General features: G+C 73.4%; 89 protein-coding genes, 4 tRNA genes and 1 pseudogene (2 of these 94 cut by a window edge). 75 read left to right on the forward strand and 19 right to left on the reverse strand.

From position 1 onward, the window contains the following. Together BM242_RS03480 and BM242_RS03485 are read left to right on the forward strand one after the other, a co-directional pair. A protein-coding gene (locus tag BM242_RS03480; RefSeq protein ID WP_139238250.1) for a hypothetical protein crosses the window boundary here: on the forward strand, window positions 1-337 show its 3' portion. It extends 134 nt beyond the left edge of the window; the window shows 337 of its 471 coding nt (coding positions 135-471); its start codon lies off the left edge, out of view; its stop codon occupies window positions 335-337. Then, window positions 334-1,956, forward strand: a complete 1,623-nt coding sequence (locus BM242_RS03485; RefSeq protein ID WP_175541232.1) for a multicopper oxidase family protein — start codon at window positions 334-336, stop codon at window positions 1,954-1,956. Before BM242_RS03480 ends, BM242_RS03485 begins: the two co-directional genes overlap by 4 nt. Before the next feature lie 117 nt (window positions 1,957-2,073). Here BM242_RS03485 and BM242_RS03490 read toward each other — a convergent pair whose 3' ends face one another. Continuing rightward, on the reverse strand, window positions 2,074-3,132 hold the full coding sequence (locus BM242_RS03490; RefSeq protein ID WP_093837064.1) for an FAD-dependent monooxygenase: 1,059 nt from the start codon (window positions 3,130-3,132) through the stop codon (window positions 2,074-2,076). 293 nt (window positions 3,133-3,425) lie between these two features. Beyond that, window positions 3,426-4,085: a hemerythrin domain-containing protein gene (locus tag BM242_RS03495; protein ID WP_093837065.1), complete on the reverse strand. Its 660-nt coding sequence runs from the start codon at window positions 4,083-4,085 to the stop codon at window positions 3,426-3,428. A 398-nt stretch (window positions 4,086-4,483) separates the two neighbouring features. On the opposite strand from BM242_RS03495, the gene BM242_RS03500 reads away from it, so the two are divergent. The 7 genes from BM242_RS03500 (at window position 4,484) to BM242_RS03530 (ending at window position 13,707) form a co-directional block, all read left to right on the forward strand. After that, a complete protein-coding gene (locus BM242_RS03500) occupies window positions 4,484-5,470 on the forward strand; it encodes an NADPH:quinone reductase (protein WP_093837066.1) in 987 nt (328 codons plus the stop codon). 100 nt (window positions 5,471-5,570) lie between these two features. Beyond that, window positions 5,571-6,761: a 3-hydroxybenzoate 6-monooxygenase gene (locus BM242_RS03505; RefSeq protein ID WP_093837067.1), complete on the forward strand. Its 1,191-nt coding sequence runs from the start codon at window positions 5,571-5,573 to the stop codon at window positions 6,759-6,761. An 89-nt stretch (window positions 6,762-6,850) separates the two neighbouring features. Next, a complete protein-coding gene (locus BM242_RS03510) occupies window positions 6,851-7,405 on the forward strand; it encodes an SRPBCC family protein (RefSeq protein WP_245833775.1) in 555 nt (184 codons plus the stop codon). 6 nt (window positions 7,406-7,411) lie between these two features. Next, entirely contained in the window at window positions 7,412-8,839 is a 1,428-nt protein-coding gene (locus BM242_RS03515; RefSeq protein ID WP_093837068.1) for a nitrate/nitrite transporter, read from the forward strand. Continuing rightward, complete coding sequence (locus BM242_RS03520) at window positions 8,832-11,027, forward strand: molybdopterin oxidoreductase family protein (RefSeq protein ID WP_093837069.1); 2,196 nt, start codon at window positions 8,832-8,834, stop codon at window positions 11,025-11,027. The genes BM242_RS03515 and BM242_RS03520 overlap by 8 nt, the downstream gene beginning before the upstream one ends. After that, a complete protein-coding gene (locus BM242_RS03525) occupies window positions 11,024-12,508 on the forward strand; it encodes an FAD-dependent oxidoreductase (protein WP_093837070.1) in 1,485 nt (494 codons plus the stop codon). The genes BM242_RS03520 and BM242_RS03525 overlap by 4 nt, the downstream gene beginning before the upstream one ends. Continuing rightward, on the forward strand, window positions 12,505-13,707 hold the full coding sequence (locus tag BM242_RS03530; RefSeq protein ID WP_093837334.1) for an NAD(P)/FAD-dependent oxidoreductase: 1,203 nt from the start codon (window positions 12,505-12,507) through the stop codon (window positions 13,705-13,707). Before BM242_RS03525 ends, BM242_RS03530 begins: the two co-directional genes overlap by 4 nt. A gap of 95 nt (window positions 13,708-13,802) precedes the next feature. On the opposite strand, the gene BM242_RS03535 is transcribed toward BM242_RS03530, so the two are convergent. The 4 genes from BM242_RS03535 to BM242_RS03550 form a co-directional block, all read right to left on the reverse strand. Further along, a complete protein-coding gene (locus tag BM242_RS03535; protein ID WP_093837071.1) occupies window positions 13,803-14,399 on the reverse strand; it encodes a flavodoxin family protein in 597 nt (198 codons plus the stop codon). Beyond that, window positions 14,396-16,024: an FAD-dependent oxidoreductase gene (locus BM242_RS03540; protein ID WP_093837072.1), complete on the reverse strand. Its 1,629-nt coding sequence runs from the start codon at window positions 16,022-16,024 to the stop codon at window positions 14,396-14,398. The genes BM242_RS03535 and BM242_RS03540 overlap by 4 nt, the downstream gene beginning before the upstream one ends. Then, window positions 16,021-17,607 (reverse strand): class I adenylate-forming enzyme family protein, encoded by a 1,587-nt coding sequence (locus tag BM242_RS03545; RefSeq protein WP_093837073.1) that lies wholly within the window; start codon window positions 17,605-17,607, stop codon window positions 16,021-16,023. The genes BM242_RS03540 and BM242_RS03545 overlap by 4 nt, the downstream gene beginning before the upstream one ends. 96 nt (window positions 17,608-17,703) lie before the next feature. Continuing rightward, window positions 17,704-18,597 (reverse strand): arylamine N-acetyltransferase family protein, encoded by an 894-nt coding sequence (locus tag BM242_RS03550; protein WP_093837074.1) that lies wholly within the window; start codon window positions 18,595-18,597, stop codon window positions 17,704-17,706. 401 nt (window positions 18,598-18,998) lie between these two features. Between BM242_RS03550 and BM242_RS03555 the strand changes: the two genes are divergently transcribed. The 12 genes from BM242_RS03555 to BM242_RS03610 all read left to right on the forward strand — a co-directional run bounded on the left by BM242_RS03555 (window position 18,999) and on the right by BM242_RS03610 (window position 35,076). Continuing rightward, window positions 18,999-20,615, forward strand: a complete 1,617-nt coding sequence (locus tag BM242_RS03555; RefSeq protein ID WP_093837075.1) for a carboxylesterase/lipase family protein — start codon at window positions 18,999-19,001, stop codon at window positions 20,613-20,615. A 297-nt stretch (window positions 20,616-20,912) separates the two neighbouring features. Continuing rightward, window positions 20,913-22,124 carry a 3-deoxy-7-phosphoheptulonate synthase gene (locus tag BM242_RS03560; RefSeq protein ID WP_093837076.1) on the forward strand — a complete coding sequence of 404 codons (1,212 nt, stop codon included), beginning with the start codon at window positions 20,913-20,915 and terminating at the stop codon, window positions 22,122-22,124. Between the two features lie 39 nt (window positions 22,125-22,163). Further along, window positions 22,164-22,934, forward strand: a complete 771-nt coding sequence (locus BM242_RS03565) for a 2,3-dihydro-2,3-dihydroxybenzoate dehydrogenase (RefSeq protein ID WP_093837077.1) — start codon at window positions 22,164-22,166, stop codon at window positions 22,932-22,934. A gap of 62 nt (window positions 22,935-22,996) precedes the next feature. Beyond that, a complete protein-coding gene (locus tag BM242_RS03570) occupies window positions 22,997-23,701 on the forward strand; it encodes an isochorismatase family protein (RefSeq protein WP_093837078.1) in 705 nt (234 codons plus the stop codon). After that, window positions 23,698-25,611, forward strand: a complete 1,914-nt coding sequence (locus tag BM242_RS03575; protein ID WP_093837079.1) for an anthranilate synthase family protein — start codon at window positions 23,698-23,700, stop codon at window positions 25,609-25,611. The genes BM242_RS03570 and BM242_RS03575 overlap by 4 nt, the downstream gene beginning before the upstream one ends. A 182-nt stretch (window positions 25,612-25,793) precedes the next feature. After that, window positions 25,794-27,629, forward strand: coding sequence for a fatty acyl-AMP ligase (locus tag BM242_RS03580; protein WP_093837080.1), 1,836 nt, complete (start codon window positions 25,794-25,796; stop codon window positions 27,627-27,629). After that, window positions 27,626-28,630, forward strand: a complete 1,005-nt coding sequence (locus BM242_RS03585; protein ID WP_093837081.1) for a beta-ketoacyl-ACP synthase III — start codon at window positions 27,626-27,628, stop codon at window positions 28,628-28,630. The genes BM242_RS03580 and BM242_RS03585 overlap by 4 nt, the downstream gene beginning before the upstream one ends. Further along, entirely contained in the window at window positions 28,627-30,258 is a 1,632-nt protein-coding gene (locus BM242_RS03590) for an acyl-CoA carboxylase subunit beta (RefSeq protein ID WP_093837082.1), read from the forward strand. Before BM242_RS03585 ends, BM242_RS03590 begins: the two co-directional genes overlap by 4 nt. A gap of 37 nt (window positions 30,259-30,295) precedes the next feature. Next, window positions 30,296-31,333 (forward strand): 3-oxoacyl-ACP synthase III family protein, encoded by a 1,038-nt coding sequence (locus BM242_RS03595; RefSeq protein WP_093837083.1) that lies wholly within the window; start codon window positions 30,296-30,298, stop codon window positions 31,331-31,333. Window positions 31,334-31,350: 17 nt separating this feature from the next. After that, window positions 31,351-32,199, forward strand: coding sequence for an arylamine N-acetyltransferase family protein (locus tag BM242_RS03600; protein WP_093837084.1), 849 nt, complete (start codon window positions 31,351-31,353; stop codon window positions 32,197-32,199). Between the two features lie 95 nt (window positions 32,200-32,294). Continuing rightward, entirely contained in the window at window positions 32,295-33,320 is a 1,026-nt protein-coding gene (locus tag BM242_RS29785; protein WP_093837085.1) for a Gfo/Idh/MocA family protein, read from the forward strand. Window positions 33,321-33,876: 556 nt separating this feature from the next. Continuing rightward, window positions 33,877-35,076, forward strand: coding sequence for an IS701 family transposase (locus BM242_RS03610; RefSeq protein ID WP_245833777.1), 1,200 nt, complete (start codon window positions 33,877-33,879; stop codon window positions 35,074-35,076). A gap of 61 nt (window positions 35,077-35,137) precedes the next feature. Here BM242_RS03610 and BM242_RS03615 read toward each other — a convergent pair whose 3' ends face one another. Further along, complete coding sequence (locus tag BM242_RS03615; RefSeq protein ID WP_175541233.1) at window positions 35,138-35,710, reverse strand: MarR family winged helix-turn-helix transcriptional regulator; 573 nt, start codon at window positions 35,708-35,710, stop codon at window positions 35,138-35,140. Window positions 35,711-35,818: 108 nt separating this feature from the next. Here BM242_RS03615 and BM242_RS03620 point away from each other — a divergent pair, with 108 nt between their 5' ends. Together BM242_RS03620 and BM242_RS03625 are read left to right on the forward strand one after the other, a co-directional pair. Next, window positions 35,819-37,531 (forward strand): MFS transporter, encoded by a 1,713-nt coding sequence (locus tag BM242_RS03620; RefSeq protein ID WP_093837086.1) that lies wholly within the window; start codon window positions 35,819-35,821, stop codon window positions 37,529-37,531. A 361-nt stretch (window positions 37,532-37,892) separates the two neighbouring features. Then, complete coding sequence (locus BM242_RS03625) at window positions 37,893-39,830, forward strand: helix-turn-helix domain-containing protein (protein WP_093837087.1); 1,938 nt, start codon at window positions 37,893-37,895, stop codon at window positions 39,828-39,830. A 42-nt stretch (window positions 39,831-39,872) separates the two neighbouring features. On the opposite strand, the gene BM242_RS03630 is transcribed toward BM242_RS03625, so the two are convergent. After that, entirely contained in the window at window positions 39,873-40,997 is a 1,125-nt protein-coding gene (locus BM242_RS03630) for an acyltransferase family protein (RefSeq protein ID WP_093837088.1), read from the reverse strand. 472 nt (window positions 40,998-41,469) lie between these two features. Here BM242_RS03630 and BM242_RS03635 point away from each other — a divergent pair, with 472 nt between their 5' ends. Then, on the forward strand, window positions 41,470-41,685 hold the full coding sequence (locus BM242_RS03635; protein WP_093837089.1) for a hypothetical protein: 216 nt from the start codon (window positions 41,470-41,472) through the stop codon (window positions 41,683-41,685). Between the two features lie 118 nt (window positions 41,686-41,803). Here BM242_RS03635 and BM242_RS03640 read toward each other — a convergent pair. Then, window positions 41,804-41,874: transfer RNA gene (locus BM242_RS03640), tRNA-Gly, on the reverse strand. Window positions 41,875-42,050: 176 nt separating this feature from the next. On the opposite strand from BM242_RS03640, the gene BM242_RS03645 reads away from it, so the two are divergent. The 5 genes from BM242_RS03645 to clpX all read left to right on the forward strand — a co-directional run bounded on the left by BM242_RS03645 (window position 42,051) and on the right by clpX (window position 46,822). Then, window positions 42,051-42,127: transfer RNA gene (locus BM242_RS03645), tRNA-Pro, on the forward strand. Between the two features lie 74 nt (window positions 42,128-42,201). Continuing rightward, window positions 42,202-43,617: a trigger factor gene (gene tig / locus BM242_RS03650; RefSeq protein WP_093837090.1), complete on the forward strand. Its 1,416-nt coding sequence runs from the start codon at window positions 42,202-42,204 to the stop codon at window positions 43,615-43,617. 295 nt (window positions 43,618-43,912) lie between these two features. Continuing rightward, window positions 43,913-44,518 (forward strand): ATP-dependent Clp protease proteolytic subunit, encoded by a 606-nt coding sequence (locus BM242_RS03655; protein WP_093837091.1) that lies wholly within the window; start codon window positions 43,913-43,915, stop codon window positions 44,516-44,518. A gap of 108 nt (window positions 44,519-44,626) precedes the next feature. Next, window positions 44,627-45,310: an ATP-dependent Clp protease proteolytic subunit gene (locus tag BM242_RS03660; RefSeq protein WP_093837092.1), complete on the forward strand. Its 684-nt coding sequence runs from the start codon at window positions 44,627-44,629 to the stop codon at window positions 45,308-45,310. A gap of 222 nt (window positions 45,311-45,532) precedes the next feature. Beyond that, window positions 45,533-46,822, forward strand: coding sequence for an ATP-dependent Clp protease ATP-binding subunit ClpX (clpX, locus tag BM242_RS03665; RefSeq protein WP_093837093.1), 1,290 nt, complete (start codon window positions 45,533-45,535; stop codon window positions 46,820-46,822). 678 nt (window positions 46,823-47,500) lie between these two features. On the opposite strand, the gene BM242_RS03670 is transcribed toward clpX, so the two are convergent. After that, on the reverse strand, window positions 47,501-48,577 hold the full coding sequence (locus BM242_RS03670) for a hypothetical protein (RefSeq protein WP_093837094.1): 1,077 nt from the start codon (window positions 48,575-48,577) through the stop codon (window positions 47,501-47,503). Window positions 48,578-48,680: 103 nt separating this feature from the next. Further along, a complete protein-coding gene (locus BM242_RS03675) occupies window positions 48,681-49,565 on the reverse strand; it encodes a hypothetical protein (RefSeq protein WP_093837095.1) in 885 nt (294 codons plus the stop codon). 168 nt (window positions 49,566-49,733) lie between these two features. Here BM242_RS03675 and BM242_RS03680 point away from each other — a divergent pair, with 168 nt between their 5' ends. Then, a complete protein-coding gene (locus BM242_RS03680) occupies window positions 49,734-52,388 on the forward strand; it encodes a valine--tRNA ligase (protein WP_093837096.1) in 2,655 nt (884 codons plus the stop codon). Between the two features lie 180 nt (window positions 52,389-52,568). Here the strand turns inward: BM242_RS03680 and BM242_RS03685 are convergent, their stop codons facing one another. Next, the gene (locus BM242_RS03685) at window positions 52,569-52,814 is read right to left on the reverse strand and encodes a hypothetical protein (protein WP_093837097.1); all 246 of its coding nucleotides are present in this window, start codon (window positions 52,812-52,814) and stop codon (window positions 52,569-52,571) included. A gap of 98 nt (window positions 52,815-52,912) precedes the next feature. Here BM242_RS03685 and BM242_RS03690 point away from each other — a divergent pair, with 98 nt between their 5' ends. The 24 genes from BM242_RS03690 (at window position 52,913) to BM242_RS03805 (ending at window position 85,366) form a co-directional block, all read left to right on the forward strand. Then, entirely contained in the window at window positions 52,913-54,652 is a 1,740-nt protein-coding gene (locus tag BM242_RS03690; RefSeq protein ID WP_245833778.1) for a pentapeptide repeat-containing protein, read from the forward strand. 171 nt (window positions 54,653-54,823) lie between these two features. Beyond that, window positions 54,824-56,305, forward strand: coding sequence for a bifunctional tetrahydrofolate synthase/dihydrofolate synthase (folC, locus tag BM242_RS03695; RefSeq protein ID WP_093837098.1), 1,482 nt, complete (start codon window positions 54,824-54,826; stop codon window positions 56,303-56,305). A gap of 5 nt (window positions 56,306-56,310) precedes the next feature. Next, complete coding sequence (locus BM242_RS03700; protein WP_093837099.1) at window positions 56,311-56,694, forward strand: DUF4233 domain-containing protein; 384 nt, start codon at window positions 56,311-56,313, stop codon at window positions 56,692-56,694. Window positions 56,695-56,832: 138 nt separating this feature from the next. Further along, window positions 56,833-57,246 (forward strand): nucleoside-diphosphate kinase, encoded by a 414-nt coding sequence (gene ndk, locus BM242_RS03705; protein ID WP_093837100.1) that lies wholly within the window; start codon window positions 56,833-56,835, stop codon window positions 57,244-57,246. Between the two features lie 414 nt (window positions 57,247-57,660). Further along, window positions 57,661-58,680, forward strand: a complete 1,020-nt coding sequence (locus BM242_RS03710; RefSeq protein WP_093837101.1) for a rod shape-determining protein — start codon at window positions 57,661-57,663, stop codon at window positions 58,678-58,680. 73 nt (window positions 58,681-58,753) lie between these two features. Beyond that, the gene (mreC, locus tag BM242_RS03715; protein WP_093837102.1) at window positions 58,754-59,836 is read left to right on the forward strand and encodes a rod shape-determining protein MreC; all 1,083 of its coding nucleotides are present in this window, start codon (window positions 58,754-58,756) and stop codon (window positions 59,834-59,836) included. Between the two features lie 2 nt (window positions 59,837-59,838). Continuing rightward, complete coding sequence (mreD, locus tag BM242_RS03720) at window positions 59,839-60,537, forward strand: rod shape-determining protein MreD (RefSeq protein WP_093837103.1); 699 nt, start codon at window positions 59,839-59,841, stop codon at window positions 60,535-60,537. Continuing rightward, a complete protein-coding gene (gene mrdA, locus BM242_RS03725; protein WP_093837104.1) occupies window positions 60,534-62,846 on the forward strand; it encodes a penicillin-binding protein 2 in 2,313 nt (770 codons plus the stop codon). Before mreD ends, mrdA begins: the two co-directional genes overlap by 4 nt. Window positions 62,847-62,913: 67 nt before the next feature. Further along, on the forward strand, window positions 62,914-64,044 hold the full coding sequence (locus tag BM242_RS03730; RefSeq protein WP_093837338.1) for an FtsW/RodA/SpoVE family cell cycle protein: 1,131 nt from the start codon (window positions 62,914-62,916) through the stop codon (window positions 64,042-64,044). Between the two features lie 140 nt (window positions 64,045-64,184). Beyond that, on the forward strand, window positions 64,185-65,150 hold the full coding sequence (locus BM242_RS03735; protein WP_093837105.1) for a CHAD domain-containing protein: 966 nt from the start codon (window positions 64,185-64,187) through the stop codon (window positions 65,148-65,150). A gap of 131 nt (window positions 65,151-65,281) precedes the next feature. Continuing rightward, the gene (locus BM242_RS03740; protein ID WP_093837339.1) at window positions 65,282-67,210 is read left to right on the forward strand and encodes a TIGR03960 family B12-binding radical SAM protein; all 1,929 of its coding nucleotides are present in this window, start codon (window positions 65,282-65,284) and stop codon (window positions 67,208-67,210) included. Between the two features lie 133 nt (window positions 67,211-67,343). Next, window positions 67,344-67,883: a GNAT family N-acetyltransferase gene (locus BM242_RS03745; protein ID WP_093837106.1), complete on the forward strand. Its 540-nt coding sequence runs from the start codon at window positions 67,344-67,346 to the stop codon at window positions 67,881-67,883. A 135-nt stretch (window positions 67,884-68,018) separates the two neighbouring features. Beyond that, complete coding sequence (locus BM242_RS03750; RefSeq protein ID WP_093837107.1) at window positions 68,019-68,852, forward strand: TIGR03936 family radical SAM-associated protein; 834 nt, start codon at window positions 68,019-68,021, stop codon at window positions 68,850-68,852. A gap of 416 nt (window positions 68,853-69,268) precedes the next feature. Beyond that, the gene (locus BM242_RS03755; protein ID WP_093837108.1) at window positions 69,269-73,324 is read left to right on the forward strand and encodes an Rne/Rng family ribonuclease; all 4,056 of its coding nucleotides are present in this window, start codon (window positions 69,269-69,271) and stop codon (window positions 73,322-73,324) included. Window positions 73,325-73,561: 237 nt separating this feature from the next. Next, window positions 73,562-73,885 (forward strand): 50S ribosomal protein L21, encoded by a 324-nt coding sequence (gene rplU, locus BM242_RS03760; protein WP_093837109.1) that lies wholly within the window; start codon window positions 73,562-73,564, stop codon window positions 73,883-73,885. 14 nt (window positions 73,886-73,899) lie between these two features. Continuing rightward, entirely contained in the window at window positions 73,900-74,157 is a 258-nt protein-coding gene (rpmA, locus tag BM242_RS03765) for a 50S ribosomal protein L27 (protein ID WP_093837110.1), read from the forward strand. 191 nt (window positions 74,158-74,348) lie between these two features. After that, window positions 74,349-75,797: a GTPase ObgE gene (gene obgE / locus BM242_RS03770; protein ID WP_093837111.1), complete on the forward strand. Its 1,449-nt coding sequence runs from the start codon at window positions 74,349-74,351 to the stop codon at window positions 75,795-75,797. 483 nt (window positions 75,798-76,280) lie between these two features. Continuing rightward, complete coding sequence (locus tag BM242_RS03775; protein ID WP_175541234.1) at window positions 76,281-77,987, forward strand: stealth family protein; 1,707 nt, start codon at window positions 76,281-76,283, stop codon at window positions 77,985-77,987. Window positions 77,988-78,006: 19 nt separating this feature from the next. Continuing rightward, entirely contained in the window at window positions 78,007-79,776 is a 1,770-nt protein-coding gene (locus tag BM242_RS03780; RefSeq protein ID WP_139238251.1) for a stealth family protein, read from the forward strand. Window positions 79,777-79,876: 100 nt separating this feature from the next. Then, complete coding sequence (proB, locus tag BM242_RS03785) at window positions 79,877-80,995, forward strand: glutamate 5-kinase (RefSeq protein ID WP_483883318.1); 1,119 nt, start codon at window positions 79,877-79,879, stop codon at window positions 80,993-80,995. A 311-nt stretch (window positions 80,996-81,306) separates the two neighbouring features. After that, window positions 81,307-81,681, forward strand: a complete 375-nt coding sequence (locus BM242_RS03790) for a hypothetical protein (protein ID WP_245833820.1) — start codon at window positions 81,307-81,309, stop codon at window positions 81,679-81,681. Window positions 81,682-81,867: 186 nt separating this feature from the next. Further along, complete coding sequence (locus BM242_RS03795) at window positions 81,868-83,118, forward strand: glutamate-5-semialdehyde dehydrogenase (RefSeq protein WP_245833821.1); 1,251 nt, start codon at window positions 81,868-81,870, stop codon at window positions 83,116-83,118. 50 nt (window positions 83,119-83,168) lie between these two features. After that, the gene (locus BM242_RS03800; protein ID WP_139238252.1) at window positions 83,169-84,203 is read left to right on the forward strand and encodes an SCO2584 family spore wall biosynthesis protein; all 1,035 of its coding nucleotides are present in this window, start codon (window positions 83,169-83,171) and stop codon (window positions 84,201-84,203) included. 110 nt (window positions 84,204-84,313) lie between these two features. After that, window positions 84,314-85,366, forward strand: coding sequence for an SCO2583 family membrane protein (locus tag BM242_RS03805; RefSeq protein WP_093837117.1), 1,053 nt, complete (start codon window positions 84,314-84,316; stop codon window positions 85,364-85,366). A 119-nt stretch (window positions 85,367-85,485) separates the two neighbouring features. Here the strand turns inward: BM242_RS03805 and BM242_RS03810 are convergent, their stop codons facing one another. Beyond that, window positions 85,486-86,646: a M48 family metallopeptidase gene (locus BM242_RS03810; RefSeq protein WP_093837118.1), complete on the reverse strand. Its 1,161-nt coding sequence runs from the start codon at window positions 86,644-86,646 to the stop codon at window positions 85,486-85,488. A 179-nt stretch (window positions 86,647-86,825) separates the two neighbouring features. Here BM242_RS03810 and BM242_RS29170 point away from each other — a divergent pair, with 179 nt between their 5' ends. From BM242_RS29170 to BM242_RS03870, 13 genes and pseudogenes are all read left to right on the forward strand, one after another. Beyond that, a complete protein-coding gene (locus BM242_RS29170; RefSeq protein ID WP_175541235.1) occupies window positions 86,826-86,984 on the forward strand; it encodes a hypothetical protein in 159 nt (52 codons plus the stop codon). A 41-nt stretch (window positions 86,985-87,025) separates the two neighbouring features. Beyond that, window positions 87,026-87,649, forward strand: coding sequence for a nicotinate-nucleotide adenylyltransferase (gene nadD / locus BM242_RS03815; protein WP_093837119.1), 624 nt, complete (start codon window positions 87,026-87,028; stop codon window positions 87,647-87,649). A 21-nt stretch (window positions 87,650-87,670) separates the two neighbouring features. Beyond that, on the forward strand, window positions 87,671-89,590 hold the full coding sequence (locus BM242_RS03820) for an LCP family protein (protein ID WP_093837341.1): 1,920 nt from the start codon (window positions 87,671-87,673) through the stop codon (window positions 89,588-89,590). Window positions 89,591-89,716: 126 nt separating this feature from the next. Continuing rightward, window positions 89,717-90,151 carry a ribosome silencing factor gene (gene rsfS / locus BM242_RS03825; RefSeq protein WP_093837120.1) on the forward strand — a complete coding sequence of 145 codons (435 nt, stop codon included), beginning with the start codon at window positions 89,717-89,719 and terminating at the stop codon, window positions 90,149-90,151. After that, window positions 90,148-90,804, forward strand: a complete 657-nt coding sequence (locus BM242_RS03830) for a histidine phosphatase family protein (protein ID WP_093837121.1) — start codon at window positions 90,148-90,150, stop codon at window positions 90,802-90,804. The genes rsfS and BM242_RS03830 overlap by 4 nt, the downstream gene beginning before the upstream one ends. Window positions 90,805-91,089: 285 nt before the next feature. After that, a complete protein-coding gene (locus BM242_RS03835; RefSeq protein ID WP_093837122.1) occupies window positions 91,090-91,323 on the forward strand; it encodes a hypothetical protein in 234 nt (77 codons plus the stop codon). Between the two features lie 124 nt (window positions 91,324-91,447). Continuing rightward, window positions 91,448-91,520, forward strand: a tRNA-Ala gene (locus BM242_RS03840). Between the two features lie 31 nt (window positions 91,521-91,551). Then, window positions 91,552-91,624, forward strand: a tRNA-Ala gene (locus BM242_RS03845). Window positions 91,625-91,919: 295 nt separating this feature from the next. Continuing rightward, window positions 91,920-94,811: a leucine--tRNA ligase gene (leuS, locus tag BM242_RS03850; RefSeq protein WP_093837123.1), complete on the forward strand. Its 2,892-nt coding sequence runs from the start codon at window positions 91,920-91,922 to the stop codon at window positions 94,809-94,811. A gap of 166 nt (window positions 94,812-94,977) precedes the next feature. After that, window positions 94,978-95,604, forward strand: a complete 627-nt coding sequence (locus BM242_RS03855; RefSeq protein WP_175541236.1) for a hypothetical protein — start codon at window positions 94,978-94,980, stop codon at window positions 95,602-95,604. An 81-nt stretch (window positions 95,605-95,685) separates the two neighbouring features. Further along, the gene (locus BM242_RS03860; protein ID WP_093837124.1) at window positions 95,686-96,543 is read left to right on the forward strand and encodes a DegV family protein; all 858 of its coding nucleotides are present in this window, start codon (window positions 95,686-95,688) and stop codon (window positions 96,541-96,543) included. A 120-nt stretch (window positions 96,544-96,663) separates the two neighbouring features. Further along, a complete protein-coding gene (locus tag BM242_RS30710; RefSeq protein ID WP_093837125.1) occupies window positions 96,664-97,488 on the forward strand; it encodes a ComEA family DNA-binding protein in 825 nt (274 codons plus the stop codon). Further along, window positions 97,475-100,036 (forward strand): annotated as a pseudogene (locus tag BM242_RS03870) (ComEC/Rec2 family competence protein); the annotation flags it as partial. The gene BM242_RS30710 and the pseudogene BM242_RS03870, both read left to right, overlap by 14 nt. Here the strand turns inward: BM242_RS03870 and BM242_RS29980 are convergent. Continuing rightward, complete coding sequence (locus BM242_RS29980; RefSeq protein ID WP_093837342.1) at window positions 100,030-100,272, reverse strand: hypothetical protein; 243 nt, start codon at window positions 100,270-100,272, stop codon at window positions 100,030-100,032. The pseudogene BM242_RS03870 and the gene BM242_RS29980 sit on opposite strands and share 7 nt — an antisense overlap. A 159-nt stretch (window positions 100,273-100,431) precedes the next feature. Between BM242_RS29980 and holA the strand changes: the two genes are divergently transcribed. Next, entirely contained in the window at window positions 100,432-101,373 is a 942-nt protein-coding gene (holA, locus tag BM242_RS03880) for a DNA polymerase III subunit delta (protein ID WP_425443807.1), read from the forward strand. A gap of 34 nt (window positions 101,374-101,407) precedes the next feature. On the opposite strand, the gene BM242_RS03885 is transcribed toward holA, so the two are convergent. Next, a complete protein-coding gene (locus BM242_RS03885) occupies window positions 101,408-102,223 on the reverse strand; it encodes a hypothetical protein (protein WP_093837127.1) in 816 nt (271 codons plus the stop codon). Between the two features lie 309 nt (window positions 102,224-102,532). Then, window positions 102,533-102,799: a 30S ribosomal protein S20 gene (rpsT, locus tag BM242_RS03890; protein ID WP_093837128.1), complete on the reverse strand. Its 267-nt coding sequence runs from the start codon at window positions 102,797-102,799 to the stop codon at window positions 102,533-102,535. Window positions 102,800-103,078: 279 nt separating this feature from the next. Between rpsT and lepA the strand changes: the two genes are divergently transcribed. The 4 genes from lepA to hemW all read left to right on the forward strand — a co-directional run bounded on the left by lepA (window position 103,079) and on the right by hemW (window position 109,135). Further along, window positions 103,079-104,941, forward strand: coding sequence for a translation elongation factor 4 (lepA, locus tag BM242_RS03895; protein WP_093837129.1), 1,863 nt, complete (start codon window positions 103,079-103,081; stop codon window positions 104,939-104,941). Between the two features lie 217 nt (window positions 104,942-105,158). Beyond that, on the forward strand, window positions 105,159-105,503 hold the full coding sequence (locus BM242_RS03900) for a hypothetical protein (RefSeq protein WP_139238253.1): 345 nt from the start codon (window positions 105,159-105,161) through the stop codon (window positions 105,501-105,503). A 360-nt stretch (window positions 105,504-105,863) separates the two neighbouring features. Then, window positions 105,864-107,708 carry an AMP-dependent synthetase/ligase gene (locus BM242_RS03905; RefSeq protein ID WP_093837343.1) on the forward strand — a complete coding sequence of 615 codons (1,845 nt, stop codon included), beginning with the start codon at window positions 105,864-105,866 and terminating at the stop codon, window positions 107,706-107,708. Window positions 107,709-107,899: 191 nt separating this feature from the next. Further along, window positions 107,900-109,135 (forward strand): radical SAM family heme chaperone HemW, encoded by a 1,236-nt coding sequence (gene hemW / locus BM242_RS03910; RefSeq protein WP_093837131.1) that lies wholly within the window; start codon window positions 107,900-107,902, stop codon window positions 109,133-109,135. A gap of 15 nt (window positions 109,136-109,150) precedes the next feature. Here hemW and BM242_RS03915 read toward each other — a convergent pair whose 3' ends face one another. Further along, a complete protein-coding gene (locus BM242_RS03915) occupies window positions 109,151-110,728 on the reverse strand; it encodes an MFS transporter (RefSeq protein WP_093837132.1) in 1,578 nt (525 codons plus the stop codon). An 84-nt stretch (window positions 110,729-110,812) separates the two neighbouring features. Here BM242_RS03915 and BM242_RS03920 point away from each other — a divergent pair, with 84 nt between their 5' ends. Beyond that, window positions 110,813-111,427: a TetR/AcrR family transcriptional regulator gene (locus tag BM242_RS03920; RefSeq protein ID WP_093837133.1), complete on the forward strand. Its 615-nt coding sequence runs from the start codon at window positions 110,813-110,815 to the stop codon at window positions 111,425-111,427. A gap of 23 nt (window positions 111,428-111,450) precedes the next feature. Here the strand turns inward: BM242_RS03920 and BM242_RS03925 are convergent, their stop codons facing one another. Both BM242_RS03925 and BM242_RS03930 read right to left on the reverse strand, forming a co-directional pair. Next, window positions 111,451-112,284: a DUF3097 domain-containing protein gene (locus BM242_RS03925; protein WP_245833779.1), complete on the reverse strand. Its 834-nt coding sequence runs from the start codon at window positions 112,282-112,284 to the stop codon at window positions 111,451-111,453. Between the two features lie 37 nt (window positions 112,285-112,321). Next, a complete protein-coding gene (locus tag BM242_RS03930; RefSeq protein ID WP_093837135.1) occupies window positions 112,322-113,080 on the reverse strand; it encodes an MBL fold metallo-hydrolase in 759 nt (252 codons plus the stop codon). Between the two features lie 207 nt (window positions 113,081-113,287). On the opposite strand from BM242_RS03930, the gene hrcA reads away from it, so the two are divergent. Continuing rightward, window positions 113,288-114,304: a heat-inducible transcriptional repressor HrcA gene (gene hrcA, locus BM242_RS03935; RefSeq protein ID WP_093837136.1), complete on the forward strand. Its 1,017-nt coding sequence runs from the start codon at window positions 113,288-113,290 to the stop codon at window positions 114,302-114,304. Further along, window positions 114,305-115,343 carry the 5' portion of a molecular chaperone DnaJ gene (dnaJ, locus tag BM242_RS03940; RefSeq protein ID WP_093837137.1) on the forward strand. The gene runs 95 nt beyond the window's last position, so 1,039 of the gene's 1,134 nt are visible here — the first part of the coding sequence; the start codon lies at window positions 114,305-114,307; the stop codon falls past the right edge of the window.

A 115,343-nucleotide genomic window follows, 5' to 3' on the forward strand; every position in this document is an offset into this window, starting at 1 on the left:
CCTGCTCCAGGCCGCCCTGGCGGGCCTGTTCGTCACCGGGGATGTGGAGATGCTGGACCGGCACCGGCTGGGCGGCACCGTGCTGAGCGTGCTGGTGCTGGCCCAGTTGCTGACCGCGGTGCTGCTGTGGCGCCGCAACCGCCGGCTGCGCTGGCCCATGGCGGCCATCCTGGCCGTGGTGCTGCTGACCGCCCTGGTGCAGTCGCTGGGCGACCGGCGGCTGCTCGGCTGGCACATGCCGATCGGGATGGCGATCTGCGCCGCCGAGGCCGCCCTGGTCTGCTGGGCCTTCCTGCTCCGTCCCGCCCGCCACGACGACGCCGGGGAGGCGCGGTGACCACCGGCCCGTACCGTCCCAGCCGCCGCCGGGTGCTGGCCCTGGCCACCGGTACCGCCCTGCTGGTCTCCGGGGCCGCGGCCTGCCGTGAGCTGACCGCCGAGACCACCGGAAAGGTGCTGACCAGCCGGGCCCCGCTGCCCGAGCCGTTCCAGGTGCCGCTGCCCGTGCCGCCGGCCGCCCGCCCGGCCGGGCAGGCCGACGGCGCCGATGTGTACGAGGTGGAGCAGCGCGCCGCCGAGCTGGCGATTCTGCCCGGGCTGACGACCACGGTGTGGGGCTATGACGGGATCTTCCCCGGGCCCACCTTCACCGCCCGGGCCGGCCGCGAGGTGCGGGTGCGGGTGCGGAACCGGCTGCCGGTGCCCACCTCCACCCATCTGCACGGCGGCGTGACGCCGCCGGACTCCGACGGGCACTCCACCGATCTGGTGCTGCCGCCCGGCTGGGACGTCTCCCGCGGCAACGGCGAGGGCGGCGGGCACGGCGCCCATGGCGGGCACGGCGGTCATGGCGATATGTCGCTGTGGCGGTTCCATGAGCAGGAGCGGGTCTACACCTATCCGCTGCGGCAGCGCGCCGCCACCCTCTGGTACCACGACCACCGGATGGACTTCAGCGCCCCGCAGGTGTGGCGCGGCCTGGCCGGGTTCTTCCTGGTGGGGGACGAGGAGGAGGACGCCCTCCCGCTGCCGCGCGGCGAGCGGGACATCCCGCTGATGCTGTGCGACCGCGCCTTCGAGGAGGACGGCTCGTTCCGCTACCCGTCCCTGGACCCCTCCCTCACCGGGGAGCCCGGCGTCGAGGGCGACTACCACAACGGCGTGCTGGGCGATGTGCAGCTGGTCAACGGCGCCCCCTGGCCGGTGCTGGAGACGGCCGCGGCCCGCTACCGGTTCCGGCTGCTGAACGCCGCCAACGCCCGCCGCTACACCCTGGCCCTTCAGGACGCGGACGGCCGGCGGGTGCCCGGCGCGCTGGTCCAGATCGGCAGCGACGGCGGCCTGCTGGCCGGCCCGGTCGCCCACGACACCCTCACCCTGGCCCCGGGCGAGCGCTACGACGTGGTGATCGACTTCTCCGCGCTGGACAAGAACGCCGGCGGGACCGAACTGACCCTGGTGAACACCCTGGGCGAGGGCGGCATGCGCCAGGTGATGCGGTTCCGGGTGACCCGCCGGGAGCCGGACGACTCGCGGGTGCCGGAGACGCTCTCCGCGCCGGAACGGCTGCGCCGCGGCGAGGCCGTCGCCACACGGTCGTTCGACTTCCGCCTCACCCATGAGGACGGCCACCAGAAGTGGACCGTCAACGGCAGGCCGTACCGGGTGGGCGACATCTGGGCCCGGCCCGCCCTGGACACCGTGGAGCTGTGGACGTTCAGCAGCGACTTCCACCATCCGGTCCATACCCATCTGGCCCACTTCCAGGTGGTGTCCCGCAACGGCCGGGCGCCCGGCCCGGCCGACGGCGGCTGGAAGGACACGGTGGACGTGCGGCCGTACGAGGTGGTGGAGGCGCTGGTCAAGTTCAGCGGCTACCGCGGCCGGTACATGATGCACTGCCACAACCTGGAGCACGAGGACATGGCGATGATGGCGGACTTCGAGATCGTCTGAGGCCGCCGGGACCTCCGGGGCCTTTGGGGTCTTCGGGACTTCCGGGGCCCCGGGGGGACCGGGGGACCTGAGAGGCTCCCGGCCCGGCCGGGTCCGGCCCTGCCGGCCGGGCCGGGTTCAGCCGTGCCGGGCCGCGTACATCCGCAACGCCTGCGGGAAGTCGGCCGCGTCGCAGTCCAGCAGATCGCCCAGCAGCAGCGCGTCCTCCAGCGCCCGGGAGGTGCCGGGGCAGGGGAAGGGCAGCTCCGTGGAGCGGGCCGTGCCGCCGGTCAGCGCCACCCGGCCGGACCAGCACCGGCCGTCCGGCCCGGCCTCCGGCCCGGGGTCGCAGGGCACCCAGGCGGTCCAGCGCCGCGCCAGGCCCAGCAGGGCCCTGGCCGGTTCCGGGGCGCCGGACAGCTCCCGCAGCACCCGGTCCGGCGCCACCGGAGCGCCCAGCGCCGGTGCCGGGCCGCCGTCCTCCGGTGCGGTGCTGCGGACCGCGGTGAGCGCCAGCCGGCGCTCGCTCACCGGGCAGGAGGACAGCCCCCAGCCGGGCGCGGACCACAGCGTCACCGCGCCGGAGCGGGCCTCCTCCGGCGCCCGCTCGGGCAGCCGGTCCAGATCCACCTCGGTCTGGTACAGCGTCCAGGGCGCGGCCGGGTCACCGCCGCCGGAGAGCTGCCGGCGGACCGGGGAGCAGGTCCCCTCGGCACCGATCAGGGCGTCGGCCTCCAGCCGTCCGCCGCCGGCGAGCCGGATGAACACCCGGTGCTCGTCCTGGGCGAAGCCGGCCACGGCGGAGCCGGGCCGGAACCGCACCAGCGGGCTGGCCGCGCAGGCCTCGCGCAGCGGCCGGTAGAGGGCGGCCCAGGGCGCGGCGGCGTACGGGGTGCCGAACCAGTCCAGGTAGGCGTCGCCGAGGCGGGAGGCGGCCAGCCGCCGCCCGGTGGTGCCGTCGTGCACGCGCAGCCCGTCCAGCGGGACCAGGCGCTCGCGCAGCGCCTCGCCGACGCCGAGGTGGTGCAGGGCGCGCAGCGCGCCGGGGGTGAGCTGAAGGCCGACGCCGGTCCGGTCGGGCGGCACGTCCGGTTCCAGGACCAGCACCCGGTGCCGCTGCCGGGAGATGCTCAGCGCCGCCGCCAGGGCGCCGATGCCGCCGCCGGAGACCACGACATCGGCCATGGGAACGGTCATGGCCGGTGGTCTGGGTGCGTCGGCGTCGTCGGCGGTGGCGGCGACGGTGGCGGCGGGGCGGCGGCGGGCGTGCCGGCCAGGGGTAAACAGGTCAGCATCAACACCTCCGCGTCACGGGCGGGCCCGTGGCAGACGCGGCTCGTCGGGACAGTCTCGGGTCGGTCTCACGGCGGGCGCGGCGGGGCGCGCGCGGCCGTGCGGGTGCGGAAGGCGGGCCGGCATACCGGCGGGCTCGGGGGATGGCTCCGTCGGTACGCCGGCCCGCGGCCGGTGTCGCCCGTGCGGCGCGGGGTTCAGACCCAGCGCGGGGTGCGGGCGTAGCGAGGCTTGAAGACCCGGCGGTAGAGGAAGCGCACCGGGGGCGGCAGCAGGCCCAGCACCGTCTGCTCGGTGGCGGGCGGCATGTCGTCCAGCAGCCAGGCGAGGTAGAGGCCGCCGTTCTTCAGGCCGTTGGTCTTGCGGGAGTAGTCCGTGTAGTGGTCCCAGCCCGCCGGGCCGAGGTGCTTCTCGATCAGCGGCAGCGCCCGGTCCTCCTCGTGCCGCATATGGGTGCCCAGGGCGGTGGTCATCTCCTGCACCAGATCGCCCAGGCCGCGCCCGCCGGCCGTCAGGGCGGCGTCGATGCGGGTGAACATCGGGTCGATCATGGAGTGTTCGGATTCCATCAGGTCGAGCACGGCGATCTCGGCGGGGTCGGTGACCGCGCGCCGCAGCGGGGGCCACAGGGCCTCGTCCTCGGCCACGTGGTGGAAGTGGAGCTGCTTCTTGAAGGTCTCCCAGCCGGTGCGGACCGAGGGCGCGGTGCCGCGGCCGGAGGCGACCGCGTCGGCGAACCGGCGCAGGTCGCGCAGGAAGGCGTCGTGGGTGAAGTACATCATCGAGAAGTCGACGCGGCCGGGGGGAAGGTCGCGCCCGCGCGGCTCGCCGCCGGCCTGCGGTTTTTCGGTGGCCATCGCTCGCTCCTTGCTCCGTCCGGGCTGTTCGTCGCCATTAAGCTTAGCGGCTAAATATCTTACTAGTGGAGAAGCTTAGCGCGAGGTTGGTTCGGGGTCCAGTGCGCGGGACGGGAAGATTCATACGGCAGCCTTCTCGGCGGGCACATCCGCCCCCGGCGCGGCAGCACGGGCGCGGGAGGGCTCCGGGCGCCGGGGCGGGAACGCTCCCCGGGCCGGCGCGGAAGCCCGGGGAGCCACCCACGCGGGCCATCCTGGCAGCGGCCCGCGGCGCCCGGTCAACCTGCGCCGTCAAGGTCCGTCAGGTCCCGTCCGCCCGGCTCGCGCGGCGCCGACAAGGTGACAGATCCTCGGCCGATTCCCCGTCCCCGGGCCCCGGCGGATGCAGTCTGAGCGCCATGCGTGCCGCCTATATCGAACAGCTCGGCCCGCCGGACGAGATCCACTACGGCGAGCTCCCCGACCCCCGCCCCGGCCCCACCGATGTGCTGGTGGAGGTCACCGCCACCACCGTCAATCCGGTGGACACCTTCGTCCGTTCCGGGGTCTTCCGCACCCCGCTGAGCTTTCCGCAGTGCGTCGGCCGCGACATGACCGGCACCGTGCTCCGGGCCGGGCCCGGCGCGGCCGGTTTCCGGCCCGGCGACCGGGTCTGGTGCAACAGCCTGGGCCACGGCGGGCGGCAGGGCGCGGCCGCCGAACAGGTGGTGGTCGCCGCCGACCGCCTCTACCGCCTGCCCGACGGCGTGGACCCGGAGACCGCGGTGGCCGTCGTCCACCCCGGGGCCACCGCCCATCTCGCCCTGCACACCGCCGCCCGGGTGCGGCCCGGCGAGACCGTGTACGTGGCCGGCGCGGCGGGCAATGTCGGCAGCGCGCTCACCGTGATGGCGGTCGAGGCCGGGGCCCGGGTGGTGGCCACCTGCTCGGCCCGCGACACCGGCTATGTCCGCTCGCTGGGCGCCGGCGAGGTGCACGCCTATGACGACCCGGACCTCACCGGCCTGCTGCGGGAGAGCTGCCCGGACGGCATCGACGTGTGGATCGACAGCTTCGGCGTCAACGACCTCACCACGGCCGTGGAGCTGCTGGCCTCCCGGGGCCGGATCGTGCTGCTGGCCGGGGTGGCCGCCCGCCCGGTGCTGCCCGTCGGACCCTTCTACATGAAGGACGCCAGCATCCTCGGCTTCGTCATCTCGCACGCCACCGTGGCCGAGCTGAGCGAGGCCGCGGTGACCGTCAACCGGCTGCTGGCCGCGGGAAAGCTGCGCCCGCGCACCATCGAGCGGGCCCCGCTGAGCGCCGCCGCCGACGCCCACCGCCGGATGGAGAAGGGCGAACTGCACGGCAGGCGCCTGATCCTCCGCCCCGACCTCGACCGCTGACCGCCCGCCCGGCCCCGCGCCCGGCGGGGCGGAACACCGGTGCACACCGACGCGCACCCGACGCGCACCCGACGCGCACCCGACGCACAACGGAGTCCTCATGGCACATCTGCTGATAGCCGGCGGAGGGATCGGCGGCCTGGCCGCGGCGGTCGTCCTCGCCGACGGCGGCCACCGGGTCACCGTCCTGGAACGCAACGGCGAGTTCACCGAGCTGGGCGCCGGCATCCAGCTCGCCCCCAACGCCTTCCACGCGCTGGACCGGATAGGCGTCGGCCCGGCCGTCCGGGACCGCGCCGTCTTCATCGACGAACTGCGGCTGATGGACGGCACCACCGGGCTGCCCATCGCCGCCATGCCGCTCACCGGCGACTACCGCAAACGCTTCGGCAACCCCTACGCCGTGGTCCACCGCATCGACCTCTACCGGCCGCTGCTGGACGCCTGCCGGGACCGGGCCGACGCCATCGAGCTGCGGGTCTCCAGCCCGGTCACCGGCTACGAACAGGACCCGCGGCGGGTCACCGCGGTGCTGGGCACCGGCGAACGGCTCACCGGCGACGCCCTGATCGGCGCCGACGGCATCCGCTCCGCGGTCCGCGAACAGCTCCTCGGCGACGGCGAGCCCCGGGTCTCCGGGCACACCATCTACCGCTCGGTCATCCCCATGGACCGGGTGCCGGAGGAACTGCGCTCCAACAGCGTCACCCTGTGGGCCGGCCCCAAATGGCACTTCGTGCACTACCCGATCAGCGGCGGCCGGCACCTCAACCTCGCCGCCACCCGCGACGACGGCGCCACCCGGGCCGTGGCCGGGCTGCCCGTCGAACGCGAGCGGGTGCTCAAGGAGTTCACCGGGATGAGCACCGTCCCGGAGCGGCTGCTGGAGACCGGCGAGGACTGGCGCACCTGGGTGCTGTGCGACCGTGACCCGGTGGACACCTGGGTCAGCGGCCGGGTCGCGCTGCTCGGCGACGCCGCGCACCCCATGCTCCAGTACGCCGCCCAGGGCGCCTGCATGGCCCTGGAGGACGCGGTGCTGCTCGGCGAACTCCTCCGGGACCCGTCGTCGTCCCCGGACATCCCCGGCGGGCTGGCCGACTACAACCTGGCGCGGCGCCGCCGCACCGCCAAGGCGCAGACCGTCGCCCGCGAAATGGGCCGCCAGGTCTACCACCCGGAGGGCGCCGAGGCCCGGGCGCGCAACGCCCGGCTGTCCGTGCTGAGCCCCGAGGACCTGTACCGCACCGTCGACTGGCTGCACGGCGACCGCGACTGCACCCGCGCCTGACCGCCCCGGCCCGCCGGGGCCGGATCCGAGCCAAGAACACCCGCCCGTATCCGAATCGCTCCACCGACCAGAAACGGAAGTGATCGCCCGTGACCGGCATCCCGCAGCAGACCGACGGACCCACCACCTTCCTCGCCCGCGCCGAGATCCGGATCGACGCCACCCCGGAGCAGGTCTACGACACCGTCAGCGATCTGGGCCGCAGCGGCGAGTGGAGCCCGGAGTGCACCGGCGGCACCTGGGTGCACGGCGAACCGCGCACCGTGGGCGCCATCTTCCGCGGCGACAATCTGCGCAGCAGGGAGGTGGTCGCCTGGGCGCCGGTGATCCGCGGCGAGTGGCACACCGAGTCCGAGGTGCTGGAGGCCGTCCCCGGACGGGTCTTCCGCTGGTGTGTGCTCAACAGCGCCCGCGGCCGGCAGGAGTCCGTCTGGTCCTTCGAGATCGAGCCCGAGGCGGACGGCGGCTGCCGGCTGATCCACCACTACCGGCTGGGCCGTCTCACCGAGGGGCTGGCCAAGATCTTCGAGTCCGGGCTGGACGAGGAGGGCCGCAAGCGCTTCGTCGCCGACTGGAACGCCAAGCTGGTCGAGGACGTCCGGCAGACCGTGGAACGGATCAAGGTCGTCGTGGAGAAGAGCTGACGGACGATGACAACCGACGCAGCCCGCACCCCCGGCGGCACCCCCGGCCGGGCCGCGACACCCCGCCGCGGCGGGTGGATACGGGGCTGGGACCCGGAGAACCGCGACTTCTGGGAGCACGGCGGCGGCCGGGTCATCGCCCGCCGCAACCTGATCCTGGCGATCGTCTCCGAGCACATCGGCTTCTCGGTGTGGAGCCTGTGGTCGGTCCTGGTCCTGTTCCTGTCCCCGGAGACCGGGCACGACTTCGGGCCCGACGACAAGTTCCTGCTGGTGGTCACGCCGACGCTGGTCGGCGCCCTGCTGCGGCTGCCGTACGGTTACGCGGTCACCCGGTTCGGCGGACGCAACTGGACGGTGTTCTCCTCCGCCGTGCTGCTGGTGCCGGCGTCGCTGGCCTGCTGGCTGGTCCAGCGGCCCGGCACCCCGCTGTGGGCGTTCCTGGCGGTGGCCACCCTGGCGGGCGTCGGCGGCGGCAACTTCGCCTCCGCCATGACCAATATCGCCGCCCTGTATCCCCGCCGCCTCCAGGGCTGGGCACTGGGCCTGACCGCGGGCGGCGGCAATCTCGGCGTGCCCGCCGTGCAACTGGCCGGGCTGCTGGTGATCGCCGTCGCCGGCGACACCCACCCCTCCTATGTGGCCGCCCTCTACCTCCCGCTGATCGTCACCGTGTCGCTGCTGGCCGCGCTGAAGATGGACAACATCGACGCGGTGCGCACCGCGCCCGGCGCCCAGCGGGACGCCCTGGCCTCCCGGCACACCTACTGGATCTCGCTGCTGTACATCGGCACCTTCGGCTCCTTCGTCGGCTTCGGCTTCGCCTTCGGGCTGGTGCTCCAGAACGAGTTCGGCGCCACCCCGCTCCAGGCGGCGTCCTGGACCTTCCTGGGGCCGCTGCTGGGCTCGCTCTCCCGCCCGCTCGGCGGTCTGGCCGCCGACCGGTGGGGCGGCGCCCGCATCACCCTGGCGTCCTTCGGCGGCATGGCGGCCGGTGCCGTGATGCTGCTGATCGCCTCCGGCCAGTCCTCGTTCGGCCTGTTCGTGGCCGGCTTCACGGTGCTGTTCACGCTCAGCGGCATCGGCAACGGATCGACCTACAAGATGATCCCGGCCGTCTTCGCCGACCGGGCCGGGGAGCGGATCGCCGCGGGGCACGACGCGACCGGCGCCTTCGCCGAGGCCCGGCGGCTGTCCGGGGCGGTGATCGGCATCTCCGGCGCGGTCGGCGCGCTCGGCGGGGTGGCCATCAACCTCGCCTTCCGCGCCGCCTACGGCGGCGGCTCGGGCAGCGGTGCCCCCGCCTTCGTCGCCTTCCTGGCCGGATACGCGGTCTGCGCGCTGGTCACCTGGCGGGTCTACGGGCGGCGCCGCTCCCGCCCCGGCCCGGCCGGCCCCTCCGCCTCCGTGGAAAGGTTCCCCACCCATGTCTGACCGCGCACCGGCCCCGGCCGGGCCCCGGGCCGGCGCCGCGCCGGCCGCGGCCCGGGCCGGCACCCCGGGCGATATCCCGGCCGGCATCCCGGCCGATACCCCGGCCGATACTCACTGTCCCTACTGCGCGCTCCAGTGCGGGACACGGCTGAGCCGGGCGGCGGACGGCGCCGTCACGGTCCGTCCCACACCCGGCTTCCCGGTCAACCAGGGCGGGCTGTGCCAGAAGGGCTGGACCGCCCCCGCGCTGCTGGACACCCCCGACCGGCTGCGCACCCCGCTGCTGCGCGACGCCGGCGGCACCCTGGCCCCGGCCGGCTGGGACACCGCGCTCGACACCATCGCCGGCCGGCTGCGGGAGCTGCGCGCCCGGTACGGCCCGGACGCCGTCGCCGTGCTCGGCGGCGGCGGGCTCACCAACGAGAAGGCGTATCTGCTGGGCAAGTTCGCCCGGCTGGCGCTGGGCACCAGCCAGATCGACTACAACGGCCGGTTCTGCATGTCCTCCGCCGCGGCGGCCGGCAACGCCGCCTTCGGCATCGACCGCGGGCTGCCGTTCCCGGTCACCGATCTGGCCGGCGCCGAGGTGGTGCTGCTTGCCGGGGCCAACCCGGCCGAGACCATGCCGCCGCTGATGCGCCATCTGGACGGGCCCGAGCTGATCGTGATCGACCCGCGCCGCACCCCCACCGCGGAGCGTGCCGCGCTCCACCTCCAGCCCCGGCCCGGCACCGACCTGGCCCTGGCGCTGGGCCTGCTGCACGCCGCCGTCGCCGAGGAACTGCTCGACCACGACTACATCGAGACCCGCACCACCGGCTTCGACGCCTGCTGGCGGCAGGCCCGGGAGGCGTGGCCGGAGCGGGTGGAGGCGATCACCGGCGTGCCCGCCGCCGACCAGCGCGCCGCGGTCCGCATGCTGGCCGCCGCCGGCCGCCGCTATCTGCTCACCGGCCGCGGCTCGGAACAGCACAGCACCGGCGTGGACACCGTCGCCGCCTACATCAACCTCGCCCTGGCGCTGGGCATGCCGGGCCGGCCCGGCAGCGGCTACGGCTGCCTCACCGGCCAGGGCAACGGCCAGGGCGGGCGGGAACACGGCCAGAAGGCCGACCAGTTGCCCGGCTACCGGATGATCACCGACCCGGCCGCCCGCGGCCATGTGGCGCGGGTGTGGGGCGTCGCCCCCGAGGACCTGCCCGGCGCCGGCCGCTCGGCCTGGGAACTGCTGGACTCGCTGGCCACCCCGGGCGGCCCGCGCGCCCTGCTGGTCTTCGGCACCAACCCGGTGGTCTCCGCGCCGCACGCGGCCCGCGTCGCCCGCAAGCTGGCCGCCCTCGACCTGCTGGTGGTCGCCGACTTCGTGCCCTCCGAGACCGCCCGGCTGGCGCACGCCGTGCTGCCGGTCACCCAGTGGGCCGAGGAGGACGGCACCATGACCAGCCTGGAGGGCCGGGTGCTGCGCCGCCGCGCGGTGCGCACCCCGCCGCCCGGGGTGCGCGGCGACCTGGACGTCCTGCACGGTCTGGCGGTCCGGCTCGGCGAGCCCGCGGCACGCTATCCGACCAGCCCGCGCGCCGTCTTCGACGAACTGCGCCGCGCCTCGGCCGGCGGCCGGGCCGACTACTCCGGCATCAGCTACGAACGGCTGGACTCCGGCGAGGCCCTGTACTGGCCCTGCCCGGCGGCGCCCGGGCCCGGCGGCGCCCGGGCCGCTCCCCACCCCGGTACCCCGCGCCTGTTCCTGGACGGCTTCGCCCACCCCGACGGGCGGGCCAGGTTCGCCCCGGTGGGGCACCGGGAGGCCGCCGAGCGGACCGGTCCCGGCTTCCCGCTGCACGCCACCACCGGGCGGCTGCTGGCCCACTACCAGTCCGGCGCCCAGACCCGCCGGATCGCGGAGCTGACCGCGGCGGCCCCGGAACCCGAGGTGGAGATCCACCCGGACACCGCCGCCCGGCTCGGCGTCGGCGACGGCCAGCGGGTCCGGGTCAGCTCGGCGCGCGGCAGCACCGTCGCCCGCGCCCGGCTGGTGGCGACGCTGCGCACCGACACCGTTTTCCTGCCGTTCCACTTCCCGGGCGCCGGGCGGGCCAACCTGCTGACCGGCACCGCGCTGGACCCGGTGAGCCGGATGCCCGAGTTCAAGGTCAGCGCCGTCTGCGTCGAACCGGAACCAGCCCCATGACGACCACCACGACGACCACCACGACGACCACCGCCACGAGCAGCGCGGCGACCACCGCGCTGAACACCACGACGGGCGCCACGACGGGCGCCACGACGGGCAACGCGGCGCACAACGCGACCGCCGGGACGGCCGGGACCACCGGCGCCCGCGGGGCCGGCGATGTCCTGATCCTGGGCAACGGGCCCGACGCGGTGCGCCTCACCCGGGCGCTGCACCGCCTCGGCCACCCCGGTCCGGTGCGGATGCTGCCCGAGCCCGTGGTCACCGCCATCGACCGCCGCCGGCGCCGGGTGCGCACCGCGGACGGCGGCGAACACCCCTACGGCACCCTGGCGCTGGCGCTCGGCGCCCGCCCGCACATCCCGGACGTGCCGGGACTGCGCTGCCCCGAGGGGCAGTTGCGCGGCGGCGTGCGGGTCGGCACCCCGCTGGCCGGCCCGGCCGCCGGCCGGCGGGCCACCACCACCCCGGGACCGGTGGTGGTGCTGGGCGCCGGCCCGGACGGCACCGACGCCGCCCTCGCCCTGCGCCGCGCCGGACGGCAGGTCACCGTCGTCCACCCCGGGGCCCACCCCATGTCCCGCCGGCTCGACCGGACCGCCGGGGAACTGCTGGCCGGGGCCCTCGCCGAGCGCGGCATCCGGGTGCACGCGGGCGCCACCGCCGTCGAGTTCACCCCCGGCAAGCTGACCCTGGACGACGGCCGGATCCTGGAGGCGGCCACCCTGCTGCTGTGCACCGGCACGGTGCCGCACACCCGCCTCGCCGCCGAGGCCGGGCTGCCGGTCGGGCACGGCGTGCTGGTCGACAGCCGGCTGCGCACCGCCGACCCGCACATCAGCGCCCTGGGGAGCTGTGCCGAGCTGACCACCACGGCCGACGGCCCGGCCGCGCCGCCCGCCTGGGACCAGGCGGAGGCGCTGGCCGCCCGCCTGACCGGCGCCGACCGGACGGCACCGCCGCCGGTGGTCCGGCTGCGCGACCCGGCGCTGCATCTGGCCGTCATGGGCTCCCGCCAGGCCCTGGAGGAGGCCCCCGACCAGATCACCCTGCACGATCCGGCGCGCGGCCGGTACGCCCGGCTGGCGCTGCGCCGGGACCGGGTGGCGGCGGCCGTCGTGCTGGGGCTGCCGCGGGCGGCTGCCGCGGTCACCCAGCTCTACCGCGAGGCGCGGCCGGTGCCGGCCGCCCGGCTGGCCCTGCTGCTGGGCACCCCGCCGCTGCGGCCCGGCGCCCCGGACTCCCCGGCCACCGTGGTGTGCCGCTGCAACCATGTCACCCTGGGCGAGCTGCGCGAGGCCTGGGACCGGGGCGCCCGGGACGTGGCGGCCCTGGCCGAGGCCACCCGCGCGACCACCGGCTGCGGAAGCTGCACCGACGAGGTGGCCCGCCTGTGCTCCGCCCGCACCGCGCCCTCCGGCGGCCCGGGCGGCGCGCGGAGCGCGGGCCGGGGCGCCCGGGAAGGCAGGGCACGATGAGTCCGCGACGCCATCTGCTGGTGGTCGGCCACGGCATGACCGGGCACCGCCTGATGGAGGAGGTGCACCGCCGGGACCGGGACCGCCGCTGGCACATCACGGCGGTCACCGACGAGTCCCGCCCCGCCTACGACCGCATCGCCCTGACCTCCGCGCTGGCCGGCGACGGCCCGGCCCGGCTCGGCCTGCGCCCCGACCCCTGCACCCGGGTCCGCACCGGCGTGTCGGTCACCGCCGTCGATCCGCGCTCCCGTACCGCCACCCTGGACCGGGGCACCGAACTGGTCTGGGACGCGCTGGTGCTGGCCACCGGCTCCCGCCCGTTCGTGCCGCCCGTGCCCGGCCACGATCTGCCCGGCTGCCATGTGCTGCGCACCTATGACGACCTGCGGGCCATCCGGGCCGCCGCCGTGCCGGGCAGGCCCGGCCTGGTGGTCGGCGGCGGCCTGCTGGGCCTGGAGGCCGCGGGCGCGCTGCGCCACCTCGGCATGCGGCCCCATGTGGTGGAGACCGCGCCGCATCTGATGCCCATGCAGCTCGACCGGGCCGGCGGGGGCCTGCTCGCCGGGCTGGTCGGCGCACTGGGCATCACCCCGCACTGCGGGACCCCGCTGCACGCCGTGCACGCCGGGCCGGGCGGCCGGGTCGCCGGGGTCACCCTGGCCGGCGGCCGGTCCCTCCCGGCCGAGCTGGTGATCTTCGCCGCCGGTATCCGGCCCCGCGACGAACTGGCCGCCGCCGCGGCCCTGCCGCGCGGCGAGCGGGGCGGCTTCCTGGTGGACGACCGCTGCCGCACCCGGGCGCCCGGCATCTGGGCCATCGGCGAGTGCGCCGCCGTCCGGGGCCGCACCTACGGGCTGGTGGCGCCGGGCTACCGGATGGCCGAGACCGTGGCCCGCCAGCTCACCGACGACGCCGAAGGCCCGCCGCTGCCGCCGCTGGACACCTCCGCCCGGCTCAAGCTGCTGGGCGTGGAGGTCGCGAGCTTCGGTGACGCCCATGCCCGCACCCCGGGCGCGGTGGAGTTCGCCCACCGCACCGGCGGGACCTACCGCAAGCTGGTGCTGGCCGGTGACGGCCGCACCCTGCTGGGCGGCGTCCTGGTCGGCGACGCCTCCGCCTACCCCCGGCTCACCCCGCTGCTGGACCGTCCGCTGCCGGCCAACCCCGAGGACCTTCTCGCCCCCGTGCCCGGGTGAACGGCCGAGGCCGCGCCGCCCTCCCCGGCCGGGGAGGGCGGCGCGGCCTCGTCAGGTGCCGTGCGGTGCCGTGCGCTGCCGCACGGTGCCGGCGGTCAGGTGGCGGGGGAGACGCGCCGGGCGGTCCGGGTGACATGGCGGCCCAGGTGGCGGGCGGTCTCCAGATCGGCCTTGGTGACCGTCTCCGGGCCCTCGTCCACATTGGCCTGGCCGCCCGCGCCCAGATAGAAGCCCAGCCGGTTGAGGTCGTTCTCCGAGCCGGTGGAGGCGTTCCAGCCGGGCATCAGATCCAGATTGACCCAGAGCATGCCGTGCTGCGCGGCCAGCAGGGTGAAGTACTGCAGGGTGTTGAGCTTGTCCCCGCTCTTGGCGCCGGACATGGTGAAGCCCGCGGCCAGCTTGCCGGACCAGGCGCGCTCCGCCCACCGGCCGGAGGTGGCCTCGGCGAAGGCGTGGAAGGCGGCCGAGGCCGAGCCCATGTAGGTGGGGGAGCCGAAGACGATGGCGTCGGCGCCGTCCAGCAGCGCCCAGCGGTCGTCACCGGCCTCGCCGAGGGTGTCGACCTGGACCGCGTCGGCCCGGGCGCCGGCCTCGGTGGCGCCGGCCAGGACGGCCTCGGCGAGGGCGGTGGTGTGGCCGTAGCCGGAGTGGTAGGCGATGACGACGCGCGGGCCGTCGGTGCGGGTGCTCATGAGCGCGACTCCTGGGGGAGCAGATGACGTCGGAGTTCGGTGTCGAGACGGGCCGCGTCCCCGGCGTGGCCGTGGGCGGCGATATGGCCGTCCGGGCGGACCAGGTAGTAGCCGGGGGCCCGGCAGCCGGTGGCCCGCCCGGCCTCGCGCGAGGCGAGACGGACGGCCGTGACCTGGGGGTAGTCGGCGAGAAGCCGGTGCGGGCGGAGGCCGGGAACGGGCTCCACGGTGACCAGGGTCCAGCCGGCCGGCGAGCCGGAGCCGGGACGGGAACCGGCGAAGCCGTGCGCCACCGCGGTCGCGCGCGGGAAGACCATGCCGATCCGCAGCCGGCCCGGCAGCCGCTCCAGCAGACCGCAGCGGGTGCGGCCGGCCGGCCGCTGGCTGTCCCGGTCCGCCGGGTAGGCCACCCGGCGGCCTGCCATCACCGGGAACACCTGACGGGGCACCAGCCCGCTGCGCCCGGCCAGCCGGAAGGCCGCGTCCCGCAGCACGATCCGGGGCCGGCTGCCGGCCATCCAGGCCCGGGTCTGCCGGTCGGTGGCGGCGATGATGCGGTCGGTGGCGTAGCGGCGTTCCGGGGTGTAGTCCTCCAGCACGGTGGGCGGGGACTCCCCGTGCAGCACCGCGGCCAGCTTCCAGGCCAGATTGTGCGCGTCCTGGAGGCCGTTGTTCATGCCCTGGCCGCCCGCCGGGCTGTGCACATGGGCGGCGTCCCCGGCCAGGAAGATCCGCCCCCGCCGGTACTCGGTGGCCTGCCGGGCGTGCACCCGGTAGACGGTGGTCCACACCGCTTCGGTGAGGGTGACGCCGCCCGGGCCCCGCTCGTCCAGATAGCGCTGCATCATCTGCTGGGTGACCTGCTGCCCGGCCCGGGGCAGCACCACCAGGACCCGGAAGATCCCGTCCGGCAGCGGCGCGATCATCAGGGTGCCGGTGGGCGCCTGGTAGTAGAGGAGCTCCCCGGCCGGCAGCCGGCCGCGCACCCGAGTGTCGGTGAGGGCGAAGGTCAGCGGGTAGGTGGTGCCCTGGAAACCGGTGCCCAGCAGGCCGCGCACGGTGCTGGAGGCGCCGTCCGCGCCGATCACATAGCGGGCGGGCAGCCTGCGCAGGGCCGAGTCGCCGGTCTCCACCAGGGCGGTCAGCACATGGTCGCCGTCCAGCGGCACGGCGCCGGGGTCGGCGGCGTCGGCGTCGAAGTTGAGCAGCCGCACGCCCCGCTCCACCTTGCCGCCGAGCTGCTCCAGCCGCTCGTTGAGCAGCCGTTCGGTCTCGTACTGCGGCAGATGCAGCGGGCGCAGTTTCTCCGGGATCTCGAACCGGGCCAGCGGGGAGCCGCCGGAGAAGTAGCTCAGCGCCCGCACCGGCTCCGCGGCCTCGCGCAGCCCGCCGGCGATCCCCAGGTCCGCCAGCAGGTCCAGAGCCCGGGGCCACAGCGCCAGCGCCTTGGGCACCGTCGAGGGCCCGTCCGCCCGGTCGATGATCCGGACGTTCACGCCGCGCCGCAGCAGCTCGCAGGCGGCGAACAGGCCGGACGGGCCCGCGCCGACGACCAGGACGTCGCAGGCGGCCTCGGACAGGGCTCCGGAGCGGGCTCCGGAAAGAGCTCCGGAAGACGGGCTCATGCCTGGTTCTCCAGGCGTTCGCGCAGCCGGCGGGCCAGCTCCAGGCGCTGCACCTTCATGGTGGCGGTGCGCGGCAGCTCCGCCAGCCGCATCTGGACGGGCCCGGCGAGCTGCGGGAAGTCCGCGGCGGCCCGCCGCCAGCGCTCCATGTCCAGCGGTTCGTCGGTGCGGGTGCACACCACCGGCAGCGGTTCGTCGCCCGGGCCGCGCACCACCACCAGCTCGGACAGCTCCTCCAGCCGGCCCAGCATGGTGTCCTCGATCTCCAGCGTGGACTCCACATTGGGGATGACGTCCACCACCCGGTCCAGCAGGTGCACGCAGCCGGCCCTGGTGCGGTAGCCCACATCGCCGGTGCGCCACCAGCGTCCGTTCAGCTCCTTGGCGTACCGGGCGTCCTCGCCGTGGTAGTTGACCGCCCGGCCGTCGGTCTGCACCTCGATGAAGCCGGGGTTCTGCTTGGACGGCTTCATGCCGTTGCGCGGCACGATCCGCACATGGGTCATGCCGGGGATCGGATAGCCCAGGCAGCGGCCGTCCGCCTTGTGCACATTGCGCGCGCTGTACCAGCGGCCCACCAGCGGCCCGCACTCGCTCTGCCCGTAGAACTGGAAGAACAGCGGCCGGCGGCGCTGCGAGGCGGACATCAGGCGCTGCATGGTGGGCGGGTGGATGGCGTCGAAGGTCCCGGAGAAGTACTTCACGTTGGACAGCGGCTTCAGCGGGTGGTGCACCAGGTCCTCCCACTCCATGTAGGAGTTGGGGTGGGTCTCGATCAGGCCGGGCCGGTGCCGGGCGAACAGCGGCGCCACATTCTCCGGCGAGCCGTCGTCGATGACCAGCAGCGGCATGCCCTTGGGCAGCGCCACCGCCAGCGCCATGAACATCCGGGAGTGCACGAAGGAGAGGTGGACCGCGTAGGTCTCGCGCTCCAGGATCAGCCGGGCGAGCTGCTGCTGCGGCCGGAACCGGCCGCGCAGCGACCGCGCGGTGTGCACCACCAGCTTGGGAATCCCGGTGGTGCCGGAGGTGTGCGTCATCAGCGCGGGGACGTCCGCCCCGAGCAGCACCGGCTCACGGCGCGGCGAGCCGGCCAGCGAGGCCAGCGAGACCGCGCCGGGGCGGGTGCCGGAGGTGGCGTCGGCGTCGATGACGGTGGCCGCGGCGGCCGTCTGCTGCTGACCGGCCAGCTCCTTGTCCAGCTTGCCGGCGTCGGTGATCAGATGCGGCCGGTCCAGCCGCTCCAGCAGGGCGGCCACCGTGTCGCCGTCCAGCGCCGGGGAAAGCATGGCGGGGGTGGCGCCCAGCCGGGCCGCGGCGCAGGCCAGCACGTAGATGTCGAAGTTGTGCCGCTTGTACAGCGCCACATGGTCGGTGGGCCGCACCCCGGCCGCCCACAGCCGGGCGGCCATGTCGTCCACCAGATCGGCCAGCCCGGCCGCGGTGAGCTGGCGCCCGGCCTCCGGAGCCGCGTCCATGTCGTGGTCCAGAGTGATCGGCGTCCGGGGACGCCGGGCGGCGGCCTCCTCGGGCACCACGCCCAGGTACAGACCGGTCCGGGCGGCAGGGATGTGGAGATGCACTGTGCCTCCTCAAGGCGCTTGGAAACGACGGATTCCCCGGGTTCCTGAAATCCCTGGATGTGCTGATTCCTGAAGAGTCCTGAGGGCGGCTGCGGCTCAGGAGGCGGCCGAGGCCAGGCGCCGCTCCAGCAGCCGCGCCTCCTCGGCCCCGAGACGGATGCCGAAGGTGCCGGCCAGTTCGGTCAGCACCTCGGCGGCGGTCAGCCCCGTCCGCTCGGTGCGTCCGTCCGGATAGCGGCTGGACAGTTCGCGGTCCCGCAGGACATGGCGGGCCTCTTCGGAGCCGCGCATGGCGATCAGCTTGCCGGTGAAGGTGGAGCGGTCGCTGTGCGCGGTGTAGAAGTTGGCGACCTCGAAGTCGGCGGGGAAGTGCTGCTCCACGCGCAGGCTGTACAGGTCGAACCAGCCCTCGGGGTGGAGCGACTGGAGCACCCACTGGTCCCGTTCGCGCACCACCCGCCAGGTCCAGCCGCCCGCCTTGACGGTCGCCTCATGGGCCAGCGGCACCGGCTCCAGCAGGCCCTCGTCGCCGAAGCCCACGTCGGCCAGCCAGGGCTGGAAGCCGGCGGCGGCCACCAGCATGGCGTGCGCCCGGTACCGGATCTGGTCGCGGTTGCCGCGGCGCACCCGGGCCTGGAGCCGGGTCACCGGGAAGCCGAGCCGTTCCAGCACCGCGGCGAACAGCAGATTGTGCTCGAAGCAGTACCCGCCCCGGCCCTGGTCCACCAGTTTGCGCTGCACATCGGGCAGGTGCAGGGAGATGCCCCGGCCCAGCGCCACATCGATGTTCTCGAAGGCGATGGCCGCCACATGGGCCCGGTGCAGCCGGCGCAGGGTCTCGGCGGTCGGCTCCAGCGGGCCGGTGTCGCCGATCCGCCGCAGATAGTCGTCCAGCCGCAGCTCGTCGGTCCCCCACCCGGCGGTCCAGGACGGGACCGGGTGCCCGGCCTGCTGCTCCGCCGGCCCGCCGGTCAGGTTTTCGATGCTCATGGCCAAACCCCTCTGCTGCGCCACTGCCTGTTCTGCCGCGCCGTGCGCCGCGTCGCCGCGCCGCGCCGGCGGATGCCGGCGGAAGCGCGGCCGGCCTCGGCCCCGGCTCGGCCCCGGGTCGGCCCCGGGTCTGTCCCGGCTCGGGCCCTGGAATCGTGTCCCGGCCCCCGGGGAGCGTCAACGAAGGTCCGCGCACTCCGTCAGGTGCACCGGCCATCACCTCATATGACGGGATATGACGGTCACCGCGGGGGGACTTGATGGATTCCGCGCCACCTGACGGAGTGCGCGGCCGTTCGTTGGCCAGCCGCCCCGGACCGTCGCAGGATCGGGCCACCGTCCACCACCGGACCACCACCGGCCCACCGCCGGACGACCGTGTCCCGAGGAGTGCCATTGCCATGACCATGGGAGCCACCACCGGAGCGCTCGTCGCCCGCACCACCGCCGGCGACGTGGCCGGCGTGCGCGAGGGGGCGCTCACCGTCTTCCGCGGAGTGCCCTATGCCCGCCCGCCCCTGGGCGAGCTGCGGTTCTCCTCGCCGCGGATGCCGGTGCCGTGGACCGGGGTCCGGGACGCCACCCGCTATGCGCCGGCCTTTCTCCAGTCCGGCGCCGCCGGGCCGGGAAGCTCCGAGGACGCGCTGTACGCCAACGTCTGGACCCCCGGCACCGACCGGCCGCGCCCGGTCCTGGTCTACATCCACGGCGGCGGCTGGCAGGTCGGCGCCGGAAGCGTGCCCACCTTCCACGGCCACCGGCTGGCCGAACGCGGCGACCTGGTGGTGGTCAACTTCAACTACCGGCTGGGCGTCTTCGGCTGGGGCATGCACGAGGAACTGGCCGACCCGGCCACCGGGCTGTGCGCCAACTGGGGGCTCCAGGACCAGATCGCCGCCCTGCACTGGGTGCGGGAGAACATCGCGGCCTTCGGCGGCGACCCGGACAACATCACCCTGTGCGGGACCTCGGCCGGCGGCACCACCGCCTGGCAGCTCGCCCTGCTGCCCGAGTTCCACGGCACCGTCCGCCGGCTGATCGCCATCAGCGCCGCCCACCCCTGGCAGCCGGCCGGCAGCCTCACCCCGGCCGATGCCCACACCGTGTACGGCACCCTGGCCGCGGACCTGGGCACCACCGTGCCCGGGCTGCGCGAGGTGCCGGCCGAGGCGCTGCACCAGGCCTGGCTGCGGTTCTTCTCCGCCGCCCCGGCCGCCCGGCCGGTGGACAGCGGACGCGAGTACCGCGGCCCGGTGGCGGACGGCGGCGTGATCACCGCCTTCCCCTGGCAGCTGCCCACCCCCGCGGTGCCGCTGATGACGGTCTTCAACCGCACCGAGGGATCGTTCTTCACCGATCCGCACTCGGTCTCCTTCCCGCCCGCGCCGCCGGTGCCCACCGACCATGCCGAGCTGCGCGACCGGGTCCGCGAGGTGCTGCTCAAGGGGGCGGTCCGGGTGGACGACGCGCTGGTCGACGCGTGTCTGTCCGCCTACCGGGAGGCCGCGCGGGCCGAGCGGCTGCCCCATGACCCGCGCACCCTGTGGACCGAGATCTGGGGCGACGGCCTCTTCCGCTACCAGATCGTGCGGATGGCCGAGCGCCATGCCCGCACCCGGGGCGCGAGCCCGCAGTACGTCATGGAGTTTGCACACCCCGTGCGCCCGCCGCACTTCGGCACCCCGCACGACGCGACCTCCAAGTTCCTCTTCGGCTCGCATGCCGAGCCCGGACTGGTCGATCAGTTCGGCGACGGCCCGGACGAGCGGCTGGTGTCCCGGACCTTCATGGATCTGGTGGCGTCCTTCGCCCGCGACGGCGCCCCGGCCGCCGGCCCGGTACCCCACTGGCCGGTCTTCGACCCGGACCGGGAGACCACGCTGATCCTCGGCGGGCCCGGCACCGCACGGGTGGCCGCCCTGCCCAAGCTCCGCCAGCTCGGCTTCTGGGACCGGGCCGGCTGGGTGCCGAGTCCCCGACCCGCCGACCCCGCGGAGCACACCCCGGACAACCACTGAGCAATCACTGAGCAACAGCTGAGCAATCACCGAGCAATCACCGGGCGAGAACTGAGCGGCCACCGGGCGATCGCCGAGAAGCCGCTGAGCAATCGCCGAGCAAGCACAGAGCGACCACCGAGCACGACTGAGCACGACCGAGTGACGCACGTCCCCGACACGTGCCCGAGACCAGCACGACCGCGGCAGGTCACGCCGCACCCCGGCAGCCGCGCCCGCGGCGGGCCGGATGCGTCCCGCCGTGCCCCTCGGAGCCGTCAACCGGGCTCCCCGTCCGTTCCCTCAGGAGACCTCACCGTGGACACCCCTGCCCCGTCTTCCGCCGGCCCGGCCCCGGCCCCCACCGTGCTCGCCATCCGCGCCCGCCCCGCCCGCCAGCAGCCCCGCTGGGAGGACCTGCCCCTGGTCCGCCGCACCAGCCGGGAACTGGCCGCCCGGCCCGCCCTCGTCCGGGCCCCCGACCTGTGGACCCTGCGCTCCCTGCTGGCCCGGGTGGCCGACGGCGAGGCGCAGGTGGTGCAGGCCGGGGACTGCGCCGAGGACCCCGAGGAGTGCGGCAAGGGCTCCATCGCCCGCAAGGCGGGCCTGCTGGACATGCTCGCCGGACTGGTCCGGATGTCCACCCACCGCCCGGTGCTCCGGGTCGGCCGGATCGCCGGCCAGTTCGCCAAGCCCCGCAGCAACGACACCGAGCGGGCCGGCGACCGTGAACTTCCGGTCTTCCGCGGCCATGTGATCAACGGCCCGGAGCCGGATGCCGACAGCCGCCGCCCCGATCCGCGCCGCATGCTGCACTGCTACGACGCCGCCGCCGAAGCCATGCAGCACCTCGGCTGGGGCCCCGGACCCACCCGCCCCCCGGTCTTCGGACCGCAGATCTGGACCAGCCACGAGGCGCTGCTGCTCGACTACGAACTGCCGCAGCTGCGCCGGGACGAGGAGGGCGGGCTGATGCTCGCCTCCACCCACTGGCCGTGGATCGGCAAGCGCACCAACGATCCCGAGGGCGCGCACGCCGCCCTGCTGGCCGCCGTCATCAACCCGGTGGCCTGCAAGGTCGACGCCGGCATGAGCCGGGACCATCTGCTGCGGATGTGCGAGGTGCTCGATCCGCGGCGGGAGAAGGGCCGGCTCACCCTGATCGCCCGGATGGGCGCCGACGCCGTGGCCGACCGCCTGCCGCCGCTGGTCGCCGCGGTCCGTGCGGCCGGCCACCCGGTGGTCTGGCTGTGCGACCCCATGCACGGCAACACCGTCACCACCGAGGCCGGGCTCAAGACCCGCTACGTCGAAGTGGTCACCCAGGAGGTGCGGCACTTCCAGTGCGCCGTGCGCTCCTCCGGCGGCGTGGTCGGCGGCCTGCATCTGGAGATCACCCCGGACGAGGTGACCGAGTGCGCGGCCAATGCCGCAGAGGCCGGCCGGGTCGGCGACAAGTACACCAGCCTGTGCGATCCGCGCCTCAACCCGGGCCAGGCCGCCGCCGTGGTCGGCGCCTGGCTCGGCTGAGCACCGGCCCGGTCCTCACAACCAAGGAGAGCGAGTCGCATGAACAGCAGGATCGCCGTGGTGACCGGCGCGGCCGGGGGCATCGGCACCGCCGTTGTCGAGGTCCTGGGCCGGCGCGGCCTCACCGTGGTCGCGGTGGACCGCGAGGCCGGACAGCTCGCCGAGACGGCCGAGAAGCTGGCCGCCGACGGACTGAGCGTGGAGCCCGCCGCCGCCGATGTCACCAGCGCCGATGACGCCGAACGCGTGATCGCCGACACCGAAGGCCGGCTGGGGCCGGTGGAGTACCTGGTCAACGCGGCGGGGCTGCTGCGCCCGGGCGGGGTGGAGGGATACGACCCGGCCGACTGGGCCAGCACCTTCGAGGTGAACGCCAAGGGCGTGTTCCTGATGTCGCAGGCCGCGGTGCGCCGCATGCTGCCGCGCCGCCGGGGCGCCATCGTCACCGTGGCGTCCAACGCCGCGGGCGTGCCCCGGGCCGGCATGGCCGCCTACGCCGCCTCCAAGGCGGCGGCCGTGATGTTCACCAAGAGCCTGGGGCTGGAGGTGGCCCGGTCCGGCATCCGCTGCAACGTGGTGGCGCCCGGCTCCACCGACACCCCGATGCTGCGCCAGCTCTGGACCGACGCCTCCGGCCCGGCCGGAACCCTCGACGGCTCCCCGGAGGCATTCCGGGTGGGCATTCCGCTGGGCCGGCTGGCCCGGCCCGAGGACATCGCCCACGCGGTGGACTTCCTGCTCTCCGACCGGGCCGCTCACATCACCCTGCACGACCTGACCGTGGACGGCGGTGCCGCGCTGGGCGTCTGACGGCGCATCCGCGCCGGACGGCCGCGCGACGACCGCCGCACACCGCGAGAAGAGGAGTTCCCGTGCAATTCTCCGCGGGCATCCCGAGCATCACCTCCTATCCACTGCCCCACCAGGACGAGCTGCCGCAGAACGTGGCCGGCTGGCTGCCCGACCCGTCCCGCGCCGTGCTGCTCGTGCACGACATGCAGCGCTACTTCCTGCGCCCGCTGCCCTCCCCGGGCCTGCGGCAGGAGCTGACCGCCAACTGCGCCCGGCTCCGCGAGACCTGCGCCCGGGCCGGCGTGCCGGTCGTCTACACCGCCCAGCCGGGCGGCATGACACCCCAGCAGCGCGGCCTGCTGCGGGACTTCTGGGGACCGGGCATGCGGGTCGAGCCCGCCGACCGGCGGGTGGCCGAACCGGTGGCGCCCGGACCCGACGACACCGTGCTCACCAAGTGGCGCTACAGCGCCTTCCACCGCACCGGGCTGCTGGACCGGATGCGCGAATGGGGCCGCGACCAGCTCGTCATCTGCGGCGTCTACGCGCATGTCGGCATCCTGGCCACCGCCGTGGAGGCGTTCACCCAGGACATCGAGACCTTTCTGGCGGCGGACGCCGTCGCCGACTTCTCCCGCGAGCACCACATGCTGACGCTGGACTACGCGGCCGGCCGCTGCGCGGTGGTCGCCACCACCGGCACCCTGACCGCCCGGCTGCGCGAGCGTGCCGCGGCCGGGGACCGGCCGGCCGCCGCCCTGAGCCTGCCGGGAGGTGCGGCATGACCGCCGGCCGCACCGCCGGGCCGGCCGGCGAGGACGCCGCCGCCCTGCTGGAGGACGTGCTGGCGCTGCGCGCCGGGGCGTTCGCCCTGCTGCACCGCCCCGAGCGCGCGCCCGGCCGGATCGAGATCCTGGCCGGCCGGCCCACCACCGTGGACACCCTGGCGGAGCTGCCCCTCCCCGCGGCGGACGGCGCCGGCCCGGCCCATGACCTGCTGGCCCTGGTGCCCTACCGGCAGCTCGCCGAACGCGGCTTCACCTGCACCGACGACGGCACCCCGCTGCTGGCGCTGAGCGTCACCCGGCAGGCCGTGCTGCCGCTGGCCGAGGTGACCGCCCGCATCCCGGAGCGGCCGGTCAAGCTCACCGGCGAGGGCTTCGACACCGACGACGCCGCCTACGCCGACACCGTGCGCCGCATCGTCACCGACGAGATCGGCCGCGGCGAGGGCGCCAACTTCGTCATCAAGCGCTCCTACACGGCGGACATCGAGGGCTACACCCCGCATGCCGCGCTGGCCTTCTTCCGGCGGCTGCTGGAGCGGGAGTCCGGCGCCTACTGGACCTTCCTGGTGCACACCGGCGACCGCACCCTGGTCGGCGCCACGCCCGAGCGGCACGTCACCCTGGACGACGCCACCGCCACCATGAACCCCATCAGCGGCACCTACCGCTACCCGGCCTCCGGCCCCTCGCTGTCCGGCCTGATGGACTTCCTCGCCGACCCCAAGGAAGCCGACGAGCTGTACATGGTGGTCGACGAGGAACTCAAGATGATGGCCCGGTTCTGCGACTCCGGGGTGCGGGTGACCGGCCCGTACCTCAAGGAGATGGCCCGGCTGGCGCACACCGAGTACCTGCTGGAGGGGCGCACCGGCCGGGACCCGCGGGAGATCCTGCGCTCCACCATGTTCGCCCCGACCGTCACCGGCAGCCCGCTGGAGTCGGCCTGCCGGGTGATCGACCGCTACGAGACCGGCGGACGCGGCTACTACAGCGGGGTCCTGGCCCTGATCGGCCGCGACGCCCGCGGCGGGCGCGCCCTGGACTCCGCCATCCTGATCCGCACCGCCGACATCGACGCGGCCGGCCGGGCCCGGATCGCCGTGGGGTCCACCCTGGTGCGCGACTCCGACCCGCAGTCCGAGGCCGCCGAGACCGCCGCCAAGGCGGCCGGTCTGCTGGCCGCCCTGGACCCGGAACGGCCGCGCGCCTTCGCCCGCCACGACCGGGTGCTGGCCGCGCTGGAGCGCCGCAACGAGACCCTGGCCGGATTCTGGCTCGGCACCGGGACGGGGACCGGCGCCGGCACCGACCCGGAGACCGGCGGGCTCCCGCTGGCCGGCCGGCGGGTCCTGATCGTGGACGCCGAGGACACCTTCACCTCGATGATGGCCTACCAGCTGCGGGCCCTGGGCCCGGAGGTGACCATCCGCCGCTTCGACGAGCCCTACACCGCCGACGGCCACGACCTGGTGGTGATGGGACCCGGCCCCGGCGACCCCACGGATCTGTCCCACCCCAAGATCCGCCATCTCGACGAGACCATCGCCGCGCTGCTCGCCGGGCGCCGCCCCTTCCTGGCCGTCTGCCTCAGCCACCAGGTGCTCAGCGCCCGCCTCGGCCTCGGCCTGTTCCGCCGGGAGCGCCCCAACCAGGGCACCCAGCTCACCATCGACCTGTTCGGCACCCGCGAACAGGTCGGCTTCTACAACACCTTCGCCGCCCGCGCCGAGGCGGATGTCCTCGACGCCGGCGGCCTGGGCAAGGTCCAGGTCTCCCGCGACCCCGACACCCGCGAGGTGCACGCCCTGCGCGGCCCGTTCTTCGCCTCCATGCAGTTCCACGCCGAGTCGGTGCTCACCCGCAACGGACCCCGGATCACCGCCGACCTGCTGCGCGGGCTGTCATGACGGCGCCGGTCTGGACCAGCGGCGACATGCTGCTCGTCATCTTCGCCTCCGTCGACTCCGTCCGGGCGGCACCCCCGCCCGGCCCCCGGCCCGGTGCCGCTCCGCGCCCCGCGCGGGCCGCCCTGGGGCCCATGGACCGTCCGCCGCGACCACAACCGCTGACCAAAGGGAGCTGACCTGCGATGACCGTCACCGAATCCGGTGCGCCCAAGGACGCCCTGATCCCGGGCGCCGGCCCGCGGCCGGGGGCGGAGCGCGTGCCGCGGACCGCGGGCGCCACCGCGATCGTCCCCGGAGCCGACACCCTCACCGGGATACTGCGGCACCGGGCCCAGCAGACGCCCGACGAGATCGCCTTCGTCTTCCTGACGGGCGGCGAGGAGCCCGGCGACACCCTCACCTACCGGGAACTGGACCAGGCCGCCCGCTCCACCGCCGCCATGCTGCGCTCGGCCGGCACCGGTGACTCCGCGGTGCTGCTCTACCCGGCCGGGCTGGAGTTCGTCCGCACCCTGCTGGGCTGCATGTACGCCCGGGTGGCCGGCGCGCCCGTCCAGGTGCCCAACCGGGAGCGCGGCCTGGAGCGGCTGCGCAAGATCGCCGACGACGCCGGCACCACCGTGGTGCTGACCACCACCGAGGTCCGCGACGACCTGCTGGGCCGGTTCCGGGACTCCCGCCATCTGGCGGGCCTGACCCTGGTGGCCACCGACACCCTCGGCCAGCAGCCGCCCGAGGCCTGGCAGGGCCCGGAGCCGCAGCCCGGGGACATCGCCCTGCTCCAGTACACCTCCGGCTCCACCGGCGACCCCAAGGGCGTGATGGTCACCCAGGCCAACTTCCTGGCCAACTGCCTGGATCTGGACCGGCTGTGGCCCGTCACCGCCGAGGGGCGGTTCGTCTCCTGGCTGCCGCACTTCCACGACATGGGCATGCTGTTCGGCGTGGTCATGCCGCTGTGGGCGGGCGTGCCCGCCTGCCTGATGGCCCCCGAGGCGTTCATCCGCCGCCCGGGCCGCTGGCTGGAGGCCATCTCCCGGTTCCGCGGCACCCACTCGGCCGCCCCCAGCTTCGCCTACGAGCTGTGCGTGCGGGACGCCGAGCAGAACGGCATCGCCGGCTTCGTCGACCTGGCCCACTGGCGGGTCGCCGTCAACGGCGCCGAGCCGGTCCGCTGGAACGCGGTGCGCGACTTCACCCGCACCTTCGCCCCGGCCGGTTTCCGCCCCGAGACCATGTGCCCCGGCTACGGCCTGGCCGAGAACACCCTCAAGGCCACCGGCAGCCCGGAGCAGCGCAGGCCCGCCCTGCTCTGGGTCTCCGCGGACGCCCTGCGCGACGGCCGGGTGGAGCCGCTGGAGCCGCACGAGGGTGATGCCGTCCCGCTGGTGGGCAGCGGCATCACGGTCGGCGACACCGTGGTGCGGGTGGTGGCCACCGACACCCTGCGGCCCTGCCCGGCAGGCACCATCGGCGAGATCTGGATCGGCGGCCCCAGCGTGGCCCTGGGCTACCGCGGCCGGGAGGCCGACACCGAGGAGGTCTTCCGCGCCCGGATACCCGGCCACGAGGACGAGGGCACCTTCCTGCGCACCGGCGACCTCGGCTTCCAGTACGGCGACGAGTTCTACATCGCCGGGCGGCTGAAGGACATCATCATCCGCAAGGGCCGTAACTTCTATCCGCAGGACATCGAGCTGGCCGTGGAGTCCACCACCGAGGGCCTGCGCCCCAACTGCTCGGCCGCCTTCTCGGTGGACGACGGCAGCTCCGAGCGCCTGGTCATCGTGGTCGAGGCGGACGGCCGGGTGCTGCGGGAGGTCACCACGGAGGAGCTCAAGGAGCGCATCCGGGAGGCCGTCTACGAGGGTCAGCGCCTGCACACCGACGAGGTGGTCGTGGTCCGGCGCGGCTCGCTGTCCAAGACCTCCAGCGGCAAGATCCAGCGCCGCCTCACCCGTCAGCAGTACCTGGACGACGCACTCAGCCTGGCCGCGACCGAGGGAGCCCGCCGGTGATCACCCGTATGAAGACCGGCCGTCCGGTGCCCGGTTCCCGCATTCTGGGCATCGGCGCCTACCGGCCCACCCGGCTGGTCGGCAACGAGACCGTGGCGGCCGGCATCGACTCCTCCGACGAGTGGATCCGCAAGCGCAGCGGCATCACCACCCGCCGCTTCGCCGGGGACGGGGAAACCGTCATCAACATGGCCGTGGACGCCGGGCTCAAGGCCCTGGCGGGCGGCGGCGTGGCCCCCGAGGCGGTGGACGTGGTGCTGCTGGCCACCATGTCCCATCTGGAGCAGTCCCCGCCGGCCGCCCCCCGGGTGGCGCACGGCCTGGGCGCCGCCACCGCCGGAGCCATGGACATCGGCGCCGCCTGCGCCGGGTTCTGCTACGCGCTGGGGGTGGCCGACTCGCTGATCCGGTCCGGCGCCGCCGCCCATGTGGTGGTGGTCGGCTCGGAGCGGATGAGCGACCTGGTCTCGCCCGCGGACCGGGGCACCGCCTTCCTGTTCGGCGACGGCGCCGGGGCCGTGGTGCTCGGGCCCGCCGACGAGCCGGGCATCGGGCCGGTGGCCTGGGGCGCCGAGGGCGGCGGCCACGGGCTGATCGCGCACAGCGCCCCCTGGACCGGGCTGCGCCGGGACCCGGCCGTGGAATGGCCCACCCTGCGGATGGCCGGGCCCGAGGTGTTCCGCTGGGCGGTGCACACCGCGCCGCTGGTGGCGCGGCGCGCCCTGGAGCGGGCCGGGCTCACCCCGGCCGACATCGCGGCCTTCGTCCCGCACCAGGCCAACGCCCGGATCATCGACGCGGTGGCCAGGGAACTGCGGCTGGCCGAGAACGTGGTGGTGGCCCGCGAGGTGGTCTCCATGGGCAACACCTCGGCCGCCTCGGTGCCGCTGGCGCTGGAGGACCTGACCGGCCGCGGTGAGGTGCCCAGCGGCGGACGCGCCCTGCTGGTCGGCTTCGGCGCCGGCCTGGTGCACGCCGCCCAGGTGGTGACCCTGCCATGACCACCACCACACCTCCCGGCACAGCCGGCGCACCCGACGCTCCCGAGGCTCCCGGCGCACCCGGGACGCCCGTCCCGCCCGGGACGGCCGGGAAGCTGGCGCGGCTGGCACGACTGCGGGAACGTGCGGCCGACCAGGCGCCGGAGCGGGCCGTGCGCCGCCAGCACGAAAAGGGCAAGCTCACCGCCCGGGAGCGGATCGGCATCCTGCTCGACCCCGGCTCCTTCCGGGAGACCGACGCCCTGCTGCGCAGCCGGGACGACGGCTCCGGCGCCGCCCGCCCGCTGGGCGACGCCGTGGTCACCGGCCGCGGCACCATCGACGGCCGCCCGGTGTGCGTCTACGCCCACGACTTCACCCTGCTCGGCGGCAGCCTCGGCGAGGCGCTGGGCTCGAAGATCCTCAAGATCTCCGAGCTGGCCCAGCGGACCGGCTGCCCGCTGATCGGCATCAACGACTCCGGCGGCGCCCGCATCCAGGAGGGCGTGACCTCGCTGGCGCTCTACGGCGAGATCATCCGCTCCCATGTGGAGGCCTCCGGAGTGGTGCCGCAGATCTCGGTGATGACCGGGCCGTGCGCCGGCGGCGCGGTCTACGGCCCGGCCCTGACCGATCTGGTGGTGATGGTGGACGGCATCTCCCACATGTACGTCACCGGCCCGGACGTGCTGCGCGCCGTCACCGGCGAGCAGGTCGGCCACGACGAACTGGGCGGGGCCCACACCCATGCCAGCACCAGCGGCTGCGCCCACTACACCGCCCGGGACGAGAAGGACGCCTTCGAGTACGTGCGGCTGTTCCTGGGCTATCTGCCGTCCAACAACCTGTCCCAGCCCCCGTCCTTCCCCTCCCGTACCGACGACGAGCCCACCGAGGCCGACCTTGCCCTGGACACCCTCATCCCGGACAGCCCCTCCCGCGGCTACGACATGCTGCGGGTCATCGAGACCGTTGTGGACGACGGCGAACTGCTGGAGGTGCACCAGCAGTTCGCCCCGAACATCATCTGCGGGCTGGCCCGGGTCGAGGGCCACAGCGTGGGCGTCGTGGCCAACCAGCCCGCGCATCTGGCCGGTGCCCTGGACTACAACGCCAGCGAGAAGGCGGCCCGCTTCATCCGCTTCTGCGACTCCTTCCACATCCCGGTGCTGACCTTCGTGGACGTGCCCGGCTTCCTCACCTCCGCGGAGCAGGAGCGGTCCGGGCTCATCCGCCGGGGCGCCAAGCTGCTCTACGCCTACTGCGAGACCACCGTGCCCACCGTCACCGTGATCACTCGCAAGGCGTACGGCGGCGGCTACGGCGTGATGGGCTCCAAGCATCTGGGCGTCGACCTCAACTTCGCCTGGGCCACCGCGGAGATCGCGGTGATGGGCGGGGCCGGCGCGGTCAGCGTGCTGGGCCGCCGCCGCATCCAGGAGGCGGCCGACCCCGAGGCCGAACGGGCCCGGCTGGTCGCCGAGTACGAGGACACCATGTGCACCCCCTACCTGGCCGCCGAACGCGGTTATGTGGACGCCGTGATCATGCCGCACGAGACCCGGTCCGAGGTGGCCGCCGCGCTGCGCACGCTGCGGGACAAGCGCCGGTCCCGGCTGCCCCGCAAGCACGGAAACATCCCGCTGTGACGCAGCGGTCCGACGGAGACAGAACAGGAAACCCGAGATGAGCACAGCCGTCACCCCGTCCGGGAGCCCCCGGCGGACCGCCGGCGCGGACCCCGCCGTCGGCGTCCTGGGCATCGGCTCCTACGTCCCTTCCGACGTGGTGCCCAACGAGGAGATCGCCGGCCCGGCCGGGGTCACCCCGGAGTGGATCGTCCGCAAGACCGGCATCCTCACCCGCCGCCGGGCCAAGCCCGACGAGGCCACCTCCGATCTGGCGGTGCAGGCCGCCCGGCAGGCCATGGAGGACGCCGGGGTGCGCGCCGCCGACCTGTCCCTGGTCATCGCGGCCACCACCACCCCCGACTGCCTGGGCCCGGCGGTGGCCTGCCTGACCGCCGGACAGCTGGAGTGCCCGCTGTCCACCGCCGCGTTCGACATCCACGCGGCGTGCAGCGGCTTCCTCACCGCCATGTCCACCGCGGAGAACTTCCTGCGCGCCCGGGGCGGCGGCCATGCGCTGGTGATCGGCGCCGACACCTACACCCGGTTCGTCAACCCGGCCGACCGCCGCACCGCGGCGCTGTGGGGCGACGGCGCCGGAGCCGTGGTGCTGGGCACCGGCGCCGGCGGTCGCCGCATGCTGATCTCCCGGCAGCGCAGCTACGGCGCCGAACCGGATCTGGGCTCCATCCCCGGCGGCGGCAGCCGGGAGCCCGCCGGACCGGAGACCCTTGCCCGCGCCCGGCACACCGTGCACCTGGACGGCCGCCGGATCTCCGAGGTCCTGGCCGAACTGCTGCCGGGCATGGTCGACGACTTCCTGGCGGAGGCCGGGGTGGACCGCGCGGACATCGCCCATCTGGTCCCGCACCAGGGCAACGGCCGGATCGTGGAGAGCCTGCGGCCCATGCTCGGCCTGGCCGACGCCACCACCGTCCACGCCACCGCCCCCGACCTGGCCAACACCGGATCCGCGTCGGTGCCCCTCACCCTGCACCAGGCCGTCCGTCAGGACGCGCTGCGCCCCGGCGATCTGGTGCTGCTGATCGCGTTCGGCGCCGGCGCCGCCTTCGCGTTCACCCTGCTGCGCTGGTAACCACCGAGGAGGAGAGCATGACCACCACACCGGCCCAGGACGGACTGACGGCCACCGAGGCCCCGCCGCGCCCGGACGTCGTGGATGTCGACGCCTATCTGGCGCGCATCGGCGCCGAACGGCCGGCCCGCCCGGATTACGAGGCGCTCTGCCGGCTCCAGGAACGCCATCTGATGACGGTGCCGTTCGAGACGCTGGACTTCACCCTGGGCGAGGTGCCCAGCATGCGGGACACCGATGTGCTGGACAAGATCGTGAACCGGCGCCGGGGCGGCGGCTGCGGCGAGCTGAACTCGGCGTTCGCCCTGCTGCTGCGCGCCCTGGGCTACCGGGTGACGCTGCTCGGCGGCCGGGTGCTGCACAACGGCAAGCACTACTTCCGGGGCGTGCACAACGGGCACATGGTGCTGCGGGTGGAGCTGGAGGAGACCTATCTGGTCGATGTCGGCTTCCGCTGGGCCAGCCGCAGGCCGCTGCGGCTGCGCGAGCGCGGCGTCCAGACGGACCCGCACGGCGAATACCGCCTGGTGCACACCCCGGACGGCGACGTGGAGATGGTGCACGACGGCGTCACCCGCTGGCGCATCGAGATGCACCCGCGCGACCTGGACGACTTCAACGCCGTGCTGTGGTACTGCGCCACCTCTCCCGACATGCCGGGCGCCGGGCAGCTCTGGGCCTCGATCGTCACTCCGGACGGCCGGGTCTCCATGTTCAACCGGGTGCTCACCGAGTACACCGACGGCGTGCGCACCGACTACCGCACGCTGACCGACGACGACGAGTTCCTGCGGGAGTTCGAGAACCGGTACGGCATCAGGCTGGAGAAGGTCCCCGATCTGGCCCCGGTCACCGAGGGCGTCTGACCCCGGCCGCCCCCGGCCGCTGCTCCGCCGTTCGCCCGCCCCGCCCCACCCCCCCCTGTCCGTCCATCCATCCGCTTCCTCCGGAAGGTCACACCATGAGCACGCCAGTACGTTGGGGACTCCTGGTCACCGGCGGCTACGCCGATGTCGCCATGCGCGCCAACGCCGGTTCCGGGACCACCGAGTTCGTCTCCGTGGCACATGACAGCGCCGCGCAGGCCGCCGAGTACGCCAAGACCGCGGGCATCGCCCGGGCCGCCGCCTCCCGCGAGGAGCTGCTGGCCGATCCGGAGGTGGAGGCGGTCTTCATCGCCCTGCACCCGGTGGACCACGCCGAGTGGGCGGTCCGCGCCCTGGAGGCCGGCAAGCATGTGATGGTGGAGAAGCCGCTGGCGCTGACCGCGGCCGACGCCGAGCGGGTCTTCGACGCCGCCGACGCCGCCCGCCGCCAGTGCGTCGAGGGCGTGATGTTCCGCCACCACCCGCAGACCCTGCTGGCCAAGAAGCTGGTCGAGGAGGGCCGGATCGGCGAACTGCGCTACATCTACGCGGCCTGCACCGCCTCCCTGCCGCCGGACTACTTCCGCCGCGACCGCGCGCTGGGCGGCGGCGCCATGCTCGACCTGGGTGCCTTCACCCTGGCCGCGATCCGCCTGTTCGGCGGCACCCCGGAGCGGGTGTACGCCGAGGAGGTGCGCCGGGGCGGCGGCGCCGACCACAACTTCGCCGCCACCCTGCGGCTGCCCAACGATGTGCTTGCCCAGTTCGAGGTGGGCCAGGAGGTGGCCCGCGGCGACGCGCTGCACATCGTCGGCACCCTGGGCCGGGTCATCGTGCCCGATCCGTGGTTCTGCCGGGCCGAGAGCGTGGAGCTGTCGATGCAGGGCCCGCCGCCGCACGGCGACCCGGTGAGCGAGCACATCCCGGTGGACCCGGACGGCTCGCTGGGCACCACCGCGCCCTACGCGGTCTCCCGGCTCCAGTTCGACGCGGTCTCCGGAGCCATCGCGGCCGGCACCGAACTGCCCTTCGGCCGGGCGGACGCGGTGGAGCAGGCCCGGGTGACCGAGGCGCTGTTCGCCTCCGGCGCCGAGGGGAAGGCCGTCACCCTGCCGAAGTGATCCCGGTCACCGTGACCCGCCCCGCGTGAGCCGGGTCACCCCACGTGCCGGCCCCGGGAACCCGCGTTCCCGGGGCCGGCCCTTCCCTCTCCGGCCGCGGACCGGCAAAAGCCCGCCGGAAACCCCGGAACTTTCCCGGAAGCGGAATCCCGAGGAACGCGGGACGGCCGCCCGGGCAAACTCCGCGGAATCCGGAATGAATGCGACCGCTCTCTGTAACATGCGGGACCGATGCTGCGGAATTTCTGATTCCGTATTTCCGCGGGGTGTGGCGGGATACCCGCCGGGCGGGAGCGGCGGGCGGCTGCGGTGTGGCCCGGGCACACCCCCCGAGGGCCTTCCCCACCCCTCGGGAAGCGGGAATCCGCCCTGGAAGGGCCGCCTCCACCGCCCCGGGGCACCGGTGTGCCGCTCCGCCCACCACCCGCGGGTCAACTCGGTGGTCTGCCTACCTTGGCTCCGCCCCGCCGGAAAGGCACGGTGGAAACCGGAAGCGCCGATCACGCCGACGGCGCACCGCATCTGCCAGGGGGAAACATTGAGTTCTGTTGCGCGAATGACACGCGGAATCACTCAGGAATTAACGGGGGAGCCGGGTGACCGGCCGGCTCACCACATCGGCGGGGACGACCGCGCGCTCACCGGACTGACCTCGGTGCTGTTCGCCTCCCTCGCCCGCAGCGACCAGCGGCGACGGGGAACCGACTATCTGCGCGGCCTGCTGGGGGTCAGTGGCCGCCGCTCGATCCGCAACATCGCGGCCATGCTCGGCGGCCAGGCCACCGAGCAGAGCCTGCACCACTTCATCTGCTCCTCCACCTGGGACTGGGTCCCGGTGCGGCGGGCCCTGGCCCGCTATCTGGTGGAGCGGGTCCGTCCGGCCGCCTGGGTCACCCGCCCCATGGTCATCCCCAAGGTGGGGGAGAACTCGGTGGGTGTGGACCGCCAGTACGTGCCGGAGATCGGGCAGATCCTCAACGCCCAGCACGCCGTCGGGGTGTGGGCGGCCACCGAGGAGACCAGCGTGCCGGTCAACTGGCGGCTCCAGCTCTCCGCGTCCTGGCTGGAGAACCGCACCCGGCGGCGGCAGGCCGCCATCCCGGACCATCTCACCGTGCGCACGGTGGGGGAGTGCACCGTGGAGGCGGCGCTGGAGACCGCGGCCGGCTGGGGGCTGCCGCTCCGGCCGGTGGTGCTGGACGCCCGGCAGATGGACGCCGCGGCCACGGTCCGCAGATTCCGCGGAGCCGGGGTGCCGTTCCTGGCCCGGGTGGGCGGCGACACCGCGCTCACCGTCACCGATCCGGCGCTGCCGCACCGCACCGCCGAACCGCTGTCCGCGGAGCGCATCATGGCCACCGCCCGGGACCGGGCCCGGCCGGTGATGTGGCGGGACCACACCGAGGACGGCGCCATGCGCAGCGGACTGGCCACCACGGTCCGGGTGCGCGAGCCGCACGCCGGGCGCCCGGGCGCCGCCCCGGGCGGGCTGGCCCTGCTGGCCATCGGCGGCAGCCGCCGGCAGTGGCCGGCCGAGCTGTGGCTGACCGATATGACCGACGCGCCGCTGCACACCCTGATCCGGCTGAGCCGGCTCACCGAGCGGATAGCGCGGGACTTCCGGGACACCGCCGACCGGCTGGGCATCCGGGACTTCACCGGCCGCACCTACCACGGCTGGCACCGCCATGTGACGCTGGTCTCCGCCGCGCACGCACTGGCCGTGCTGCGGGCCGCGGAGCCCGAGTGGGCCTGATGTCCCGGCGCGGGTGACGGGCCGGTGTGTCTCCCCGCCCGGGGGGGCGCACCGGCCGCCGTCACATCCGGCGCAGCCGGCCGACGGTGTCCTCGGCCACGGCGATGCTGCCCTCCAGATAGCTGGCGATGGTGGCCAGCTCCTCCCTGGAGTACTTCAGGCCCAGCTCCATATAGCCCTGCACCATCGGCTGGAAGACCCGGGCGATCCGGGCGCTCTCCTCGGTGGGGCTGACGATCACCTTGCGCCGGTCCTGGGAATCGCGGCGGCGCTCCACATAGCCGCCGCGCTCCAGGCGGTCGATCACCCCGGTGATGGCCCCGGTGGTCAGGCCGGTGATGCGGGCCAGGTCGCCGGGGGAGAGGACCACCTCGGCGGGGACGCTCTGCAGGTAGGAGATGATCCAGGCGTCGGTCGGATGCATGCCGATGGCCCGGGCCGCGGCGTTGTTCAGGGTGAGCAGGGTCAGCCCCAGCTCCCGGCCGGTCATCATCACCTTCTGCAGCAGCCGGTCCCGTTCGGTGTCGCCGGTGCCCCGCCCCGCGGTGCCGTGGTAGCCCGCGACGGCCTCGGCTCCGGTGGCCGGCTGAGTCCTCGCCGGGGGCTCCGGCTGCCCGCTTGACGCGCTTGACATGCGACTCCTATCCCCTTAGGTTTCTAATATCTTGGTAAGCAAGAGAGCTTGTCACTGTGATGTCTTCTGGCAAAGATACTCCATGAGGGAGAGGGTCGGGAAGTTACCATGACTGTGTCCACCGAGGGGAAGCCCGCCGAGGGTGAGCGGGATCCCGCCGCCGCGGAAGCGCCCCCGGATCCCAAGCGCTGGGCCGCACTGGGCATCGTCCTGCTGGCAGCCTTCATGGACCTGCTGGACGTCACGATTGTCAACGTCGCCATCCCCAGCATCCAGCGCGACATCGGCGCCGGTTACGCAGCCGTCTCCTGGATCACCGCGGGATATGCGCTGGCCTTTGCCGCCCTGCTGATCACCTGTGGACGCCTGGGTGACATCTACGGGCGTAGAAAGATGCTGCTGTGGGGCATCGCCACCTTCACCATCACCTCCGTGCTCTGCGGTGTGGCGAGCGACCCCGGCATGCTCATCACGGCCCGGATCCTCCAGGGCGCCTCCGCCGCGCTCATGATCCCGCAGGTGCTCTCCATCATCCATGTCACCTTCCCGGCCTCCGAGCGCGGCAAGGTGTTCGGCATGTACGGCGCCGTCGGCGGCCTGGCCGTGGTCTCCGGGCCGGTGCTGGGCGGCCTGTTCGTCGAGGCCGACCTGTTCGGCCTGGCCTGGCGGCCGATCTTCCTGGTGAACATCCCGGTCGGCATCCTGGGCTTCATCGGCGCCCTCTACCTGGTCCGCGAGTCCCGCGACACCAAGGCCTCCCGGGTCGACCCCATCGGCGTGCTGCTGGCCACCTCCGCCGTGCTGCTGCTGGTCTACCCGCTCATCCAGGGCCGGGAGAACGACTGGCCGGTGTGGGGCTTTGTGATGATGGCCGGCTCCCTGCTGGTGCTCGCCGCCTTCATCGCGCACCAGCGCTCGGTGATGGCCCGCGGCGGCTCGCCCCTGGTGGCGCTCAACCTCTTCCGGGCCCGCAGCTTCGCGGGCGGTTTCAGCGTCAACCTGCTGACCAACGTCACCAACGGCGCCTTCTTCCTGATGTGGACGCTGTACATGCAGATCGGCCTCGGCTGGTCCGCCATCCACGCCGGTCTCACCGGCCTGGCGTTCTTCATCGGTCTCGCCCTGGCGGCCGGCATGGCCGTGGAGTACCTGACCCCGAAGTTCGGCCGCAAGGTGCTCTTCGCCGGTGGCCTGCTGATGATGGCCGGCGCCACCCTGTTCGTCTTCGTCAGCGACCGCTACGGCCCGGACATCACCTCCTGGCAGATGGCCCCGCCGCTGTTCATCATGGGCCTGGGCATGGGCTACATCGTGGCCCCGGTGCTGGACTTCGCCCTGACCGAGGTCCCGCACTCGGTCGCCGGCTCCGCCTCCGGGGTGCTCAACACCACCCAGCAGCTCGGCAACGCCGTCGGCATCGCCCTGGTCTCCGTGCTCTTCCTGGCCGCGCTGCCGGGCCAGTCCGACAAGGGCGTCGACTATGTCGCCGACGACATCCGCCAGGAGCTCACCACGGCCGGGGTGCCCGATCCGGTCCAGGACCAGATCCTGGCGGGCTACCGGGTCTGCGTCCACGACCGGATGGAGGAGAAGGACTCCACCGTGGTGCCCGAGAGCTGCCGCACCGAGCCGCCCGCCGAGGTGCCGGCCGCGGCCGCCGCCGAGATCGAGCGGGTGCTCACCGAGCACGGCGCGGACGCCCAGGCCGAGACCTTCTCCCGCGCCTACCGGGTGGGCCTGATGTGGGTGCTCGGGGTGATGGCCGTGATGACCCTGCTGATGGTGAGCCTGCCCAGGTTCGCCACACCGCAGCAGCACTGACCCGGGCTCCGGCCCCGGCCGGAGCCCATGGCCGATCGCCACGCCGTCCCGTCCCTTTCCGAGGCGTGGCGATCGGCCGGTTCCCACGCGAGCGGGGACCGCACTACCGTTCCCCGGGGGAATCGGCCGGAACAGAGCCGGAACAGATCCGGAAGAGATCCGGAACAGAACCGGAAGAGAAGAGGCGACCGGCGCCGCACAGTTGCCCGGGTGGGGATGCCCGGACGGGGGTAACCAGTGGGGGGTTGCAAGGCGTCATGACCGTCGAGGACGGCCGTGCGAAAAGGGGTTGAGCGAAGGGCGTCCCGTGACCATACCCTCGACAACCGTGTCCACCTGCCGGCAGGGGAGCGCACCACCGATGGCTGCACTGCAGAGCGAACTGACGTTCCTGAACCTTCTGGTGTCCAAGGCCCCGCGCAGAGAGTACGAGGAACTGCTGCTGCGCGCCCGCCGCGACGGGGCCCGGCCCGAGGCGCTCCAGGCTCTGGAGCAGGCCAAGGAAGTGGCGCTGCACCTCGATGAGCGGCTGCGGGAACTGGACCGCCGCAAGAACGGGCTCTCCGCTCTCATCGACAGCGCCCGGGACCTGGGCGAGCAGGTGTGTCTGGACACCCTGCTGACCACGCTGGCCCGCCGCTTCCGCATGATGCTGCACACCGATGTCACCTGGATCAGCCTCTACGCCTCGGACGGCCGGCTGATCGGCCTGGCCGGGGACGGCGGCATCACCGCGCTCTCGCCGGACATCCCCGCGCTGGCCGCCGATGCCCCGGCCGCCATGGCCGACTGCCGCACCCCGCTGTGGACCACCGACTATCTCCGTGACGAAACCTTCCCGCGCTGCGACGTCATCGACGCCGTCGTCGCCAGCGAGGGTCTGTCCTCGCTGCTGGCCGCCCCGCTGCGCAGCGGCGACCGGCTGATCGGCGTGCTGCACGGCGGCGACCGCGCCATCCGCTCCTTCACCCGCGAGGAGATCGCCCTGACCGCGACCCTCGCCGACTGCGCCGCCGCCGCCGTGGAACGCACCCGGGCCCTGGAGGAGTCGCTGGACCAGATCCGCCGGCTCTCCGACGAGGTGGAGGAGCTGCGCGGCCGGATACGCGCCGAGCGCCACGCCGAGCATGTCGGGCGCCGGCTCACCGACCTGGTGCTGGGCGGCGCCGACGCCCAGTCCTTCGCCAACGCCGCCGCCGGGGCCCTGGGCGGCGAGGTCTGGCTGCGCGACGAGATCGACCTCACCGTGGCCCGCACCGGCGACCCCTGGGACATCGACGAGGAGGAACTCGCCAAGGCCGCCCTGGACGCCCGTGCCGAGGAGCGCATCCGCCACCTGCCGGACGGCGTCACCGTCGCCCCGGTCCGGCTGCGCGGCGAGGACCTGGGCTGCCTGGTGCTGCGCCGCACCCCGGTGCCCGGCGCCGGACCCGGCGCCGCCCTGCTGGAACGCGCCACCCGCGCCGCCGGGGTGCTGGCCCTGCTCAGCCGCCGGGCCGACGTGCCCGGCCACCGGCGCCGCGACGAGGCCCTGGCCGAGCTGATCAGTACCTCGGTGGCCGGGGACCGGCGCCGGCGGCAGCACGCCCGGCGGCTGGAGATGGACCCGGACCGCGAGCACGTGGTGGTGATCACCCGGGCCGCCCCCGGCGAGACCGGCCGGATGACCGTCTGGGCCTCCTCCTACGTCTCCCTGCACGGGGGCGCCAAGACGCTGCGCGACGGCTGCCTGGTGCTGCTCCTGCCGGGCGGCGACGCGGGGGCCGCGGCCCGTGACGTGATGCGCCAGCTCGGCCGCGCCCTGGGCCGGGAGGTGACCGCGGCCGGGGCGATGGCCCGCGGCCACGACGGGGTGGGCCCGGCCTACCAGGAGGCGGCGCGCTGCCTGGAGGCGTTGGTCGCCCTGGGCCGGCACGGCACCGCCGCCACCGTGGAGGAGCTGGGCTTCGTCGGCATGCTGCTGGGCGGCAACCGGGACGTGGGCGCCTTCATCGAGGCCACCATCGGCCCGGTCATCGCCTACGACGCCGAGCGCTCCACCGATCTGAGCGCCACCCTGGCCGCCTACTTCGCGGCCAAGGGCAGCCCCACCTACGCCGCCGAGGCGCTCCAGGTCCATCCCAACACCGTCGCCCGCCGGCTGGAGCGGATCGGGCAGCTGCTCGGCCCGGACTGGCAGCAGCCGGCCCAGGCCCTGGAGATCCAGCTCGCCCTGCGGCTCCAGCAGCTCCGCGCTTCCCTGGGGCCGGCGTCCGGGGCGGAACCCGGCACCGCCCCGGCGCCCTGCCCGATGGCCTGAGCCGGCGGCCGGGCGGCCCGTGGCGGCCGGCCCGGCCGCCGTTCAGCGCCGTCCGCCCGCGGCCCGCGGCGCGGGCCCGGCCGGCTCCGCGGACTCCGCGGGCCCGGCCGGCTCCGCGGCGGGAGCGGCGGCGGGCCCGGTCCGGAAGGCCCAGTCCATGCTGGGCTCCACCAGCGCCCGGAAGGTGCGCCGCACCGGCGCGGTGCACAGCAGCGTCATCACCGCCGCCGCGATCAGCGTCACCGCCACCGGCCCGGCCGGGCCCTGCACCCACTCCGCGGCGTACCAGTCCCGCCAGCGGGAGAACTTCGCCAGAAAGCCGTGCAGCAGATAGCCGTAGACGGTGCCCACGCCGAGCGCGGTGAACCACGTCCGGCGGGACGGAACCCAGGCCAGGAAGGCGGCGGTGAGCAGCAGCCCGGCCGCGGTCAGGGCCGGCGTCATCAGCGCCCCCGCCCACCACTCGTACCCCAGCTCCTGGGCGCTGTAGGTGCGGTAGAACCAGCGGTTGGTGTACCGGGGCGCCGCCCAGTAGGCGACGGCCAGCCCGGCCGGCGCGGCCACCGCCGCCGCCGCCCGGACCCCGGGCGTGCGCAGCCGCGCGAAGTGTTCCGGCCCCAGCCGCAGTCCCAGCACGAAGAACGGCAGGAACTGGAAGACCCGGGCGATGTTGAAGTCGTCGCCCAGATGCGGCTGGACACTGGCCGCCACGGCGATCAGGACGGCCACCGGGACCGGCCACCGCACCACCCGCCACAGCGGCGACGTCAGCCGCCAGATGAACAGGGCGATCAGAAACCAGGTCACGTAGTAGGGATCGAGCAGGCTGAACGGATGGTCGCCGCCGGTCACCTTCCGGTGGAAGGCGATGTACAGCACCTCGAACACCAGATAGGGCACGCCCAGCCCGGTGATCAGCCGTCTGAGCTGGTCCGGCCGCCCGGTGAAGTGCCGGGAGAAGTAGCCGGCGATCAGCACGAAGGCCGGCATGTGGAAGGTGTAGACGAACATGTAGAGGGCGGCGGTGCTCCGCGAGCCGCCCAGCAGCGGCTCCCAGGAGTGGCCGGCCGCCACCAGCACAACGGCCAGATACTTCGCGTTGTCGAAGAACGGATCCCTGGCCTTCTGCCGGTTCTTCTCGGTGCTCGTGGGGGGATCTGTCGTCATGGGGTGCCGGAGTTCGTCAGGGGGCCGTCAGCGGCCTTCGGGGGCGGGCGGCCCGGCGTCGGGGCGGACCGCTCCGGAAGGGCTCCCGGACCGGTCCGGTTGGTCACGAACGTATAACAACGCCAGTACCCTAGCCTCCGGAACGGGCCCGGGAAACGATCCGGCACACCCGGCGCGCGGCGCCTCAACCGCAGCTCGCGGCACGTCCGTTCGCCGTATTCCGGCGCGCGGGCTGTGAAGGAATTCACATCCGGGAAGCCGGCCCTGCGCTCACAGACGGATAACGGGTGCCATTGTGCGCGTTTCCCTCCCCCGGACGGCCCGGCAGGCCCCACGATGGCCTGAAGATCCGTCACCGGGCCTGCACGCACGGTCCCCTTGGTGGCACGATGGTCTGGCGTGCTTGGGGGTGAGGAGCGATGGGAACACCCCTGATCGGCGAGGACGTTTCTTCCGCGAGGGTGTGATTGCTGTGGTTATCTCCTTCTCCCTGGTACTGCTCCTGGGGGTCGTGCTGGTGCTGATGGCCCGCTCCGGCCAGATCAAGTGGGGGCCCGCGGTGGTGGCCATCCTCTTCGGCTTCTCGCTGGCCTCCACCGGCATGGCCGATCCCATAAACGACTTCCTCCAGTCGATCAGCGACTCGGTGAGCTCGGTGGACGAGAGCATCAACTCCAGCGGGCGCTGAGCCCGGCGCCGGGCCGCAGCCGGGCCGCCCGGGCCCTTGCCGGCCGCTTCGTCCTCCCGCCGGCCGGAACGACGAGAAGGCCCGGCCCCCGCGGCGGGGACCGGGCCCGGTTCACATGAGCGGGTGACGGGAATCGAACCCGCGTAGCTGGTTTGGAAGACCAGGGCTCTACCATTGAGCTACACCCGCGTGGACGGCCGAGCACGGGAGCCGACGGGCGGCCCGTTGATCAGCGCGCCTCGTATCGTACCAGCGGACCGGCCGGTCTCGCGGCGGCCGGGTGGCGACCGCACCGCAAGCGTGCCTGTACGCTACGTGTCACGGCTCGGACCGGATCACGGAAGACCTGATCACGGTCCTGACGGCGGGGTGTGGCGCAGCTTGGTAGCGCGTCCGCTTTGGGAGCGGAAGGTCGTCGGTTCGAATCCGGCCACCCCGACCACGTAGCATGAAGGCCGCGCGCGCCTGTGGCCGTGTCCGCACCAACCCCAGCAGTCAGCCCCAAGGAGACCGACCGTGAAGAGCGCCGTGGAGACCCTGAACCCGACCCGGGTTCGGCTCACTGTCGAGGTGCCCTTCGAGGAACTCAAGTCCGACCTCGACGCGGCGTACAAGAAGATCAACCAGCAGGTCAGCGTGCCCGGCTTCCGCAAGGGCAAGGTCCCGGCGCGCATCATCGACCAGCGGTTCGGCCGGGGCGCGGTGCTGGAGGAGGCGGTCAACGCCGCCCTGCCCAAGTTCTACTCCGAGGCCGTCAGCCAGGGCGAGATCACCCCGCTCGGCCGGCCCGAGGTGGACATCACCGAGCTCAAGGACGGCGAGATCCTCGCCTTCACCGCCGAGGTCGAGGTGCGCCCCGAGATCGAGCTGCCGGACTTCTCCGGGATCTCGGTCACCGTGGACGCGGTGCGGGTCTCCGAGGACGAGGTGGACGAGGCCGTGGAGCAGCTCCGGGAGCGCTTCGGCTCCACCCAGGAGGTCGACCGGCCGGCCGCCGAGGGCGATGTGGTCACCCTCGACCTGCGGGCCGAGGTGGACGGCGAGGTGCTGGAGGACGGCGTGGCCAGCGGTGTGGAGTACACCATCGGCTCCGGCCGCCTGCTGGACGGCATCGACGAGGCGGTCACCGGTCTGTCCGCGGGCGGCACGGCCACCTTCACCAGCGAGCTCAAGGGCGGCTCCGCGGCCGGCCGGGAGGCCGGGATCACGGTCACCGTGCACACCGTCGCCGAGCGCGAGCTGCCCGAGCTGGACGACGAGTTCGCCCAGATGGCCAGCTCCTTCGACACCCTTGAGGAACTGCGCGAGGACAGCCGCGCCCGGCTGGACCGCCAGCAGAAGTACGAGCAGGCCACCGCCGCCCAGGAGAAGGTGCTGGACGCCCTGCTGGAGCTGGTCGAGATCCCGGTCCCGGAGAAGCTGCTGGAGGACGAGGTCGAGACCCGCAAGCACAACCTGGTCGGCCACCAGCTCTCCCGGCTCGGCATGGACCTGGCCGGCTACCTCAAGATGCAGGACAAGACCGAGGAGCAGTTCGAGGCCGAGCTGAAGGAGCAGGCCGAGAAGGGCATCCGGGTCCAGTTCGTGCTCGACGCCATCGCCAAGCGGGACAACTTCAGCGTCTCCCAGGAGGAGCTCACCGAGCACCTGGTGCGCCGCGCCCAGTCCTCGGGCATGAGCCCGGACCAGTTCGCCCAGGCGGTCGTCGAGGGCGGCCAGGTGCAGATGCTGGTCGGCGAGGTCAGCCGGGGCAAGGCGCTGGCCGCCGTGGTGGAGGCCGCCACCGTCACCGACACCGACGGCGAGCCGGTCTCCCTGGAGGACGAGGAGGACGCCGCCGGTGAGACGGTGAGCGCCGCCGAGGCCGCCACCGGGACGGCCGCCGGGGCCACCGAGGCCGACGAGGAGGGCCAGGGCGGCGAGCGCGCCTGACGCCGCGCCCCCTCGCGCAGCCGCGGACGGGGCCGGATGCCGGCAGTGCATCCGGCCCCGTCCCCTGCCCGTCCCCTGCCCGTCCCCTGCCTGTTCGGCACCGGTTTCGCCCACGGCGCAGCGCCCCGGCCGGGCCGCGGGAACCGTACCTGCGCTGACAGCGAACAGTTCCCTGCCCGGGATGGGTCGCCACACACGGCGCGTTAGGGTCACTGACTACAGATGCCCAGTGACGGCCCGGCCGCGACAAGCCGGCCGTACGACGAATGAGCAGGTGGAATACGTGACGCTTCCGATGCCTTCCGCCGCCGCAGAGTCGAACAACCTCGGCCTCGGTGACCAGGTCTACAGCCGGCTGCTCAACGAGCGGATCATCTTCCTCGGCCAGGCGGTCGACGATGACATCGCCAACCGGATCACCGCCCAGCTTCTGCTGCTGGCCGCCGATCCGGAAAAGGACATCTACCTCTACATCAACAGCCCCGGCGGCTCGATCACGGCCGGCATGGCGATCTACGACACCATGCAGTACATCAAGAACGACGTGGTCACCATCGCCATGGGCATGGCCGCCTCGATGGGGCAGTTCCTGCTCAGCGCGGGCGCCGCGGGCAAGCGCTTCGCGCTGCCCAACGCGGAGATCCTGATCCACCAGCCCTCGGCCGGACTGGGCGGCTCCGCGTCCGACATCAAGATCCAGTCCGAGTGGCTGCTGCGCACCAAGCGGAAGATGACCGAGCTCTCCTCCCGCCACACCGGCGTCTCGGTGGAGCAGTGGACCCGTGACGCGGACCGCGACCGCTGGTTCTCCGCCGAGGAGGCCAAGGAGTACGGCCTGGTGGACCATGTCATCTCCAGCGCCGCGGACATCACGGGCGGCGGCGGCACCGGCGCGTCCTGACCCGGCCCGACGCGTCCGCGCGGCCTGTCCGCAGGCGTCCGCCACCGCCCCGCACCGCCTCCCACCGGCTTTTCTTCCGCGACCGCTGATCACCAGGAGACACTGACGATGGCTCACTCCTCCGGCCGTCCCGGCCCCCTCGGCCGTTCCGGCATCCCCGGCCAGGGCATCTACGACCGACTGCCCGCCGAGTCCCGGTACATCGTGCCGCGGTTCATCGAACGCACCTCCCAGGGCGTGCGTGAATACGACCCCTACGCGAAGCTTTTCGAGGAGCGGGTCATCTTCCTGGGGGTGCAGATCGACGACGCCTCGGCCAATGACGTCATGGCGCAGCTGCTGTGCCTGGAGTCGATGGACCCGGACCAGGACATCCAGATGTACATCAACAGCCCCGGCGGCTCCTTCACCGCGCTGACCGCGATCTACGACACCATGCAGTTTGTGAAGCCGGACATCCAGACGGTGTGCATGGGGCAGGCCGCCTCGGCCGCGGCGGTGCTGCTCGCGGCCGGCACCCAGGGCAAGCGGATGGCTCTGCCGCACGCCCGCATCCTGATCCACCAGCCCTACTCGGAGACCGGCCGCGGCCAGGTGTCCGATCTGGAGATCGCCGCCAACGAGGTCCAGCGGATGCGCAATCAGCTGGAGGAGCTGCTGTCCAAGCACTCCAACCAGCCGATCGAGAACATCCGCCAGGACATCGAGCGGGACAAGATCCTCACCTCCGAGCAGGCGGTGGAATACGGGCTGATCGACCAGATCATCACCACCCGCACGGTCGGCGACTGAAGACTTCGCGGCCCGCCCCCCTCGGCGGGAGATTCCCCACACCGGGGGATTCCCGCCAAGGGGGGCCATTCCGTCCGGGCGACGCGGTAACGTCGTCAGAACAGATACACGACTTCACGCACTGCCGGGCCGGGAGACCGGACCGTCAGGCGACAACCGGATTGACGCGACAAGCACAGGCACCGCTCCGGCGGCGGTGCGCGGGCGAAGGGACAGCACCTCGTGGCACGCATCGGTGATGGCGGCGATCTGCTCAAGTGCTCGTTCTGCGGGAAGAGTCAGAAGCAGGTGAAGAAGCTCATCGCGGGGCCCGGGGTCTACATCTGCGACGAGTGCATCGACCTGTGCAACGAGATCATCGAGGAGGAGCTCGCCGAGTCACCCGACTCCGAACTGAGCGAGCTCCCCAAGCCGCGCGAGATCTACGACTTCCTCGACAGCTATGTGGTGGGCCAGGAGGACGCCAAGAAGGCGCTCTCGGTCGCCGTCTACAACCACTACAAGCGGGTGCGGGCCAGCGAGGCCGCCCCGCGGGACGAGGAGATCGAGCTCGCCAAGTCCAACATCCTGCTGCTCGGCCCCACCGGCTCCGGCAAGACCCTGCTGGCCCAGACGCTGGCCAAGATGCTCAACGTCCCGTTCGCCATCACCGACGCCACGGCGCTGACCGAGGCCGGCTATGTCGGCGAGGATGTGGAGAACATCCTGCTCAAGCTGATCCAGGCGGCCGACTACGACATCAAGAAGGCCGAGCAGGGGATCATCTACATCGACGAGATCGACAAGGTCGCCCGCAAGAGCGAGAACCCGTCGATCACCCGGGACGTCTCCGGGGAGGGCGTGCAGCAGGCACTGCTGAAGATCCTGGAGGGAACCACCGCCGCGGTGCCGCCGCAGGGCGGGCGCAAGCACCCGCACCAGGAATTCCTCCAGATCGACACCTCCAATGTGCTGTTCATCGTGGGCGGCGCCTTCGCCGGGCTGGACGACATCATCCGGGCCCGCTGCGGCGGGCGCGGCATCGGTTTCAGTGCCGACATCCGCTCCAAGCGCGACCGCGACCCCTCCGAGCTGCTCACCGAGGTGCTGCCGGAGGACCTGGTCAAGTACGGCATGATCCCGGAGTTCATCGGCCGGCTGCCGGTCATCACCGCCGTCCACCACCTGGACCGGGACGCCCTGCTGCGCATCCTGGTGGAGCCGCGCAACGCGCTGGTCAAGCAGTACCAGCGGCTGTTCGAGCTCGACGGCGTGGAGCTGGAGTTCGACCGCCCGGCGCTGGAGGCCATCGCCGATCAGGCGATTCTGCGCGGCACCGGGGCCCGCGGCCTGCGGGCGATCATGGAAGAGGTGCTGATGTCGGTGATGTACGAGGTCCCGTCCCGGCAGGACGTGGGCCAGGTCGTCATCACCGAAGAGGTGGTCCGCTCCAACGTCTACCCGACGCTGGTGCCGCGCAGCCGCCCCGGCCAGCCCCGCCGCGGCCAGGCCCCGCACGAGAAGTCCGCCTGACCGCCGCCCCGCACCGGGGACGAGGACGACAAGGACGACAAGGACGACAAGGACGACGAGGACGAGCGTAGAAGCGGGCCGCCGGGGCCGGTGCCCCGGCGGCCCGCCGCCGTCCGTGGCCACGGCTCACTCGCCGCCGCTGCGGTCTTGACCAAACGCAGCAGCCAGACGTTTCAGCTCAAAGCCGAGTCCAGCAGGTCGCTGGCGTGTAAACGGCGCCCAGGTTGCCGAAGAGGTACTCCTTGAGCCAAAATCTGCTATTTGTTCCGCAGTCGGAGTGGGCCCCACCACTGACGCGGGCGTCGAAGCACCGTATGGCGCCCTTTGGTATGTACGCATATATTGCAGAGCCGGTGTTCGTGAGCATGCGGAGGGTCGTTGTCTGTCTTGCGACATACTCGACGCAGGCCGCAGCGGTCGCCTCTGACTCCGACGTCTCTGCTGAGGTGTTGGCGTGCGCGGTTGCTGCTGGCGTCGAGAAGGCAACGGCCAGGCTCAGTCCGAGCGTGAGGCGAACTAACCTTCGGTGCATGTATCCCCTCCTGGGCGTACAGAACGGATGTTCGATTCAAAGTGTATGTTTACATACACCCACAGTCAATGACGCCCCGCGGCTTACCGGGCAACGGCGGGGCATCATCACAGACACCCCGCCGTGCGCCCTACTGCTTGGGTTGCCTAGCTGCTAGTACGCTCCTGGAGAGAGTCATTGCGGAGCTGCTTGGCGATGTCTGCCGCCAGGCTCTTACCGATCGGCTCGGGCTCCTTGAAGTTGGGAACCTCATCACTCGTTGGATCGAAGTCGCTTGGGATATTGGGGAGTGGGGCCACATACGTTGCTCCCACAGTGCTGTAGTCAGCCCAGAGACACACGGTGGCGGTGATCTTGTAGCCGACGCTCTCGTCCAGCTCGGTGCCCTGTGCCTGCTGGCACTTCATGGCCACGTCCTTGTCGGTGAAGGACTCCGCACTGCCGATCAGTTCGAGTTCGTCTTCCTCCCCGATTGACTTGGCCGTTTCGGCGAAAAGGAGCTCCACTGTCTGTTGCGGATTCTCCACTTCCCCGTACAAGCCGCTGACGCCGAGGACTCGAGAGCCTTCCGGGTACAGGCCGAGCTCGACGGAATCGATGTCGAAGGTGTAGTACTCACCGCTGACCTGCTCCATGTCAGCCAGTCCGGCTTTGCCCAGTTCCTCGGAGCTGAACGCCTCGTCGCCGCTACCCTTTTCGCTGAGTATGAATGCGCCGGACTTCTCCGGCAGCACCAGGTCGTAGCGGGTGCCGTCGTCGGCGGCGATCTGCTCGTTGCCGCCGCTGAGCACGAAGTACAGGCCGCCGCCGACCGCGGCCAGGGCGACGATCGCGCCGATGATGACGCCCACCTTCTTGCCGGAGCCGCCGGAGGGGCCGGGCATCTGGTTGTACGGCTGCTGCTGGCCCGGGTAGGGCTGCTGCTGCCCGGGGTAGGCCGTGGGCGCGGGCGGCTGCTGCTGGTAGGGCCCCGGCTGCTGCGGGGCGCCGTAGGGGGCGCCCGGCTGCTGCGGCTGCGGCTGGGGCTGCCCGGGCTGCCCCGGGTACTGCGGCGGATAGCCGTAACCCGGCCCGCCGGGCGCCGCGCCGCCCTGGGCGTACGGGTTCGGGCCCGTCGGGGGCGGGCCCTGCGGCGGCTGCTGCCCTCCCCCGTACCCTCCGGGCCCGGGCTGCCCGGGCTGCGGGGGCTGCTGCCCGTACGGGCCCGGCTGGTGGTAACTCATCTGTTTCCCCTCAAAAACTCCGGTGCATTCCTGCGCACATCCTGTCCGACGAAATGCCCCGCTGTACATCCAAGTCCGGAACAACCCCGGTACGGTGACGGCCTCAGGCGCCGGTCGGTTTCGGCCCCGGGGCGGTTCGCCGGAGCGAATCGGCGCGCAACTGCTCCGTCACCTCGGCGGCTTCCTTCAGCGAGACCGGCAGCGGCGGCGTGACCGGCACCGGGGCCAGTCCGTTCCAGTCGGCAGGCAGATCCGGCGGCACGGGCTCCAGCGTCACCAGTGCAACGGTGCCGTAGTCGGTCCAGAGGCACTCGGTCCAGGTCGGCCGGTAGTTCCACAGCGGGTCCAGGGTGCCGCGGATCTGCCAGCAGGTGACCGCCACATCGCCCTCGGCATAGGACAGCGGCTTGCCGACCCGCGCGCCCGTGCCCTGCTCCGCCCAGGCGGCCATGGCGAGCGGCGCCACGGTGTCCCGGGCCGCCACCGGGTCCTCGATCTGCCCCCAGAAGCCGTTGAGATGGGCCAGCACCACGCCCGGCACCCAGTCCCGGCCCCGCAGATCGCGGTCGGCGTACCGGGCGCCGACGGAGTCCCGGCCGGTCAGGCCGAGCGCGTCCTCCAGCTCATCGGCGAAGGCGATCTGCGAGTCGCCCAGATAGGAGCGGGTCCAGCCGCCGGACTCGGCGGGCGGCTCCAGGGTGTAGCGGGCCCCGTCGGAGGTGTCCGGCGGCCGGCCGGAGGCGGTGCCGTCCGGCTGCTGCTCGCCGGACGGCGGGCCGGTGCCGCCGCGGCCTTCGCCGTCGTCCCCGCCGCCGCCCCACAGCAGCGCGGCACTGATCGCCAGCGCCAGCGCCGTCGCCACCCCGAAACCCAGCCGCCCGGCGCCGCCGCCGCCCGCCCGCGGCCGTGGCGGCGGGGTTTCCGGCCAGGGCTCGTCCTCGGCCGTCCCCGGCCGCCGGTAGTCGCCGTCCGCCCCCGTGACGCCCATGGCGTGCCTCCCCCTCACTCCCCGACCGGTTCCGAGAGCACTCGATCATCCTGTCGAAGATGCCCTCCGGTGTACACCTGCCAGGGGCCCGCCCCGGCGCTGTCCGGGCCCGTCCGGCAGGTCCAAACCGATTCGAAACGGCACCCGTGGCGTCGATACACTGACGCCGTGACCGAACACACTCAGCAGCCGACAGCGACCTCCGCGCCCCTCGCCGAGGGCCGGACCCCCACGCCCGCCGAACTGCCCACGCAGTATGTACCGGCCGAGGCCGAGGGGAAGCTGTACGAGCGCTGGGTGGAGAACGGCTGGTTCGAGGCGGACGCCGCCAGTGACAAGCCGCCCTACACCATCGTCATCCCGCCGCCCAATGTCACCGGTTCGCTCCATCTGGGCCATGCCTTCCAGCACACGCTGATGGACGCGCTGACCCGCCGCAAGCGGATGCAGGGCCATGAGGCGCTGTGGCTGCCCGGCATGGACCACGCGGGCATCGCCACCCAGAACCGGGTCGAGCAGCAGCTGGCCGGGGAGGGCAAGTCCCGGCACGACCTGGGCCGGGAGGCGTTCGTCGAGCGGGTCTGGAAGTGGAAGGACGAGTACGGCGGCAGAATCCTCGGCCAGATGCGGCGGCTGGGGGACGGCGTCGACTGGTCGCGCGAGCGCTTCACCATGGACGAGGGCCTGTCCCGCGCCGTCCAGACCATCTTCAAGCGGCTCTACGACGACGGCCTGATCTACCGCGCCGAGCGGATCATCAACTGGTGCCCGCGCTGCCTCACCGCGATCTCCGACATCGAGGTCGACCACGAGGAGCGGGACGGCGAACTGGTCTCCATCCGCTACGGCGAGGGGGAGCGGTCCATCGTCGTCGCCACCACCCGGGCGGAGACCATGCTCGGCGACACCGCGGTCGCCGTCCACCCGGACGACGAGCGCTACCGGCATCTCGTCGGCACCGAGGTCGAGCTGCCGCTCACCGGCCGCCGCATCCCGGTCATCGCGGACGCGCATGTCGACCCGGCGTTCGGCACCGGCGCGGTCAAGGTCACCCCCGCGCACGACCCCAACGACTTCGAGATCGGCCGCCGCCACGACCTGCCCATGCTGACCGTCATGGACGACCACGCGGTCATCACCGCGCACGGCCCGTTCCAGGGGCTGGACCGGCTGGAGGCCCGTTCGGCGGTGGTCGGCGCGCTGCGCGAGCAGGGCCGGATCGTCGCCGAGAAGCGGCCCTACGTGCACGCGGTCGGGCACTGCTCGCGCTGCCACACCATCATCGAACCGCGGCTGTCCATGCAGTGGTGGGTCAAGGTCGGCCCGCTGGCCCGGGCCGCCGGGGACGCGGTCCGGGACGGCCGGGTCACCATCCACCCCAAGGAGCTGGCCGGCCGCTACTTCCAGTGGGTGGACAACATGCACGACTGGTGCATCTCGCGCCAGTTGTGGTGGGGCCACCGCATCCCGGTCTGGTACGGGCCGGACGGCGAGGTCCGCTGCGTCGGCCCGGACGAGCAGCCGCCCTCCGGCCCCGGCTGGACCCAGGACACCGATGTCCTGGACACCTGGTTCTCCTCCGGGCTGTGGCCGTTCTCCACGCTCGGCTGGCCGGACGACACCCCGGACCTGGCGAAGTTCTATCCGACCGATGTCCTGCTCACCGGCCACGACATCATCTTCTTCTGGGTCGCCCGGATGATGATGTTCGGCCTGTACGCCATGGACGGCGAGGTCCCCTTCCGCACCATCGCGCTGACCGGCCTGGTCCGGGACGAGCGCGGCAAGAAGATGTCCAAGTCCTTCGGCAATGTGGTCGACCCGCTGGACTGGATGGAGAAGTACGGCTCGGACGCGGTCCGTTTCACCCTGGCGCGGGGCGCCAACCCGGGCGTCGACGTCCCGATCGGCGAGGACTGGGTCCAGGCCTCCCGCAACTTCGCCAACAAGATCTGGAACGCCACCCGCTTCGCCCTGCTCAACGGCGCCACGGTGGAGGGCCCGCTGCCCGCCCCCGAGCGCCTGGGCGCCACCGACCGCTGGATTCTGTCCCGTCTCAACTCGGTGATCGCCGAGGCCGACGCCTACTACGACGACTACCAGTTCGCCAAGCTCTGCGACACCCTCTACCACTTCGCGTGGGACGAGGTCTTCGACTGGTACGTCGAGCTGTCCAAGACCACCTTCGCGGCCGGCGGACCGGAGGCCGAGGCCTCCCGCCGGGTCCTCGGCGAGGTCCTGGACGCCCTGCTCCGGCTTCTCCACCCGGTCATCCCGTTCGTCACCGAGGAGCTCTGGACCACCCTGACCGGCCGGCCGTCCCTGGTCATCGCCGACTGGCCCGGGGACAGCGGCTTCCGGGACCGGGCCGCCGAGGCGGAGCTCGCCGCCGTCCAGCAGCTCGTCACCGAGGTCCGCCGGTTCCGCCACGACCAGGGCCTCCAGCCCGGCCAGCGGGTCCCGGCCCGGCTCGACCTCGGGGCCACCCCGCTGCCGCCGCACGAGGAGGCCATCCGCGCCCTGCTCCGCCTCCAGCCCCCGGCCGGCGCCTTCTCGGCGACCGCCACCCTGGACGCCGGCGGCGCCACGGTCTCGCTCGACCTCTCCGGTGTCATCGATGTGGCGGCCGAGCGCAAGCGGCTCACCAAGGACCTGGCGGCGGCCGAGAAGGAGCTGGCCCAGACCGCGGCCAAGCTGGCCAACGAGAGCTTCCTGGCCAAGGCCCCGGAGCCGGTGGTGGCCAAGATCCGCACCCGCCGGGCCCAGGCGGAGGCCGACATCGCCCGCATCACCGCCCAGCTCGACCGCCTCCCGGCCGCCTGAGCCGGAACGCACTACCCCTCCGGACGTCTCCGCCAGACGTCTCCGCCGCACCGAAGCCGCCGCCGGGCACCCGCTCACCGGGCCGCCCGGCGGCGGCTTTGTCCGGGACCCCGGCCGTCATGGCCGACGAGTCCCTGCTGCGGCTGCTGCCCGGTCAGCGGTGGCGGACCGGGCTGGGCCTTACGGCACCGGGACGGCCGTGCTCGGCCCCGGCTCCACGCCCTCCGGCGGATACTCGCAGTCCAGGGCGGCCATCTCCCGGTCCCCGTCGTCCCCGTCGATGACCACGGCGCCGGTGCACACCCGCCCGTGTTCGTCGGTGAAGGTGACGATCTCGCTGCGGTCGTTTCTCGCGCATCCCGCCAGCGCCAGCACCCCGGCCACCGCCAGCGCCGCCACCGCTGTTCCCCTGCCTGCCCGCACCATCCGCCCCCTCCTCGCTCCAGATGTCCGGACTCCTTGATACCAAGGCCGGTTGAACCCCGGCGCAACGTCCGGTCACAGACGTGCGGCAGGATGTCCGGATGCATGACGGGGGAGCCGCCGAGGAGATGACCACCACCGGCACCGGGCCGTGCCGGGACGGCTGCACCGGAACCCGGGTGGCCGGCCGCACCGCCTGCCTCGCCCACCTGCCGGAGCCGCAGCGCACCGAGTACCTCGGCTCGCTCGCACCGGGCGCCGATCTGGACCTGCGCGGCACGGTCCTCACCCCGGAGCTGCTCACCGCGCTGCTCACCGCGCTCCGCGATCCGGCCGCCCGCCGGCCGCTGATCGGCACCGCCCGCTTCGACGGGGCCCGCTTCACCGGCCCGGCCGACTTCGGCGGTGCGCGCTTCACCGGGGACGCCTGGTTCCCGGGCGTCCGCTTCGAGGACGAGATGTCGCTGGCCGGTGCCGAATTCGGCGGCGACGCCTGGTTCCACGGCGCCCGCTTCGCGCGCACCGCCGGTTTCGGCGGCGCCCAGTTCCGGGGCAACGCCTGGTTCCACGACACCCGCTTCGGCGGGGACGGCTGGTTCGGCAGCGCCCGCTTCCACGGCGGCGGCTGGTTCGCGGGCGCGTGCTTCGACGGCCGGGCCCGGTTCGGCGCCGCCCAGTTCACCGGCGACGCCCGCTTCAACGACGCCCGCTTCCGGACGGACGCCTACTTCACCGTCGCCCGCTTCTCCGGGGCCGCCAACTTCGACAACGCCGAGTTCACCGGCACCGCGGGCTTCGGCGGCGCCCGCTTCCTCGGCGCCGCCTTCTTCGGCGAGACGCGGTTCGCCGCCAACGCCCGCTTCGACACCGCCCGGTTCGGCGAAGCGCTGACCCTGGGACCCCTGGTCTGCGCCGAGGCGCTGGTGCTCGCCGGCGCGGTGTTCGGCGCACCGGTGGTGATCGAGGCGGCCGTGCGCCGGGCCGTGTGCGTACGGACCCGGTGGACCTCCACCGCCACCCTGCGGCTGCGCCACGCCACCGTGGACCTGACCGACGCCGTGCTCGAGTTCCCGGTCACCATCGCCGCCGCGCCGCCCTTCCGGGGGCAGGAGACGCCGTTCACGGACCGTGAGCCGGCCGGTGTCCGCCTGCTCTCCCTCGACGGCGCGGACGCCGCGCATCTGACCCTCAACTCCGTGGACCTCTCCGCATGCCGCTTCGCGGGCGCGCTCCATCTGGACCAGCTCCGGCTGGAGGGCCGCTGCACCTTCGGCTCCACCCCGCGCCGCTGGAGCCCGCGCCGCACCCTGGCCGAAGAACACCACTGGCGCGCCTGGTCCGTGCCGCCGGAGGGCTCGCCGGCCCCGCCGGAACCCGCCGCCCTCTCCGTTCTCTACCGCCAGCTCCGCAAGTCCCTGGAGGACGGCAAGAACGAGCCGGACGCCGCCGACTTCTACTACGGCGAGATGGAGATGCGCCGCCATGACACCACCCGTCCCCGCGCCGAACGGGCCCTGCTGACCGCCTACTGGGCGCTGTCCGGCTACGGCCTGCGCGCCTCCCGGGCCCTGGGCTGGCTGTCCGCCGCCATCACCGTGACCGTTGCCGCCCTCACCCTGTGGGGCGTCCCGGCCGGGCCGCCGTACGGCTCCGGCACCGGCCGGTTCACGGCCGAGCGCGTGGACACCGCCTTCCAGGTCGCGGTGAACTCCGTCGTCTTCCGCTCCGCCGAGGAGGACCTGACCACCGCCGGTGCCTATATCGAGCTGACCGCCCGGCTCACCGAGCCCATCCTGCTCGGCCTCGCCATCCTCGCCGTCCGCGGCCGTCTCAAGCGCTGACCCCGGCGCCACGGAGCGCACACGGCCACGGCGGGCGGGAGCGGAAGACGCCGGTGAGCGAGGTGGTCCCGGGAGGCGGCGGGCGGTTCGTAGACTGGGGGGGTGAGTGATCAGCCTTCTCCGTTCGAGCCCGATGAGTCCGGTGACGATGCGCGCCGGGCGGAGGACGACATGTTCTCGGAGATCGTGGGGGAGGAGACGCAGCGGGATCCGGATCTGGCGGTGATCGAGGCCGGGAGCCGCACCCTGCGGACGATCGCGGGGGCGCCGGGCGCCGAGGACGAGGTGCCGGGGCGGCCGGAGGATCCGGAGACGGACCGGGCGCTGCGCGAGGTGGAGACCGAGCTGGCCAAGCGCTGGCCGGAGACCAGGCTCGAGCCCTCACTGGTCCGGATCAGGGCCCTGATGGAGCTGCTCGGCGATCCGCAGCGGACCTACCCGACGATTCACATCACCGGGACCAACGGCAAGACGACCACCGCCCGGATGATCGAGGCGCTGCTCGCCACGTTCGAGCTGCGGACCGGCCGGTACAGCAGCCCGCATGTGCAGTCGGTGACGGAGCGGATCAGCCTGGACCGGCGGCCGATCCCGGCGGAGCGGTTCGTCGGCACCTACGAGGATCTCAGGCCCTATGTCGAGCTGGTGGACTCGCGCCAGGAGCACCGGCTGTCGTTCTTCGAGGTGCTGACGGGCATGGCCTATGCCGCGTTCGCGGACGCGCCGGTGGACGTGGCCGTGATCGAGGTCGGCATGGGCGGTGAGTGGGACGCCACCAATGTGATCGACGCGGGCGTGGCCGTGGTGACGCCGATCTCGCTGGATCACACCGACCGGCTGGGCGACACACCGGAGAAGATCGCCGGGGAGAAGTCGGGGATCATCAAGCCGGGCGCCACCGTGATCCTTTCCCAGCAGCCGGTGGAGGCGGCGGCCGTGATGCTGCGCCGGGCCGGTGAGCGGGACGCGACCGTGGCCCGCGAAGGGCTGGAGTTCGGGGTGCTGGCCCGGGAGATCGCGGTGGGCGGGCAGTTGCTCACCCTGCGCGGCCTGGGCGGCGAGTACCCCGAGATCTTTCTGCCGCTGCACGGCGAGCACATGGCGCACAACGCGGCGGGGGCGCTGGCCGCCGTGGAGGCGTTCTTCGGTGTGGGGCAGGTGCCCGGGCGGACGCTGGACATGGAGGTGGTCCGGCAGGCGTTCGCCTCGGTCACCTCGCCCGGCCGGCTGGAGGTGGTCCGGACCAGCCCGGCGGTGATCCTGGACGCGGCGCACAACCCGGCGGGGGCGGCGGCCACGGCGTCGGCGGTCCAGGAGGCGTTCACCTTCAGCAAGCTGGTCGGGGTGATCGGGCCCAGCGCCGACAAGGACGTCCGCGGTTTTCTGGAGGCGCTGGAGCCGGTGCTCGCCGAGGTGGTGGTGACCCGGAACTCCTCCCACCGGGCCATGGACGTGGACGCCCTGGCCGCCCTCGCCGTCGAGGTCTTCGGCGAGGACCGGGTGCAGGTGGAGCCGCGGCTGGACGACGCGCTGGACGCGGCCGTCACCCTGGCCGAGGAAGAGGACGCGTACGCGGGCGCCGGCGTGCTGGTCACCGGCTCGGTGATCACGGTCGGCGAGGCCCGTCTGCTGCTGGGGAAGGATCACCGGTAACCGCCATGCGTCAGCTCTGCGCCACCACCCTCGCCATGGAGGCCATCGTGATCGGGCTGGCCGCCCTGGTCGCCTCCCGCATGTCCGATCTCCCGGCCGGCACCCTGTGGACGGTGAGCGGCGCCGCCATGGTGCTGGCCCTCGTGCTGTGCGGGCTGGTGGGGCGGGTCCGCGGCGCCGTCTCACTGGGCTGGGCGCTCCAGGCCGGGCTGGTGCTCAGCGGCCTGGTGGTGCCGATGATGTTTGTGCTCGGCGCCTGCTTCACCGCGCTGTGGTGGGCCTCGGTGCACTTCGGCCGCCGGGTGGACGAGCTCAAGGCGGCCCGTGCGGCGGGCGGGGCCGGCGGGGCCGGCGGAAGCCCCGGAATTCCCGCCCAGGACGCCGGATGATCACAATCCCCGGCCCGGGGGGCGCGCTGCCGGCCGGGAGCGATATGGTGCGACTCACCCGGTGGCCGTAGCCGCATCCGGATCCACCGCCCCGGACCCACCCGGGGACCCGCACCGTTCTCCCCCAGGAGCCGTCGCATGAGCCAGCGCAGTCTTGTCCTTCTCAAGCCGGACGCCGTCCGCCGTGGTCTGATCGGCGAGATCATCCGCCGTATCGAGGCCAAGGCCGGCTGGACGATCACCGCGCTGGAGCTGCGCAGCCTGGACCGGGGCACCCTGGAGACCCACTACGCCGAGCATGCCGGCAAGCCGTTCTACGAGCCGCTGCTGGAGTTCATGGTCTCCGGCCCGGCGGTCGTCATGATCGTCGAGGGGGAGCGGGTGATCGAGGGGCTGCGCGCGCTGGCCGGCCCCACCGACCCGGTCGCCGCCGCGCCCGGCTCCATCCGCGGCGACTTCGGGACCATCGTGCGGGAGAACCTGATCCACGCCTCCGACTCCGCCGAGTCCGCCGAACGGGAACTGAAGATTTTCTTTCCATCTCATGCCTGAAGAGGTCCGGTAACGTTCAGGAACTTGTCGGCATGTCCCGGACAGGTCGGGGCACAAGAGCGGCAAGGCACCCGCAATGCACCGGCAATGCACGAGCGGCCCGGCGTTTCGCCCCTTCGGGGGGCACGACACGCCCGGACGCGGGAATGTGTTCGCCGGCTTCGCGAGGCCCGTCGGCACGGCCGGTCGGGGGAACTCTTCGCCCGAACACGGCGTCACCATCATGGAGGGTGAGCCGGGTTCGGCTGACAATGGCGACCGAGGCGCACCCGCGCCCCGTGTTCGACCGGCCGTGGATACGATGGCACCACCCCACCGCGACCCGCGGGTATGGCGGCGCCAGCGCGCCCCAGCCGACCTCCACGCACACACCGCTCCAGTCCGGAAGGCCAAACGCATCCCATGGCGAACAATATGTCGTTCATTGGCCGAGACATGGCAGTCGACCTCGGGACGGCCAACACGCTGGTGTACGTCAGAGGCCGCGGGATCGTCCTCAACGAGCCCTCCGTGGTGGCCATCAACACCAACACCGGCGGCATTCTGGCGGTCGGTGCCGAAGCCAAGAAGATGATCGGCCGCACCCCCGGCAATATCGTGGCGGTACGCCCGCTCAAGGACGGCGTCATCGCGGATTTCGAGATCACCGAGCGGATGCTCCGCTACTTCATCCTGAAAATCCACCGGCGCCGCTATCTGGCCCGCCCCCGGGTGGTCATCTGTGTGCCCTCCGGCATTACCGGCGTGGAACGGCGCGCCGTCATCGAGGCGTCCACCCAGGCGGGCGCCCGCCAGGTGCACATCATCGAGGAGCCCATGGCCGCCGCCATCGGCTCGGGCCTCCCGGTGCACGAGGCGACGGGCAACATGGTGGTCGACATCGGCGGCGGCACCACCGAGGTGGCGGTCATCTCGCTCGGCGGCATCGTCACCGCCCAGTCCATCCGGGTGGCCGGCGACGAGCTGGACAACGCGATCATCCAGCACATCAAGAAGGAGTACAGCCTGCTGCTCGGCGAACGCACCGCCGAGGACATCAAGATCTCCATCGGCTCCGCCTTCCCCATGGAAGAGGAGGAGCACATGGAGATCCGCGGCCGGGACCTGGTCAGCGGGCTGCCCAAGACCGTGGTGATCTCCACCGAAGAGGTCCGCAAGGCCATGGAGGAGCCGGTCAACGCCATTGTGGACGCGGTCAAGACCACGCTCGACAAGTGCCCGCCCGAGCTCTCCGGCGACATCATGGACCGCGGCATCGTGCTGACCGGCGGCGGCGCCCTGCTGCGCGGCCTGGACGAGCGGCTGCGCCAGGAGACGGGCATGCCGATCCACATCGCGGAGAACCCGCTCGACTCGGTCGCACTCGGCTCCGGCAAGTGCGTCGAGGAGTTCGAGGCCCTCCAGCAGGTGCTGGACGCCACGCCGCGCCGCTGACCCGCGCCGGCCCGCCCGGCCGCCCCGGCCGGGAACCCAGACGAAACACACAAGGAAGGCACGGCTGCCGCACGTGAGGGACTCGAGAGAGAGCCGGCTGCTGCTCATCCTGCTGGTATCCATCGCATTCGCGCTGATCACGGTGGACATCCGGGAAGGCGACAACTCCCCCCTCAACGGGCCGCGCGAGGCCGCCGCCGCCGTCTTCGGCCCGGTGGAGTCGGGCGCCGCGACCGTCGTCGACCCGGTGGCCAACGCCATCGGCGCGGTCCGCGACTCCGGCAGCCGCCAGGACCGGATCAGCGCACTGGAGCAGGAGAACGCCGAACTGCGCCAGCAGCTGGGCAACCAGGACCACCAGGACTCCCGGGTGGAGCAGCTGGACGACCTGCTGCGCACCGCCGGGGCCGGCCAGTACAGCATCGTCGGCGCGCAGGTCATCGCCATAGGGCCGGCCCAGGGGTTCTCCTGGACCATCACCATCGACGCCGGCACCCGGGACGGCATCGACCGCGACATGACGGTGATCAACGGCGACGGCCTGGTCGGCCGGGTCACCACGGTCGGGCCGGGCACCGCCACCGTGCTGCTGGCCAGCGACCCCAGATTCACCGTGGGTACCCGGATGGAGGGCAGCAATGAGCTCGGCTTCGCCACCGGCCGTGGCGACAACGCCCTGGACGTCCAGCTTCTCAACCACCGGGCCGAGGTGAAGAAGGGCGACCGGCTGGTCACCTTCGGCTCGGCCGGCAACAAGCCCTTTGTGCCCGGCGTGCCGGTGGGCGAGGTGACCAGCGTGGAGGCGCCCTCCGGCGACCTGACCCGCACCGTGCGGGTGCGGCCGTTCGTCGCCTTCACCCAACTGGACCTGGTGGGCGTGGTGGTCGAGCCGCCGCGCGCCGACCCGCGGGACGCCGTGCTGCCGGAGAAACCGCGGGAGCCGGAGCCCGGGACCCAGACCGGCGGCAGCAGCGAGGTGACCCGCCCGGAGGACGCCGGCGAGCCCGGCGCCCCCGGGGAGGAGGAAGCGGCGGACCAGCCCCAGCCGGACACCGAGGCCGACGCGGACGCCGACCCGGACACCGATGCCGGAGCGGACGCCGGCGCCGCGGACCCGGAGACCGGGAACGACGCCGACGGACCGGGAGCTGACTGACCATGCGCGTGCAACGCACCCTGCTCACCACCCTGCTGGTGGTCGTCGCCCTCACCGTGCAGGTGAGCATACTGGCGCGGCTGCAACTGCCCGGCGCCGTCCCCGATCTGCTGCTGCTCACCGTGCTGGGCCTGGCCCTGGTCTACGGCCACACCGGCGGCGCGGTGACCGGCTTCTTCGCCGGCCTGGTCGCCGACCTCGCCCCGCCCGCCGATCACGCCGTGGGCCGCTACGCCCTGGTGCTCTGCCTGGTGGGTTATGCCGCGGGCCTGACCAGACCGGACACCGGCCACCGTTCGGCCACCGCCCCGATGCTGGTGGTGGCGATCGGCGCGGTCAGCTCCACCCTGCTCTACGCCGGTGTCGGCACCCTGGTCGGCGACACCGAGGTGAGCCAGGAGGCCCTGGTCACCATGGTCACCACGGCCACCGTCTACGACCTGCTGCTGGCGCCGTTCGTCGTACCGCTGGTGATGAGCCTGGCCCGTCGCCTGGAGAGCGATCCGCTGGCCGGTGACGGCGCCGCCTCCCCGGCCGGCGAGTCGCTCGGTTCGTCCTGGCTGCGGCCCACCGGCCTGAGGCTCGGCCGGGCGGGCCGGTTCGGCCGGGCCCGGGCCGGCCGGGCCGCCGTCATCGGCAGCCAGCGCTCGCCGCTGCTGGGCCGTTCCCGCGGCCGTCTGAAGGGGGTCAAGAGGCTGTGAGCAACATCCCGGAGACCGGGCGGACCTCCCGGGTCACCATCCGGCTGGTCGTCCTCCAGATACTGGTCTTCTCCCTCCTGCTCACCCTGGCCGGCCGGCTGTGGTACCTCCAGATCAGGCAGGGCGACGAATTCGCCGCCGAGGCGGCCGGCAACCATGTGCAGAACGTCATCCAGCCCGCCGTGCGCGGCGCCATCCTGGACGCCCGCGGCGTGCCGCTGGCCGACAACGAGACCCGGCTGGTGGTCTCCGCCGACCGCACCGACCTGCTGCGCATGCCCGACGACGGCGAGCAGGTGCTGACCGACCTCGCCGGACTGCTGGAGATGGACCCGGAGGAGGTGCGCAACCGGGTCCGGCTGTGCGACTCCGAGACCCCGCAGCCGTGCTGGAACGGCTCCCCCTACCAGCCCATCCCGATCACCGACGAGGCCACCGTCCAGCAGGCGCTGCAGATCTGGGAACGGCCGGAGAGCTACCCGGGCATCGTCGCCCAGCCCACCGCCGTCCGCCGCTACCCGGCGCCCTACGGCGCCCACACCGCCCAGGTGCTGGGCTATCTCTCCCCGGTGACCGACGAGGAGGTCGCCGAGTCCCAGCAGACCGACTCCCCGCTGCAGCGCTACGACCAGATCGGCCGCTCCGGCCTGGAGCGCACCTACGACGAGTATCTGCGCGGCGGCGCCGGCATCGACCGGCTGGAGGTGGACAAGTTCGGCCGGGTGATCGGCGAGGCCGAGGGCGTCGAGGCCGAGGCCGGCGCCAATCTGGTCACCAGCATCGACTCCCGCATCCAGGCGGTCGTCGAACACGAGCTGCTCCAGGCCATGAAGCAGGCCCGGCAGGCGCACGACGACATCAGCGGTCGCAACTACGAGGCCGACTCCGGGGCCGCCATCGTGATGGAGTCCCACACCGGCCGGATCGTGGCGATGGCCTCCTACCCGGACTACGACCCCAATGTGTGGGTGGGCGGCATCTCGGCCAAGGAGTACCAGCGGCTGACCGGCGAGGAAGCCAACGACCCGCTGCTCAACCGGGCCATCCAGGGCCAGTCCCCGGCCGGCTCCACCTTCAAGGTGGTCACCTCCTCCGGCGCGGTCCGGGCCGGCTACGACTTCGACGGCAACTACGAGTGCTCCTCCTCGTACAGCATCGGCAACACCACCTTCAAGAACTTCGAGTCCCGCGGCTACGGGCCGATCTCCCTGGGCAAGGCGCTGGAGGTGTCCTGCAACACCGTCTTCTACCGGCTGGCGCACGCCGAATGGCAGAAGGACGGCGGCATCAACCCCGGCGAGAACCCGAACGACTGGCTGTTCGACACCGCGCACGGATTCGGGCTGGGCAGCGAGACCGGCATCGACCTGCCCTCCGAGGCCGCGGGCCGGGTGCCGGACCGGGCGTGGAAGCGGGAGTACTGGGAGACCAACAAGGACGCCTGGTGCGAGCTGGGCAAGGAGGAGGGCGACGACTTCGCGCACCGCTACGCCCGGGAGAGCTGCGAGGACGGCTGGCGGCTGCGGGCCGGTGACGCGGTCAACTTCTCCATCGGCCAGGGCGATCTGCTGGTGACCCCGATCCAGATGGCCTCGGTCTACTCGGCCATCAACAACGGCGGCACCCTCTACCGGCCCACCGTCGGCAAGGCGATCGTCGATGTGAACGGCAATGTCGTCGAGGAATTCGAACCGGTCGAGAACGGAAAACTGCCGATCGAGAAGGGCACCGTCAGCGACCTGCAAGGCGCCCTGCGGGACGTGATAGAGGTCGGCACCGCCTCCTGGCGGTTCATCGGCTGGCCGCAGGACGAGATCCCGCTCTCCGCCAAGACGGGCACCGCGACCACCGAGGGCAAACAGTCCCGCTCCTGGCTGACCACCTTCTCCGAGGACTACACCGTGGTCATGACCATCGATCAGGCGGGTACCGGCTCCGGCGCCTCCGGCCCGGCGGTGCGCAACATCTACGAGGCCATCTACGGCGTGGACGAGCAGGGCGCCATCCACCCGGAGCTGGCCCTGCTGCCCGAGCCGCCGGCCGAACTGCCGCGGACCGACGACAACGGCACCATGGCGGCCGAGTTCGACAAGGAGTGGGAGCAGCACTTCGCCGCCTACAAGAAGGAGCACCAGGAGAACTACGAGGGCGCCGCCATCGTCCCGGCCGGCGACGGCGAGGACGGCGACGGCGCCGGAGACTTCCAGGCCGGGGCGGAGGCCGGCACCGGCGACGGCACCGGCGAGGTACTGGCGGGCGCCGCCTTCGAGGCCGACCGCCGCCGCGAGGGCACCGGCGGGGACGGGTGAGGCACCGGTGAGCGTCCACACCTTCTCCAGCGGGCTGCCGCCCGCCCGGCGTTCCGGCATCCGCCGCATGATGGCCCGGGACTCCCTGTTCCGCCGGGTCGACTGGCTGCTGCTGCTCGCCGCCGGCGGGCTCACCGTCCTCGGCTGTCTGCTGGTCTGGTCCGCTACCTGGACCCGTACCGACATCAACGAGGGCGACCCGCACTTCTTCCTGATACGCCACGCGCTCAACGCCGCCATCGGCATCGCCCTGGCCGTGGGCGTGATGTGGCTCGGCCACCAGCGGCTGCGCAGCGCCGTCCCGGTCTTCTACGGCTTCTCCATCGTTCTGCTCCTGCTGGTCTTCACCCCGCTCGGGACCGAGATCAACGGCCAGCGGGCCTGGCTGTCCATAGCCGGCTACACCGTCCAGCCCGGCGAATTCGCCAAGGTGGCGGTGATCCTGGGGATGGCCACGGTGCTGGCCGCCCAGGTCGACGCGGGGGACCGCGACCACCCCGCCGGCCGCCCCGTCCTCCAGGCGCTGGGCCTGGCCGCCCTGCCGCTGGCCATCGTGGTGGTCGACGACATGGGCATGGCCATGGTGATCGGCATGATCGTGCTCGGCGTACTGCTGGCCTCCGGCGCCACCATCTTCTGGACCTTCGGCCTGATGGCGGCCGGCGCGGCCGGCGCGGTGCTGGTGTGGACGCTGGGCGTGCTGGACGAGTACCAGATCAACCGCTTCGCCGCCTTCGCCAACCCCGAACTCGACCCGGCCGGCGCCGGCTACAACACCAACCAGGCCCGGATAGCCATCGGCTCCGGCGGCCTCACCGGCACCGGCCTCTTCCAGGGCTCGCAGACCACCGGGCAGTTCGTGCCCGAGCAGCAGACCGACTTCATCTTCACCGTGGCCGGGGAGGAACTGGGCTTTGTCGGCGGCGCGGGCATCATCCTGCTGATCGCCGTGCTGCTCTGGCGCGCGCTGCGGATAGCCCGCGGCGCCACCGACCTGTACAGCACCATCATCGCGGCCGGCCTGGTGGCCTGGCTCGCCTTCCAGTCGTTCGAGAACATCGGCATGGCGCTGGGCATCATGCCGGTGGCCGGTATTCCGCTGCCGTTCGTCTCCTACGGCGGCACCGCCATGATGGCCTCCTGGATAGCCATCGGCCTGCTGGAGTCCATCCGGATGAAACGCACCCTGTCGGCATAGCCCCGGACGCGGGCAACCGGCGCAAACCGTATGGTTCCAGCCGGTTCCGGCGGGTTCCGGCAGGTTCCGTCCCGGAGTGTCGCCTCAGGGCCGCCACTGCCACTACCCTCGACGGAAAGCGGCTGACGGGTGAACTCACGATGACTACCGCGACAACGACATCTGTACGCCCCGCGGCGGGCACCGCCGGGGCCACCGTTGTGGACTACGCCGGACGGCAGGCACGGGAGCTGCGCGAACTGGAGCCCGAGGTCCGCCGGGACGCGCCCGACTCCGTGCACCGGATGCGGGTGGCGTGCCGCAGGCTGCGAAGCTGCTTCCGCTCCTACCGCCGGGTCCTGGACCGCACGGTCACCGCCGCCCTGGAGGGCGAGCTGATCTGGCTCGCCGGGGAGCTCAGCGGCGACCGCGACCGCGAGGTGCTGGCCGAGCGGTTCCGCGAGCGCCTCGCCGAACTGCCGCCGGAGCTGATCCGCGGCCCGGCCCGGGACCGCCTGCGCGACTACGGCTCCCCCCACGAGGAGCCGCCCGGCCCCGGGACCCCGGCCGGCCGGTCCGCCACCCGGGCCAGGGTGCTCGCCGCCCTGGACTCCGACCGCTTCCGGGACCTGCTGTCCGGACTGGACGCCCTGCTCGCCGTGCCGCCGCTGCTGCCCGCCGCCGGCCGGCGGGACCGCAAGGTGTGCGGCCGGGTGCTGGAGGCCGACGCCGACCGCTTCGACCGGCGGATGGCGGCGGCCCGCGCCGCGCCGCCCGGACCCCTGCGCGACCACGCCCTGCACGCCGCCCGCAAGGCCGCCAAACGGGCCCGCTACTCCGCGGAGGCGGCCCGCCCGGCACTGGGCAGGACGGCCGCCCGGGCCGAGATCACCCGCTGGCGGGCCCTCCAGGATCTGCTCGGCGAGCACCAGGACAGCGTGATGGCCAGACAAGCCCTGGTGGAACTGGCCGTGACGGCCGAGGCGGCCGGCGAGCCGTCCTTCACCTACGGCCTGCTGCACGGCCGCGAGCGAGCCCTGGCCGAGGAGTACGAGCGCCGCCTCGCCGCCCTCCACCCCGGCCACCCGGCCGCGGACACCGAGGAGACCGGGGCCGGCGCCGGCTGACCCGCCCGGAGGGCCCGCGCGGGAGAGAGCGGTTAGGCTGAATGGTCACCACCGTCACCGGTCCGGCCCGGCCATCCGCACCGGCCGACGCCGAACCGGCCCTCGCACCCCATTTCCCGGAGACATCACCCATGCCTGTCGAATCGGTCTTCCCGCGCCTGGAGGCCCTCCTCCCGCACGTCCAGAAGCCGATCCAGTACGTCGGCGGCGAGCTGAACTCCACGGTCAAACCGTGGGAGGAGTGCGATGTCCGCTGGGCGCTGATGTACCCGGACGCCTACGAGGTCGGGCTCCCCAACCAGGGCGTGATGATCCTCTACGAGATCCTCAACGAGCGCCCCGGCGTGCTCGCCGAACGCACCTACAGCGTCTGGCCGGACCTGGAGGCGCTGATGCGGGAGCACGGCGTCCCGCAGTTCACCGTGGACTCCCACCGCCCGGTCGGCGCCTTCGACGTGCTCGGCGTCTCCTTCTCCACCGAACTGGGCTACACCAATCTGCTCACCGCCCTGGACCTCGCCGGCATCCCGCTGCGCGCCGAGGACCGCACCGGCGAGCACCCCCTGGTGATCGCCGGCGGCCATGCCGCGTTCAACCCCGAGCCGGTCGCCGACTTCCTGGACTGCGCGGTGCTCGGCGACGGCGAGCAGGCCGTGCTCGCCATCACCGAGACCATCCGGGCCTGGAAGGACGAGGGCCGGCCCGGCGGCCGGGACGAACTGCTGCTCCGGCTGGCCCGCACCGGCGGCGTCTACGTCCCCGGGTTCTACGACGTGGAGTACCACCCCGACGGCCGGATCGCCCGTGTGGTGCCGGGCCGCTCCGGAGTGCCCTGGCGGGTCGCCAAGCACACCGTGATGGACCTGGACGAGTGGCCCTACCCCAAGCAGCCGCTGGTCCCGCTGGCCGAGACGGTGCACGAGCGGATGTCGGTGGAGATCTTCCGCGGCTGCACCCGCGGCTGCCGCTTCTGCCAGGCCGGCATGATCACCCGCCCGGTGCGCGAGCGGTCCATCACCGGCATCGGCGACATGGTGGAGAAGGGCCTGGCCGCCACCGGATTCGAGGAGGTCGGCCTGCTCTCGCTCTCCTCCGCCGACCACAGCGAGATCGGCGACGTCGCCAAGGGCCTGGCCGACCGCTACGAGAACGACCGGATCGGCCTGTCGCTGCCCTCCACCCGGGTGGATGCCTTCAACATCGACCTGGCCAACGAGCTCACCCGCAACGGCCGCCGCTCCGGCCTGACCTTCGCCCCGGAGGGCGCCACCGAGCGCATCCGCAAGGTGATCAACAAGATGGTCAGCGAGGAGGACCTGATCCGCACCGTGGCCACCGCCTACGGCAACGGCTGGCGCCAGGTGAAGCTGTACTTCATGTGCGGCCTGCCCACCGAGACCGACGAGGACGTGCTCCAGATCGCGGACATGGCGGCCAAGGTCATCGCCAAGGGACGGCAGGTCACCGGCGGCAACGACATCCGCTGCACGGTCTCCATCGGCGGCTTCGTGCCCAAGCCGCACACCCCCTTCCAGTGGGCGCCGCAGCTCTCCGCCGAGGAGACCGACCGCCGGCTGGAGAAGCTGCGCGACCGCATCCGCGAGGACCGGCAGTACGGCCGCAACATCGGCTTCCGCTACCACGACGGCAAGCCGGGCATCGTGGAGGGCCTGCTCTCCCGCGGCGACCGCCGGGTCGGCGAGGTGATCCGCGCCGTATGGGAGGCCGGCGGCCGGTTCGACGGCTGGCGCGAATTCTTCTCCTACGACCTGTGGATGGAGTCCGCCGCCAGGGTGCTGCCGCGCTACGGCGTGGACGTGGACTGGTACACCACCCGCGAGCGCGGCTACGAGGAGGTCCTGCCCTGGGACCACCTGGACTCCGGCCTGGACAAGGACTGGCTCTGGGAGGACTGGCAGGACGCCCTGGACGAGCAGGAGCTCGACGACTGCCGCTGGACGCCCTGCTTCGACTGCGGCGTGTGCCCCGCCATGGGGACCGAGATCCAGGTGGGACCCACGGGGCGGAAACTGCTGCCGCTCACCGTGGTCCCGCAGTGATCCCACAGCGGTCTCACGGTGATCGCGCGGTCGCTGTGAAGCGCCGTCCGAGCGGCGGCACCACGCTTCGCCCGGTAGGTTCGGTGGCGTCGGGTGCGGCGCGCGGTGGCGCGGGGGAGAGGACGGTCGGGACATGCCTGAGCTGAGTGAGCCGGATACCGCGGTGCACGCGTCTTTTCTGGCGGCCATGAAGGAGTTCGAGGCCGAGGGGCGCACCGGCGACGGCTCCATGATCGGCCGGGACCTCGCCACCTGGAGCGGGCGCTGGCACGAGCCCGGGGCCTTCGCCGCCTATGTGGCCGCGGTCCGCGCGGACGTGCTGGAGGAGACTCCCCGGCCGCGCGGCCATGTGCCGTGCACCACACTGTGGTGGACCGAGGACGGCGAATGGCTCGGCCGGCTCGCCATCCGGCACCGGCTCAACCGGCTGATGCTGGAGTTCGCCGGCCACATCGGCTACGACGTGCGCCCCTCGGCCCGCCGCCGGGGCCACGGCACCGCCATGCTGCGCGCCGCCCTGCCGGCCGCCCACCGGATGGGCATCGAGGCCGTCCTGGTCACCTGCGACGACGACAACGACGCCTCCCGCCGGATCATCGAGCACTGCGGCGGCCGGTTCGAGGACCAGCGCGGCAAGAAGCTCCGCTACTGGATCGACACCGCCGCCGCGTAGCCTGGAGAGCGGGAACCGAACAGAACACGGGATGACGCGGACCGCGCCGGAAGCCTCCGGCCGCCGCACTGTTGGACAAGGGACTGAACGACACTGGGCAAGCGACAACCCGCGGGGCCGCCGCCCGCACCGGCGGTGCAGCGCATCCGGCTGCGGTACACCAAGCGCGGCCGGCTGCGGTTCACCAGCCACCGGGACTTCCAGCGCGCCTTCGAGCGGGCGCTGCGCCGGGCCGAGGTGCCCATGGCCTACTCGGCCGGATTCACCCCGCATCCGAAGGTCAGCTACGCCAACGCCGCCCCGACCGGCACCGCCAGCGAGGCCGAGTATCTGGAGATCGCGCTGGCCGAGCCGCGCGACCCGGAGACGGTCCGGCGGCTGCTGGACGCCTCGCTGCCGCCCGGACTGGACGTGACCGAGGCGGTACAGGCGCGGACCTCCGACTTCGCGGACCGGCTGGCCGCCTCCTGCTGGGAACTCCGGCTGGACGGGGTCCGGCCGGAGGAAGCCGCGGCGGCGGTGCGGTCCTTCCTGGCCACCGAGACCGTGGAGGTGCGCCGCCAGACCAAGAAGGGCACCCGCACCTTTGACGCCCGGGCCGCGGTGATGTCGCTGTCCGTGGCGTCCGGCGCCGGGGAGACGGCGGTCGCGGGCGGGCTTCCTGGAGGGTCCGATGGGCCGACCGACCCGGCTTGTGCGATACTGCGCCTGGTAGTGCGGCATACCACACCTGCCGTACGACCCGACGACGTCCTGTCCGGCCTTCGCTCCACTGCCGACCTGGCGCCGCCGGTCCCCGCCGCGGTGACCAGGCTGGCGCAGGGGCCGTTCGATGAGGAGACCGGCACGGTGACCGATCCGTTCGCGCCTGACCGCGACGCCGACCCGGCCGCTCCACCCACGGCCGCCGGGCAGTGGACCGCGGCGGTGTCGGAGGTCACCGGCCAGGGCCCGTCCGGCCAGCCGTGACGGGTCCGCGACGCCAGCAGTACGGGGGTCCGAAGGGACGCTCCCGGGCTGGGAGGCGCACGCGCGTTGTCGCCCGCCGTCCGCAGGGAAGGCCGGGCGAGCGAGCGCCCGCGCCTCCTCTCCGGGAGAATCCTGAACAGGGAAGCCCCGTGGCACGCCCCCGGGCGGTGCCAGGCGGCGCGGACCGAGAAGCGCGTCCGGTCCGGGCAACGGCCTCGGCGATGCCGTCGCGCGCCGCCGAACCGCCCGGCACCAGGGAGCCACTCGGGTCCGGCTGACGAGGCCGGCGCACCCAACAGCAGACTTTCGCCGCAGCCGGACGAGGGAGGCCGGAACCGGCGAGTGACGAGCGACACAGACAGCCCTCGAGCGGCGCCGACCCCGGCGCCCGGGGGCGCGACGGGAGAAATGCCCGCATGCACGAGCCCAACGAGTCCGCGGAAGCGGACGGCGCCGAACGCATCGAGAACGAGACCACCACGAGGAGTACCCCGAGCGACACGCTGCCGCCCCGGCGGCGGGTCGCCACCCGCCCGGCCGGCCCCCCGGCCCCGGCCGCGGCGGACGAGACACCGGCCGAGGACCTGATGCCCACCGACGAGCAGCCGCCTGCCGGTCCCGCCGGACCGGCGGAGCCTGTGCCGCCGGCCGCCGAGGAGGACGAGCCGGAAACCGGGGCCGGGGCCGGGACCGCCGCAACGGCGGGACCGGAGCCGGCGGCCTCGGCCGGCGGGGCCGGTGAGCCCGAGGCTGCCCCGGGCGGACCGCCGGCCGAGGCCGCGCCGCCGAAGCGGACGCGGCGTCGTGCGGTGCGGGTCGCGGCGGCTGCGCCGCCGGCGGCCGAGCCCGCCGAGATTGTCCTGCCGCGGGGCGCCGCCGGCACCGAGACCGCCGAGACCGCCGAGGCCGTACCCGCGGCCGGTGAGCCCGATGCCGGGGCGGCGGAGACCCCTGAGACCCCTGAGGCCGCTGAGGCGGCGCCGCCGAAGCGGACGCGGCGTCGTGCGGTGCGGGTCGCGGCGGCCGTGCCGCCGCCGGCCGAGCCGGCCGAGACCGTCCAGCCCGCCGAGTCCGGGACCGAGGCCGGGGCATCCGGACCGGCCGAGCCGGCGCCGCCGCGGAAGCGGCGCCGTGCGGCACGCGCGGCGGGTTCCGCGGAAACGGTCACCACCGAGCCCGGCGAGCCCGGCGAGCCCGCCGAGGCGGCACCGGCCGGTGAGCCGGCGGAGGCCGCCGAGCCGCGGCGGCGACGCCGGGTGGTGCGCGCCGCGAGCGCCGCGCCGGAGGCCGCCGAGCCGGCGGAGGACGAGGCCGGTGCCGCCGCGCCGAAGCGGACCCGGCGCCGCAAGGCCGGTCAGCCGGAGGAGCAGCCCGCCGAGACCGCCGAAACGGCGGAGGCGGCGGAGACTGCGGAGGCCGCGCCGCCGAAGCGGACGCGGCGTCGTGCGGTGCGCGCGGCGGCCGAGACCGAGCCCCGGACCGAGCCCCGGACCGAGACGCAGACCGAGACCGAGACGCAGCCCGGGGCCGAGATCCCCGAGCCCGTGCGCCGGCGTGCTACGCGCGAAGCGGAGGCCGCCGGGGAGGGTGAGCCCGGTCCCGCCCGGCGCACCCGCCGCCGGACGGCCCCGCCTCAGGTGCCGGCCTTCGCCGAGCCGGAGGGCGGCGCGCCCGAGGACGAGCCGGCGACCACGCCGCCCATGGCGCCGCCCGCCGCCGGCCCGCCCGCCGCGCTGTTCCAGGCGCCCGTCTTCCAGGCGCCCATGTTCCAGACGCCCGAGCGGGCCGCCGAGGAGGCCGCGCAGGCCCGCGAGGAGGAGCCCGAGCCCGGGCGCGAGCCCGAGGAGAGGGCGGCCGAGGCCGCCGAGCCGGAGGCTGCCGGGGCCGAGCCGGAAGGGGCACCGGAGGCCGGTGAGCCCGCGGCTGCCGAGGAGCAGCTGGAGCGCGGTGGCCGCCGTCGCCGCCGCGGTGGCCGTCGCCGCCGCCGCAGCGAGACCGCCGAACGCGCCGCGGAACGCTTCGCCGAGGAGGAGGCCGGGGCCGGGCGGGAAGACGGCGCCGGGCCGTCCGCCGCCGACGAGCGGCCGGAGACCGTGGAGGCCGGAGCCGCCGAGGCCGAGGCGGAGACCGAGATCGACACCGAGGACGAGGGCGAGGGCGGCTCCCGCCGCCGCCGTCGCCGTCGCCGCCGGCGGGGGGAGGCCGCGGCGGAAACCGAGCCGTCCGTGGACGACCCCGAGCGCACCGTGGTCAAGGTCCGCGAGCCCCGCCGCAAGGGCGAGGGCGCCGAGGCCCACGACGGCGTGCAGTCCATCAAGGGTTCCACCCGGCTGGAGGCCAAGAAGCAGCGCCGCCGGGAGGGCCGGGAGCAGGGTCGCCGCCGGGTCCCGATCCTCACCGAGGCCGAGTTCCTGGCCCGCCGGGAATCGGTGGAGCGGGTCATGGTCGTCCGCCAGAGCGGCGAACGGACCCAGATCGGCGTGATGGAGGACGGCGTCCTTGTCGAGCACTATGTCAACAAGGAGCAGTCGCACAGCTACGTCGGCAATGTCTACCTGGGCAAGGTGCAGAACGTACTGCCGTCCATGGAGGCCGCCTTCGTGGACATCGGCAAGGGCCGCAACGCCGTGCTCTACGCGGGCGAGGTGAACTTCGAGGCACTCGGCCTCTCCGGCGGCCCGCGCCGGATCGAAACCGCCCTGAAGTCCGGCCAGTCGGTGCTGGTGCAGGTCACCAAGGACCCGATGGGCCACAAGGGCGCCCGGCTGACCAGCCAGATCTCGCTGCCCGGCCGCTACCTGGTGTATGTGCCCGAGGGCTCGATGACCGGGATCAGCCGCAAGCTGCCGGACACCGAGCGGTCCCGGCTGAAGCAGATTCTGAAGAGGGTGGTGCCGGACGACGCGGGCGTGATCGTCCGCACCGCGGCGGAGGGCGCCAGCGAGGAGGAGCTGACCCGCGACGTCGAGCGGCTCCAGAAGCTGTGGGAGGACATCCGGCGCAAGGCCAAGAAGGGCAATGCGCCCAGCCTGCTCTACGGCGAGCCGGACATGACCGTGCGGGTCGTCCGGGACATCTTCAACGAGGACTTCTCCAAGGTCATCGTCAGCGGCGACACCGCCTGGGAGACCGTGCACGGCTATGTCTCGCAGGTCGCGCCGGACCTGGCCGGCCGGCTCCAGCGCTGGTCCTCGGAGGTGGACGTGTTCGCCACCTACCGGATCGACGAGCAGCTCATGAAGGCGCTGGACCGCAAGGTCTGGCTGCCCAGCGGCGGCTCCCTGGTGATCGACCGGACCGAGGCCATGGTGGTGATCGATGTCAACACCGGACGCTTCACCGGCCAGGGCGGCAACCTGGAGGAGACGGTCACCAGGAACAACCTGGAGGCGGCCGAGGAGATCGTGCGCCAGCTCCGGCTGCGCGACCTCGGCGGCATCATCGTGATCGACTTCATCGACATGGTGCTGGAGTCCAACCGCGAGCTGGTGCTGCGGCGGCTGCTGGAGTGCCTGGGCCGGGACCGGACCAAGCACCAGGTCGCCGAGGTCACCTCGCTGGGTCTGGTGCAGATGACCCGCAAGCGGGTGGGCCAGGGGCTGCTGGAGTCGTTCTCCGAGCCGTGCGTGCACTGCAACGGGCGCGGCGTGATCGTCCATATGGAGCAGGTGCACGCCGCGGCGCCGGCGGGCGGGAAGAAGGCCAGGAAGAAGCAGCGCCAGGCCGAACAGCGGGCCGCCGAGGAGGCCGCCGCCCAGGCCGCGGCGGAGACCGCCGGGGAGACCGCCGGGGAAGCGGTCGCCGAGGCGGCGGAGGCCGGGCCGGCGCCGGTGGAGGCGGCTGCCGAGGAGGCGGCCGAGGCCGCGCTGGAGTTCGTCCCCGACGAGGAGCTGTACAGCAGCGTGGCCGAGGCGGAGGAGAGCATCCGCCGGGGCGGGCGCCGGCGGCGCCGGGTGACCCGCAAGGTCACCGCACCGGCCGGGGCGCCGCGCGGTGGCTCGGAGCCGGCGGTGGTCGTGGTCGCCCCCGAGCCGGTGCCCGAGGCCGAGCCGGTGCCCGCCGCCGCGGCGGAGCCCGCGGCGCAGGCGGAGGACGAGCCGGCGGCACCGCGCCGCCGCCGGGTGGTGCGCCGGGTGTCGGCGCCCGCCGCCGTACCGGAGGAGACGGCCGGCGCCGAGACCGCCGGGCAGCAGCCGGAACCGGAACCGCAGCGGGACCCGGAGGCTGAGCCGGCGCAGGAGCCGGAGGCCGGGAGCGCGGCGGAGGCGCCGAAGGCGGCGCGCAAGGCGGCCAAGAAGGCCACCGCCAAGAAGGCCGCCAAGAAGACCGCCGCCAAGAAGACGGCCAAGAAGGCGGCGGCGAAGAAGAGCGCGAAGTCCGCGGCGAAGAAGGCCACCGCCAAGAAGGCCACGGCCACGGCCGCGGCCGAGCAGCAGGCGCTGCCCTCGGTCACCGCCTCCGCGGAGGACTGACCAGGCAGGCCGGCAGGCTGGCAGGCACGGCCCGGCGCCCGGGCCGTGCCTGCCAGCCCGCCGGCGCCGATTTGACCAGGTCGGCAAGGCTTTCCTATTCTTGACCGTCGGCGTGTTGTCACGCTTGGCCCCGAGCACCTTCCTCCCGGCCGACGGGAGAGGGCGGGCCGTGCAGCCGGAATCCGGCCGGCCAGCCTGGCATCGGTGGCTCCGCATCGAGACGAGAGAGAGTTCCGCGTGTACGCGATCGTGCGCACTGGCGGCCGTCAGCAGAAGGTTGCTGTCGGCGACGTCATCGAGGTCGACCGAATGGCCAGCAGCAAGGCGGGCGACACCGTCGAGCTCTCCTGCCTGCTCGTGGTGGACGGGGAGACCGTCACCAGCGATCCGTGGGTGCTCGCCGGAGTGAAGGTCCGGGCCGAGGTCCTGGACCACTACAAGGGCGACAAGATCCGGATCCAGAAGTACAAGAACAAGACGGGCTACCGCCGCCGTATGGGGCACCGCCAGCTCCACACGCAGCTCAAGGTCACGGAGATCCCCGCTCCGGCCACGAAGTAAGGGACTGAAGACACATGGCACACAAGAAGGGCGCGTCCTCCACCCGGAACGGTCGTGACTCCAACCCGCAGTATCTCGGTGTGAAGCGCTTCGGCGGCCAGGTGGTGAACGCGGGCGAGATCCTGATCCGCCAGCGCGGCACCCACTTCCACCCCGGCAAGGGCGTGGGCCGCGGCGGCGACGACACCCTGTTCGCGCTGCGCGCGGGTGTGGTGGAGTTCGGCCGGCTGCGGGACCGCAAGGTCGTCAACATCGTTCCGGCCGAGGGCTGAGCCCCACCGGTCTCAGCCGGCGTTGATCGCAGGTCGTCGAGGGCGGATGCGCGTGCGCATCCGCCCTCGACGCGTCCTGCCGGGGAATCCTTCCGGCCGGCCGTTTGTTGGCGGTGTGTCGGCCGCCTGTGCCCGGTTCCGTTCCGATCCCGTGCTTGTCCGATCCAGTACCAGTACTCCGGAGGCTTTTCATGACCACCTTCGTCGACCGCGTCGAACTGCATGTCGCCGCGGGCAACGGCGGTCACGGCTGTGCCTCGGTGCACCGGGAGAAGTTCAAGCCGCTGGGCGGGCCCAACGGCGGCAACGGCGGCCGGGGCGGCGATGTGGTGCTGGTCGTGGACCGGGACGTCACCACGCTGCTGGAGTACCACCACCGCCCGCACCGCGCGGCCGGCAACGGCCGCCCCGGCGAGGGCGACAACCGGACCGGCAAGGACGGCGACAGCCTGGTGCTGCCGGTCCCGGACGGCACGGTGGTCACCGACCGCAACGGCACCGTGCTGGCCGACCTGGTCGGCGAGGGCACCAGTTATGTGGCGGCCCGCGGCGGGCGCGGCGGCCTCGGCAATGCCGCGCTGGCCTCGCCGCGCCGCAAGGCGCCCGGCTTCGCCCTGCTCGGCGAGCCCGGTGAGCGGGGCGACATCGTCCTGGAGCTGAAGACCGTCGCCGATGTCGCCCTGGTCGGCTACCCGAGCGCCGGCAAGTCCTCACTGATCTCGGTGCTCTCCGCCGCCCGTCCCAAGATCGCGGACTATCCGTTCACCACCCTGGTGCCCAACCTCGGGGTGGTCACCGCGGGAGAGACCGTCTACACCGTGGCGGATGTGCCCGGGCTGATCCCCGGCGCCAGCCAGGGGCGCGGGCTGGGGCTGGAGTTCCTCCGCCATGTGGAGCGCTGCAAGGTGCTGGTGCATGTGCTGGACTGCGCGGCCCTGGAGACGGACCGCGATCCGCTGAGCGACCTGGACGTCATCGAGGCCGAGCTGGAGGCCTACGGCGGCGGCCTGAAGGACCGCCCCCGGGTGGTGGCGCTCAACAAGACCGACATCCCCGACGGGCAGGAGCTGGCCGATCTGGTGCGGGCCGAGCTCCGGGCGCGCGGCCACCGGGTGTTCGACGTCTCCGCGGTCTCCCGCAAGGGGCTGCGCGAGCTGTCCTTCGCGCTGGCCGGGATCGTCGCCGAGGCGCGCGCGGCGCAGCCGAGGCAGCAGGCCACCCGGATCGTGATCCGGCCGCAGGCGGTGGACGACGCCGGCTTCACCGTGACCCGTGAGGGCGAGGGGATGTTCCGGGTGCGGGGCGGCAAGCCGGAGCGCTGGGTGCGGCAGACCGACTTCACCAACAACGAGGCCGTGGGCTATCTGGCCGACCGGCTGAACCGGCTGGGCGTGGAGGACGAGCTGTTCCGGATGGGCGCCCGGGAGGGCGACGGCGTGGCCATCGGCCCCGAGGACAATGCCGTGGTCTTCGACTGGGAGCCGTCGGTCAGCACGGGCGCGGAGATGCTGGGCCGGCGCGGTGAGGACCACCGGCTGGACGAGCTGCGGCCCGCGGTCCAGCGCCGCCGCGACCGGGAGGCGGAGCGGGCGGAAGCCCAGGCCGGATACGGCGACGGCGGGCCGCTCGCCGGGCAGTGAACCGTCCGGCGTCCTCCGGTTGTCACAACTCCGCAACAGCGGCCCGCGGGCGTGCCGCCCGCCCGGTGCGCCGGCGGCGGCCTGTCCGCGGCCGGTGAGCTGGGCGGGACGGTGCCGCCGCGGGGCGCCGCGAGCCCCGGCGCACGCCCGTCCGCACCACCGGGGCCCGGATGTCAAGGCGGGAAACTCCACCGGACTTTGGCGCTAACCTTGCGTGTACGGTAAATGTCGGGGAGGCCACAGCCCGGCTGTGCGGCCCTACCGGGTGCGCTGCCGACGGTGACATTGCGGGAGGCCACTCGTTCCTCCTTGGGCGAGGCCCGCTCGGGCGGACGGCAGTGGCCGGGCCGCGGCGGGCCGCGCCGGAGTCCGCATCGGCCCGGGTCGCCGGCCGGGGTGCCGGGTGTGCCGGCGGGCCGCCGGCCGCCCCGGAACCAGCGACTCCGGGCGGCGTTCCGGTCCATGCCGGTGGTGCAGAAGGGAATGGCAGTGGTCGTTCGCAGGGTGGTCAGGCGGCTCCGTCCGAGGGTGGAGCGCAGGGCGGTCGAACAGATGTGGCAGCTTCGGTCGATGCGCCGCCGCCGCCGGGCCGTGGCCGCCGACTCCGGTCTGCGCCGGGTGGTCGTCGGCGGTCAGCACTTCTACGGCCGGGTGGTCTCCGAGTTCACCGCCGCCGGGGCCGCCGACGCCAATCTGGAGCTGGTGCTGGCCGTCCTGGAGCGGGCCGGTGCCTCCGTCTTCCTGGTCCCCGGCATCTCCCGCACCCGGTGGACGGTGGGTGTGCGGGCCGCCGACCGGGAGCGCTTCTTCACCGCGCTGGAGGAGCTGCACGGCGGCAGCGCCGTGTTCGTCGGCCGGCCCATACTGGGCGGCCAGCTCCGCCGCTCGGCCCTGCTGATGGACGGCCGGCTGCCGGTGAGCCTGCGCACCGCCTCGGTGATCCGGGTGGGCGTGGTGCACGTCGGTCCGGCCGGTCAGGTGCTGGGCGGCCCGGAGCTGGGCTGCGACGTCGAGTTCTGGGAGGACGGCGCCGAGCTGCTGTCCGGCCCGGACGGCGAGCGGGAACTGGCCCGGGTCCAGCCCCAGGCGTCCGCGGAGATCTTCGCCGATGCGCTGGTCGCGCCGCGCCGGAACCGGGTCGCCGATGTGGTGCCCGCCGCGGAGCAGACCCCGGCGCTGGTCCGGGCCGGCGGCATCGAGGTCACCACGTTCCAGCCGTTCACCGTGCCCACCGTGAACGACGTCACCTTTCCGGTGGACGTGGTCTACACCTGGGTGGACGGCAATGAGCCGGCGATGCGGGCCAAGCGCGCCCGCTACCAGGGCCGGGGCACCGCCGAGATCCTGGACAAGGAGATCAACGAGTCCCGGTACACCAGCCACGACGAGCTGAGGTACTCGCTGCGCTCGCTGGCCATGTACGCCCCCTTCGTCCGCCACATCTATCTGGTCACCGACGGGCAGTGCCCGCACTGGCTGGACCGGGACGCCGAGGGCATCACGGTCGTGGACCACCGCGACATCTTCCCCGACGACGGCGTGCTGCCGGTGTTCAACTCGCACGCCATCGAGACCCGGCTGCACCACATCGAGGGCCTGTCCGATCACTATCTGTACTTCAACGACGATGTCTTCGTGGGCCGCCGGGTCAGCGCCGAGCACTTCTTCCACGGCAGCGGAGTGCTGCGCATCCCGGTCTCCCCGCTGAAGATCGGGGTGGGCAAGCCGCATGCCGAGGAGACGGCCACCAACTCGGCCGGCAAGAACGTCCGCCGGCTGCTGATGGAGAAGTTCGGCCGGATGACCACCAACAACTTCATGCACACCCCGCTGCCGCAGCACCGTCCCACGCTGCGCGAGCTGGAGGAGCTGTTCCCCGAGGACATCGCGCGGACCACCGCCAGCCGCTTCCGCTCCCCGCAGGACATCGCCATGACCGCGCCGCTGCAGTACCAGTACGCGCTGCTCACCGGCCGCGGGGTGCCGGGCCGGTTCAGCTTCCGCTATGTGAACATCAGCCGGGACGACGCCGGGCAGCGGCTCGACGACATGGCCCGCACCCGCCGCTTCGACTTCTTCTGCCTCAACGATGTGGACGTGCCGCCGGAGCGGCGCGAAGAGGTGCACGAGCGGATGGGCCGGTTCCTGGCCGAGTACTTCCCCTTCCCCAGTCCGTTCGAGAAGCCCTGAGGCCGCCGGAGAGAGTTCGATGAGGAGCCTGCGCGGGATCGTGCGACGCGCGGTGGCGGTGCTGCGTCCGCTGTCGGCACCGCTGGAGCGGTTCCGGTGGCGGGCCCTGGGCGCGGGCCGGTCGGTACTGACCGCCCGGCGGCGGCGGAAGCTGCGCCGGGCCGGCTCCGCGGTGCGCGCGGTGTCGGTGCCCGGCGGCCCTGGGCTGTGCGGCCGGGTCGTGGAGCGCTACTCGGCCGGGGCGGCGGCGGCCGAGGATCTGGACCTGGTGGCGGGCGTGCTGGACGCGGCCGGCATTCCCTACTTCCTGGTGCCGGGCATGGCCCGGCAGCGGTACACGGTGGGTGTGGAGGAGCCGTTCCGGGCCCGGCTGCTGGCCGAGGCCGCGGCCCGCCTCGGCGGCGGACCGGCCTATGCCGCGGCGGTGCCGGCCCGCGGCGCCGACGGGCCCGGCGGCGCCGCGGCCCCCGGCGGCCGGCCGGGCCCGGTGGCACTGTGGGCGGACGGGCGGCTGCCCCGGGCGGTGCGCCGCGCCGAGGTGCTGCGGGTGGGGGTGATCCGGCTGGGCGAGGGCGGGCACGCCCCCCGGGACCCGATGGCCACCGGCTGCGACATCGAGTTCTGGCGGTCCGGCGAACAGGCCGGGCCGGGCGGCGCGGACGGCACCTGGCTGACCGTGCCGGGCCGTCGGCTCACCGACTCCTTCCGGGAGTCACTGGTGGCGCCGCGGCCCAACCGGGTCTCCGAGGTGGTGCCGGTGGAGGCCCGCAAGCCCGCCTTCGTCCGGCCGGCCGGCCGTGAGGTGCCCACCTTCCAGCCCTTTGCCGAGACCCTGGCCGATGAGGTCACCTTCCCGGTGGACGCGGTCTTCACCTGGGTGGACGGCAGCGATCCGGCGCTGGCCGAGCGCCGCCGCCGGCATCTGCCGCGGCAGGGTCCGGGCATCGCGGCGCGCGAGGTCGGCGCCTCCCGCTACACCAGCCACGACGAGCTGAAGTACTCCCTGCGCTCGCTGGCCATGTACGCCCCCTTCGTCCGCCATGTCTATCTGGTGACCGACCAGCAGGTACCGTCCTGGCTGGACACCTCGGCCCCCGGGCTGACGGTGGTGGACCACCGCGAGATCCTGCCGCACTCGGCGCTGCCGGTGTTCAACTCGCACGCCATCGAGAGCCGTCTGCACCGCATCCCCCGACTGGCCGAGCGCTACCTGTACTTCAACGACGACGTCTTTCTCAACCGCCCGATGCGCGCCGAGGACTTCTTCCACGCCAACGGCATCGCGCGGATACCGTTCTCCCCGCTGAAACTCGGCCTGGGCCCGCCGCATCCGCTGGAGCCGGCGCCCAACTCGGCCGGGAAGAACGTCCGGGAGCTGCTGCTGCTCACCCATGGCCGGTTTGCCGTGCACAAGTTCCTGCACACCCCGCATCCGCAGATCAGGGCGGTGATGGAGGAGATCGAGGAGGCCGGGTTCGAGGCGCTGACCGGGACCACGCACTCCCGGTTCCGTGCCATCACCGACCTGGCCCCGGCCGCCACCCTGCACCACCACTGGGCGCTGCTCACCGGGCGTGCGGTGCCGGGGGAGTACAAGTTCCGCTACATCGACGTCGGCAAGCCCGGCCTGCACACCCGGCTGGCCCGGCTGGCCGGCGCGGACATCGATGTCTTCTGCCTGAACGATGTGGACACCGCGCCCGCCTCCCGGCCCGCCGTCCACGCCCGGCTGCGTGCCTTTCTCACCCGCACCTATCCCTTCCGCAGCCCGTGGGAGCTGCCCGCCTGACGGTCCGCGGGCCGGAACCGGAGTGAGGCGGGGCGGTCCCTGGCGTAGATTGGTCTGGTCCGTGAGGGCTGACCGGCTGGCTGAACAGGGGAAAGACGCAGTGTCTGGCGTACGGCAGGACGTGGTGGACGCCCGCAGGATCGTCGTCAAGATCGGCTCCTCGTCGCTGACCACGGCGGCCGGGGGCCTGGACGCGGACCGGGTGGACGCCCTGGTCGATGTGCTGGCCAAGCATCAGGACCGGGAGATCGTGCTGGTCTCCTCCGGCGCCATCGCCGCCGGGCTGGCCCCGCTGGGGCTGCTGCGGCGGCCCACCGATCTGGCCCGTCAGCAGGCGGCGGCCAGCGTGGGCCAGGGCCTGCTGCTCGCCCGCTACACCGCCTCCTTCGCCCGCTACGGGCGCCGGGTGGGCCAGGTGCTGCTCACCACCTACGACACCAGCCACCGGGTGCACTTCCGCAACGCCCGGCGCACCCTGGAGCAGTTGCTGGCCATGGGCGCGGTACCGGTGGTCAACGAGAACGACGCGGTGGCCACCGACGAAATCCGGTTCGGCGACAACGACCGGCTGGCCGCGCTGGTCGCCCATGTGGTGCGGGCGGACCTGCTGGTGCTGCTCTCCGATGTGGACGGCCTCTACGACGGTGATCCGCGCCGGCCCGGGGCGCGGAAGCTGGCGACGGTCGACGGGCCGGAGGATCTGGCCGGGGTGGAGCTGGGCAGCGCGGGCCGGGCGGGCGTCGGCACCGGCGGCATGGTGACCAAGGTGGAGGCCGCCCGGATCGCCACCGGGGACGGCATCCCGGTGGTGCTGACCTCCGCGGTGCATGTCGCCGACGCGCTGGCCGGCCGGGCCACCGGCACCTGGTTCCGGGCCACCGGTCCCCGCTCGGCGGGCCGGCTGCTGTGGCTGGCGCACGCCTCCTCCCCGCGCGGCGGGGTCACCCTGGACGCCGGCGCGGTCCGGGCCATCACCGAGGGCGGCGGCTCCCTGCTGCCCGCCGGGATCACCGCGGTGGACGGCGACTTCACGGCCGGCGAGCCCATCGAGCTGCGCGACGAGACCGGGCGGACCGTGGCCCGCGGGCTCGTCAACTTCGATGCCCGGGAGATTCCCCTGCTGATCGGCCGTTCGACCCGGGAGCTGGCCCGGGAGCTGGGCCCGGACTACGAGCGCGAGGTGGTGCACCGCGACGACCTTGTGCTGATGCGGTCCTGACCCGGTCCTGACCCGGTTCAGCCGCGGTCCCGGGCGGGCGTCGGCCCGGCATGGGCCGCCGGCGTGATCCGGTGCGCGGCGGTGGACAAATAGCACATCAGCGGGTATCCGGACGCGCCGCCGGGCAACCGATCCGCCGAAGGTTGGGGAAACGGCCACATCGGCTGCCGGTAGATGGCAGCGTGGAGGCGGGCCCGTGGGGAGGAGAGCGGGCGGTGCCGTGTGCGCACCGGAAAGCACCACAACAGCACCAGGTCAGGAGGCCGCCGGTGAGACGACTGGCCAGTGTCGAGGGGGGCCAGGGGTCCCGGATCGGGGAGGAGAGCGCAAGCGCCGGACGCGAGGAGTCCCGGCTGTGGCACGTCACGCTCAGCGTCGCCGGTGCCCGGACACCGCTGCAGGACGTGCGCCGGGCACTGGAGCAGCTCGCCCACGACCACCCCTTTCTGCTCACCAGCCGCTACGCCGCCGACCATGCCGAGATCCGCTACTGGGAAGAGGCCCGCGATCTGCGGGACGCCGCGGCCGTGGCGCTGCGGCTGTGGGGCGAGCACCGGCGGTCGGCGCGGCTTCCGCCATGGGAGATCGTGGGGCTGGAGGTGATCGGCCGGGAGACGTACCACCAGCGCCTGGCCGAGGGCTACGGCCCGCCGCCCGCCGTCCCCGTGGGCGTGCACCCGTTCTGACCGCCGCGGCCCGCCCGCGGCGGTGGCCGGGGTGCTCGGGATGCGGACGACGGGCCTTGCCGCCGCACCGCGCGGCTACCCTTGGCGGGTATGAGCCGTAGTGAGGTTTCCGCCGCATCCACAGCCGCAGCCGCATCCGCCGTGTCCCCCGGCAGCGCCGGGCCGGACGGGCCGGCCGAGTCGCCGGTGCTGGTGACCGCGCGCCGGGCCCGGGCGGCGGCCACCGAGCTGGCCCCGCTGCCGCGCACCGTCCGGGACGGCGCGCTGCTGGCCATCGCCGACGCCCTGGTGGCCCGCGCCGGGGAGATCGTCGAGGCCAACGTCCGGGACGTCGAGCGGGCCCGGGCCGCCGGCACCTCGGCCGCCGTCGTGGACCGGCTCACCCTCACCCCCGAGCGGATCGCCGCCATCGCCTCCGATGTGCGCGACATCGTCGCCCTGCCCGACCCGGTCGGCGAGGTGGTCCGCGGCTCCACTCTGCCAGGCGGCTTGGAGCTGCGGCAGGTCCGGGTGCCGCTGGGCGTGGTCGGCATCATCTACGAGGCCCGGCCCAATGTCACCGTGGACGCCGCCGTGCTGTGCCTGAAGTCCGGCAACGCCGTGCTGCTGCGCGGCTCCTCCTCGGCCTACGCCTCCAACACCGCCCTGGTCGCCGTGGTCCGGGACGCGGTGGCCGCGGCCGGCCTGCCGGCCGACGCGGTGCAGCTGGTGCCGGGCGAGAGCCGGGAGTCGGTGCGCGAGCTGATGGGCGCCCGCGGCCTGGTGGACGTGCTCATCCCGCGCGGCGGCGCCTCGCTGATCCAGACCGTGGTCAGCGAGTCCACCGTGCCGGTGATCGAGACCGGCGTCGGAAATGTGCATGTCTATGTGGACGAGCTCGCCGATCTGGACATGGCCGTGGAGATCCTGGTCAACTCCAAGGCCCAGCGGCCCAGCGTGTGCAACGCGGCCGAGACGGTCCTGGTCCACCAGGGCATCGCCGAGGCGTTCCTGCCCCGGGCGCTGGCCGCGCTGACCGAGGCCGGCGTCACCGTGCACGGCGACGAGAGCTGGCAGAAGGCCGGCGCCGCGGCCGGTGTCGAGGTGCTCCCGGTGACCGGCGAGGACTGGGCGACGGAGTATCTGAGCCACGACATCGCGGCCGGCGTGGTGCCGGACCTGGACGCCGCGGTGGCGCACATCCGCCGCTGGTCCTCCGGCCACACCGAGGCCATCGTCACCCGGGACGCCCTGGCCGCCCGCCGCTTTGTCTCCCTGGTGGACTCCGCGGCCGTGATGGTGAACGCCTCCACCCGGTTCACGGACGGCGGCCAGTTCGGCTTCGGCGCGGAGATCGGCATCTCCACCCAGAAGCTGCACGCCCGCGGCCCCATGGGCCTGCCCGAGCTCACCTCCACCAAGTATGTGGTCACCGGGGACGGTCACACCCGGGGATGATTTCCCGGCGGCCCTCCCCTCCGGCACCCGATCGGCCTAGTCTGGGTGGCGTGCCGGAGGAGGTGGGGGGCCAGCCGTTCCCGGACGGCCAGCGGCCCGACGACCACGACCAGGACCAGGACCACGGGGCAGCGGAGGACGCTTTCGCCGCCGTGGTGTTCGACGAGGCCTTTGTGGCGGCGGCAGCCATCAGAGAGCCCAGCGCCGCCGAGCGGATAGCCAGAGCGCTGCTGGAACGGGCGGCCGAGGAGGCAGCCGCCGCCGAGGGCGCGGCCGAGGCCGAGGAGCGGGCCGGCCAGTCGGGCTTCTTCCTCGATCCCGGTGACCCGGCCGACCCGGCGGATCCCCCGGTCTTCCGCCCGCTGGACGGCTCCGGCCGGGGCCGGGGCGAGGCTGACGGCGAGGGGCCGCTGGACTGCGGCCCGGCCTGGATCCCGGACGAGGATCTGGACGCCCTGGGGCTGCGCGACCTCGCCCCGCCCGGCGGGGCACCCGCCCCCGGACTGGCCGGTCCCTACGACCGCCCGGACCACGTGCGCTTTCTGCCGGATCCGGCGGACGCCCCGGCGGCCATGGCGGCCACGGCGGGCGGCGGGCACGGCGGCCGGCGCGCCGCCGGGGAACCGCCGCCCGGCCGCCGCCCGGCCCGCTGGCAGCGGCCGGTGGCCTGTGTGCTGGCCGTGATGATGGGCCTGAGCATGATCGCCATCGCGCTGATCGCGGTGCAGCGGGCCGGTGCCTGGCAGCGCGGCGTGCCGCAGGAGGTGCCGCCGCCCAGCACCGAGCCCGGGGACACCGGCGCCACCACCGGCACCGGTGAGGAGGCCGCTCCCGGCCCTCGCGTCCCCGGTCCCGCCGGCCGCGCTCCGGACCGCCAGGACACGGGGGCGGCCGGCGGGGGAAGCGAGGGGGACGCCACCGGCCGGCAGTCGTCCGGCACCCCCGGCACCGGTGAGGACACCCCGGGCACCGGCGACGGACCCCGGGACCCGGCGGAGCACGCCACCGGGAACGAGACCGGGAACGAGACCGAGACCGAGACCGAGATCGTCGCGGACGGCCTCGGGCCGTTCCCCGCCCCCTGAGGCGGAGCGGCCGGACAGCACCGGGCCCGCCCCCGCGTCGGCCCGCAACTCCGGCGGCGCGGGCGGGCCCAGGACTGTCTCCCCTTCGGTTCCCCGCCTACGCTGGAAGGGTGGCCGGACGTGCGGAACCTCCGGAGGGCTTCCCGGGCGACCTCTCCGGTGGGGACGAGGAGTTTCGAGCGACCGTCTTCGACGAGTCGTTCGTCCGGGCTGCCCGGCTGGAGGAGTACTCCGCCCAGCAGCGGATCGAGGACCACACCTCACCCGTCCGGCGGCGCGATCCCGGGCCGGTGCGCTCCCTGCTGGGGTCGCTGCCCACCCAGGGCCTGGCGTTCGCCCTGGTCATCCTGGTGGCCCTGGTCACCGCCGTCTATCTGGGCAACGCCATGCCCTATGGCGGCGACCGGACCACGGCCGTGCCGCCCCCGCAGATCAGCGTGCTGCCGCTGGCCCCGGACGGCACGGTGCCCGGCGGCGAGCCGGAGGAGCTCTACGCCGGCTCGCCCGCGGACGCCTTCGGCATCGGCGCGGCCGGTCTGGATCTTCCCGAGGCCCGCGCCACCGAGCACTACAGCCAGGGCCAGGTCGCCGATGCCCTGGCCCTGGCCAAGGAATATGTGGTGGCCAGCGGCATCACCCCCGGGGTGCTGACCGGCGCGACCGCCCTGCCGGTGCGCTCGCTGCTCAGGCCCGGCCAGCAGCGCCAGCTCGACCGCAGCCTGGCCGGCGGCACCGGCCAGGCACCGGCCACCGGCTGGCTGGTGCGCCTCGACACCTCGGAGGCCGAACCGGCCGGCAGCCCGGTCCGGGTGGACGGCGTCTTCTCGGTCACCGAGGCGGACGGCGCGCTGGAGGTCTCCAGCACCCATCTGCTGGTCTACGCGGTACGTCCGGCGGCCGACCCCGAGGCGCCCGCCTCGCTGTTCCATGTGCGGCGGGAGCTGCGGATGTCCTTCACCGAGGAGGATCTGCGCAACCGGACGACGGTGCTGCTCGGCTCGCGGGTGCTGGCCGGTCCGGCGGACTGCGCGGACTCGTCGGCGCGCAGCCTGCGCCCGCTGCTGGCCGGGGAATCCGCCCGGGACCCGGGCGGGCCGGCCACCGATCCGTTCGATCTGACCGGCGAGGTCAGGCTGTGCGGCGGCACCCTGAGCGCCGGCTGATCCGCACCGCCCGCCGCAGCGGTACGGCTGCGGCGGGCGGCCGGGACCCGCGGTGCCGCGAGCCCCGGCCGCCCGCCGCGGCGCGTCGTCGGCCGGTGTGATCCGGCCGGCTGCTCTGCTCAGCCGTTGCCCGGCGCGGCCCCGCCGCCGTCCGGGCCGGTGCCGCCGGAGGCGGGGCCGGAGCCGGAGCCCGGCCGGGGCCGGCCCACATTGCTGGCGAAGTCCCGGATCCGGCCGCCCAGGTCACCGGCTCCGCCCGCCACATCGTTGATCAGCTTCATCAGCGGGTCCTTGCTGGTCTTCACCGAGTCGGTGTAGTGCGCGGCGGAGTCCCGCACCGACTCCGAGACCGAGGCCTCGCCGTCCGAGTCGCGCCGGATGTAGTGGCCCTCCATCAGCCGCTGGTAGTCCCGGCTCCTGGCCCACTTGTTGAGCTCCGCGGCGCGCACGGCGGCGAACGGGTGGCTGCGCGGCAGCACATTGAGGATCTTCAGCACCGAGTCGCGCAGATCGCCGCCCGCCTCGTACTCCTCGGCCTGCTCCAGGAACGCGTCCACGTTCATCTGATGCAGGTGGTTGCCGCCGGCCAGCTTCATCAGCCCGCGCATGGAGGCCTGGAGATCCTGGCCCACCAGCAGTCCGGCCCGGTCCGCGGACAGCTCCGACTTGCGGAACCACTCCCGCAGCGCGGTCACGATCGCCATGATCGCCATGCTGCCCAGCGGAATCCAGGCCACCCGGACCGCCAGGCTGGTCAGGAACAGCAGTATGGTCCGGTAGACCGCGTGGCCGGAGAGGGCGTGGCCGACCTCGTGGCCGACGACCGCCCGCATCTCCTCCTCGTCCAGCAGCTCCACCAGGCCGGTGGTCACCACGATCACCGGCCGGTCCAGCCCGATGCACATGGCATTGGGCTTGGGGTCCTGCGAGACGAACATCGGCGGGACCTTGTCCAGGTCCAGGATGTGGCAGGCGTCCAGCAGCATGTGATGCAGATGGGGGAACTGCCGTTCGCTCACCCGCACCGAGTCGGACAGGAACAGCAGCCGCAGGCTGCGCTCCGGAAGCATCGCGCTCAGCGCCTTGAAGACCGTGTCGAAACCGGTGAGCTTGCGCAGCGCCACCAGCGCCGAGCGGTCCGCCGGGTGCTCGTAGGCCCGCGAGGAGATGCCGGGGAAACGGCGGCGCCCGCGGCCCGGCAGATTCTCTCCGCCCGCGCCCGCGCTCTCGTCCGGTGCGGGACCGGCCTTGCCACCTGTGTCCTCCGTGCCGTCGCTCATGAGACCCCCTCCTGGTCGGCATCGCGGTGTCTCCGCAGGGCTCAACGCACCGGCCGCCGGGAGCGTCCCCGGAATCCGCCGCGGAATTGCCGAGCGGTGGGGGGCGTCCGGTCCGGCGGTCCGGCCCGCTTACGATGACCCTACGTTTCCACATGCCCTCGTCCCTGGATAGGTCCCGCATGTACCTCAGCAGTGTCACCACCGCCCTCACCACGCTGGCCGAAAGCGAGGGCGGCGAGCACGGGTCCACCCTGAACGCCTACGCCATCGGAGCCGGCGCGCTGGGCGCGCTGCTCCTGCTGCTGTGGATCACCACCCGGCTCAACCGCGACCGCTGACCGGGGCACCCATTTCCGCCCCGACCGGTTAGGGTCGGCCCATGGGAGAGCAGATACGGACCGGCAAACGCCGGCTCGGTGTGATGGGCGGCACCTTCGATCCCGTCCACCACGGGCATCTGGTCGCCGCCAGTGAGGTCGCCCACCGCTTCGGCCTCGACGAAGTGGTCTTCGTGCCCACGGGCCAGCCCTGGCAGAAGAGCCACAAGGAGGTCTCCGCCGCCGAGGACCGTTATCTGATGACGGTCATCGCCACCGCCGAGAACCCGCAGTTCTCGGTGAGCCGGATCGACATCGACCGGCCGGGCGCCACGTACACCAGCGACACCCTGCGGGAGCTGCGGGCGCTCAATCCGGAGGCGGAGCTGTTCTTCATCACCGGTGCGGACGCTCTGGCACAGATTCTGAGCTGGCGCAATGCGGATGAGCTGTTCTCCCTGGCGCACTTCATCGGCGTGACCCGGCCGGGGCACCCGCTGGCCGATCCCGGGCTGCCGGGCGGCAAGGCGTCCCTGATCGAGGTGCCGGCCCTCGCCATTTCCTCCAGCGACTGCCGGGAACGGGTTTCCCGCGGCGACCCGGTCTGGTATCTGGTGCCGGACGGAGTGGTGCGCTACATCAGCAAGCGCGGGCTCTACCGGACCCCGGACGGGCCACAGAGCTGACAGGGGTTGAAGGGCGGACTGGTGAACGACCGACAGCATCCGTACGGACAGGTGTACGGCTACGACGAGTACGGGCGCCCCCTCTACCAGCCCCCGTCCGGACAGCAGCCGCAGCCCGGCTACGGAACCCACGACACCTACGGCGGTCAGCAGCCGGACGGCTACCCCGCGGGCGGCTACGACGGCACCGGTTATGACAGCACCGGCTACGAAGGCACCGGTTATGACAGCACCGGTTACGACAGCACCGGCTACGGATACGGATACGGCGGACCGGCGCAGGGGCACGCGCAGCCGCCGGACCACGGGCAGGGCTACGGCTACGACCCGTATGCCACCGGACACGTCCAGGACGCGCCGCCCTACCCGCAGCAGCCGGGCCCCGGCCTCCCCCCGGCCCCCGACGGGCAGAGCGGCCCCCACCAGCAGCCCGGTACCGGCTCCGTCCCCGGCACCGGATACGGCCACGGCTATGACTTCGGCACCGGCGGACAGCCGGCCGTCCCCGGCTACGCCACCGGGCCGCAGGCCCCCGCCCGGGACCACGACACCGGCCCGCGGCCGGCCGCCGCAGCCGCTCCCGCGGGCCCCGGGGTTCCCGGCCCGCGCCGCCCCGCCGAGGGCGCCACCCGGGACGGCGGCCGGGAGTACCAGACGGAGCAGTTCTCCTTCGTCGACGAGGAGAACACCGAGACCGAGGACGTCATCGACTGGCTGGAGTTCAGCGAGAGCCGCAGCGAGCGCCGGGAGGAGGCCAGACGCCGCGCGGTGGGCCGCCGCAAGCTGCTGGCCGTGTTCGCCGTGCTGGCCCTGCTGGGTGCCACCGGGTTTCTCTGGATGACCGACCGGCTGCCCTTCGTGCCCGGATCCAGCGGCGAGGAGACCGCCGGGCCCGGCGCCGAGTCCCGGGATGTGATCATCGTGCATCTGCGGGAGACCGGCGGCGACACCGCCTCCACCATGCTGCTGGTGGCCAACGAGACCAGCGGCGAGGCCACCACCCTGCTGCTCCCCAACGAACTGGTGATCACCCCGGACGGCGGCACCACCACCCTGGGCCAGGCCGTGGTGGACGAGGGCGCCGCCTCGGTCCGCGAGGCGGTCGGCCTCCTGCTCGGCGCGGACATCAAGGGCACCTGGCGCCTGGACACCCCGTTCCTGGAGGTGCTGGTCGATCTGCTCGGCGGCGTCGCCGTGGACACCGACACCGAGATTCCCGGCGAGGACGGCGAAGCGCTGGTCACCGCGGGCGAGGACACCCTGCTCGCCGGGCGGGCCGCGATCGCCTACGCCGTGCACCGCGCGCCGGAGGAGCCGCAGAGCGCCCAGCTCGAACGCTTCGGCCAGGTCATGGCGGCGGTGCTGGCCAAGATGCCGACCACCGCGCAGGCGGCCACCACGGTGGTGCAGAACCTGGGCCAGATAGCCGACCCCTCGCTGCCCGAGGGGGAGCTGGGCGCCAGCCTGGCGCTGCTGGGCAGCCACGCCCAGGAGAGCGCACACACCACCGAGCTGCTGCCGGTGGAGAGCGACGGCACCATCAGCGACGAAACCGCCAACGGGGTGGTGCAGGACGTGCTGGGCGGCACGGTCACCAACTCCGATCCGGGCGCCGCGCCGCGGATCGCGGTCCGGGACGCCAGCGGGGTGGCGGGCTCCGCGGAAGCCGCCCGGATCGTGCTGATCAACGGCGGCTACACGGTGGTGGACGCCAAGCCGGCGGACCGGACGGCGGCCGAGTCCGAGGTGCGCTACGCCGACGAGGCCCGCAAGGAGGCGGCCGTCGAGGTCGCCAAGACGTTCGGGCTGCCGGCCGAGGCCGCCGTGCAGGGCGAGGTCCCGGCCACCGCCGATGTGGTGGTGCTGCTCGGCGAGGACTTCGCCGAGGATGCGGCCGAGGAGGCGGCCGAGGAGGCGGCCGGGGAGAGCGCGCAGGAGTGAGCGGACCGGCCGGCGCGGGCGCGGCGAAAACCGCGTGCGCCGGGGTACCCGTCCCGGGAAGCTGCTCCATGCGGGTTCATGAGACCCTGGAACGCGGTATCCCCGAGCGAGGGAGAAAGCTGCATCTTGACCGCCACCGAACGCGCCACCGAGATGATCACGGTCGCCGCCCAGGCCGCGGCCGACAAGCTGGCGCACGACATCATCGCGTACGACGTCAGCGACGTGCTCTCCATCACCGACGCCTTCCTCATCGCCTCGGCGCCCAACGACCGACAGGTCCGGTCGATCGTGGACGGGGTCGAGGAAGAACTCTCCCGGCGCCTGGGCGCCAAGCCGGTGCGCCGCGAGGGCGAGCGCGAGGGCCGCTGGGTGCTGCTCGACTACGTGGACATCGTGGTGCATGTGCAGCACTCCGAGGAGCGGACCTACTACGCCCTGGAGCGGCTCTGGAAGGACTGCCCGGAACTGCCCCTGCCCGAGGACGCCCGGCGCACCCGCGGCGCCTCCGCCGAGCAGGCCGAGGCCGGGGCCGGCAGGCCGGGCGGTGAGTTCCGCTGAGCGGGCCGGCGGGCGGCGGCCGGGGCCGCCGGATCGTGCTGTGGCGGCACGGCCAGACCGCGTGGAACGTGGAGAACCGCTTCCAGGGCAGCACCGACATCGACCTGACCGCGGAGGGCGTGGCCCAGGCACGTCGCTCGGCACAGATGCTGGCCCGGCTCCGGCCGGACGCGATCATCGCCTCCGACCTGCGACGCGCCCGGGACACCGCGGCCGAGCTGGCCACGCTGACCGGCGTCGAGGCGCAGCACTACACCGAGCTGCGGGAGACCTACGCCGGTGTCTGGCAGGGCCTGACGCACGACGAGATCATGGCCCGGTACGGCGAGGAGTACGCCGCCTGGAAGCGCGGCGAGCCGGTGCGGCGCGGCGGCGGCGAGCTGGAGACCGAGGTGGCGGAGCGGGCGGCGCCATGCGTGGAGCGCTCGGTGGAGAAGCTGCCGGACAACGGTGTGCTGGTGGTGGTCAGCCACGGCGGCACCATCCGGACCACCATCGGCCGGCTGATCGGGCTGGACCCGGGGAGCTGGGAGGCGCTGGGCGGGCTGTCCAACTGCTGCTGGTCGGTGCTGGGCTGGAGCGTGCGCGGCTGGCGTCTGCTGGAGCACAACGCCAGCAGTCTCCCGGCCCCCGTCATCGGCGACGACACCTGATTCTCCTTGGCTCACCCCGGGTGGGCCGGAAGAGTTCACCCGTGCGGTGAACCGCCTGGGTATCGATCCCGTCTCCCTTGACAGGGAGGCGGGATTTCTCGCTTATCTGAAGGGTATGGGCCGTGGCAGAATCGAATCCGCCGGACCGGGGTCCGGGGCCGAGCCGCAGCACCGTGGACGTCCCCTGCCGTGCCCTGTGCGGGGTCGGCCGGCGGTGACGCTCCTGTGACGACGGAGGATGTCCACGTGCGCTACGCCCGCGACCGAGGCCGGAGCTGATTGCGCATGGGTGCTCACAGCCGGAAATGCGACTGGTGTGGCAGCGGTACCCCGATCGTGCGCGATCTGGAGCCGGTGAACCCGTCGTACCAGTACTGGTGCGTGGAGTGCGCGCGGGCGCTGATCATAAAAGGCGACCCGATCGAGGTGTACCGGGAACTGGAGGGGGAGCCCATCTACGGGCGCCTGCTGGAGGAGCACTGCACCCTGAAACGCTTCTACACCTTTGCCAGCGCCTGAGCCCGGGCCGCACCGGTTGTGCCGGTGCGACGGCGGCCGGCTCCGGCGGGAACCGATTTGGCATCGCACCCCGGCGGCCGTGTACAGTAGGCGTCGCCGCGCGGGAGACCGCAGGAAAAGCTCAGGGGCTATAGCTCAGTTGGTAGAGCGCTTGCATGGCATGCAAGAGGTCAGGAGTTCAATTCTCCTTAGCTCCACGGGTCTCCCGTCGCAGCGGCTTCCCATCATGGGGCTATAGCTCAGTTGGTAGAGCGCTTGCATGGCATGCAAGAGGTCAGGAGTTCGATTCTCCTTAGCTCCACAAGCTGAAGATGCGTCTCCCGAGCGGGTAACGGAGTGGCGGACAGGATGCGGGGATCCGGTGATCCCGCTCATCCGTCCGCCCATTCTTTTGCGGTCCTGTCCGGCCCGCCGCCTCCGCTTCTGTGCCCCGCCGAGTGCGGTAGGCTACCTCCATGCGTGCCGTACGCCTTCTGCTTACCGGGCCGCGCTGACCACGGCCGCCCCCTGTGGCGGAGTCGGCGCGGCGTCCCCTCCTGAGCGAGGGGCTTTTTCATGTCCGGAGCAGACGACGATCCAATGCTGGAGCTGGAGCGATGACCGACACACACAGGTACGGGGCCGCGCTGGCGGCGGACATCGAGGCGCGCTGGCAGGACTACTGGGAGCAGCACGGCACCTATCAGGCGCCGAACCCCAAGGGCGACCTGGCGGCGCCGGCCGGTGACGACCGCGCCCGCCGGCCCAGCAAGTTCATCATGGACATGTTCCCCTACCCCTCGGGTGCGGGACTGCACGTGGGTCATCCGCTGGGGTACATCGCCACCGATGTCTACGCCCGCTATCTGCGCATGACCGGGCACAATGTGCTGCACACCCTGGGCTTCGACGCCTTCGGCCTGCCGGCGGAGCAGTACGCGGTGCAGACCGGCACCCACCCCCGGGTGTCCACCGAGGCCAACATCGGCACCATGACGGCGCAGCTGCGGCGGCTGGGCCTGGGCCACGACCGGCGCCGCTCCTTCGCCACCATCGATCCGGACTACTACCGCTGGACCCAGTGGATCTTCGTCCAGATCTTCAACTCCTGGTACGACGAGCGGGCGGACCGGGCCCGGCCGATCCCGGAACTGGTGGCCGAGTTCGAGGCCGGCGAGCGGCCGACCCCGGACGGCCGGCCCTGGGCGGAGCTGACCGAGACCGAGCGCGCCGATGTGCTGGGCGGTTACCGGCTGGCCTATGCCACCGACGCCCCGGTCAACTGGTGCCCGGGGCTGGGCACCGTGCTGGCCAATGAGGAGGTCACCGCGGACGGCCGGTCCGAGCGCGGCAACTTCCCGGTCTTCAAGGCCAAGCTGCGGCAGTGGAACATGCGGATCACCGCCTATGCCGAGCGGCTGCTGGCCGATCTGGACGCGCTGGACTGGCCGGAGGCCATCAAGCTGCAGCAGCGCAACTGGATCGGCCGCTCCGAAGGCGCCCGGGTGGACTTCGCCGTGCAGCGCCCGGCGGCCCGGCCCGGCAACGGCGGGGAGACCGAGGCGGACGGCGCCATCACCGTCTTCACCACCCGTCACGACACCCTGTTCGGTGCCACCTACATGGTGCTGGCGCCGGAGCACCACCTGATCGACGCGGTGCTGCCGGCCGCCTGGCCGCCGGGCACCAAGGACGCCTGGACCGGCGGCTACGCCACCCCGGCGGAGGCGGTGGCCGCCTACCGCAAGCAGGCGGCGGCCAAGTCGGATGTGGAGCGGCAGGCCGAGGCCAAGGAGAAGACCGGGGTCTTCACCGGCGCCTGGGCGGTCAACCCGGTCAACGGTGAGCGGCTGCCGGTGTTCATCGCCGACTATGTGCTGATGGGCTACGGCACCGGCGCCATCATGGCGGTGCCCGCCCACGACCAGCGGGACTTCGAGTTCGCCCGCGCCTTCGGCCTGCCGATGCGCTGCGTGGTCGACCCGGGCGAGGGCCGCTCCACGGACCCGGCCGACTGGGACACGGCCTTTGTCTCGGGCGAGGCGCGGATCATCAACTCGGCCGGGCCCGAGGTCTCGCTGGACGGGCTGCCGGTGCCCGAGGCCAAGGCCCGGATGGCGGCCTGGCTGGAGTCCGCCGGGGTGGGCAGGGGCACGGTGAACTACCGGCTGCGCGACTGGCTGTTCAGCCGGCAGCGGTACTGGGGCGAGCCGTTCCCCGTGGTGTACGACGAGAACGGCGTGGCGCACGCGCTGCCGGAGTCCATGCTGCCGCTGGAACTGCCGGAGGTGGAGGACTACTCGCCGCGCACCTTCGACCCGGAGGACGCCGACACCCAGCCGGAGACCCCGCTGTCCCGCAACGAGGAGTGGGTCAACGTCACCCTGGACCTGGGCGACGGACGCGGCCCGCGCCCCTTCCGGCGGGAGACCAACACCATGCCCAACTGGGCCGGTTCCTGCTGGTACGAGCTGCGTTATCTGGACCCGCACAACGCCGGGAAGCTGGTCGACCCGGAGATCGAGCGCTACTGGATGGGCCCGGAGGAGACCAAGCCGCACGGCGGGGTGGATCTGTATGTGGGCGGCGCCGAGCATGCCGTGCTGCATCTGCTGTACGCCCGCTTCTGGCAGAAGGTGCTGTACGACCTGGGCCATGTCTCCTCGGCCGAGCCGTTCCACAAGCTGTTCAACCAGGGCATGATCCAGGCGTATGTCTACCGCGACCCGCGGGGCTTCCCGGTCCCGGCCGCCGAGGTCGAGGAGCGGGCGGACGGCACCTGGTGGCACGGCGGCGAGCAGGTCCGGCGGGAACTGGGCAAGATGGGCAAGTCGCTGAAGAACGCGGTCACCCCGGACGAGATCTGCGCCGAGTACGGGGCCGACACCCTGCGGCTGTACGAGATGGCCATGGGCCCGCTGGACGTCTCCCGCCCCTGGGACACCCGCGCGGTGGTCGGCCAGTTCCGGCTGCTGCAACGGCTGTGGCGCAATGTGGTGGACGAGGCCACCGGGGAGTGCGTGGTCGCGGACGAGGAGCCGGACGAGGCCACCCTGCGCGCCATGCACAAGGCGATCGACGGGGTGACCCGGGACTTCGCCGGGCTGCGGTTCAACACCGCCATCGCCAAGATCACCGAGCTGAACAACCATGTCACCAAGCAGGGCCGCACCCCGCGGGTGGTCGCCGCCACCCTGGTGCGGCTGATCGCGCCGCTGGCCCCGCACATCGCCGAGGAGCTGTGGCACCGGCTGGGCCACACCGATTCGGTGGTGCACCAGGAGTTCCCCCGCGCCGACCCGGCCTATGTGGTGGACGAGACGGTGACCTGCGTGGTGCAGGTCAGGGGCAAGGTGCGGGCCCGGCTGGAGGTCTCGCCGGCCATCGCCGAGGAGGAGCTGGAGCGGGCCGCGCTGGCCGATCCCGCGGTGGTGGCCGCACTGGGCGGCGCGGGCGTGCGCAAGGTGATCGTCCGGGCGCCCAAGCTGGTCAACATCGTCCCGGCCTGACCGGCCGGGCTCCCGTAGGGGACGGCCCGGAACTCCCTCCGGGCTCCGCGCCGTCCCCCTCCCGCCGCCATGGGCATACCCTTGAGGGACAGCCGGCGGCGGTGCTTCCGGCGCGAAGCGGGACCGGGCGGCCGAAGCGGAAGCCGGAGCGGAAGCGGAGCGGACCATGGAAATCGTGCTCGCCATCGTGGCCCTGACACTGGCGTTTCTGACGGTGGCCGTCATCGTCACGGTACGCGGCGTGCGGGCCGCCAGGCGCGGTATCGAGCGGGGTGTGCGGCAGGCCAGGCGTGCCGTCACCGACGCCACCCTGCGTGCCCGGGCCACCCAGCCGGGGCCGCTCGGCGAGGCGGCGCGCGCCCGCAAGGAGCTGCGCGAGTCGCTGGAGAGCACCCGGACGGTACTGGCGGCGGTCTCGCGCAACGACCCGGCGCTGGGCGAGGCCCAGTCGCTGCTGGAGCGGCTGCACGAGCACGCCCAGCAGGTGGACGGCGAGCTCGCCATGCTGATGGACGTGGAGCCGGACCGTTCCCGGCTGGCCGCCCGGCTGCCCGGACTGCGCGAGCGCGCCGACCGCATCAAGGCCTCGGCGGACTCGCTGCGGCATGCCGCGCAGGACCGCGTGCTGCATCATGACGCCGAGCAACTCGACGCGCTGCAACGGCAGATCGAGATCGAGTCGGGTGCGCTGCGGCACTGGACGACGCCCGAGCAGGACGGCGGGCAGGCGCTGCCGCCCCAGCCGCCGCGCCGCGAGCTCTTCCGCAAGGCACCCCGCAACGAGACCCCCTGACGCGCGGGCCGGCGGGCCGGGGCGGGCCGCGAGCCCGGGACGGCGGGGCCGGAGGCGAAGCGCTCGCGTATCCTCCGATCCATGCCCCGTGCCGCTGCCCCGACGCCCGCCATCGTCACCGACTCGACGGCCCATCTGCCGCAGCCGGTGCTGCGGCGGCACGGGATCACCTCGGTGCCGCTGACGGTGGTGCTGGACGGCGAGGCGGTGGAGGACGGCACCGAGGACGCCGCCCGGCGGCTGACCCAGGCGCTGCGGCAGCGGCAGGCGGTGACCACCTCCCGGCCCAGCCCGGCCGCGTTCGCCGAGACCTACCGGCGGCTCGCCGAGGGCGGTGCCCGCGCGATCGTCTCGGTCCATCTGTCCTCGGAGATCTCCGGCACCCATGACGCGGCGCTGCTGGCCGCCAAGGAGGCGCCGGTACCGGTACGGGTGGTGGACAGCAGGCTGATCGCCATGGGGCTGGGCTTCGCGGTGCTGTCCGCGGCCGAGGCGGCCGAGGCGGGCGGCACCGCCGACGAGGCGGCTGCCGCGGCGGCCAAGCGGGCCGAGGGCACGGCGGCGTTCTTCTACGTCGACACGCTGGAACATCTGCGCCGCGGCGGACGCATCGGCACCGCGCAGGCCCTGCTCGGGTCCGCGCTGGCGGTCAAGCCGCTGCTGGAGATGGCCGGGGGGCGCATCGAACCGCGGGAGAAGGTGCGCACCGCCGGGCGGGCCATCGCACGGCTGGAGGAGCTGGCGGTGGGGCACGCGGGCAGCGGCCCGGTGGACATCGCGATCCAGCATCTGGCGGCCCAGGAGCGTGCGGCGGAACTCGCGGAGCGGCTGGCCGCGCGCCTGCCGGAGCTGGGCGAACTGCATGTCGGCGAGGTCGGCGCGGTGCTCGGCGCCCACACCGGCCCGGGGCTGCTGGGCGCGGTCGTCGCCCCGCGCTGACCGGCCGCCGGTGCCGGGCCGCTGCCCCGGCGGGGTGTGCCGCTCGTTCCCGGGCGGGTTATCCACAGGTTCGCATCATGATCAACTTGTTGGGGCCGGTGCCCTCTACCGTCCCTTGGCATGACAGAACGCGCACAGGGCGGCCGGCGGGATGTGCGGGAGCGCGCGTCGGCGCTGCTCACCGGACCCGCTCCGGCCGCCGGCCCCGGAGCCGGGGCAGCCGGGGCGGAGGACATGCCGTCGCTGCCCTGGCGGCGGCGGACGCGGCTGGCGGTGCTGGACCGGCTGCCGCGGTGGGCGGCGCCGCGCTGCGGCGTTCCGCCCAGAACGCTGGCCGCGGTCGGCGTGGTACTGGCCATCGCGGCGGGCTTCGCGGTGCACCACTACGCCACCGGCCGGCCGCGGGCCGCGCCGCCGCCGGAGGCGGTTCCCGTCGCCGTCTCCACCGACGGCTCCCCCTCCGGTGACGGCTCTCTCTCCGGTGACGGCTCCCCTTCCCGGACCGGCACCGGGGAGCCGGACGGGGCGGCGGAGACCGTGGTGGTCGACGTGGCCGGGAAGGTGGCGGAGCCCGGGGTGATCACCCTGCCGGCCGGCTCCCGGGTGGCCGACGCGCTGCGCGCGGCCGGCGGCGTCACCCCCGGCACCGACACCACCGGCCTCAACCGGGCCCGGGTGCTGACCGACGGAGAGCATGTGGTGGTCGGCGCGCCCGGGCCCGCCCCGGCCCCGGCCGGGCCCTCCGCCGGACCCGCCCCGGTCGCCCTGAACACGGCCACCGCCGAGGAGTTGCAGACCCTGCCCGGGATCGGCCCGGTGCTGGCGGCCACGATCATCGCCCACCGGGAGGAGCACGGCCGCTTCACCGCCGTCGAGCAGCTGCTGGAGGTCACCGGCATCGGGGACCGGCGCCTGGCCGAGCTGCGGGACCGTGTCGTCCTGTGACCCGGCCGCGGCCGGGCCCGGGCCGCCGCCGCCGCGCCATCCGGTGCACGCCGCCTCCGGGCACCGTCTGGGCGCCTCCCACCCGCGCCAGGACCACCCCGCCGATCTGCGGCTGCTGCCCGCCGCCGGAGCCGCCTGGGCCATGGCCGCGCTCACCCTCGGCACCCCGGCCCGGCTGACCGCGGCCCTGGCCCTGGCCGGTGGCGGCGCGGCCGTGCTCGTCCTGCTCCTGTCCCGGGCCCTGTCCCGGGGACTCGCCCGGCCGTCCGCGGCGCGGCACCGGCCGCTGCTCACCGCGACCGCCCTGGCGCTGCTCTGCGCCGCGGCGGCGGCCACCGTCACCGGACTGCACACCGCAGCCGCCCTCGGCGGCCCGCTGCCCGCCCTGGCCGCGGAGCACCGGCAGGTCACCGTCGAGCTGGCCGTCACCGCCGATCCGCGCCCGGCCCGCTCCGGTCCCGAGGACGCGGGCCGCCCCCGGCCGCTCCTCGTCGAGGCCACCGCACACCGTGTCACCACCCCCGACGGCACCGCCACCCGGCTCCGCAGCCCCGTGCTGCTGGTGGTCACCGGCCTCCCGGACGATGCGCCGGACCGGAGGGCATGGGCGGAACTGCTGCCCACCACCCGGCTGCGGACCGCGGCCCGCCTCGCCCCGCCGCATCCGGGCACCTCCCGCCGGATCGCCGCGGTCCTGGTCGCCGACGGCACCGAGCCGCCCGAGGTCACCACGGAGCCCGGCCTGCCGCAGCGCCTGGCCGGCCGGCTCCGTGCCGGTCTGCGCGACGCCACCGAGCCGCTGCCCGGGGATCCGCGCGGCCTGCTGCCCGCCCTGGTCGTCGGCGACACCTCCCGGCTCCCCGCGGACCTTCAGGAGGCGGTGCGGGCGGCCGACATGGCGCATCTGATCGTGGTGTCGGGCGCCCATCTCACCCTGATCCTGGCGGTGCTGATCGGCCGGCCCGCCCGGGCCTCACGGGCCGAGCGCGGCGGACTGGCCCCGCTGCTGGGCCTTGAGCTGCGCACCACCGCGCTGCTCGGGCTCGGTGTGGTGGCGGGCTTCGTGGTGCTGTGCCGGCCGGGCCCCAGCGTGCTGCGGGCCGCGGTGTGCGGCGCGATCGCGCTGCTCGCCGTGGCCACCGGCCGGCGCCGTTCGCTGCTGCCCGCGCTGGCCGCCGCCGTCCTGCTGCTGGTGCTGTACGACCCGGGCGGCCACGCCCGGTCCTTCGGCTTCCTGCTCTCGGTGGCGGCCACCGGATCGCTGCTCACCCTGGCCCCGCGCTGGAGCGACGCCCTGCGGCGGCGCGGCATACCCGCCCGGCTCGCCGAGGGGCTGGCCGCGGCGGGCGCCGCCCAGGTGGTGTGCGCGCCGATCGTCGTGGTCTTCGCCGGCCGGGTCAGCCTGGTGGCGATCCCGTGCAATCTGCTGGCGGAACCGGCCTTCGCGCCGGCCACCGTGCTCGGCTGGGCGGCGCTGGTCCTGGCCCCGGTCTCCCCGGCCGCCGCCGAGGCACTGGCCTGGCTGGCGGCCTGGCCGGCCCGGTGGATCGCCGCGGTGGCCCGTACCGGGGCCGGGCTGCCGGGCGCCGAACTGGGCTGGCCGGGCGGCTGGGCCGGGGCCGCGCTGCTCGCCGCGCTCACCGTGGCGCTGCTCGCGCTGGGCCGTCGCGCCGTCCGCCGTCCCGCGGCCGGCGCCTGCGCCGCCCTGCTGCTCCTGCTGGCCCTGCTCCGGCCGCCCGCCCTGACCGCACTGCTCACCGGCTGGCCGCCGCCGGGCTGGCTGCTGGTGGTGTGCGATGTCGGGCAGGGCGACGCCCTGGTGGTGCGGGCGGGCGAGGGCTCGGCACTGGTGGTGGACACCGGCCCCGACCCGCGGGCGGTCGACCGCTGCCTGCGGGAACTCGGGGTGACCCACATCCCGCTGCTGGTGCTGACGCACTTTCACGCCGACCATGTGGCGGGCCTGCCCGGGGTGCTGCGCGGCCGGGACGTCACCGCCATCCAGACCTCGCCGGTGCGGGAGGAGCCCGGGCAGGCCGACCGGGTGGAGGCCACGGCCCGGGAGGCCGGCATCCCGCTCACCGCGCCGGCGCCCGGCGAGCGCCGTACCCTCGGCGCCGGGCTGGCCTGGCAGGTGCTGTGGCCGCCGGAGCGGCCGGCCGGCCACGGCGCCAACGACGCCAGCATCACCCTGCTGCTCCGCGCGCACGGACTGACCGTGCTGCTGCCCGGCGACATCGAACCGCCCGCCCAGCAGGCGCTGCTGGCCGCCCATCCGCAGCTGCCCGCGGTGGACGTGCTCAAGGTGCCGCACCACGGGTCCGCCTACCAGCACCGGCCGCTGCTGGAGCGGCTGCGCCCGCGGATCGCCCTCATCTCCGCCGGGGCGGACAACTCCTACGGCCACCCGGCCCCGGAGACCCTGGCCGTCCTGCACGGCCTCGGCGCCCTCACCCTGCGCACCGACCGCCACGGCCCCATCGCCCTCACGCCCGGCCCCACCGCCGTCACCGGGCGGGGCAGGCGGCGGCGTGCGGCGGGTTATTCCTGTTCCAGCCAGCCGTCGTGTTGCTCGGCCAGGGTGCGCAGCCTCGCCGGGTCGTGGTCCCCGGGGTCGTCCACCACGACCAGCCACTGGGCGTCCTCGGCATCGTCCTCACCGGCCAGGGACTCCCGGACGACCGGGGGCCGGTCCTCCAGGCCGAGCAGCTCGGCCACCTCTTCCGCGGCCTCTTCCGCGGCGTCCCGGTCCGGGAGCACCAGAATGTGTCGTGCGTCGGTCACGGCGTTATTGTGCACACCGCCCGCGACCGGGCCGCGCGCGGGCTGTCGGTGGCGCGTGGGATGCTGTGCGGGATGGCCGGGAACGCGAACAACGCAGGCAGGGCGGGAGCCGGGGCACGGGGTGCGCAGGGGGCGCAGGGGCCTCCGGCGCCGCTCACCCTGGCCGTGGGCCAGGAGGAGCTGCTGCTGGACCGCGCCGTGCGGGAGGTGGTGGCGGCGGCCCGGGCCGACGACCCGGACACGGATGTGCGGGATCTGGCGCCGGGGGAGCTCCAGCCGGGCGTGCTGGCCGGGCTCACCAGCCCTTCGCTGTTCGCCGAGCGCAAGGTGGTGGTGGTCCGGCAGGCCCAGGATCTGGCCGCGGACACGGTCAAGGAGCTCAAGGCCTATCTGGCCGCCCCGGCCGAGGAGATCGCGCTGGTGCTGGTGCACGCCGGCGGCCCCAAGGGCAAGGCGCTGCTGGAGGCGGCCCGCAAGGCCGGCGCCAGGGAGGTGGCGTGCGCCAGGCTGACCAAGCCCGCCGACCGGCTCGCCTTTGTGCGCAACGAGTTCCGGGCCGCCGGGCGCAGCGCCTCGCCGCAGGCCTGCCAGGCGCTGGTGGACGCCCTGGGCAGTGATCTGCGCGAGCTGGCCTCGGCCTGCGGCCAGTTGACCGCGGATGTGGACGGCGTCATCGACGAGGCCGTGGTGGCCCGGTACTACACCGGGCGCGCCGAGGTGAGCAGCTTCGCGGTGGCCGACCGGGCCGTGGAGGGCCGGGCCGCGGAGGCCCTGGAGGCGCTGCGCTGGGCGCTGGGCACGGGCGTGGCCCCGGTGCTGGTCAGCAGCGCGCTGGCGCAGGGCGTGCGGTCCATCGGCCGGCTGGCCTCGGCGCCGTCCGGCGCCCGGCCCGCGGATCTGGCCCGGGAGCTGGGCATGCCGCCGTGGAAGATCGACCGGGTGCGGCAGCAGACCCGCGGCTGGAGCGCGGACGGGGTGGCGGCGGCGCTGCGGGCGGTGGCCGAGGCGGACGCCGCGGTCAAGGGCGGCGGCAGCGATCCGGCCTATGCGCTGGAGAAGGCGGTGGTGGCCGTCGCGCGGGCCGCCCGCTCCCGGCGCTGACCCGCCGCGCCCGGCCGCCGCCGGCGGCCCGGCCTCAGGCGCCGCCGGAGTCCTTCATGGCGCTCAGGGTGTCCTCCAGCACCTGGTGCAGCATCTGGGTGATCTCGTTCTTCTCGGTGGTGCCCTCGGACCAGTTGCTCCAGGAGATGGACAGCTCCAGCCAGCCCTCGCGCACCGCCAGACTGATCCAGTCGGTCCGGTCCTCGGCGGAGTCGGTGCTGCTCACCAGGTATGCCTCGTCGCCGAGCCCTTCCTCGTAGGGCCGGGCGTCGTAGGTGTAGTCCTCGCCGCCGTACAGCCTGTTCATCTCCCGGCTGCCGGCGAAGTGCGGGGCGGGGTCGGCCGCGCGGTGCCAGACGGCCTCCATGGTCACATAGACCGAGCTGTATTCGCCGCTCTCGGTGGGGAAGGTCTGCCGGCACTGCCCGGCGTCCCGGTCCTCGTGGGAGAAGCTGCTGGACTCCGCTTCCGCCTCCGGCTCGCCGTAGTGCTCCTGGACGGCGGCGAAGTCCGCGACCTCGCACAGATCCTGGTAGACGCCGTTGCCCGCGAAATCGGGGGAGGCGGCCCGGGCGAACGGCGGATTGCCGGTCACCAGCAGTGCCCCGGCCCAGCCCGCACAGGCCAGCAGCGCGCCGGCCAGCCCGCCCCACAGCCACCCCGCTCCGCCGCGCCGTCCGCCGCCCGGACCGGTCACCGGGCCCGGCAGCGTCCCGGGACCGTACGGCGACACGCCCGGCATCGGGGTGGCCGGGGGCTGCGCGTAGGGGTTGTTCGGCTGGGGCTGCCGCGGGTATCCGTACCCGCCCGCCGGGTGCGCGGGATTCTGGGGTTCCCCCGGTATCGACATGATGTCAACTTACCCCGCGGCAAGGGCTTCTGCGCATCGGCTTCCGGACGGAACGGCGGCGCCGCGCGGCACCGTGGCAGGCCGCAGGCAGGCGGGGGCAGGGGGAAGGCCCCGGAGCGCCGCCCCGCTGGGGGCGCTGCTCCGGGGCCTTCCCCGTCCTGGACCGTATCCGGCGGCCTTCCCGGCACACCGCACCACGTGGCGAACGTCGGGACGGTGCGGCGCGCGGACGGATCGTGACCGGGCGGCGGTGAGAGGGACCTCCGCGCCGGATCCGTGGGCCGGCCGGGCCGGGTCAAGCGCCCGGTGTCACCTGGAGAGGGCGTTGATCTGCTTGGCCAGGGCCGACTTCCGGTTGGCGGCGTTGTTCCTGTGCAGCACGCCCTTGCTGACGGCCTTGTCCAGCTTCCGGCCCGCCACCCGGGCGGCGGCGGCGGCCTGCTCGGCGTCGCCGGCGGCGATGGCCTCGCGGGTACGGCGGATGGCCGTCTTCACCTCGGACTTGACCGCCTTGTTGCGCAGCCGCGCCTTCTCGTTGGTCTTGATGCGCTTGATCTGGGACTTGATGTTCGCCACGAATGAGCCTCTGCAGGTTCGGATGATTCGACTCGCCCCGGCACGGTGGACCGGCGGTGACCGCCGCCGCTGCTGCCGGCGGCGCGAGCCGTGGGCAGAGCGCGGAACACCGTGCGGAAGCAGTCGCCCAGCCTACCAGCGGGGACATCCGGGCTCCCAATCGGCCTCCCGGCGGCCCTCGGCCGGACCGGGGGCCCGCGCCATGGGACCATGGGGGACAGCAAGGCGCCCGGTGCACCGCGGCGCCGCCCGACCACCCGATGAGGACCAGGACACCGAGTGCCCGCGACGACCCTTTCGAATGCGCCGGAACCGAGCCGTACCGACCCGGCCGTGATCCGCAACTTCTGCATCATCGCGCACATCGACCACGGCAAGTCGACTCTCGCCGACCGGATGCTCCAGCTCACCGAGGTGGTCGACAAACGGCAGATGCGCGAGCAGTACCTCGACCGCATGGACATCGAGCGCGAGCGGGGCATCACCATCAAGTCCCAGGCCGTGCGGATGCCCTGGGAGGCCGAGGGCACCCCGTACATCCTGAACATGATCGACACCCCGGGGCACGTGGACTTCACCTACGAGGTCTCGCGCTCGCTGGCGGCCTGCGAGGGCTGCGTCCTGCTGGTGGACGCCGCCCAGGGGATCGAGGCGCAGACCCTGGCCAATCTCTATCTGGCCATGGAGAACGACCTCACCATCGTGCCGGTGCTGAACAAGATCGACCTGCCCGCGGCCCAGCCGGAGAAGTTCGCCGCCGAGCTGGCGCATCTGATCGGCTGCGAGCCCGAGGACGTGCTGCGGGTCTCGGCCAAGACCGGCGAGGGCGTGCCCGGGCTGCTGGACCAGGTGGTGAAGCTGGTGCCGCCGCCGGTCGGCAATCCGGACGCGCCCGCCCGCGCCATGATCTTCGACTCCGTCTACGACGCCTACCGGGGCGTGGTCACCTATGTGAAGGTGGTGGACGGCCGGCTCGGCAGGCGCGAGCGGATCCAGATGATGTCCACCGGCGCCACCCATGAGCTGCTGGAGATCGGCACCAACTCGCCCGAGATGTCCGCCGCCGACGGCCTGGCCGTGGGCGAGGTGGGCTATCTGATCACCGGGGTGAAGGACGTCCGCCAGTCCCGGGTGGGTGACACCGTCACCACCCAGCACCGCGGCGCCACCGAGGCGCTGGGCGGCTACAAGGACCCCAAGCCGATGGTCTTCTCCGGGCTGTACCCGCTGGACGGCTCGCAGTACCCGGATCTGCGCGAGGCCCTGGACAAGCTCCAGCTCAACGACGCCGCCCTGGTCTACGAGCCGGAGACCTCGGCGGCGCTGGGCTTCGGCTTCCGGGTCGGCTTCCTCGGCCTGCTGCATCTGGAGGTGATCAGGGAGCGGCTGGAGCGCGAGTTCGGCCTGTCGCTGATCGCCACCGCGCCCAATGTGGTCTACCGGGTGATCATGGAGGACCACAGCGAGCATGTGGTGACCAATCCCAGCGAATTCCCGGTGGGCAAGATCGCCGAGGTGCACGAGCCGGTGGTGCGGGCCACGCTGATCGCGCCCAGCGAGTATGTGGGGGCGATCATGGAGCTGTGCCAGTCCCGGCGCGGCGCCATGCGGGGCATGGACTACCTCTCCGAGGAGCGGGTGGAGCTGCGCTACACCCTGCCGCTGGCCGAGATCGTCTTCGACTTCTTCGACGCCCTCAAGTCCAAGACCCGCGGCTACGCCTCCCTGGACTACGAGCCGACCGGCGAGCAGACCGCCGATCTGGTCAAGGTGGACATCCTGCTGCACGGCGACAAGGTGGACGCCTTCTCCGCGATCGTGCACAAGGACAAGGCCTATGCGTACGGCGTGAAGATGGCGGCCAAGCTGAAGGAGCTGATTCCGCGGCAGCAGTTCGAGGTGCCGATCCAGGCCGCCGTCGGCGCCCGGGTGATCGCCCGGGAGACGGTGCGGGCGATGCGCAAGGACGTGCTCTCCAAGTGCTACGGCGGCGACATCTCGCGGAAGCGGAAGCTGCTGGAGAAGCAGAAGGAGGGCAAGAAGCGGATGAAGATGGTCGGACGGGTGGAGGTGCCGCAGGAGGCGTTCATCGCCGCGCTGTCCTCCGATTCCGGCCCCGGCGAGGGCAAGGGCAAGAAGTAGCGCCCCGTCCCCGTCTCCCGCCCGTCTCCCGCCCGCTTCCCACCCGCCTCCGGTCCGCCCTGCCCTTCCCGGGCCGCGCGCCGCCGTGGCAAACGGGTGATCGTCGCCGCTTCCGGTTGCCGCCCCCGCCGGCCGGCCGTTGTGCAGGGCGCGGCGGCATCCGGGCGGCACGAGGGCCGTGTCCGCGCAGCAGGCCGCCGCGGAAGGGAATCCCGACGTGAAGTACGCGAAGACGGCAGCGGTGGTCGCGGGCTCGCTGATGGCGGTGGGTACCGCCGCCTCGACCGCCTCCGCGGCGCCGCGCACCGTTCAGGCCCCCGAGATGATCGGGACCGTGTGCGCCACGGTCGCCGGACTGCACAGCGTCATGGACAGCACCCTCACCATGTCCGAGCAGGAGCCGGCCGGGCGGCAGGACCCGGTGTCAAAGCTCAATGCCGGGATGGACCGCACCGTGACCGACGCGGTGGGCCGGGTGGCCGCGGCCTGCCCGGGGCCCGCGGGCGGGGAGAATCTGCTCGGCGGGCTGCCGAGCGTCCTGGGCCCGTTCTCCGAGGCCTGAACCGGCGGCCGGCCGCACGGCGCGGCACCGCACCGTCACCTTCCGTCGCCTTCCCGCCCGTCCGCGGGCGGGCGGGAAGGCCGGGCCGCAGCTCCCGCCGCCCAGGGCAGCGGCACAGCACGCGCTGTGCGGCCCGCACAGTTCCGTGCCTTCTCCGCACCTTCTCTGTGCCGTCCCGGGCCGATGCCGGACAATGAAAGGCAACATCCTGGCATCGGCGCCGCACGGCCCCTTACAGAGCCTTGAGGGCGCCCCTTAGTCTGAGCGCCACTCACGGTTACCCGTGAGTACCCAGCAGTGCGGGACCCGGAGGAACACGTGAGCGAGAAGCAGAGCCCGATCGAGAACCGCCCGCCGTCGATGGCGCACCTGTTCCTCGACCGGGTCGAGGCCACCCCCGACGCCGAGGCGTACCGCTACCCGGTGCCCGCCCCGGGCGGCGGCCCGGACGACTGGCGCGGCTACACCTGGGCCGAGGCCGCGGACCGTGTCTTCGCGATCGCCGCCGGCCTGATGGACCTCGGCATCCGCCCGGAGGAGCGGGTCGCCATCGCCTCCGCCACCCGCGTCGACTGGATCCTGTCCGACCTGGGCATCATGTGCGCCGGCGGCGCCACCACCACCGTCTATCCGCAGACCAATGCCGAGGAGACCGCCTACATCCTCAAGGACTCCGGCAGCCGGGTGCTGATCGCGGAGAACGCCGCACAGCTCGTCAAGGTGCGCGAGCAGCGCGCCGCCCTTCCCGAGCTGGCGCATGTGGTGGTGATCGACCCCGAGGGCGCGGCCACCGCCGAGGGCGAGCCCGAGGGCTGGGTGCTCTCCCTGGCAGAGCTGGCCGAGCGCGGCCGGGAGTACCTGGAGAAGCACCCGGACAGCGTGCGGGAGACCGTCCAGGGCCTGCGCCGTGAGCAGCTCGCCACCCTGATCTACACCTCCGGCACCACCGGCCGCCCCAAGGGTGTGCGACTGCGCCAGGACTGCTGGTCGTACATGGGCCACGCCATCGCCGCCATCGACCTGCTGGAGCCCGAGGATGTGAGCTACCTCTGGCTGCCGCTGGCGCATGTCTTCGGCAAGGTGCTGATCTCCGGCCAGATCAAGGTCGGACACGTCTGCGCGGTGGACGGCCGGGTGGAGAAGATCGTGGAGAACCTGCCGACCGTGCGGCCGACCACCATGGCGGCCGTCCCGCGGATCTTCGAGAAGGTCTACAACGGCGCGGCCAACGCCGCCAAGGAGGGCGGTGCCGCCAAGTACCGGATCTTCCTCTGGGCGGCCGAGGTGGCCAAGGAGTACGGCCGGGTCACCCAGGAGAACTTCCGGCGCACCGGCAACCGCTCGGCGCCCCTGGGACTGCGGGCCAGGCACGCGGTCGCCGACCGCCTGGTCTACAGCAAGCTGCGGGCCCGCTTCGGCGGCCGGATGCGCGCCGCCGTCTCCGGCTCCGCCGCGCTGGCCCCCGAGATCGGCTACTTCTTCTCCGGCGCCGGCATTCACATCCTGGAGGGCTACGGCCTGACCGAGAGCAGCGCGGCCAACTTCGTCAACCCGGGCGCGGCCTACCGCACCGGCACGGTCGGCAAGGCACTGCCCGGCCTGGAGGTGCGGATCGCCGACGACGGCGAGATCCTGCTGCGCGGCCCGGGCGTGATGGAGGGCTACCACGGGCTGCCGGAGAAGACCGCCGAGGTGCTGGAGCCGGACGGCTGGTTCCACACCGGCGACATCGGCGAGCTGTCCGAGGACGGCTATCTGCGGATCACCGACCGCAAGAAGGATCTGTTCAAGACCTCCGGCGGCAAGTACATCGCGCCGACCGAGGTGGAGGGCCGGTTCAAGGCGGTGTGCCCGTATGTTTCGAACATCCTGGTGATCGGCGCGGACCGGAACTTCTGCACCGCGCTGATTGCCCTGGACCCGGTCGCGCTGGCCGCCTGGGCGGCCGAGACGCCGGGCCTGGCGGGCAGGCCGTACGCGGAGATCGTCGCCGACGACCGGACCGTGGCGATGATCGACGGCTATGTGCGGCAGCTCAACGAGGGTCTGCAGAAGTGGCAGACGATCAAGAAGTTCCGGCTGCTGCCGCGCGACCTCGATGTGGAGCACGGTGAGCTGACCCCGAGCCTGAAGCTGAAGCGTCCGGTGGTGGAGAACGAATACCGCGAGCTGATCGAGGAGATGTACGAGGGCGCCCGCGCGTAGCGCCTGCGGCGCGTCCGCCGCTCGCCGGGTGTCCTCGCGGTCGCCGCGGTCGCCGCGGTCCGCCCTCGCACCCGGCCGGGCCGCGGCGGGCCGGGGACGCCCGTGCCGTGGCCCGGCCGGCTCCGGGCCTTCCCGGGTGGCGTGGCGGCGGCCCGGACGGGTGCGGCGCCGGGTGCGGGACAATGGAAGGCATGCCCTCCGCACTTCCCGCCGGTGAGCCCGTGCCCGCCTCGGGCGCGCTGCCGCCCGCCGCGCTGCGCGGCGCCGCGCAGCGTCCGCTCGGCTTCTACCTGCACGTCCCGTACTGCGCCAGCCGCTGCGGCTACTGCGACTTCAACACCTACACCGCGAGCGAGCTGCGCCTGGCGCAGGCCCCGGCCACGGCGTCCCGGGAGAGCTATGCCGCCACCCTCGCCGAGGAGATCCGGCTGGCCCGCAAGGTCCTCGGCGACGATCCGCGCCCGGCCCGCACGGTGTTCTTCGGCGGCGGCACCCCCACCCTGCTGCCCGCCGAGGACCTGGTGCGGATGCTGGACACCGTGCGGCAGGAGTTCTCGCTGGCGCCGGACGCGGAGATCACCACCGAGGCCAATCCGGAGAGCGTCACCCCGGCGTATCTGGCCGCGCTGCGGGCGGGCGGTTTCACCCGGATCTCGTTCGGCATGCAGTCCGCCCGCGCGCATGTGCTGCGGGTGCTGGACCGCAGCCACACCCCCGGCCGGCCCGAGCGGTGTGTGGCCGAGGCCCGGGCGGCCGGGTTCGAGCACATCAATCTGGACCTGATCTACGGCACCCCGGGGGAGAGCGACGACGACTGGCGTGCCTCCCTGGACGCCGCCCTGTCCGCCGGGCCGGACCACATTTCGGCCTACTCGCTGATCGTGGAGGAGGGCACCCGGCTCGCCCGGCGCATCCGGCGCGGCGAGCTCCCGCCCACCGACGAGGACCAGCACGCGGACCGCTATCTGATCGCCGAGGAAACCCTGGGCGCGGCCGGTTTCTCCTGGTACGAGGTGTCCAACTGGGCCGCCTCGCCGGACAGCCGCTGCCGGCACAACGACCTGTACTGGCGGGGCGCCGACTGGTGGGGGGCCGGTCCGGGCGCGCACAGCCACATCGGCGGCACCCGCTGGTGGAACGTCAGGCACCCGGCCGCCTATGCCGCCGCCCTGGCCGCGGGGCGGTCCCCGGGGGCGGGCCGGGAGACCCTGACCGCCGAGGACCGCCGCATCGAGCGGATCATGCTGGAGCTGCGGCTCTCCGGCGGCTGCCCGCTGGAGCTGCTGACCGGGGCCGCGCGGCGCGCCGCCGAGCAGGCCGTCGCCGACGGCCTGCTCGACCCGGTCCCGCACCGCGGGGGGCGGGCAGTGCTGACCCTGCGGGGCCGGCTGCTGGCGGACGCCGTGATCCGCGACCTCACCGACTGAGCGGTCCGGCCCCTGTCACCCGGCCGTCGGGCCCACGGGCGTGCCGGACCCGGCCGGGGTGTACTCCGACGGCGCCCCGCTCCGCACGCGGCCGCCGTTCCCGCCGGCGGGGGCCGCGCCGTCCTGGGGGAGGGCCTCGCCGCGGGCGTTGGCGGCGCGCAGCGCGATCACCGCCGCGGCCACCAGGAACACCCCGCTCGCCAGCAGCGCCCGCCGGTAGCCGCCGGTCAGCGCCTCCGGCGCGGCCAGCCCTTCCCTGAACAGGTCATTGGTCCGGGCGGTGGCCAGCGCCGAGAAGATCGCCAGGCCGAGCGCGGCGCCGAGCTGCTGCGAGGTGTTGAGCAGCCCCGCCGCCAGCCCGGCCTTGTCGGCCGGCACCCCGGCGTTGGCCGCCGTGGTCACCGCGACGAACACCGCGCCCAGCCCGACCGACATCACCAGCAGGCCCGGCAGCAGATCGACCGGGTAGGAGCCGTCCACCGGAATGCGGGAGAGGTAGAGGACCCCGGCCGCGCCGGTCAGCGAGCCGGCCACGATCACCGGCCTGGTCCCGGTCCGGGTGAACAGCCGCGAGGACACTCCGGCGGCGATCGCGATGCCCGCCGTCACCGGCAGATATGCCGCGCCGGACGTGAGCGCCGACCAGCCCAGCACGTTCTGCATGTACAGGGTCAGGAAGAAGAACATCGAGAAGAAGCCGGCGAAGCCCATCAGCAGGGTCACATCCGCGGCGGCCAGCCCCTTGATCCGGAAGATGGACAGCGGCGCCAGCGGATTGCGGGTGCGCCGCTCGTTGATCACGAACGCCGCCAGCAGCAGCACCGCGGTGGTCAGCCCGCCGATCGTGCGGGCGGTGCCCCAGCCGCGGTCCGGTGCCTCCACCAGGGCGTACACGGCGAGCAGCATGCCGCCGGTGGCCAAGGCCGCGCCGAGCGAGTCGAAGTTCCGCAGCCGGGCCGCGGCCCGCTCCGGGCGCTCGCCGCCCACCAGCCGGAAGACCGCCACCAGCACCACCGCGCACACCGGGAGGTTGACCCAGAACACCCAGCGCCAGTCCAGGGTCTCCGAGAGCAGCCCGCCGAAGAACACTCCGGCCGCCGCGGCCAGACCCGAGACCGCTCCCCACACACCGAGCGCGGTGTTGCGGTCCCGGCCCTCCTTGAAGGAGGTGGTGAGGATGGACAGCCCGGCCGGTGCCATCAGCGCCGCGCCGACCCCCTGCACCAGCCGCGCGGCGACCAGTACCTCCGGGCTCTGTGCCAGGCCGCCGGCCAGGGAGGCCAGGGCGAAGGTCACCACCCCGGCGACCAGCACCCGCCGCCGTCCCAGCAGATCGGCCAGCCGCCCTCCCAGCAGCAGGAAGCCGCCGTAGGTCAGCACATAGCCGCTGAGCACCCACTGAAGGTTCTGCTGCGAGAAGTCCAGCTCACGCTGGATCGACGGCAGCGCCACATTGACGATGGACGAGTCCAGGATGTCCAGGAACTGGACGGTGCAGAGCAGGATCAGCGTCAGCACGCCGCGCCGTGTCGCCAGAAACCGCTCCTCCCCTTCCGCCCGCCGGCTTCCCGCCCGCACCGCATCAGAAGTCATGATCGTCCGTCTCCCGTCCCGTAGTTAGTTGGGTAACTAACTAAGCAGGGTTCGGTTCCTGCCGCAAGGGTTATCCTGAGTCTGATGACTGACTCACCACTCGCGGAACGGCGGGCCGGCGGCCGGCGCGGCGGCAAGCGCGAGCGGCTGATCGGGGCCGCCCTGGACCTGCTCCACCGGCAGGGCGTGGCGCGCACCTCGCTGGCCCAGGTCGCCGAGGCCGCCGATGTCCCGCTGGGCAATGTCTACTACTACTTCAAGACCAAGGACGACCTGGTCCGCGCGGTGATCGATGCGCACGCGGAGCGGGTGCGGGCCACCTTCGCCGCCTACCGGGCGGCCCATCCCGACCCGCGGGACCGGCTCAAGGCGTTCGCCGCCCAGATCGGCGCCAGCGGCGGCTATGCGGCCCGCCACGGCTGCCCGATGGGCTCGCTCTGCTCCGAGCTGGACAAGCGCGAGGACGGCGGCCTGGACCAGGAATCCGCCACCCTGATGACCCTGGGCGTGGACTGGGTCCGCGAGCAGTTCCAGCTCCTCGGGCACTCCGCCGAGGACGCCGGGGATCTGGCGGTGACCTTCATCTCCGTCTTCCAGGGCGCCTCGCTGCTCTCCAACACCTTCCGCGACCCCGGCCTGATGTCCCGCCAGGCCGCGTTCCTCACTCGCTGGATCGACGACCAGGCCCGGGCGGGCTGAGCGGGCGGCGGCCGGGGCGGTGACTAGGCCGGGGCGGTGACGTGGTCGATGAGGTGTTCCACCGGGCCCAGCAGGCCGGGTTCCAGGTCCTTGTAGCTGCGGACGGCGGCGAGGATGCGGCGCCAGGCGGCGGCGGTGTCCGGCGGCCAGCCGAGTGCCCGGCAGACGCCGGTCTTCCAGTCCTGGCCGGGCGGCACCACCGGCCAGCGGTCCAGGCGCAGCGCCGAGGGTCTGACGGCCTGCCAGATGTCGATGTACGGGTGGCCGGTGACCAGCACATGCGGATCGGTGACCGCGGCGGCGATACGCGACTCCTTGGAACCCGGGACCAGATGGTCCACCAGAACACCCAGGCGGGCATCGGCCGAGGGGCCGAACCCGGCGACCACGGCCGGCAGATCGTCGATGCCGGAGAGGTATTCGACGACGACCCCCTCGACGCGCAGGTCGTCGCCCCAGACCTTCTCCACCAGCTCGGCGTCGTGGCGGCCCTCCACATAGATCCGGCCGGCCCGCGCCACCCGGGCCCGGGCGCCCGGGACGGCGACCGAACCGGAGGCCGTACGGCGGGCCGGGGCACCGGCCCCCGGGGCGGCGGGCCGGGGCGGGACCAGGGTCACCGGCCTGCCGTCGATCAGAAAGCGGCGGGGCTCCAGCGGAAAGGCGCGGTGGACGCCGAAGCGGTCCTCCAGGGTGACCGCCGGGCCGCCGGCGGTCTTCTCGGTGCGGATGACGGCGCCGCAGAAGCCGGTGACCGAGTCCTCCACGACCAGCCCGGGCTCGGCGGGCACATCGGGGACCGCGGCGGGCCGGCGCTTCCAGGGCGGGGTGAGATCGACGTCGGAGTACCTGTCCACGGGGTGAGAATACGGGCGCCGGTCCGGCCGGGGACGGTCAGACGCGGAACCGGCGGGCCAGGGCGTCGCGCTGCGCCCGCACAAAGGCGGCGTCGACGACCGCGCCGTGCCCGGGCACATAGCGGGCGTCCGGCCCGCCGAGGTCCAGCAGCCGGTCCAGCGCCGCCGGCCACCACGCGCGGTGCGCGTCCGGTCCGGCCTGCGGCTCGCCGGACTCCTCCACCAGATCGCCGCAGAACACCACGTCCGGCCCGGCGCCGTCGCCCGGCACCAGCACCGCCAGATCATGGGCGGTGTGCGCCGGGCCCGCGTTCAGCAGCACGGCCCGCCGCCCGCCGCCCAGCGGGACCACCAGCTCGCCCGACACCTCGTGCCGCGGCACCGGAAGCGCCTCCGCCGCCTGCTCCGCGGCCTCCCGGGCCAGCCCGTGCCGGACCGCGTCCTCCGCGATCTGCTGCCGGCCCGCCGGGGAGAGCAGGGAGGAGAAGCCGACGGCGGCATGGACCTCGGCCCCGGACAGGGCACCGGCACCGAGGACATGATCGAAGTGCGGATGGGTGAGCACCACATGGCGCAGCGGAACGGGGAACCGGGCGGCCAGTTCCCGGCGCAGCCGGGCGCCCGTGCCCAGGGTGGCCCCGGCGTCGACCAGCAGCAGCGCGTCGTCACCCGCCACCGCGCCCACGGTGGCGTCCCAGCCCGGCAGGCGGCGGCGGACGACGCCCGGCGCCGGCTCCTCCCAGCCGCCCGGCCCGCCGTTCCCGCCGTTCCCGGGGTCTTCCCAAGAGCTCTCCACGCTGCGAGGTTAACCCTGCGGCGGCGGATGGCTGTGCGGGGCACGATACCGTCGGGCAGACCGCACTTTCCCTGGCTGTGGTACCCGGCCGTACACTGGCTCAGGGAGGCTGGCACTCGGTGGCTGTGAGTGCCAGGCGGCCACCAGCAGCAGGCAGCGGCAGGCAGCAGCAGGAGCGGACCGACGGCCGGACGGGAGGTGTGCGGCATGCTGAGCGAGCGCAGGCTCCAGGTTCTGCGGGCGATCGTCCAGGACTACGTGGGCACCGAGGAGCCCGTCGGGTCCAAGGCGCTGACCGAGCGGCACAACCTCAATGTCTCGCCCGCCACCGTGCGCAACGACATGGCCGCGCTGGAGGACGAGGGCTACATCACCCAGCCCCACACCAGCGCCGGCCGGGTCCCCACCGACAAGGGCTACCGGCTGTTCGTGGACCGGCTCGCCGAGATCAAGCCGCTCTCCCCGGCCGAGCGCCGCGCCATCCAGAACTTCCTGGGCGGTGCCGTGGACCTGGACGACGTGGTGAGCCGCACCGTGCGGCTGCTGGCGCAGCTCACCCGGCAGGTCGCGATCGTGCAGTACCCGTCCCTGACCCGCTCCACGGTCCGCCATGTGGAACTGCTCCAGCTCGCCCCCGCCCGGGTGATGCTGGTGCTGATCACCGACACCGGCCGGGTCGAGCAGCGGGTCATCGACTGCCCGGCGCAGATCGGCGAGAGCAGCCTGGCCGATCTGCGCGCCCGGCTGAACGCCCGGGTGGTCGGCGAGCCCTTCAACCAGGTCCCGCTGCTGGTGCAGGATCTTCCCGAGTCCTTCGACCGGGAGGACCGGCCGACGGTCAACGCCGTGCTGGCCACCCTGCTGGAGACCCTGGTCGAGGAGACCGAGGAGCGCCTGATGGTGGCCGGCACGGCCAATCTCACCCGGCTCACCCACGACTTCCCGCTCACCCTCCAGCCGGTGCTGGAGGCGCTGGAGGAGCAGGTGGTGCTGCTCAAACTGCTGGGCGAGACCCAGGACACCGAGATGCAGGTACGCATCGGGCACGAGAACCCGCACGAGAGCCTGACCTCCACCTCGGTGGTGACGGTCGGCTACGGTACCGGGCACGAGGCGGTGGCCAGGCTCGGTGTGGTCGGCCCGACCAGGATGGACTACCCCGGAACGATGGGAGCCGTACGCGCTGTGGCCCGGTACGTCGGACAGATCCTCGCGGAGAAATAAGTGGCGACTGACTACTACGCGGTTCTGGGCGTCAGCCGTGACGCCTCCCAGGAGGAGATCAAGAAGGCGTTCCGCCGCCTGGCCAGGGAACTGCATCCGGATGTGAACCCCGATCCGAAGACCCAGGAGCGGTTCAAGGAGATCAACACCGCCTACGAGGTGCTCTCCGATCCGCAGAAGAAGCAGATGTACGACCTGGGCGGCGATCCGGTCGGCGGCTCGGCGGGCGCCGGGGCGGGCGGCTTCGGCCCCGGCTTCGGCAGCTTCTCGGACATCATGGACGCCTTCTTCGGCACGGCCGCCCAGCGCGGGCCCAAGTCGCGCACCCGGCGCGGGCAGGACGCCATGATCCGGCTGGAGGTGGAGCTGAGCGAGGCCGCGTTCGGCACCACCAAGGAGATCCAGGTGGACACCGCGGTGGTCTGCAAGACCTGCAACGGCGAGGGCGCCGCGCCCGGCACCTCGGTGCAGACCTGCGACATGTGCCGCGGCCGGGGCGAGGTCTCGCAGGTGACCCGCTCCTTCCTGGGCCAGGTGATGACCTCCCGGCCCTGCCCGCAGTGCCAGGGCTTCGGCACCATCGTGCCCAGCCCGTGCCCGGAGTGCGCGGGCGACGGCCGGGTGCGGGCGCGCCGCAATCTCAATGTCAAGATCCCGGCCGGGGTGGACAGCGGCACCCGGATCCAGCTCGCCGGCGAGGGCGAGGTCGGCCCCGGCGGCGGCCCGCCCGGCGATCTGTATGTGGAGATCCGCGAGAAGCCGCACGAGATGTTCCAGCGGCGCGGCGACGACCTGCACTGCACGGTGACGCTGCCGATGACGGCCGCGGCGCTGGGCACCAAGGTGCCGCTGGAGACCCTGGACGGGCTGGAGGAGGTCGACATCCGGCCGGGCACCCAGTCCGGGCAGTCGATCCCGCTGCGCGGCCGGGGCGTCACCCATCTGCGCGGCAACGGGCGCGGCGACCTGGTGGTGCACGTGGAGGTGCAGACCCCGTCCAAGCTCGATCCGGAGCAGGAGGAACTGCTGCGCCGGCTGG

The sequence above is a fragment of the Streptomyces aidingensis genome (assembly GCF_900112355.1).
GTDB lineage: Bacteria > Actinomycetota > Actinomycetes > Streptomycetales > Streptomycetaceae > Streptomyces > Streptomyces aidingensis.

Coding starts and splice junctions, on each gene's coding strand:
- BM242_RS03730 (WP_093837338.1), top strand. CDS start 62,914: ATGATGGCCCGGGACTCCCTGTTCCGCCGGGTCGACTGGCTGCTGCTG.
- mreD (WP_093837103.1), top strand. CDS start 59,839: ATGCGCGTGCAACGCACCCTGCTCACCACCCTGCTGGTGGTCGTCGCC.
- BM242_RS03575 (WP_093837079.1), top strand. CDS start 23,698: ATGACCGCCGGCCGCACCGCCGGGCCGGCCGGCGAGGACGCCGCCGCC.
- BM242_RS03515 (WP_093837068.1), top strand. CDS start 7,412: ATGACAACCGACGCAGCCCGCACCCCCGGCGGCACCCCCGGCCGGGCC.
- BM242_RS03530 (WP_093837334.1), top strand. CDS start 12,505: ATGAGTCCGCGACGCCATCTGCTGGTGGTCGGCCACGGCATGACCGGG.
- rpmA (WP_093837110.1), top strand. CDS start 73,900: ATGGCACACAAGAAGGGCGCGTCCTCCACCCGGAACGGTCGTGACTCC.
- BM242_RS03920 (WP_093837133.1), top strand. CDS start 110,813: ATGACTGACTCACCACTCGCGGAACGGCGGGCCGGCGGCCGGCGCGGC.
- leuS (WP_093837123.1), top strand. CDS start 91,920: ATGACCGACACACACAGGTACGGGGCCGCGCTGGCGGCGGACATCGAG.
- BM242_RS03620 (WP_093837086.1), top strand. CDS start 35,819: ATGACTGTGTCCACCGAGGGGAAGCCCGCCGAGGGTGAGCGGGATCCC.
- BM242_RS03540 (WP_093837072.1), bottom strand. CDS start 16,024: ATGAGCCCGTCTTCCGGAGCTCTTTCCGGAGCCCGCTCCGGAGCCCTG.
- BM242_RS03915 (WP_093837132.1), bottom strand. CDS start 110,728: ATGACTTCTGATGCGGTGCGGGCGGGAAGCCGGCGGGCGGAAGGGGAG.
- hemW (WP_093837131.1), top strand. CDS start 107,900: ATGCCCTCCGCACTTCCCGCCGGTGAGCCCGTGCCCGCCTCGGGCGCG.
- BM242_RS03810 (WP_093837118.1), bottom strand. CDS start 86,646: ATGAGCGACGGCACGGAGGACACAGGTGGCAAGGCCGGTCCCGCACCG.
- BM242_RS03505 (WP_093837067.1), top strand. CDS start 5,571: ATGGCACATCTGCTGATAGCCGGCGGAGGGATCGGCGGCCTGGCCGCG.
- BM242_RS03610 (WP_245833777.1), top strand. CDS start 33,877: ATGACACGCGGAATCACTCAGGAATTAACGGGGGAGCCGGGTGACCGG.
- BM242_RS03780 (WP_139238251.1), top strand. CDS start 78,007: ATGAGGAGCCTGCGCGGGATCGTGCGACGCGCGGTGGCGGTGCTGCGT.
- BM242_RS03905 (WP_093837343.1), top strand. CDS start 105,864: ATGGCGCACCTGTTCCTCGACCGGGTCGAGGCCACCCCCGACGCCGAG.
- obgE (WP_093837111.1), top strand. CDS start 74,349: ATGACCACCTTCGTCGACCGCGTCGAACTGCATGTCGCCGCGGGCAAC.
- BM242_RS29170 (WP_175541235.1), top strand. CDS start 86,826: ATGTACCTCAGCAGTGTCACCACCGCCCTCACCACGCTGGCCGAAAGC.
- BM242_RS03615 (WP_175541233.1), bottom strand. CDS start 35,710: ATGTCAAGCGCGTCAAGCGGGCAGCCGGAGCCCCCGGCGAGGACTCAG.
- BM242_RS29785 (WP_093837085.1), top strand. CDS start 32,295: ATGAGCACGCCAGTACGTTGGGGACTCCTGGTCACCGGCGGCTACGCC.
- BM242_RS03860 (WP_093837124.1), top strand. CDS start 95,686: ATGCCCCGTGCCGCTGCCCCGACGCCCGCCATCGTCACCGACTCGACG.
- BM242_RS03495 (WP_093837065.1), bottom strand. CDS start 4,085: ATGGCCACCGAAAAACCGCAGGCCGGCGGCGAGCCGCGCGGGCGCGAC.
- BM242_RS03555 (WP_093837075.1), top strand. CDS start 18,999: ATGACCATGGGAGCCACCACCGGAGCGCTCGTCGCCCGCACCACCGCC.
- BM242_RS03525 (WP_093837070.1), top strand. CDS start 11,024: ATGACGACCACCACGACGACCACCACGACGACCACCGCCACGAGCAGC.
- BM242_RS03755 (WP_093837108.1), top strand. CDS start 69,269: ATGCACGAGCCCAACGAGTCCGCGGAAGCGGACGGCGCCGAACGCATC.
- BM242_RS03745 (WP_093837106.1), top strand. CDS start 67,344: ATGCCTGAGCTGAGTGAGCCGGATACCGCGGTGCACGCGTCTTTTCTG.
- BM242_RS03675 (WP_093837095.1), bottom strand. CDS start 49,565: ATGGGCGTCACGGGGGCGGACGGCGACTACCGGCGGCCGGGGACGGCC.
- BM242_RS03775 (WP_175541234.1), top strand. CDS start 76,281: ATGGCAGTGGTCGTTCGCAGGGTGGTCAGGCGGCTCCGTCCGAGGGTG.
- BM242_RS03600 (WP_093837084.1), top strand. CDS start 31,351: ATGACCACCACACCGGCCCAGGACGGACTGACGGCCACCGAGGCCCCG.
- BM242_RS03700 (WP_093837099.1), top strand. CDS start 56,311: ATGCGTCAGCTCTGCGCCACCACCCTCGCCATGGAGGCCATCGTGATC.
- BM242_RS03685 (WP_093837097.1), bottom strand. CDS start 52,814: ATGGTGCGGGCAGGCAGGGGAACAGCGGTGGCGGCGCTGGCGGTGGCC.
- BM242_RS03590 (WP_093837082.1), top strand. CDS start 28,627: ATGACCACCACCACACCTCCCGGCACAGCCGGCGCACCCGACGCTCCC.
- BM242_RS03550 (WP_093837074.1), bottom strand. CDS start 18,597: ATGAGCATCGAAAACCTGACCGGCGGGCCGGCGGAGCAGCAGGCCGGG.
- hrcA (WP_093837136.1), top strand. CDS start 113,288: ATGCTGAGCGAGCGCAGGCTCCAGGTTCTGCGGGCGATCGTCCAGGAC.
- BM242_RS03885 (WP_093837127.1), bottom strand. CDS start 102,223: ATGTCGATACCGGGGGAACCCCAGAATCCCGCGCACCCGGCGGGCGGG.
- BM242_RS03835 (WP_093837122.1), top strand. CDS start 91,090: ATGGGTGCTCACAGCCGGAAATGCGACTGGTGTGGCAGCGGTACCCCG.
- BM242_RS03625 (WP_093837087.1), top strand. CDS start 37,893: ATGGCTGCACTGCAGAGCGAACTGACGTTCCTGAACCTTCTGGTGTCC.
- BM242_RS03565 (WP_093837077.1), top strand. CDS start 22,164: ATGAACAGCAGGATCGCCGTGGTGACCGGCGCGGCCGGGGGCATCGGC.
- BM242_RS03535 (WP_093837071.1), bottom strand. CDS start 14,399: ATGAGCACCCGCACCGACGGCCCGCGCGTCGTCATCGCCTACCACTCC.
- BM242_RS30710 (WP_093837125.1), top strand. CDS start 96,664: ATGACAGAACGCGCACAGGGCGGCCGGCGGGATGTGCGGGAGCGCGCG.
- folC (WP_093837098.1), top strand. CDS start 54,824: ATGTTCTCGGAGATCGTGGGGGAGGAGACGCAGCGGGATCCGGATCTG.
- BM242_RS03520 (WP_093837069.1), top strand. CDS start 8,832: ATGTCTGACCGCGCACCGGCCCCGGCCGGGCCCCGGGCCGGCGCCGCG.
- BM242_RS03740 (WP_093837339.1), top strand. CDS start 65,282: ATGCCTGTCGAATCGGTCTTCCCGCGCCTGGAGGCCCTCCTCCCGCAC.
- BM242_RS03660 (WP_093837092.1), top strand. CDS start 44,627: ATGGCTCACTCCTCCGGCCGTCCCGGCCCCCTCGGCCGTTCCGGCATC.
- BM242_RS03500 (WP_093837066.1), top strand. CDS start 4,484: ATGCGTGCCGCCTATATCGAACAGCTCGGCCCGCCGGACGAGATCCAC.
- BM242_RS03580 (WP_093837080.1), top strand. CDS start 25,794: ATGACCGTCACCGAATCCGGTGCGCCCAAGGACGCCCTGATCCCGGGC.
- BM242_RS03490 (WP_093837064.1), bottom strand. CDS start 3,132: ATGACCGTTCCCATGGCCGATGTCGTGGTCTCCGGCGGCGGCATCGGC.
- BM242_RS03655 (WP_093837091.1), top strand. CDS start 43,913: ATGCCTTCCGCCGCCGCAGAGTCGAACAACCTCGGCCTCGGTGACCAG.
- BM242_RS03630 (WP_093837088.1), bottom strand. CDS start 40,997: ATGACGACAGATCCCCCCACGAGCACCGAGAAGAACCGGCAGAAGGCC.
- BM242_RS03710 (WP_093837101.1), top strand. CDS start 57,661: ATGTCGTTCATTGGCCGAGACATGGCAGTCGACCTCGGGACGGCCAAC.
- BM242_RS03735 (WP_093837105.1), top strand. CDS start 64,185: ATGACTACCGCGACAACGACATCTGTACGCCCCGCGGCGGGCACCGCC.
- ndk (WP_093837100.1), top strand. CDS start 56,833: ATGAGCCAGCGCAGTCTTGTCCTTCTCAAGCCGGACGCCGTCCGCCGT.
- nadD (WP_093837119.1), top strand. CDS start 87,026: ATGGGAGAGCAGATACGGACCGGCAAACGCCGGCTCGGTGTGATGGGC.
- BM242_RS03670 (WP_093837094.1), bottom strand. CDS start 48,577: ATGAGTTACCACCAGCCGGGCCCGTACGGGCAGCAGCCCCCGCAGCCC.
- BM242_RS03595 (WP_093837083.1), top strand. CDS start 30,296: ATGAGCACAGCCGTCACCCCGTCCGGGAGCCCCCGGCGGACCGCCGGC.
- BM242_RS03855 (WP_175541236.1), top strand. CDS start 94,978: ATGGAAATCGTGCTCGCCATCGTGGCCCTGACACTGGCGTTTCTGACG.
- BM242_RS03690 (WP_245833778.1), top strand. CDS start 52,913: ATGCATGACGGGGGAGCCGCCGAGGAGATGACCACCACCGGCACCGGG.